This is a genomic window from Nocardioides terrigena (assembly GCF_003047265.1).
In the GTDB taxonomy this organism is placed as follows: domain Bacteria; phylum Actinomycetota; class Actinomycetes; order Propionibacteriales; family Nocardioidaceae; genus Nocardioides; species Nocardioides terrigena.
In genome coordinates this window covers 393,867-509,209 of the sequence record NZ_PZYY01000003.1, presented here as the reverse complement: position 1 = coordinate 509,209, position 115,343 = coordinate 393,867, and the positions used below count along the sequence as shown (strand labels likewise).

General features: G+C 71.7%; 98 protein-coding genes and 4 tRNA genes (2 of these 102 cut by a window edge). 65 read left to right on the top strand and 37 right to left on the bottom strand.

Annotated elements, in window-relative coordinates:
* The 3 genes in view from cydD to DAE25_RS09085 are tightly spaced (at most 15 nt apart) and all read right to left on the bottom strand, a layout consistent with a single transcriptional unit that may run on beyond the window.
* Positions 1-2,462, bottom strand: the 5' portion of a protein-coding gene (gene cydD / locus DAE25_RS09095) for a thiol reductant ABC exporter subunit CydD (RefSeq protein ID WP_107765856.1). It extends 886 nt beyond the left edge of the window; 2,462 of the gene's 3,348 nt are visible here — the first part of the coding sequence; it begins with the start codon at positions 2,460-2,462; the stop codon falls past the left edge of the window.
* A 2-nt stretch (positions 2,463-2,464) separates the two neighbouring features.
* A complete protein-coding gene (cydB, locus tag DAE25_RS09090) occupies positions 2,465-3,487 on the bottom strand; it encodes a cytochrome d ubiquinol oxidase subunit II (RefSeq protein ID WP_107765855.1) in 1,023 nt (340 codons plus the stop codon).
* 15 nt (positions 3,488-3,502) lie between these two features.
* Entirely contained in the window at positions 3,503-4,945 is a 1,443-nt protein-coding gene (locus DAE25_RS09085) for a cytochrome ubiquinol oxidase subunit I (protein WP_107765854.1), read from the bottom strand.
* 90 nt (positions 4,946-5,035) lie between these two features.
* Between DAE25_RS09085 and DAE25_RS09080 the strand changes: the two genes are divergently transcribed.
* Both DAE25_RS09080 and DAE25_RS09075 read left to right on the top strand, forming a co-directional pair.
* Positions 5,036-5,407 carry a BlaI/MecI/CopY family transcriptional regulator gene (locus DAE25_RS09080; RefSeq protein ID WP_107765853.1) on the top strand — a complete coding sequence of 124 codons (372 nt, stop codon included), beginning with the start codon at positions 5,036-5,038 and terminating at the stop codon, positions 5,405-5,407.
* 13 nt (positions 5,408-5,420) lie between these two features.
* Complete coding sequence (locus DAE25_RS09075; protein WP_159083652.1) at positions 5,421-6,302, top strand: M56 family metallopeptidase; 882 nt, start codon at positions 5,421-5,423, stop codon at positions 6,300-6,302.
* A 95-nt stretch (positions 6,303-6,397) separates the two neighbouring features.
* Here DAE25_RS09075 and DAE25_RS24205 read toward each other — a convergent pair whose 3' ends face one another.
* Complete coding sequence (locus tag DAE25_RS24205; protein WP_159083651.1) at positions 6,398-9,796, bottom strand: M4 family metallopeptidase; 3,399 nt, start codon at positions 9,794-9,796, stop codon at positions 6,398-6,400.
* Between the two features lie 254 nt (positions 9,797-10,050).
* Between DAE25_RS24205 and DAE25_RS09060 the strand changes: the two genes are divergently transcribed.
* The 6 genes from DAE25_RS09060 to DAE25_RS09035 all read left to right on the top strand — a co-directional run bounded on the left by DAE25_RS09060 (position 10,051) and on the right by DAE25_RS09035 (position 22,497).
* Positions 10,051-12,690 carry an FtsK/SpoIIIE family DNA translocase gene (locus DAE25_RS09060; RefSeq protein WP_199907496.1) on the top strand — a complete coding sequence of 880 codons (2,640 nt, stop codon included), beginning with the start codon at positions 10,051-10,053 and terminating at the stop codon, positions 12,688-12,690.
* On the top strand, positions 12,690-14,528 hold the full coding sequence (locus DAE25_RS09055) for a helix-turn-helix domain-containing protein (protein WP_107765848.1): 1,839 nt from the start codon (positions 12,690-12,692) through the stop codon (positions 14,526-14,528). The genes DAE25_RS09060 and DAE25_RS09055 overlap by 1 nt, the downstream gene beginning before the upstream one ends.
* A gap of 78 nt (positions 14,529-14,606) precedes the next feature.
* Complete coding sequence (gene rimO, locus DAE25_RS09050) at positions 14,607-16,094, top strand: 30S ribosomal protein S12 methylthiotransferase RimO (RefSeq protein ID WP_107765847.1); 1,488 nt, start codon at positions 14,607-14,609, stop codon at positions 16,092-16,094.
* Complete coding sequence (pgsA, locus tag DAE25_RS09045; RefSeq protein WP_107765846.1) at positions 16,091-16,729, top strand: CDP-diacylglycerol--glycerol-3-phosphate 3-phosphatidyltransferase; 639 nt, start codon at positions 16,091-16,093, stop codon at positions 16,727-16,729. Before rimO ends, pgsA begins: the two co-directional genes overlap by 4 nt.
* Before the next feature lie 98 nt (positions 16,730-16,827).
* Entirely contained in the window at positions 16,828-19,239 is a 2,412-nt protein-coding gene (locus tag DAE25_RS09040) for a bifunctional metallophosphatase/5'-nucleotidase (protein ID WP_199907495.1), read from the top strand.
* A 111-nt stretch (positions 19,240-19,350) separates the two neighbouring features.
* Positions 19,351-22,497, top strand: a complete 3,147-nt coding sequence (locus tag DAE25_RS09035; RefSeq protein WP_107765844.1) for an ExeM/NucH family extracellular endonuclease — start codon at positions 19,351-19,353, stop codon at positions 22,495-22,497.
* Positions 22,498-22,604: 107 nt separating this feature from the next.
* On the opposite strand, the gene DAE25_RS09030 is transcribed toward DAE25_RS09035, so the two are convergent.
* Positions 22,605-24,374, bottom strand: a complete 1,770-nt coding sequence (locus tag DAE25_RS09030) for a glycoside hydrolase family 15 protein (RefSeq protein WP_107765843.1) — start codon at positions 24,372-24,374, stop codon at positions 22,605-22,607.
* Between the two features lie 28 nt (positions 24,375-24,402).
* On the opposite strand from DAE25_RS09030, the gene DAE25_RS09025 reads away from it, so the two are divergent.
* Both DAE25_RS09025 and DAE25_RS09020 read left to right on the top strand, forming a co-directional pair.
* On the top strand, positions 24,403-24,891 hold the full coding sequence (locus DAE25_RS09025) for a CinA family protein (protein ID WP_107765842.1): 489 nt from the start codon (positions 24,403-24,405) through the stop codon (positions 24,889-24,891).
* A 60-nt stretch (positions 24,892-24,951) separates the two neighbouring features.
* Positions 24,952-25,281, top strand: a complete 330-nt coding sequence (locus tag DAE25_RS09020; protein ID WP_056888805.1) for a helix-turn-helix domain-containing protein — start codon at positions 24,952-24,954, stop codon at positions 25,279-25,281.
* A gap of 30 nt (positions 25,282-25,311) precedes the next feature.
* Here the strand turns inward: DAE25_RS09020 and DAE25_RS09015 are convergent, their stop codons facing one another.
* Both DAE25_RS09015 and DAE25_RS09010 read right to left on the bottom strand, forming a co-directional pair.
* On the bottom strand, positions 25,312-26,103 hold the full coding sequence (locus DAE25_RS09015) for a DNA-formamidopyrimidine glycosylase family protein (protein ID WP_107765841.1): 792 nt from the start codon (positions 26,101-26,103) through the stop codon (positions 25,312-25,314).
* A complete protein-coding gene (locus tag DAE25_RS09010) occupies positions 26,096-30,658 on the bottom strand; it encodes an ATP-dependent helicase (RefSeq protein WP_107765840.1) in 4,563 nt (1,520 codons plus the stop codon). Before DAE25_RS09010 ends, DAE25_RS09015 begins: the two co-directional genes overlap by 8 nt.
* Positions 30,659-30,772: 114 nt before the next feature.
* On the opposite strand from DAE25_RS09010, the gene DAE25_RS09005 reads away from it, so the two are divergent.
* Positions 30,773-31,375 carry a Dps family protein gene (locus tag DAE25_RS09005; RefSeq protein WP_107765839.1) on the top strand — a complete coding sequence of 201 codons (603 nt, stop codon included), beginning with the start codon at positions 30,773-30,775 and terminating at the stop codon, positions 31,373-31,375.
* A gap of 53 nt (positions 31,376-31,428) precedes the next feature.
* Complete coding sequence (locus tag DAE25_RS09000) at positions 31,429-32,814, top strand: AAA family ATPase (RefSeq protein WP_107765838.1); 1,386 nt, start codon at positions 31,429-31,431, stop codon at positions 32,812-32,814.
* Here DAE25_RS09000 and DAE25_RS08995 read toward each other — a convergent pair.
* Positions 32,811-33,452: a class I SAM-dependent methyltransferase gene (locus DAE25_RS08995; RefSeq protein ID WP_107765837.1), complete on the bottom strand. Its 642-nt coding sequence runs from the start codon at positions 33,450-33,452 to the stop codon at positions 32,811-32,813. The genes DAE25_RS09000 and DAE25_RS08995 overlap by 4 nt on opposite strands.
* A 73-nt stretch (positions 33,453-33,525) precedes the next feature.
* Between DAE25_RS08995 and DAE25_RS08990 the strand changes: the two genes are divergently transcribed.
* The 14 genes from DAE25_RS08990 to DAE25_RS08925 all read left to right on the top strand — a co-directional run bounded on the left by DAE25_RS08990 (position 33,526) and on the right by DAE25_RS08925 (position 44,027).
* Entirely contained in the window at positions 33,526-34,461 is a 936-nt protein-coding gene (locus DAE25_RS08990; protein ID WP_456093764.1) for an ABC transporter ATP-binding protein, read from the top strand.
* Positions 34,461-35,321 carry an ABC transporter permease gene (locus DAE25_RS08985; RefSeq protein WP_107765835.1) on the top strand — a complete coding sequence of 287 codons (861 nt, stop codon included), beginning with the start codon at positions 34,461-34,463 and terminating at the stop codon, positions 35,319-35,321. The genes DAE25_RS08990 and DAE25_RS08985 overlap by 1 nt, the downstream gene beginning before the upstream one ends.
* Entirely contained in the window at positions 35,321-36,112 is a 792-nt protein-coding gene (locus DAE25_RS08980; RefSeq protein ID WP_107765834.1) for an ABC transporter permease, read from the top strand. Before DAE25_RS08985 ends, DAE25_RS08980 begins: the two co-directional genes overlap by 1 nt.
* A gap of 37 nt (positions 36,113-36,149) precedes the next feature.
* Entirely contained in the window at positions 36,150-36,683 is a 534-nt protein-coding gene (locus tag DAE25_RS08975) for a DinB family protein (RefSeq protein ID WP_107765938.1), read from the top strand.
* Complete coding sequence (locus DAE25_RS08970; protein WP_107765833.1) at positions 36,680-37,294, top strand: class I SAM-dependent methyltransferase; 615 nt, start codon at positions 36,680-36,682, stop codon at positions 37,292-37,294. Before DAE25_RS08975 ends, DAE25_RS08970 begins: the two co-directional genes overlap by 4 nt.
* The gene (locus DAE25_RS08965) at positions 37,291-37,485 is read left to right on the top strand and encodes a DUF3046 domain-containing protein (RefSeq protein ID WP_107765832.1); all 195 of its coding nucleotides are present in this window, start codon (positions 37,291-37,293) and stop codon (positions 37,483-37,485) included. Before DAE25_RS08970 ends, DAE25_RS08965 begins: the two co-directional genes overlap by 4 nt.
* Complete coding sequence (locus DAE25_RS08960) at positions 37,482-38,771, top strand: MFS transporter (RefSeq protein ID WP_107765831.1); 1,290 nt, start codon at positions 37,482-37,484, stop codon at positions 38,769-38,771. Before DAE25_RS08965 ends, DAE25_RS08960 begins: the two co-directional genes overlap by 4 nt.
* A 182-nt stretch (positions 38,772-38,953) precedes the next feature.
* Positions 38,954-40,003 carry a recombinase RecA gene (gene recA, locus DAE25_RS08955; protein WP_107765830.1) on the top strand — a complete coding sequence of 350 codons (1,050 nt, stop codon included), beginning with the start codon at positions 38,954-38,956 and terminating at the stop codon, positions 40,001-40,003.
* Positions 39,993-40,775, top strand: a complete 783-nt coding sequence (locus DAE25_RS08950) for a regulatory protein RecX (RefSeq protein ID WP_107765829.1) — start codon at positions 39,993-39,995, stop codon at positions 40,773-40,775. The genes recA and DAE25_RS08950 overlap by 11 nt, the downstream gene beginning before the upstream one ends.
* A 9-nt stretch (positions 40,776-40,784) precedes the next feature.
* The gene (locus tag DAE25_RS08945) at positions 40,785-41,192 is read left to right on the top strand and encodes a hypothetical protein (protein ID WP_107765828.1); all 408 of its coding nucleotides are present in this window, start codon (positions 40,785-40,787) and stop codon (positions 41,190-41,192) included.
* A 57-nt stretch (positions 41,193-41,249) separates the two neighbouring features.
* Positions 41,250-42,137 carry a PPK2 family polyphosphate kinase gene (locus DAE25_RS08940; RefSeq protein WP_107765827.1) on the top strand — a complete coding sequence of 296 codons (888 nt, stop codon included), beginning with the start codon at positions 41,250-41,252 and terminating at the stop codon, positions 42,135-42,137.
* Positions 42,134-42,946: a HipA family kinase gene (locus DAE25_RS08935; RefSeq protein ID WP_107765826.1), complete on the top strand. Its 813-nt coding sequence runs from the start codon at positions 42,134-42,136 to the stop codon at positions 42,944-42,946. Before DAE25_RS08940 ends, DAE25_RS08935 begins: the two co-directional genes overlap by 4 nt.
* Positions 42,943-43,323 (top strand): DUF3037 domain-containing protein, encoded by a 381-nt coding sequence (locus DAE25_RS08930; RefSeq protein WP_107765825.1) that lies wholly within the window; start codon positions 42,943-42,945, stop codon positions 43,321-43,323. Before DAE25_RS08935 ends, DAE25_RS08930 begins: the two co-directional genes overlap by 4 nt.
* Positions 43,320-44,027 carry a DNA alkylation repair protein gene (locus DAE25_RS08925; RefSeq protein WP_107765824.1) on the top strand — a complete coding sequence of 236 codons (708 nt, stop codon included), beginning with the start codon at positions 43,320-43,322 and terminating at the stop codon, positions 44,025-44,027. The genes DAE25_RS08930 and DAE25_RS08925 overlap by 4 nt, the downstream gene beginning before the upstream one ends.
* A gap of 4 nt (positions 44,028-44,031) precedes the next feature.
* Here the strand turns inward: DAE25_RS08925 and DAE25_RS08920 are convergent, their stop codons facing one another.
* The 5 genes from DAE25_RS08920 to DAE25_RS08900 form a co-directional block, all read right to left on the bottom strand.
* Positions 44,032-44,739, bottom strand: a complete 708-nt coding sequence (locus tag DAE25_RS08920) for a hypothetical protein (RefSeq protein ID WP_107765823.1) — start codon at positions 44,737-44,739, stop codon at positions 44,032-44,034.
* Positions 44,740-44,842: 103 nt separating this feature from the next.
* On the bottom strand, positions 44,843-45,586 hold the full coding sequence (locus DAE25_RS08915) for a sirohydrochlorin chelatase (protein WP_107765822.1): 744 nt from the start codon (positions 45,584-45,586) through the stop codon (positions 44,843-44,845).
* Positions 45,587-45,677: 91 nt separating this feature from the next.
* Positions 45,678-46,421 (bottom strand): phosphoadenylyl-sulfate reductase, encoded by a 744-nt coding sequence (locus DAE25_RS08910; protein ID WP_107765821.1) that lies wholly within the window; start codon positions 46,419-46,421, stop codon positions 45,678-45,680.
* Entirely contained in the window at positions 46,418-46,576 is a 159-nt protein-coding gene (locus DAE25_RS08905) for an Insertion element protein (protein WP_107765820.1), read from the bottom strand. Before DAE25_RS08905 ends, DAE25_RS08910 begins: the two co-directional genes overlap by 4 nt.
* Positions 46,573-48,297: a nitrite/sulfite reductase gene (locus DAE25_RS08900; RefSeq protein ID WP_107765819.1), complete on the bottom strand. Its 1,725-nt coding sequence runs from the start codon at positions 48,295-48,297 to the stop codon at positions 46,573-46,575. Before DAE25_RS08900 ends, DAE25_RS08905 begins: the two co-directional genes overlap by 4 nt.
* Before the next feature lie 353 nt (positions 48,298-48,650).
* Between DAE25_RS08900 and DAE25_RS08895 the strand changes: the two genes are divergently transcribed.
* Entirely contained in the window at positions 48,651-50,087 is a 1,437-nt protein-coding gene (locus tag DAE25_RS08895; RefSeq protein WP_107765818.1) for a glycine hydroxymethyltransferase, read from the top strand.
* 59 nt (positions 50,088-50,146) lie between these two features.
* Here DAE25_RS08895 and DAE25_RS08890 read toward each other — a convergent pair whose 3' ends face one another.
* A complete protein-coding gene (locus DAE25_RS08890; RefSeq protein WP_107765817.1) occupies positions 50,147-51,037 on the bottom strand; it encodes a DUF559 domain-containing protein in 891 nt (296 codons plus the stop codon).
* A gap of 166 nt (positions 51,038-51,203) precedes the next feature.
* Complete coding sequence (gene glgA / locus DAE25_RS08885) at positions 51,204-52,391, bottom strand: glycogen synthase (protein WP_107765816.1); 1,188 nt, start codon at positions 52,389-52,391, stop codon at positions 51,204-51,206.
* Positions 52,392-52,454: 63 nt separating this feature from the next.
* On the opposite strand from glgA, the gene glgC reads away from it, so the two are divergent.
* On the top strand, positions 52,455-53,708 hold the full coding sequence (glgC, locus tag DAE25_RS08880) for a glucose-1-phosphate adenylyltransferase (RefSeq protein ID WP_107765815.1): 1,254 nt from the start codon (positions 52,455-52,457) through the stop codon (positions 53,706-53,708).
* Between the two features lie 3 nt (positions 53,709-53,711).
* Here the strand turns inward: glgC and DAE25_RS08875 are convergent, their stop codons facing one another.
* Genes DAE25_RS08875 through DAE25_RS08860 form a run of 4 tightly spaced genes read right to left on the bottom strand, consistent with a single transcriptional unit; the run spans position 53,712 to position 56,021 of the window.
* The gene (locus DAE25_RS08875; RefSeq protein WP_107765814.1) at positions 53,712-54,941 is read right to left on the bottom strand and encodes an RNA polymerase sigma factor; all 1,230 of its coding nucleotides are present in this window, start codon (positions 54,939-54,941) and stop codon (positions 53,712-53,714) included.
* Between the two features lie 2 nt (positions 54,942-54,943).
* Positions 54,944-55,300 carry a YciI family protein gene (locus tag DAE25_RS08870; RefSeq protein ID WP_107765813.1) on the bottom strand — a complete coding sequence of 119 codons (357 nt, stop codon included), beginning with the start codon at positions 55,298-55,300 and terminating at the stop codon, positions 54,944-54,946.
* The gene (locus DAE25_RS08865; RefSeq protein WP_107765812.1) at positions 55,297-55,659 is read right to left on the bottom strand and encodes a YciI family protein; all 363 of its coding nucleotides are present in this window, start codon (positions 55,657-55,659) and stop codon (positions 55,297-55,299) included. Before DAE25_RS08865 ends, DAE25_RS08870 begins: the two co-directional genes overlap by 4 nt.
* An 11-nt stretch (positions 55,660-55,670) precedes the next feature.
* Positions 55,671-56,021 carry a YciI family protein gene (locus tag DAE25_RS08860; RefSeq protein WP_107765811.1) on the bottom strand — a complete coding sequence of 117 codons (351 nt, stop codon included), beginning with the start codon at positions 56,019-56,021 and terminating at the stop codon, positions 55,671-55,673.
* Positions 56,022-56,162: 141 nt separating this feature from the next.
* Between DAE25_RS08860 and pgm the strand changes: the two genes are divergently transcribed.
* Complete coding sequence (gene pgm, locus DAE25_RS08855; RefSeq protein WP_107765810.1) at positions 56,163-57,815, top strand: phosphoglucomutase (alpha-D-glucose-1,6-bisphosphate-dependent); 1,653 nt, start codon at positions 56,163-56,165, stop codon at positions 57,813-57,815.
* 4 nt (positions 57,816-57,819) lie between these two features.
* Here pgm and DAE25_RS08850 read toward each other — a convergent pair whose 3' ends face one another.
* Positions 57,820-58,554 carry a class I SAM-dependent methyltransferase gene (locus DAE25_RS08850; protein ID WP_107765809.1) on the bottom strand — a complete coding sequence of 245 codons (735 nt, stop codon included), beginning with the start codon at positions 58,552-58,554 and terminating at the stop codon, positions 57,820-57,822.
* The gene (locus DAE25_RS08845; protein ID WP_107765808.1) at positions 58,554-60,188 is read right to left on the bottom strand and encodes an acyl-CoA dehydrogenase family protein; all 1,635 of its coding nucleotides are present in this window, start codon (positions 60,186-60,188) and stop codon (positions 58,554-58,556) included. Before DAE25_RS08845 ends, DAE25_RS08850 begins: the two co-directional genes overlap by 1 nt.
* A 19-nt stretch (positions 60,189-60,207) precedes the next feature.
* Here DAE25_RS08845 and DAE25_RS08840 point away from each other — a divergent pair, with 19 nt between their 5' ends.
* Together DAE25_RS08840 and DAE25_RS08835 are read left to right on the top strand one after the other, a co-directional pair.
* Positions 60,208-61,173 (top strand): YihY/virulence factor BrkB family protein, encoded by a 966-nt coding sequence (locus DAE25_RS08840; RefSeq protein ID WP_234410935.1) that lies wholly within the window; start codon positions 60,208-60,210, stop codon positions 61,171-61,173.
* A gap of 2 nt (positions 61,174-61,175) precedes the next feature.
* Entirely contained in the window at positions 61,176-62,285 is a 1,110-nt protein-coding gene (locus tag DAE25_RS08835) for a potassium channel family protein (RefSeq protein WP_407669343.1), read from the top strand.
* Positions 62,286-62,288: 3 nt separating this feature from the next.
* On the opposite strand, the gene DAE25_RS08830 is transcribed toward DAE25_RS08835, so the two are convergent.
* Positions 62,289-63,062, bottom strand: coding sequence for a thioesterase family protein (locus tag DAE25_RS08830; RefSeq protein WP_107765806.1), 774 nt, complete (start codon positions 63,060-63,062; stop codon positions 62,289-62,291).
* Between the two features lie 111 nt (positions 63,063-63,173).
* Between DAE25_RS08830 and DAE25_RS08825 the strand changes: the two genes are divergently transcribed.
* Genes DAE25_RS08825 through DAE25_RS08815 form a run of 3 tightly spaced genes read left to right on the top strand, consistent with a single transcriptional unit; the run spans position 63,174 to position 66,156 of the window.
* On the top strand, positions 63,174-63,608 hold the full coding sequence (locus tag DAE25_RS08825) for an SRPBCC family protein (protein WP_107765805.1): 435 nt from the start codon (positions 63,174-63,176) through the stop codon (positions 63,606-63,608).
* Positions 63,605-64,546, top strand: a complete 942-nt coding sequence (locus tag DAE25_RS08820; protein WP_107765804.1) for an SDR family NAD(P)-dependent oxidoreductase — start codon at positions 63,605-63,607, stop codon at positions 64,544-64,546. The genes DAE25_RS08825 and DAE25_RS08820 overlap by 4 nt, the downstream gene beginning before the upstream one ends.
* Positions 64,543-66,156 (top strand): phytoene desaturase family protein, encoded by a 1,614-nt coding sequence (locus DAE25_RS08815; RefSeq protein WP_107765803.1) that lies wholly within the window; start codon positions 64,543-64,545, stop codon positions 66,154-66,156. The genes DAE25_RS08820 and DAE25_RS08815 overlap by 4 nt, the downstream gene beginning before the upstream one ends.
* A 4-nt stretch (positions 66,157-66,160) precedes the next feature.
* Here the strand turns inward: DAE25_RS08815 and DAE25_RS08810 are convergent, their stop codons facing one another.
* On the bottom strand, positions 66,161-66,658 hold the full coding sequence (locus DAE25_RS08810) for a DUF3253 domain-containing protein (protein WP_107765802.1): 498 nt from the start codon (positions 66,656-66,658) through the stop codon (positions 66,161-66,163).
* Positions 66,659-67,108: 450 nt separating this feature from the next.
* Between DAE25_RS08810 and DAE25_RS24110 the strand changes: the two genes are divergently transcribed.
* Positions 67,109-67,234 carry a hypothetical protein gene (locus DAE25_RS24110; RefSeq protein ID WP_267895249.1) on the top strand — a complete coding sequence of 42 codons (126 nt, stop codon included), beginning with the start codon at positions 67,109-67,111 and terminating at the stop codon, positions 67,232-67,234.
* Positions 67,235-67,601: 367 nt separating this feature from the next.
* Here the strand turns inward: DAE25_RS24110 and DAE25_RS08805 are convergent.
* The 3 genes from DAE25_RS08805 to DAE25_RS08795 all read right to left on the bottom strand — a co-directional run bounded on the left by DAE25_RS08805 (position 67,602) and on the right by DAE25_RS08795 (position 67,882).
* A tRNA-Val gene (locus DAE25_RS08805) sits at positions 67,602-67,676 on the bottom strand.
* A 15-nt stretch (positions 67,677-67,691) separates the two neighbouring features.
* A tRNA-Cys gene (locus DAE25_RS08800) sits at positions 67,692-67,765 on the bottom strand.
* A gap of 44 nt (positions 67,766-67,809) precedes the next feature.
* Positions 67,810-67,882: transfer RNA gene (locus tag DAE25_RS08795), tRNA-Gly, on the bottom strand.
* A 137-nt stretch (positions 67,883-68,019) separates the two neighbouring features.
* Here DAE25_RS08795 and DAE25_RS08790 point away from each other — a divergent pair.
* The 13 genes from DAE25_RS08790 (at position 68,020) to pyk (ending at position 82,659) form a co-directional block, all read left to right on the top strand.
* Positions 68,020-68,841, top strand: coding sequence for an aminotransferase class IV (locus DAE25_RS08790; RefSeq protein ID WP_107765801.1), 822 nt, complete (start codon positions 68,020-68,022; stop codon positions 68,839-68,841).
* A gap of 10 nt (positions 68,842-68,851) precedes the next feature.
* The gene (gene hisI, locus DAE25_RS08785; RefSeq protein WP_107765800.1) at positions 68,852-69,193 is read left to right on the top strand and encodes a phosphoribosyl-AMP cyclohydrolase; all 342 of its coding nucleotides are present in this window, start codon (positions 68,852-68,854) and stop codon (positions 69,191-69,193) included.
* A complete protein-coding gene (locus DAE25_RS08780; RefSeq protein ID WP_107765799.1) occupies positions 69,186-69,830 on the top strand; it encodes a Trp biosynthesis-associated membrane protein in 645 nt (214 codons plus the stop codon). Before hisI ends, DAE25_RS08780 begins: the two co-directional genes overlap by 8 nt.
* Before the next feature lie 85 nt (positions 69,831-69,915).
* Positions 69,916-70,116 carry an HGxxPAAW family protein gene (locus DAE25_RS08775; protein ID WP_056888765.1) on the top strand — a complete coding sequence of 67 codons (201 nt, stop codon included), beginning with the start codon at positions 69,916-69,918 and terminating at the stop codon, positions 70,114-70,116.
* A 4-nt stretch (positions 70,117-70,120) separates the two neighbouring features.
* On the top strand, positions 70,121-70,525 hold the full coding sequence (locus tag DAE25_RS08770; RefSeq protein WP_107765798.1) for a DUF2752 domain-containing protein: 405 nt from the start codon (positions 70,121-70,123) through the stop codon (positions 70,523-70,525).
* A gap of 44 nt (positions 70,526-70,569) precedes the next feature.
* The gene (gene trpC / locus DAE25_RS08765) at positions 70,570-71,352 is read left to right on the top strand and encodes an indole-3-glycerol phosphate synthase TrpC (RefSeq protein ID WP_107765797.1); all 783 of its coding nucleotides are present in this window, start codon (positions 70,570-70,572) and stop codon (positions 71,350-71,352) included.
* Positions 71,349-72,596 carry a tryptophan synthase subunit beta gene (gene trpB / locus DAE25_RS08760; protein WP_107765796.1) on the top strand — a complete coding sequence of 416 codons (1,248 nt, stop codon included), beginning with the start codon at positions 71,349-71,351 and terminating at the stop codon, positions 72,594-72,596. Before trpC ends, trpB begins: the two co-directional genes overlap by 4 nt.
* Positions 72,593-73,396: a tryptophan synthase subunit alpha gene (gene trpA / locus DAE25_RS08755; protein ID WP_107765795.1), complete on the top strand. Its 804-nt coding sequence runs from the start codon at positions 72,593-72,595 to the stop codon at positions 73,394-73,396. The genes trpB and trpA overlap by 4 nt, the downstream gene beginning before the upstream one ends.
* Positions 73,389-74,012, top strand: coding sequence for an SCO family protein (locus tag DAE25_RS08750; RefSeq protein ID WP_159083650.1), 624 nt, complete (start codon positions 73,389-73,391; stop codon positions 74,010-74,012). Before trpA ends, DAE25_RS08750 begins: the two co-directional genes overlap by 8 nt.
* Positions 74,009-74,935: a prolipoprotein diacylglyceryl transferase gene (gene lgt / locus DAE25_RS08745; protein WP_199907494.1), complete on the top strand. Its 927-nt coding sequence runs from the start codon at positions 74,009-74,011 to the stop codon at positions 74,933-74,935. Before DAE25_RS08750 ends, lgt begins: the two co-directional genes overlap by 4 nt.
* Positions 74,936-75,100: 165 nt before the next feature.
* On the top strand, positions 75,101-79,693 hold the full coding sequence (gene gltB / locus DAE25_RS08740) for a glutamate synthase large subunit (RefSeq protein WP_107765793.1): 4,593 nt from the start codon (positions 75,101-75,103) through the stop codon (positions 79,691-79,693).
* The gene (locus tag DAE25_RS08735) at positions 79,686-81,143 is read left to right on the top strand and encodes a glutamate synthase subunit beta (RefSeq protein ID WP_107765792.1); all 1,458 of its coding nucleotides are present in this window, start codon (positions 79,686-79,688) and stop codon (positions 81,141-81,143) included. The genes gltB and DAE25_RS08735 overlap by 8 nt, the downstream gene beginning before the upstream one ends.
* Before the next feature lie 67 nt (positions 81,144-81,210).
* Complete coding sequence (gene pyk / locus DAE25_RS08730; protein ID WP_107765791.1) at positions 81,211-82,659, top strand: pyruvate kinase; 1,449 nt, start codon at positions 81,211-81,213, stop codon at positions 82,657-82,659.
* 28 nt (positions 82,660-82,687) lie between these two features.
* Here pyk and DAE25_RS08725 read toward each other — a convergent pair whose 3' ends face one another.
* Positions 82,688-83,431, bottom strand: coding sequence for a transposase (locus tag DAE25_RS08725; RefSeq protein WP_107765790.1), 744 nt, complete (start codon positions 83,429-83,431; stop codon positions 82,688-82,690).
* A gap of 38 nt (positions 83,432-83,469) precedes the next feature.
* Positions 83,470-83,542: transfer RNA gene (locus DAE25_RS08720), tRNA-Leu, on the bottom strand.
* Positions 83,543-83,581: 39 nt separating this feature from the next.
* Between DAE25_RS08720 and DAE25_RS08715 the strand changes: the two genes are divergently transcribed.
* From DAE25_RS08715 to DAE25_RS08685, 7 genes are all read left to right on the top strand, one after another.
* Positions 83,582-84,199, top strand: a complete 618-nt coding sequence (locus DAE25_RS08715) for an ANTAR domain-containing response regulator (protein ID WP_267895248.1) — start codon at positions 83,582-83,584, stop codon at positions 84,197-84,199.
* Positions 84,200-84,391: 192 nt separating this feature from the next.
* Positions 84,392-85,537: a branched-chain amino acid ABC transporter substrate-binding protein gene (locus DAE25_RS08710; RefSeq protein WP_199907493.1), complete on the top strand. Its 1,146-nt coding sequence runs from the start codon at positions 84,392-84,394 to the stop codon at positions 85,535-85,537.
* Positions 85,538-85,646: 109 nt separating this feature from the next.
* Positions 85,647-86,618 carry a branched-chain amino acid ABC transporter permease gene (locus DAE25_RS08705; RefSeq protein WP_107765789.1) on the top strand — a complete coding sequence of 324 codons (972 nt, stop codon included), beginning with the start codon at positions 85,647-85,649 and terminating at the stop codon, positions 86,616-86,618.
* On the top strand, positions 86,615-87,754 hold the full coding sequence (locus tag DAE25_RS08700; RefSeq protein ID WP_107765788.1) for a branched-chain amino acid ABC transporter permease: 1,140 nt from the start codon (positions 86,615-86,617) through the stop codon (positions 87,752-87,754). Before DAE25_RS08705 ends, DAE25_RS08700 begins: the two co-directional genes overlap by 4 nt.
* The gene (locus DAE25_RS08695) at positions 87,747-88,673 is read left to right on the top strand and encodes an ABC transporter ATP-binding protein (protein ID WP_107765787.1); all 927 of its coding nucleotides are present in this window, start codon (positions 87,747-87,749) and stop codon (positions 88,671-88,673) included. The genes DAE25_RS08700 and DAE25_RS08695 overlap by 8 nt, the downstream gene beginning before the upstream one ends.
* Positions 88,663-89,370 carry an ABC transporter ATP-binding protein gene (locus DAE25_RS08690; RefSeq protein ID WP_107765786.1) on the top strand — a complete coding sequence of 236 codons (708 nt, stop codon included), beginning with the start codon at positions 88,663-88,665 and terminating at the stop codon, positions 89,368-89,370. Before DAE25_RS08695 ends, DAE25_RS08690 begins: the two co-directional genes overlap by 11 nt.
* 125 nt (positions 89,371-89,495) lie before the next feature.
* The gene (locus DAE25_RS08685) at positions 89,496-90,074 is read left to right on the top strand and encodes a GNAT family N-acetyltransferase (protein WP_107765785.1); all 579 of its coding nucleotides are present in this window, start codon (positions 89,496-89,498) and stop codon (positions 90,072-90,074) included.
* A 60-nt stretch (positions 90,075-90,134) separates the two neighbouring features.
* Here DAE25_RS08685 and DAE25_RS08680 read toward each other — a convergent pair whose 3' ends face one another.
* Positions 90,135-90,575, bottom strand: coding sequence for a hotdog fold thioesterase (locus DAE25_RS08680; RefSeq protein WP_107765933.1), 441 nt, complete (start codon positions 90,573-90,575; stop codon positions 90,135-90,137).
* A 101-nt stretch (positions 90,576-90,676) separates the two neighbouring features.
* On the opposite strand from DAE25_RS08680, the gene polA reads away from it, so the two are divergent.
* On the top strand, positions 90,677-93,373 hold the full coding sequence (polA, locus tag DAE25_RS08675; RefSeq protein ID WP_107765784.1) for a DNA polymerase I: 2,697 nt from the start codon (positions 90,677-90,679) through the stop codon (positions 93,371-93,373).
* 28 nt (positions 93,374-93,401) lie between these two features.
* Here polA and DAE25_RS08670 read toward each other — a convergent pair whose 3' ends face one another.
* Entirely contained in the window at positions 93,402-94,652 is a 1,251-nt protein-coding gene (locus DAE25_RS08670; protein ID WP_107765783.1) for a lipopolysaccharide biosynthesis protein, read from the bottom strand.
* An 87-nt stretch (positions 94,653-94,739) separates the two neighbouring features.
* On the opposite strand from DAE25_RS08670, the gene DAE25_RS08665 reads away from it, so the two are divergent.
* Together DAE25_RS08665 and DAE25_RS08660 are read left to right on the top strand one after the other, a co-directional pair.
* Positions 94,740-96,464: a hypothetical protein gene (locus DAE25_RS08665; RefSeq protein ID WP_107765782.1), complete on the top strand. Its 1,725-nt coding sequence runs from the start codon at positions 94,740-94,742 to the stop codon at positions 96,462-96,464.
* A gap of 86 nt (positions 96,465-96,550) precedes the next feature.
* A complete protein-coding gene (locus tag DAE25_RS08660) occupies positions 96,551-96,709 on the top strand; it encodes a DUF2613 family protein (RefSeq protein ID WP_107765781.1) in 159 nt (52 codons plus the stop codon).
* Positions 96,710-96,767: 58 nt separating this feature from the next.
* On the opposite strand, the gene DAE25_RS08655 is transcribed toward DAE25_RS08660, so the two are convergent.
* A complete protein-coding gene (locus DAE25_RS08655) occupies positions 96,768-97,925 on the bottom strand; it encodes a glycosyltransferase family 4 protein (protein WP_107765780.1) in 1,158 nt (385 codons plus the stop codon).
* Between the two features lie 40 nt (positions 97,926-97,965).
* Between DAE25_RS08655 and DAE25_RS08650 the strand changes: the two genes are divergently transcribed.
* On the top strand, positions 97,966-98,742 hold the full coding sequence (locus DAE25_RS08650; RefSeq protein ID WP_234410934.1) for a class I SAM-dependent methyltransferase: 777 nt from the start codon (positions 97,966-97,968) through the stop codon (positions 98,740-98,742).
* On the top strand, positions 98,709-102,827 hold the full coding sequence (locus DAE25_RS08645) for an alpha-(1->3)-arabinofuranosyltransferase (RefSeq protein WP_159083649.1): 4,119 nt from the start codon (positions 98,709-98,711) through the stop codon (positions 102,825-102,827). Before DAE25_RS08650 ends, DAE25_RS08645 begins: the two co-directional genes overlap by 34 nt.
* On the opposite strand, the gene DAE25_RS08640 is transcribed toward DAE25_RS08645, so the two are convergent.
* From DAE25_RS08640 to DAE25_RS08630, 3 genes are all read right to left on the bottom strand, one after another.
* Positions 102,719-103,942 carry an acyltransferase family protein gene (locus DAE25_RS08640; protein ID WP_107765778.1) on the bottom strand — a complete coding sequence of 408 codons (1,224 nt, stop codon included), beginning with the start codon at positions 103,940-103,942 and terminating at the stop codon, positions 102,719-102,721. The two genes, DAE25_RS08645 and DAE25_RS08640, sit on opposite strands and share 109 nt — an antisense overlap.
* Positions 103,942-105,804 (bottom strand): hypothetical protein, encoded by a 1,863-nt coding sequence (locus DAE25_RS08635; RefSeq protein ID WP_107765777.1) that lies wholly within the window; start codon positions 105,802-105,804, stop codon positions 103,942-103,944. The genes DAE25_RS08640 and DAE25_RS08635 overlap by 1 nt, the downstream gene beginning before the upstream one ends.
* A gap of 62 nt (positions 105,805-105,866) precedes the next feature.
* Positions 105,867-107,687, bottom strand: coding sequence for a hypothetical protein (locus DAE25_RS08630; RefSeq protein ID WP_107765776.1), 1,821 nt, complete (start codon positions 107,685-107,687; stop codon positions 105,867-105,869).
* Positions 107,688-107,792: 105 nt separating this feature from the next.
* On the opposite strand from DAE25_RS08630, the gene DAE25_RS08625 reads away from it, so the two are divergent.
* From DAE25_RS08625 to DAE25_RS08610, 4 genes are all read left to right on the top strand, one after another.
* Complete coding sequence (locus DAE25_RS08625; RefSeq protein WP_107765775.1) at positions 107,793-108,989, top strand: nucleotide sugar dehydrogenase; 1,197 nt, start codon at positions 107,793-107,795, stop codon at positions 108,987-108,989.
* Entirely contained in the window at positions 108,986-109,771 is a 786-nt protein-coding gene (locus DAE25_RS08620; protein ID WP_107765774.1) for a glycosyltransferase family 2 protein, read from the top strand. The genes DAE25_RS08625 and DAE25_RS08620 overlap by 4 nt, the downstream gene beginning before the upstream one ends.
* Before the next feature lie 4 nt (positions 109,772-109,775).
* Positions 109,776-110,828 carry an NAD-dependent epimerase/dehydratase family protein gene (locus tag DAE25_RS08615; RefSeq protein WP_234410933.1) on the top strand — a complete coding sequence of 351 codons (1,053 nt, stop codon included), beginning with the start codon at positions 109,776-109,778 and terminating at the stop codon, positions 110,826-110,828.
* 81 nt (positions 110,829-110,909) lie between these two features.
* Positions 110,910-111,800 carry a DUF3068 domain-containing protein gene (locus DAE25_RS08610; protein WP_159083648.1) on the top strand — a complete coding sequence of 297 codons (891 nt, stop codon included), beginning with the start codon at positions 110,910-110,912 and terminating at the stop codon, positions 111,798-111,800.
* Positions 111,801-111,833: 33 nt separating this feature from the next.
* On the opposite strand, the gene DAE25_RS08605 is transcribed toward DAE25_RS08610, so the two are convergent.
* Positions 111,834-112,496, bottom strand: coding sequence for a class I SAM-dependent methyltransferase (locus DAE25_RS08605; protein ID WP_199907492.1), 663 nt, complete (start codon positions 112,494-112,496; stop codon positions 111,834-111,836).
* Entirely contained in the window at positions 112,493-113,326 is an 834-nt protein-coding gene (locus DAE25_RS08600; protein ID WP_234410932.1) for a class I SAM-dependent methyltransferase, read from the bottom strand. Before DAE25_RS08600 ends, DAE25_RS08605 begins: the two co-directional genes overlap by 4 nt.
* A 214-nt stretch (positions 113,327-113,540) precedes the next feature.
* On the opposite strand from DAE25_RS08600, the gene rpsA reads away from it, so the two are divergent.
* Positions 113,541-115,019 (top strand): 30S ribosomal protein S1, encoded by a 1,479-nt coding sequence (rpsA, locus tag DAE25_RS08595; RefSeq protein ID WP_056888738.1) that lies wholly within the window; start codon positions 113,541-113,543, stop codon positions 115,017-115,019.
* A gap of 64 nt (positions 115,020-115,083) precedes the next feature.
* Here the strand turns inward: rpsA and DAE25_RS08590 are convergent, their stop codons facing one another.
* A protein-coding gene (locus DAE25_RS08590) for a class I adenylate-forming enzyme family protein (RefSeq protein ID WP_107765771.1) crosses the window boundary here: on the bottom strand, positions 115,084-115,343 show its final stretch. It continues 1,015 nt past the right edge of the window; 260 of the gene's 1,275 nt are visible here — the last part of the coding sequence; its start codon lies off the right edge, out of view; its stop codon occupies positions 115,084-115,086.

Below are 115,343 nucleotides of genomic sequence, written 5' to 3'. Positions count from 1 at the left end.
GCCGGCACCACGGTCGCGACGGCGACGACGGCCGCGCCGGTGGCCAGCCGGACGGCGGCGTGGCCCGTGGCCACCCCACGGACCGAGCGGCGCACGGCTCGCTCGAGGGCGTCGCCCTCGGCGTCGACGGCGGCCAGGGCCTCGGGAGCCGCCTGCCACTGACGCAGCTCGTCGCGGGCGGTGACCACCTCCTCCACCAGCTCCGACACCCGGGCGCGATGCCGGAGGTGGGCCGGCTCCGCGACCCGGGCCCCGCGACGTCCGAGCAGCCCGGCGAGGGCGCCGACGGCGACGAGGAGGCCGAGGACGGCCCCGGCCTGGGGCGCCCACCACCAGGCCAGCGCGACGGCCAGCAGCCCGACGGCCAGCGCGGTGACGACGGGCTGGCGCACCCGCAGCCTGGCGTCCAGCAGCGAGTCGACGTCGTCGACCACGGAGGTGAGCAGGTCGCCGCGTCGCGGCCCGGCCACCCGGAGGGCGCCCGGGACGAGCGGCACGAGCGCGGCGTACACCGCGGTGCGCCGCTCCGCGAGCTCGTGCAGGGCGACGTCGTGGGAGAGCAGCCGCTCGGCGTGCCGCAGCACCGGCCGGGCGATGCCGAAGGTGCGCACGCCCACGATCGCCACCATGAGCACCAGGACCGGGGGGTGCTCGCTGGCGCGGGTGATGAGCCAGGCCGCGGTGGCCGTGAGGGCCACCCCCGACGCGGTGGAGAGCACGCCGAGCAGGGTGGCCAGAGGCCCGGACCAGGCGGCGGGCAGCGGTACGTCGTCCGGCTCGGCCGCGGCGGGAGGGGTGGGAGGCGCGCTCACCGCGATCGCGGGTGCGGGCTCGGTGGCCCGGGGGAGCAGCTCGACCACCCGGTCGGCGGCGGCCAGGACCTGCGGGCGGTGGGCCACCACGACGACCAGCGCGTGGTCCGCCAGGGTCCTCATGGCGGTCAGCAGGACACGCTCGGTCGCCTCGTCGAGGTGCGCGGTCGGCTCGTCGAGCAGCACCACGGGCCGCTCCGCGACCAGCACCCGTGCCATGGCCAGCCGCGCCCGCTGGCCCGCCGACAGGCCGGCACCGTCCTCGCCGAGGACGCGGTCGAGCCCGTCGGGGTGGGCGGCCACGACGTCGTCGAGCTCCACGGCGGCCAGCGCACGCCGGAGCGTCCCGTCGCTGGCGGCGGGGTACCCCAGGCGCAGGTTGTCGCGCACCGTGGTCGCGGCCAGCCACGGGCGCTGGGGGAGCCACGCCACCTGGCGGCGCCACCAGGCCGGGTCGACGTCGGCCAGGTCGACACCACCGACCAGCACGCGTCCGTCGTACGCCGTCAGCTCGCCGCGCACGGTCTGCAGCAGGGTCGACTTGCCGCACCCGCTCGGACCGGCGACCGCGACCAGCCCGCGGTCGGGGAGGTCCAGGGCGAGCGGTCGGGTCAGGGCCTGCGGCGCTCCTGGGTGCCCGGGCGCGAGGTCGTCGAGGCGCAGGGTGGTCGAGTCCGGGACCCGGTCGCCGGTGGGCCCGTCCTCGAGGGCGGCCAGGGCCTCGCTGGCCCCGGTCAGCGCGGCCGTGCCCTCGGCCGCGGCGTGGAACTCGGCGCCGACGCGGCGCAGCGGCCAGTAGGCCTCGGGAGCGAGCAGCAGGACGACCAGGGCGGTCTCGAAGCCGATCGTGGCGTCGGCCAGGCGGAGGCCGACGCTGACCGCGACCAGGGCGACCGAGAGGGTGGCGACCAGCTCGAGCACGCTCGAGGAGGCGAAGGCGAGGCGGAGCGTGTCCACGGTGGCCCGCCGGTAGCGCTCGGTGACGGCGCCGATGCGCTCCACCTGGGCCTCGGCCCTGCGGTGCGCGACCAGGGTCGGCAGCCCGCGGACGACGTCGAGGAAGTGGCCCGACAGGACGCCGAGCTCGCGCCACTGGGTGGCCGCCCGGTCGCGCGTGGTCATGCCGACGAGGGCGGCGAAGACGGGGACGAGCGGGAGCGTCAGCAGAACGATGAGGCCCGACAGCCAGTCGAGCGACCAGATGGCGATCACGGTCAGGGCCGGCAGGGTCGCCGCGAGGACCATCGCGGGCAGGTAGCGGGTGACGTACGGCTCGACGCTGGTCGCCCCGCGGGTGGCCAGCAGGACCAGGTCGTCCGGGTCCGGCCCGTCGGACCCGGGGCGCTGCGTGGCCGCGTCGAGGAGGCGGCGACGCAGGGTGGACGACACCCGGGCGGCGGCCCGCGCGGACGCGAGCTCGCCCAGGTGGTCGACGAGCGTCCGCAGGCCGACCACCACGAGCAGCGCGAGCGCGGCGCCGTGCCACGCCCCGCCCGCGGGGTCGTCGACCAGCTCCACCACGAGTGCCCCGATCGCCACCGCCTGGGCGATGGTCAGCAGCCCCCCGGCCACGCCGGCGCCGACCAGGACGGCCAGCGGCCGGCGGGCCGGCAGCAGGTGGGGGAGGACCAGCGGGTCGAGCGGGCGCACCGTCAGCGACCCGCCGTCGCGGCCGGTGCCGCCGTCGGGATGTGGTGGACCGCGATCCGCTTGCGGAAGACCCAGTAGGTCCAGCCCTGGTAGAGCAGCACGATCGGCGTGAAGATGACCGCCACCCACGTCATCAGCTCCAGCGTGTACGGCGTGGAGGCGGCGTTGGTGGTCGTCAGCGAGTAGGCGACATCGGTCGAGGACGGCATCACGTCGGGGAAGAGCCCGACGAAGAGCCCGGCCACGGCCAGTCCGATCGTGACGAACGTGCCGAGGAAGGCCCAGCCCTCCCGGCCGGCCCGGGCGGCGACGAGGCCGCCGACCAGGGCGAGTGCTGCCACGACGAACAGCGCCGCGGAGACCGCCGTACCGGTCTTGGCCTGCGTCCACACCAGGAAGACGACGGCGAGCACCGCGGCCACGGCGCCGATCTTCACCGCCAGCTCCCGGGCGCGGTGCCGGATCTCGCCGTCGGTCTTGAGGGCCACGAACATCGCTCCGTGGGTGGCGAACAGGGTGAGCGTCACCAGGCCGCCGAGCAGGCCGAAGGGGTTGAGCAGGGTGAACAGGTTGCCGGTGAACTCCTTGTCGGCGTCGATCGGCACCCCGGCCACGATGTTGGCGAAGGCCACGCCCCACAGCAGCGCCGGCACGACCGAGCCGATGATGAGCGCGAGGTCCCACCGGGCCCGCCACTGGTCGTCGTCGCGCTTGGCGCGGTACTCGAAGGCGAGCCCCCGCACGATCAGAGCCACCAGGATGAGGAGCAGCGGCAGGTAGAAGCCGCTGAAGAGCGTGGCGTACCACTCCGGGAAGGCGGCGAAGGTCGCGCCGCCGGCGACGAGCACCCACACCTCGTTGCCGTCCCACACGGGACCGACCGAGTTGTACATGACCCGGCGCTCGGTGTCGTTGCGGGCGAGCACGGGCAGGAGCATCCCGACGCCGAAGTCGAAGCCCTCCAGGCAGAAGTAGCCGATCCAGAGGACGGCGATCAGGCTGAACCAGACGGTGGTGAGTTCCATGTCGATCCTCTCGGGTCAGTAGGCGAAGGCCATGGGGGCGTCGTCGTCGTGACCGCCGACGGGCACGTCGGGCGGCTCGACGAAGGGGTCCGCGCCCTTCCTCGCGTAGGTGATGAGGAGGCCGAGCTCGACCACCGCCAGCACGGCGTACAGGACGGTGAGCACGATCAGCGACGTGGCCGCCTCGAAGACGCTGACGCCGGGGGAGACGGCGTTCTCGGTGGTCATCAGCCCGAAGACGACCCAGGGCTGGCGACCCATCTCGGTGAAGATCCAGCCGAAGGAGTTGGCCGCGACCGACAGCACGGGCAGGCTCAGTGCGAGCCAGGGGAACCACCGGGCGCCGGGCACCCGGCCGCGGCGGGTCATCCACAGCACCAGGGCGGCCCCGGCCGCGGCGGCCATGCCGAGCCCGATCATGAAGCGGAACGACCAGTAGGTGATGGGCACGACGGGCACGTAGTCGCCGGCCGTGTAGTAGGCCGCGCCCGGGTCCTGGCCGTACGTCTCGATGTACTCCTCGCGCAGGTCGTTGATCCCGCGCACCTCGCCGTCGAAGGAGCCGGTGCCCAGGAAGCTGAGCAGCCCGGGGATCTTGATGGCGAACTTCTCCTCGGTCCCGTCCGGGGTGCCGATGGTGAAGACGGAGAACGACGCCGGCTGCTCGGTCTCGAAGAGCCCCTCGGCCGCGGCCATCTTCATCGGCTGGACCTCGGTCATGATCTTGCCCTGGATGTCTCCGGACACCGCGACGCCGAGGCCGGCGAGCAGGGTGACCGTCGCCCCGATGCGGACCGCCCGGCGGTAGAGCCCCCGGTCGGCCTCGTGGCCGCGGCGTACGTAGAGCCAGCCGGCGACGCCGACGACGAACGCGCCGGCGGTGAGGTAGGCCGACGCGATCACGTGCGGGAAGGTCACCAGCTGCACCTTGTTGAACATCACCGCCCAGAAGTCGACGAGCTCGGCCCGTCCGGTCTCGGGGTTGTAGATGTGGCCGACGGGGTGCTGCATCCACGAGTTCGCGGCGAGGATGAACCACGACGAGAACAGCGTCCCGATGTGCACGATCCACATGCACCCCGCGTGCATGGCGCGGGGGAGCTTGTCCCAGCCGAAGATCCACAGCCCCAGGAACGTCGACTCGAGGAAGAAGGCCAGCAGGCCCTCGATGGCCAGCGGGGCACCGAAGACGTCGCCGACGAAGCGCGAGTAGTCGGACCAGTTCATCCCGAACTGGAACTCCTGGACGATGCCGGTCACCACGCCGATGGCGAAGTTGATGAGCATCAGCTTGCCGAAGAACTTGGTGAGGCGGAGGTAGTCCTCGTTGCGGGTCCGCACCCACGCAGTCTCGAAGCCGGCCACGATTGCGGTGAGGCCGATCGTGAGGGGGACGAAGAGGAAGTGGTAGACGGTGATGATGCCGAACTGCCAGCGAGCGATCTCGAGGACGTCCATCGGGCTCCTTGGGCGAAGTACTACTACAGATCGTAGTAGATACTACGACGTGTCGTACTTCTGCGGACAGGGCCTCTAGACTCCGGTGCCATGGGTCCAAGGTCCCGGATGGGTGAGCTCGAGCAGGCCGTCATGCAGGCGCTCTGGGCGCTCGACGACGAGCAGTGGGCGACCGTCCGCCAGGTGCACGAGTCGCTCGCCGACCGCGGCCTCGCCTACACGACGGTGATGACCGTGATGGACCGGCTGGCGCGCAAGGAGTTCGTCGAGCAGCAGCGCGACGGACGGGCCTACCGCTACCGCCCGAGGGTCACCCGCGCCGGCCTGACCGCCGAGCTGATGCGCGAGACGCTGTCCGACATGGGTGCCGACGAGCGCGGCTCGGCGCTGGTCTCCTTCGTCGAGGACGCGAGCCCCGACGACATCGCGGCCCTGCGCCGTGCCCTCGGCGACCTGGCCTGACCCGCGCCCGTCCGTGCTGACCCCTCTCCTCCTCGGCGCGCTGGCGCTCGCGCTGGCGAGCCCCGTGCCGCGGGTCCTCGCCCGCTGGACGTGGCTGCGGCACACGCCCGTCGCCGCGATGCTGCTGTGGCAGAGCACCGCCCTCGCCGCCGTCCTCGCCGCCCTGGGCGCCGGCCTGTCGCTGGTGACGCACCGGCTGTGGGAGGGACGCGTCGACGCCCCGGACGTCGCGCTGGCCGTCCTGGCCGGGGGAGTCACGGTCGTGGTGGCCGGCCGGCTGCTGCTCAGCGGCCACCGCACCGGCACCACCCTGCGCCGGCTCCGGCGGCGCCACCGCGACCAGGTCGACCTGCTCGCCCGGGTCGACCGCGAGATCCTCCACCGGGGGATCTCCGTCCTGGACCACGAGGTGCCGGTCGCGTACTGCGTGCCCGGCATGTCCGGGTCCCGGATCGTGGTGTCCCGCTCGACGCTCACGGCACTGGACCCGGCGGAGCTCGCGGCCGTGGTCGCGCACGAGCGCTCCCACCTGCGCGCCCGTCACGACCTCGTGCTGGAGGCCTTCACGGTGCTGCACCGGGCGTTCCCGCGCTGGGTGTCGAGCGCTGCGGCCCACCACGAGGTGCAGGTGCTGGTCGAGGTCCTCGCGGACAAGGCGGCCGTACGCCGCGCCGACCGGCGGGCACTGGCCTCCGCGCTGCTCACCCTGGCCGGGTCGCGGACCCCGGGCGGGGCACTCGGGGCGACCGGGGCGACCCTGGCCGCCCGGGTCGCGGTGCTGCGCGACACCCGCCCCCACCGGGTGCAGGCGCTGGTGGTGACGCTCGCGGCGGCGGCGCTGCTCGCACTCCCCACCTCGCTGGTGGTGCTGCCCTGGCTGTCGGGGTTGCGATGAGTCCGGTGCCCTGACGGCGTGGGCAACGAGACGGGGCCCCGGTGGATGTCTCCACCGGGGCCCCGCTCGTTGCTGTACTTCAGCTGTCGATCAGGTCAGCGCCTGACCCGGAACGTCACCTTGTCGCGGCTGTCCTCGACCGTCGAGGAACCCTTGTAGATCGCGACGAGCTTGTGCTTGCCGACCTTGAGGTTCTTCTTGACCTTGTAGACGAGCCGGCCGTTCTTCAGCGAGCCCTTGCCCATCCACTTGCCGTCGACCTTGATGACGACCTTGCCGGTCGCGGTGGAGCCGCCGGCGGCCTTGACCTTGACGATCGTCCGGAAGTCCTGCTTGAAGGCGGGCTTCTTCGGCTTGATCTTGGCCTTGGTCGTCGAGTCGACCTTGCCCGCAGGCGGGGTCGACGCGGCCTTGACGGTGACCGTCACCTTGGCGCTGGACGACGCCAGCGACGTCGTGCCCTCGTAGGTGGCGGTCAGGGTGTGCACACCCACCGGCAGGTCGGCGGGCAGGGCGATGGTCGCCTTGCCGTCGGCCAGGGTGGCCTCGCCGACGGCCGAGCCGTCGGCCTTGGTGAGGGTGACGTCACCGGTCGGCGTGCCACCGGCGCTGCCGTCACGGGCGACCGTGACGTTGACCGACGAAGCCTCGCCGAAGGTCGAGGGCTCGGGCGTGTGCGTCGCCGTCACCTTCGTCGGGAGCTTGCAGACCAGGATCTGGATGTCGTCGACGTACCAGCCGTCCACGCCGCCACAGCCGTCACGGCCGATGTCGAAGCGGAACTGGACGGTGTCGCCGGGCTGCACGCCCAGGGCCGACATGTCGACCTGCGACTCGCCCCACGAACCCTTGGTCTCGCCACCGTCGGTGCCGTTGAAGGCGTCCTCGCCGGCCATCGGGTTGGTGTTGCCCTCGTCGAGCGTCGCGAGCTGACCGGGCGCGTTCCAGATGTAGGCCTCCGCCGGGACGACCTCGAAGTCGCCGCCGTTGAGGCTCACCTTGACGTTGCCGCCGTCGTACGTCGCCTCGGTGGCGACGTAGTGCTCGAAGGACATCCGCGGGGTCCGCATCTCGTCCGGCAGCTCCACGATCGGGGAGATGATCGAGTCACGGCTGGAGAAGTCGGTCTCACCGTCACCGGTGCACTGACCCGTGTTGGTGGGAGTCGGACCGTAGGCGACGCCACCGGCGTGGCCGCCGGGGGCGTTGGTCGTGGTCTCCCACGCCTTGCCGAAGCCACCGAAGTAGCCGTACTGCGGGAGGTCAGCGAGCTCCTGCTCCGCGGTCCAGCCGGCGAGGCCGTCCTCGAAGTCCTCGCTCCACAGCGCGTCCGTCACGAAGCCGTCGCCACAGATGGACGGGGCGTTCGGGGCGAGCAGCGGCTGGAAGTCGCAGCGCACCGGCTCGGTCCGCATCTCCACGGCCGTCATGGCGTTGGCGACCTGTTGGCAGTCGGCCGCAGTGATCGGCTCGGCTGCGACAGCACCCGCGCCGGGCTCGGTGGACAGCTTGTTGATCGGCTGGCCCACCAGGTCGGCGCAGGACTGCTCCAGCGCGTTGGCGGCGTCGGTGAAGTTCGACGACGGCGTGAGGTACGCGGACTGGGCCCGCCACCACACGTTGGCGGCCTTGTCGAGGCCGATGCCGGCGATCGTCTGGTCGTTGAAGGTGCCGCCGTCGACGCTCAGCGCGTAGGCGTGGTTGGGCACACCCGAGTTGCTGTGCACGCCGCCACCGTCGGTGAAGGCGGGGTCGCACTTGTACTCGGCGTCCGTCACCTTGCCGGGGTCTCCGTAGCAGGTGGGGGTCCACATGTCGCGGATGGCGCCACCGAAGGCGGTCGACTTCTCACCCATCAACCAGCGGGTGGAGTCCTGGCGGGCGCTGGTGTCCTCGGCCTGGATCCGGACCGTGGTCGTGCCGGCGGACTTGAAGCGGGCGCCGTCGGCCTGGCTGACCATGACGCCGGGGATGTCGGCGGTCCCGCTCATGCTGATCGGGAAGTCGACGTTGCTGTTGCCCACGACGATGCCGGTGGCGTTGGCGGCCTCGGCGTTGTCGACCTTGACCTGGAAGGCGCACGTGCCGCGGTCGACGTACACGTACTTGGTCGCGATCGCGGCGGCGTTGGTGAAGGGCGTGCAGCCGTCGGTGGTCGAGGGGCCGTCAGCGTTGGCCGCGTCGATGCCGACGACGACCTGCGGGGTGACGGGGGTCGTGGTGAAACCGGGGCCGAAGCCCGCCTCGACCGCCGAGCACTCGCCGGCCACGCTGGTGGGGGCGGTGATGGTCATCTCGATGCCCGCCGGAGCGGTGGTCTCGCACGAGCCGTCGGCGCGACGGTCCGAGAAGGACTCGTCCTCGTCCTCACGAGCGTTGATCATGTCGAGGGTCTCGCCCCAGACGTCGGAGTAGGACTCGTTGAGCGCACCCGACTGGTACTGGTAGATCAGCCCGGAGGTGTACTCGGTGTAGGCGTGGCCCCACTCGTGGGAGACGACGTCGTCCGAGGTGACCCCGTCGCAGTAGTTGGTCGTCTGGCCGTTCCAGTTGGCGTTGGGGCAGTCGATGCCGGGGTCGTTGTTGACCGTCTTCATCGTGGCGCCGAGGCCGTCGTAGGAGTCGCGGCCGAAGGCGTTGGCGTAGAGCCAGTAGGACTCACCCGCGGAGTTGACCAGGTTCTGCTGGTCGGGGTTGAGGGTGCCGGGGAGGGGGTCGCCCTCCTCCCAGACCGGCTCGCTGGCGGGGGACTGCTCGTAGAGCTCGCGGTCCAGGGCGCCGTGCACCATGGAGTAGCGGTTGAGGATCTTCTTGGTGTTGGCGTCGAAGAACACCATGTCGCGGATGTTCTTGCCGTTGGTCACCTCGACCTGGTAGGCCAGCACGGCCTCACCGGGCTCACCCTTGACGAAGCCCTTGCGGTAGACGATCAGCGTCGGGTCGACCGCGCGGATGCCGCTCGTGTCGGCCTTGCCCTTGCCCTCGGCGTGGCTCGGCGGGTCGTTGCGCACCCAGGCGAGCGCGAGGTCCGAGACCTGCGCGGCCGTGGCCCGCGGCTCCACCGACATCGTGAGACCCGGCGCGGCGTAGCCGGTCACCGAGACGAGGTCGCCCTGCGCGTCGACGTTGGCCTTGAGCATCGAGCCGAAGACGGGGACGCCGCGGTACTCCTGCGTGTAGGTCACCGTCGTGCCGTGCTTGCCGGCGAGGACGTCCGCCTGGGTCAGCTCGCCCGGTCGCGCCCCGAAGGTCGCGGCGTGCTCGTCGAGATAGGCGCCGGACTTGGCCACCGCGTCACCGCGGGACGTGCCCGAGACGCCGGGCAGCAGGTCGCCGTCCTTGCCCTGCACGGCGAGGAAGCTCACCTTGCCCGTGGCCGACGAGCGCTGGCTCGCCACCGTCCCGTCTGCCTGCTGCTTGATGGCCCCGAGGCCATCGTTGCCGGCGGCTGTGGCCGGCTCTGCCTGCACTGCAACGGTCGGGAAGGCTGCCAAGCCCGCCCCCACGACCGCAAGTGCAAGCCCTCTGTTGAGGAGCTTCACGTGTTTTCCTCCACTGTTCCGAGCGCCACTCGGAACAGATCTGCCCGAGTGATCTCGGCCACCTTAAGTACGCAGGCGTGACACGGGAACCCCCTCAGGGAGGTTTCTGGTAACACGTCCGTTGCGGTCAGGTCTCGGGACAGCCGTGGCACGACACGCTCCGTGTGATCCATGGGGCTGGTGTGACTCTCCCGTAGGGTCGCGGCATGGCGACCCGTACGTCTTCCCCGCCGGGGTCGCGGAGCTCGAGCACGTCCCGTTCCACCGCCTCCCGAGGCGGTGGGGCCAAGTCCTCGAGCACCCGATCCCGGAGTACCTCCAAGAGCCCCGCTGCCCGCACGAGCAAGGGCCGCTCCCGCACGCCCGCTCGCACCAGCGCGAAGCGTCCGGCGCCCCGGGCGGTGCGCAACGGGCCCGGCCCGGTCGCCCGCACGTTCGGCGGCCTCGGTCGCGGCGTCGCGTCCGTCTGGCTCGGGATCGCCCACGCGCTCGGCGCCGTGGCCCGCTCGGTCGGGCAGTCGGCCCGTGACCTCGAGCCGGAGCACCGTCGCGACGGTGCCGGCCTGTTCGTCATCGCCCTGGCCATGGTCGTCGCCGCCGCCGTGTGGTGGCAGCTGCCCGGCGGGGTCATGGAGTTCATGCGGTCGATGACCGCCGGCGCGGTCGGCAAGGTCGGCTGGCTCGTCCCGCTCTTCCTCGTGTACGCCGGGTGGCGCACGCTGCGCGACCCCGAGCGCAACGGCCCCGCGGGCCGCCAGGTGATCGGCTGGTCCGCCTTCGCCCTCGGGATCCTCGGCATCGTCCACATCGCCAACGGCAACCCGCAGCCCGAGCTCGGCGACGCCAGCTCGCTGCAGCAGGCCGGGGGAGCGGTGGGCTTCGTCATCTCGAGCCTGCTGCTCGACCTGTTCCGCACGCCGTACGTCGTGGTGCCGATGCTGGCGCTGCTCGCGTTCTTCGGCGTCCTCATCATCACCGCCACGCCCGTCTACCAGATCCCGACCCGCCTGGCCGCGGCTCGCGACAAGGCCCTCGGCCGTGGTGCGCACGCCGAGACCCCCGACGCTGCCGAGGACGTCACCACGCCGATGCGCACCCGCCGCCGCGGGATGCTCGACGAGATCGACCCCGAGGCCGGCGACCCGGCGTACGACACCCCGATGCTCGAGGACCGTGAGGTCAAGCGACGTCGCCGCAAGAAGGATGCCGAGACGGGCACCGACGCCGGCATCGACCTCTTCGCCGACGCCCCGACCGAGGCGACCCCGGTCGTCCCCGGCACCGTCGTCGGGGCCGGCTCCGACGCCACCGGCGAGGTCGAGCCGCCGCCGCACACGCCGCTGCCGCAGCGCGTCGAGCAGCTCGCGCTGTCCGGCGACATCACCTACTCGCTGCCCGGCAACGAGGTCCTCAAGCCCGGCTCGGTGCACAAGGCCCGCTCCAAGGCCAGCGACGCCGTCGTCGAGCGGCTCATGCAGGTGATGGACGAGTTCGGCATCGACGCGACCGTCACCGGCTACACCCGCGGCCCGACCGTCACCCGCTACGAGGTCGAGCTCGGCCCCGCGGTCAAGGTCGAGAAGGTCACCGCGCTCTCCAAGAACATCGCGTACGCCGTCGCCTCGGCCGACGTGCGGATCCTGTCGCCGATCCCGGGCAAGTCCGCGATCGGCATCGAGATCCCCAACGTCGACAAGGAGATCGTCTCCCTCGGCGACGTGCTCCGGTCCAACACGGCCCGCTCGGACCACCACCCGATGGTGGCCGGGCTCGGCAAGGACGTCGAGGGCGGCTTCGTCGTCGCCAACATGGCGAAGATGCCGCACCTCCTGGTGGCCGGTGCCACGGGCTCCGGAAAGTCGTCGTTCATCAACTCGCTGATCACCTCGATCCTGATGCGGTCGACGCCCGACGAGGTCCGGATGATCATGGTCGACCCCAAGCGGGTCGAGCTCAACGCCTACGAGGGCGTGCCGCACCTGATCACCCCGATCATCACCAACCCCAAGAAGGCCGCCGAGGCGCTGGCCTGGGTCGTGCGCGAGATGGACATGCGCTACGACGACCTGGCCAACTTCGGCTTCCGCCACATCGACGACTTCAACAAGGCCGTGCGTGCCGGCAAGGTCGAGGTGCCCGCCGGCAGCGAGCGCACGCTCACGCCGTACCCCTACCTCCTCGTCATCGTCGACGAGCTCGCCGACCTGATGATGGTCTCGCCGCGCGACGTCGAGGACTCGGTCGTCCGCATCACCCAGCTCGCGCGTGCGGCCGGCATCCACCTGGTGCTCGCCACCCAGCGCCCGTCGGTCGACGTCGTGACCGGCCTCATCAAGGCCAACGTCCCGTCGCGGCTGGCGTTCGCGACCAGCTCGCTCGGCGACAGCCGGGTCATCCTCGACCAGCCGGGTGCGGAGAAGCTCGTCGGCCAGGGTGACGGTCTCTTCCTGCCCATGGGCGCCAGCAAGCCGGTGCGCGTGCAGGGGTCGTGGGTCACCGAGGCCGAGATCCAGCAGGTCGTCAAGCACTGCAAGGACCAGCTGGAGCCGACGTACGTCGAGGACGTCACCGCCCCGGCCGCGGCCAAGCGGGAGCTCGACGACGACATCGGCGACGACATGGAGCTCGTGGTCCAGGCCATCGAGCTCGTCGTCTCCACCCAGTTCGGCTCGACGTCGATGCTGCAGCGCAAGCTGCGCGTCGGCTTCGCCAAGGCCGGACGACTGATGGACATCCTCGAGAGCCGCGGCGTCGTGGGCCCGAGCGAGGGTTCGAAGGCTCGCGACGTGCTCGTGAAGCCGGACGAGATCGACGCCGTCATTGCCACGATCGAGGGGAGTGCGTGATGGGTGCTGCTGAGCTGTACGACGCCGAGGGGGCGTCGCGGACCACCGGCGAGGGGGCCGGGGAGTCGCTGTCGGTCGCGCCCGAGGCCGTGGAGGTGCGTCGCAACGGCGCGCTCGCCGCCGCCGTCGGTGCCGTCGCCGCCGCGATCGCCATCGCCTACCTCGCCCGCGCGGCGCAGACCGGTGCGGCGCTCGACTGGGCCCTGGCCGCGGTCCTGGGGCTGGTCTCGGTCGGGTGGCTGCGTGCCTTCGTCGACGCCCGCACCCCGCTGCTGGTCGCCGACGCCCAGGGCGTACGGATCCGGCTGGGCCACACGTGGCGCGGCCTGCCGTGGAGCGCGGTGCACCACGTCGAGCACACCCCGCGCCGCGGCGTGCTGCGCGACGGACGCCTGGTCGTCGTCGCCCACAACGAGGAGCTCGTCCTCGACGAGCTCGACGCCCGCGGTCGTCGCCAGGCCGGGCTCTCCCGACGCCTGTACGGCGCCCCGCTGGCCGTCCCGCTCGGCCTCGCCACCCGCGTGCTCGGCGGAGGGGACGACCTGACCGCCGCCCTGGACCGGGTGGCCCTGCGCTCGACCGAGGTCGTCGTGCTCGACGGCCCCGCGGCCGACGCGCCGAGCGACGACACCCACGAGGTGGTCGTCGACGACGCCGACCTCGAGGACACCGACGAGCCCCACGACGGCCACCCCCCGCTGGTCCGCGACCCGCGCCCGTTCCTCGCCGCCGGCATCGCCCGGCTCGCGGCCCTGGTGCCGAGCCGCCCCGAGCGGTCCGAGGTCGAGCACGACGCCGATCTCGACGTGGACAGCGACAGCGACAGCGACAGTGACGTCGACGGCGAGGACGCCGACCCCGGGAGCGAGCTCGACGACGACGCCGTCGTCGCCAGCGCCACCCCCTCGCCGTTGCGCGAGGCCACCAGCGCCCGCCGCTCCGAGGTGCGCCGCGAGGTGCCCGAGGAGACCGACGAGGTCGTCGGGCGCGAGCTGCGCCGTCCGGGCAGCGTCAGCCTGGTCGAGGACACCCAGGTCTGGGGGGACCGCGTCCGCCCGATCTCCCGACAGGGCGAGGTGGTGGAGCCGCTGGTCATCGACGAGTTCGCCACCCTGCCGGCCGCCGACCCGGTCGTCGGACCGGAGCTGGCCGCCGCCCGCACCCGGCTGGGCCTGACCGTGGACCAGCTCGCGGACCGCACGCGCATCCGGCCGCACGTCATCGAGTCCATCGAGGTCGACGACTTCGCGCCCTGCGGCGGCGACTTCTACGCCCGGGGACACCTGCGCACCCTGGCCCGCGTCCTGGGCATCGACGTCGCGCCGCTGCTCACGTCGTACGACGAGCGCTACGCCCACGCCCCGATCAACCCGCGCCGGGTCTTCGAGGCCGAGCTGGCCACCGGAGCCAACGGCTCGATCCGCAGCACCCGCGGCGGCCCCAACTGGTCGGTCCTCGTGGCCGTGGTGATGGCCCTGGTGCTGTGCTGGTCGATCGCCCGGCTGGTGATGGACACCCCGACCGAGCTCCGCAACGCCACGCCGGTCCTCAACGGCTCCGGCGGGCCCAGCGGCACCGGCGCGGCGCCCACCGCCGACCCCGTGCCGGTCGTCGTGACCGCGGCCGCCGGTGGCGCCCACGTGGTGGTGCGCGACGGAGCGGGCGAGATCGTCTTCAAGGGCAACCTCGCCGTGGGGGACACCCGTGAGCTCGACGCGGCCCCGCCCGTGCGCGTCCAGTCGACCGACGGCGCGGTCACGGTGGCCCTCGACGGACAGGACGCCCGGGCCGTCGGCGAGCCCGGCGTGGCGGGCCAGGGCACGTTCGTCGCGCGGTGACCTGTGACCGGTGCCATGCCCTGACCGCCCGCGAGGGTTGGGGCGTGTCACGGCCGAGGCGGCATACTCACGGGTGCGATGACCACCACTTCTGCTGACGCCCGCCGCGCCGTCCCCGGCACCCCCCTCAACGTGGCGGTGGTGACCCTGGGCTGCGCCCGCAACGAGGTCGACTCCGAGGAGCTGGCCGGCCGCCTCGAGGCCGACGGCTTCGTCCTCGTCGAGGACCCCGAGGACGCCGACACCGTCGTGGTCAACACCTGCGGTTTCGTCGAGGCCGCCAAGAAGGACTCGGTGGACACCCTGCTCGAGGCCGCCGACCTCAAGGAGTCCGGTCGCCCGCAGTCCGTCGTGGCCGTCGGGTGCCTGGCCGAGCGCTACGGCAAGGACCTCGCCGACTCGCTCCCGGAGGCCGACGCGGTCCTCGGCTTCGACGACTACCCCGACATCGCCGCACGCCTGCGCTCGATCGTGGCGGGGGAGGTGCACCAGGCGCACACCCCGTCCGACCGCCGCCGACTGCTGCCGATCAGCCCCGTCGACCGGGACGCCTCCTCGATCTCTGTCCCCGGGCATGCCGGGACCACGCCTGCCGACGCCTCGGAGATCGGGGTGGGCGCTCCGGCGACCGGGCCTCGCACGGTCCGCCGGCGTCTCGACTCCGGGCCGATGGCCCCCCTCAAGCTGGCGAGCGGCTGCGACCGACGCTGCTCGTTCTGCGCGATCCCCAGCTTCCGTGGCTCGTTCGTGAGCCGACGGCCCAGCGACGTCCTGGCCGAGGGCCGGTGGCTGGCCACCCAGGGAGCCCGCGAGCTCTTCCTGGTCAGCGAGAACTCGACGTCGTACGGCAAGGACCTCGGCGACCTGCGACTGCTCGAGACGATGCTCCCCGAGCTCGCCGCGATCGAGGGCGTCGACCGGGTGCGGGTGTCCTACCTGCAGCCCGCCGAGACGCGTCCGGGCCTGATCGAGGCGATCGCGGACACCCCGGGTGTCGTGCCCTACTTCGACCTCTCCTTCCAGCACGCGAGCGCCGGCGTGCTGCGCCGGATGCGGCGCTTCGGTGACCCGGAGAGCTTCCTGGACCTGCTCGCCCGCATCCGTGCACAGGCGCCGCTGGCCGGCGTCCGCTCCAACGTGATCGTCGGCTTCCCCGGCGAGACGGAGGACGACCTGCAGACCCTGTGCGACTTCCTCGAGGCCGCGCGCATGGACGTGACGGGAGTCTTCGGCTACTCCGACGAGGACGGCACCGAGGCCGCGTCGTACGACGGCAAGCTCGGCGAGGACGAGGTGCGGGCACGCACCGAGCACGTCACCGCCCTCGTGGAGGAGCTCAACGCGCAGCGGGCCGAGGAGCGCATCGGCGAGACGGTCTCGGTCCTCGTCGAGTCCCTGGAGGACGGGGCGGTCGAGGGCCGGGCCGAGCACCAGGGCCCCGAGGTCGACGGCACCACCCTGCTCGAGCTCGCGGACGGCGCACAGGTGGGGGACATCGTGGTCGCGGAGGTCGTGGCCACCGACGGGGTCGACCTCATCGCGCGACCGACGGGAGCAGGGGCATGAGCGACACCGACCGCACGGTCTCCAACTGGAACGTGCCCAACGCGCTGACCACCCTGCGCATCGTCATGGTGCCCTTCTTCGGCTGGGCGCTGCTGCACGACGGCGGCGACTCGACGCTGTGGCGCTGGGTGGCGTTCGCGATCTTCGCCGTCGCGATGATCACCGACAAGATCGACGGTGACCTGGCCCGCAAGCACGGCCTGGTCACCGACTTCGGCAAGATCGCCGACCCGATCGCCGACAAGGCCATCACCGGGATGGCCTTCATCGGGCTCTCGATCGTCGGGGACATCTGGTGGTGGGTGACCATCGTCGTCCTGCTGCGCGAGTGGAGCGTGACGGCGCTGCGCCTCTCGGTGCTCAAGGACGTGGTCATCGCGGCGTCGCAGAGCGGCAAGATCAAGACGACCCTGCAGGGCGTCGCGCTGGCCGGCCTGCTGATGCCGCTGCCGCACGGCGACGCGCACGGGGGCAACTTCGACTACTGGGGCACGGCCGGTGAGGTGATCTTCTACACCAGTCAGGTGCTGCTCGCCGGGGCGGTGGCGATGACGCTCTGGTCGGGCTACGAGTTCTTCCGCGACGTCGCGCGGCAGCGTCGTACGACCGCTCCGGCTGAAACGCCCGATCGGTAACCTGACGTTCACGTGTCACACCCGTTGAGGTGACTCAACGGGGTTCGGGCCGGGTTATGGTGTCGCGGATCACCCACCCTTTTCCGAAAGGCTCACCCGTGTCACCTTCACGTCCGGGTCGCAAGTACACCCTTGCAACCGCCGTGGCGGGCCTCGTCGCCGCTCCACTCGCCGTGGTCACCATCACGGCCGCGCCGGCCAACGCCGCTCCCGTCGACATCCAGATCCTGGCCACCAACGACTTCCACGGTCGTCTCGCCGACCGCCCGACCGGCTCCACCAACCCCGAGCCGATCGAGATCGCGTCGGTCATGTCCGGGGCCGTCAAGGAGCTGCGGGACGACAACCCCAACACCGTCTTCTCGGCCGCCGGCGACCTCATCGGTGCCTCGACCTTCGAGTCGTTCATCCAGAACGACAAGCCGACCATCGACGCCCTCAACGAGGCCGGCCTCGAAGTCTCGGCGGCGGGCAACCACGAGTTCGACCAGGGCTACGACGACCTCGTCAACCGGGTGATGGCACCGTACGACGCCACCACGAACCCCGAGGGTGGGGCCGGCTGGGAGTACATCGCGGCCAACGTGCGCAAGAAGTCCGACAACAGCCACGCGCTCGGCCCGGACTCCGACCGGTGGATCAAGGACTTCGGCGACGTCGAGGTCGGCTTCGTGGGTGCCGTGACCGAGGACCTTCCGTCCCTCGTCAGCCCGTCCGGCATCGCGGACATCGAGGTCACCAACATCGTCGAGGAGGTCAACGCCAGCGCCGACGTCCTCGAGAGCGAGGGTGCGGATGTGATCGTCCTCCTCGTCCACGAGGGTGCTCCGGACACCAGCCTGGCGTCGGCCACGAGCAACGCCAACGCGTTCGGCCGGATCGTCAACGGCGTCGACGCCAACATCGACGCGATCGTCTCGGGCCACACCCACCTGGCCTACAACCACTCTGTTCCTGTCCCGGCCTGGGTCACGGAGGGTCGCCCGGTCACCGAGCGCCCCGTCGTCTCGGCCGGTCAGTACGGCGCCAACCTCAACCAGCTCGTGTTCTCGGTCGAGACCGACCCGGACGCCGACCCGACGACCGACGACGTGCAGGTGACGGCGAAGACCCAGGCCGTCCTGCCGATGTTCGGCCCGGACCCGGACGGCAGCGGGCCGCTCGCGACGCCGCCGCTCTACCCCGTGGACGCGCCGACGAAGGAGATCGTCGACGCCGCGTTCGCCGAGGCCGACGTGCTCGGCGCCCAGGTGCTCGGTCGCCTCGCGGGCCCGTTCAACCGGGCCAAGCTCTCGACCGGATCGGAGAACCGCGGTGGCGAGTCCAGCCTCGGCAACCTGGTGGCCGAGGTGCAGCGCTGGGCGACGTCGTCCACCGAGGCCGGCAGCGCGCAGATCGCGTTCATGAACCCCGGCGGCCTTCGCGCCGACATGGTGGGCAACGCCACGGGTGGTTACCCCGCCGACCTGACCTACAAGCAGGCCGCCGTCGTGCAGCCCTTCGCCAACACCCTGGTCAACATGCGCATGACGGGGGCCCAGATCAAGACGCTCCTCGAGCAGCAGTGGCAGCGCGACAGCTCCGGCGCCGTCCCGTCCCGTCCCTTCCTGCGTCTCGGCACCTCGGCGGGCTTCAGGTTCACCTACGACCCGGCCCGGGCCGAGGGTGACCGCATCACCGGGATGTGGCTCAACGGGACCCGCGTCGCTTCGACGACGTCGTACTCGGTGACGGCCAACTCGTTCCTCGCCAGCGGCGGGGACAACTTCCGTGCCTTCAACCTGGCGACGAGCAAGCGCGACACCGGCAAGGTGGACCTCGAGGCGATGGTCGACTACGCGGCCACCCAGAACCCCGTGGCCGCGGTCACGGACCAGCACGCGGTGGGCGTCAGCTTCCCGGCCGGTGCGCCCGCGGCGTACCTGCCCGGGGACACGGTCACGTTCGGCCTCTCGTCCCTGGCCTACTCCACGCCCGCGGACGCGAAGGACGCCACCGTGTCCGTCTCGCTCGGCCAGACGGCACTGGGCTCCTTCCCGGTCGACAACACCATCGGGACGGCCGTCTTCGACGAGTACGGCACTGCCACCGTCTCGGTGAAGGTTCCGGCCGGCACGGCTGCCGGCGCCGCGACCCTCAAGGTCACGGGAGCGACGACCGGCACCACGGTCGACGTCCCGGTGACGATCGGTGCCGTGACTCCGCCTCCGACCCCGGAGCCGCTGGAGACCGACGTGGCCGTCAAGACGGTCCCGAAGCGAGTGGTCGTCGACCGCACGCGGGTGAAGGTGATCGTCAAGGTGCGTGCCGACGAGAAGGTCGACGAGGGTCGCGTGCGACTGCGCATCAAGGGACGGATGTACCAGGCCAAGGTCGACAACGGGCGGGCCGTCTTCCGCATCGGTCGCTTCGCCGAGCGTGGCTTCTACAAGGGAGTTGCGATCTACCGCGGCACTGACGACTTCGACGCCTCGCGCGACAATTTCAAGATCCGCGTCAAGCGGCGCTGATCGACCAGTGGGGGCCCGGTACGCCGGGCCCCCACTGCACTGCTCCACCGCCACACCCGCTGCACCGCACCTCGGTGCCACCCCTCCCACCACACCCCTCTCGGAGACCTCATGCCCGCACGTCCCTCCTTCCGACGCAGCTCCGTGCTCGTCGGACTCGCGGTCGCGGCCACCAGCCTCGTCGCGATCCCCCTCACCGCCACGGCCAACCCGGCCGGCACCGGCCTCGTCATCAGCGAGGTGTACGGCGCGGGCGGCAACGGCACCGGCTCGTCGTTCCGCTCCGACTTCATCGAGCTCTACAACCCCACCAGCAGCCCCATCGACGTCGACGGCTGGTCCGTCCAGTACCGGTCGACGGGGGGCACCTCCGTGGGCTCCAACATCACGCCTCTCACCGGCTCCGTGCCGGCCAGCTCCCGCTACCTGGTGGCCGAGGCCACCGGCGCTGACACCACGGCTCCCGCGCTGCCGGCGCCGGACGCGACCGGGACCATCGCGATGGCGGGCGGGTCCGGCCAGGTGCTGCTCGTGAGCTCGACGACCGCCAGCACCGTCGGCACCGGCAATCTCGCCGGGAACGCCGACCTGGTGGACATGGTCGGCTACGGCACGGCCAGCTCGTTCGAGGGGGCGCCGACCGGAGTCGCGCTCACCAACACGACGTCGGCCGCCCGCGTCGTCACGGCGACCCAGCCCGACACCGACAACAACGCCACCGACTTCGTCGAGGGCACCCCAGACCCGCAGAACGCGGACCCGGTCGCCCCCGGACCGCTGGACGCCACGTCACCCGGCGCCCAGACGGGTCAGGTCGGCACGCCGGTCGACGACTTCACCCTCGAGGCCACGGGCGGCACGGCGCCGTACACGTGGACCGCCAGTGGGCTGCCCGCCGGCGTCACCATCGCTCCCGACGGGACCGTGTCGGGCACGCCGACGACGGCCGGCTCCTACGACGTCACGGCCACCGCCACCGACTCGGCCACGCCGACCCCGGCGACCGACCAGGTGACCTTCACCTACTCGATCACCCCGGCCGCTGCGCTGCGTCCGATCGCCGAGATCCAGGGCACCGGAGCGGCAACTCCCTTCGACGACCAGAGCGTCATCACCGAGGGCGTGGTGACTGCGTCCTACCCGACCGGTGGCCTCAACGGCTTCTACCTCCAGACCCCGGGCAACGACACCCCGGACGCCTCGGACGCGATCTTCGTCTACGGCGGGACGAGCGGTTTCGCCACCTACCCGGCCGTGGGCGACTCGGTTCGCGTGGCCGGCACGGCCGACGAGTTCTTCGGCGCGACCCAGATCGTGGCCACCCAGTCCGGTGTCACGCCGGTCGCCTCGCTGGGCACGGTGACCCCCAAGACGGTCGTCCCCGGCACCGACTGCGCGCTGCCCGGCACCGACTGCCTGGCCGGTACCGAGCTCGACGACCTCCGTGAGGTCGCCGAGGGCGAGCTCTTCCAGCCGACCGCGCCGTGGACCGCCACCGACGTCTACGACGGCGGCCCCTACTACAGCAACGGCACCAACTCGTCCGCCTTCCGCGGCGAGATCGGTGTCGCGGCCAACAGCGACCAGCCGTTGGTGGCCCCGACCGAGGTGATCGACGCACAGGCGACGGCGCTGGTCGCGGAGCGCAAGCGCTACAACGACGCGCACCGGATCATCCTGGACGACGGGTCCAGCCTCACGTACTCCACGTCGCAGAACAGCGACCAGCCGTTCCCGTGGTTCACCGCAGACCACACCGTGCGCGTCGGTGCCGGGATCACCTTCCCCAAGCCGGTCGTGTTCACCTACGGGTTCAACGCCTGGAGGATCCTGCCGCAGGCCCAGGTCGTCGGCGCGCCCACCGGCGCGATCGACGTCGAGCAGACCCGCCCGGCGGCCCCCGAGAACGTCGGCGGCGACGTCACGCTCGCGACGTTCAACGTGCTGAACTTCTTCCCCACGACCGGTGAGGAGTTCGTGGCCTCCGGTCTCGGCACCTGCACGTACTACCGCGACCGCGACGGCAACCCGATCACCAACAACCGCTGCGACCCCGACGGACCGCGTGGTGCTGCGAACGACGCCAACCTGACCCGTCAGCGGGACAAGATCGTCTCGGCGATCAACACCGCCGACGCCGACATCGTCTCCCTCGAGGAGCTCGAGAACTCGGTCAAGTTCGGCAAGCCGCGCGACTTCGCGATCAACGAGCTGGTGGCTGCCCTCAACGAGGACGCGGGCGCAGGCACGTGGGCCGCGGTGCCGTCGGCGGCGACCCTGCCGCCCACCGAGGAGCAGGACGTGATCCGCAACGGCTTCATCTACCAGCCGGCCAACGTGTCGCTCGTCGGTGAGTCGGTCGTCGTCAGCGACCAGTCGTCGGCCGGCGAGGCCTTCGAGGACGCCCGCGAGCCGGTCGCCCAGGCCTTCAAGCAGGTCGGGACCCCTGACGCCGACGCGTTCGCCGTCATCGTCAACCACTTCAAGTCCAAGGGCTCCGGCACCCCGGACCCCGACGGTCAGGGCAACGCCAACGACCGGCGCGTCATCCAGGCCAACGCACTGGTGGCCTTCGCCGACACGTTCAAGACCCAGCGCGGCATCACCCGGGTCTTCCTGGCCGGAGACTTCAACGCCTACTCCGAGGAGGACCCGATCCAGGTCCTCAACGCGGCCGGCTACACCAACCTCGAGTCGACCAGTGATCCCGAGGAGGAGACCTACAACTTCGACGGCATGGTCGGCTCGCTCGACCACGTCCTGGCCAACGCGCCGGCGCTCGAGGACGTCAACGCGGTCGACGTCTGGGACATCAACGGCTACGAGTCCGTCTACTACGAGTACGCGCGCTTCAACACCAACGTCACCAACCTGTACGCGCCGAACCCGTACCGCTCCTCGGACCACAGCCCCGAGATCGTGGGCATCAACACCCAGGACGAGGGCCCGACGGACCCGGGCACGGCCACCGTCGAGGCGAAGGTGACCCCCCAGCGGGTCGTCGTCGACCGCACCCGGGCCATGGCGCACGTCAAGGTCATGACGGGGTCGAAGAAGGACGCCACCGACGGCACGATCGAGATCCGCGAGGGCGCGACGCTGCTCGCCTCGGCTCCCGTCACCAACGGCGTCGTCAACGTCAAGCTGCCGGTCTTCACCACCGTCGGTGAGCACACGCTGACGGTCCGGTACGTCGCGGGCACCGGCACGGTGGCCGAGACGACGGTCGTCGTGGACGTCGCGTACTCGCGTGGCTGAGTAGCAGTCCCGAGGCGGCCCCCGTCCTGCGCACGAGCGTGGGACGGGGGCCGCCGGCACGCTCGGACACCTGCGCGGCCGGACTGCACGGTCGGGCGCACGCCTGGTCAGCGCAGCGCGAGCGCTGCCTGCACGAGCGTGAGGTGGCTGAACGCCTGCGGGAAGTTGCCGGCCATCCGACCGGCCACGGCGTCGTACTCCTCCGAGAGCAGCCCGACGTCGTTGGCCAGCGCGCAGAGCCGGTCCATCAGGGCGTGCGCGTCGTCGCGGCGACCCGCCGCGACGTACGCCGACACCAGCCAGAACGAGCAGGCGAGGAACGCGTGCTCTCCGCCCTCGAGCCCGTCCACGCCGGTCTGGGTCCGGTAGCGGTGCAGGAGGCCGTCGTGCATCAGGTCCTCCTCGATGGCCCTGATGGTGCCGAGGACCCGGGCATCGTCGCCGGGCAGGAAGCCCACCAGCGGGATGTTGAGCAGGCTCGCGTCGAGCTCCCGGGTGTCGTAGTGCTGGGTGAAGGTGCCGCGCTCCGCGTCGTACCCGCGCTCGAGCACCTCCGCGTGCACCCGGTCGCGCAGGGTGCGCCAGTGGTCGACAGGTCCGTCGAACCCGTGCTCCTCGACCGCCTTGACCGCCCGGTCGAAGGCGACCCAGACCATCACCCGGGAGTGGGTGAAGTGGCGCAGCGGTCCGCGGATCTCCCAGATCCCGTGGTCCGGCTCGTCCCAGTGGGTGGCCAGCTCGTCGACGAGCACCCGCTGCAACGCCCAGCTCTGCGGCGTCTCCTCGAGCCCGCCCTTGCGCGCGTCCTCGAGGGCGATCATCACCTCACCGAGCACATCGGTCTGGCGCTGGTCCACGGCGCCGTTGCCGATGCGCACCGGTCGGGAGCCGGCGTAGCCCGCGAGGTGGTCGAGCTCGCGCTCGGGGAGCTGACGGCCACCGTCGATGCCGTACATGATCTGGAGGTCCTGGGGGTCGCCCGCGACCGCCCGCAGCAGCCAGTCGCGCCAGCTCTGCGCCTCGTCGGTGTAACCGGCCCCGATGAGCGACTCGAGGGTGAGGGCGGCGTCCCGCAGCCAGCAGAAGCGGTAGTCCCAGTTGCGCTCGCCACCGAAGTCCTCCGGGAGCGAGGTTGTCGGAGCCGCCACGATGCCCCCGGTCTCGTCGTGGGTCATCAGGCGCAGGGTGAGCAGGCTGCGACGGACCAGGTCGCCGTGGGGGATGTCGTCGGTGCACGTCAGCGCCCAGCGCTCGTGCTCGACCCGGGTCGCCTCGATGCGGTCGTCGAAGGGGACCGGCTCGGGCAGATCGTGCCAGGACCGCACCCAAGTGGTCGAGAACGTCATGGACTCGCCGACCGCGAGGTCGAACTCGTCAGCGTGGTGGCCGTCCACGGCGCGCGGGAGCCGAGGGCCGTGCAGCATCAGCTTGTCCGGCCCGGCGGTGGCGACGATGACCTCGTGGCCAGCGACCTCCTGGCGGGTGACCCACGGCCGGACCAGGCCGTAGTCGAAGCGCACGACCCACTCGTGGGCCACCCGGACCGACCCCTCGCTGCACCGCACGGTGCGCACGAAGTCGGCGCGACCGTCGTGGGTGGGCATCACGTCGCGCAGCACCAGCACGCCGGTGGGCGTGGTGAACGTCGTCTCCAGGATCGCGCTGTTGCCGACGTATCGCCGGGTGCTCTCGACGCCCTCGGCGTCCGCGGGGGCGATGATCCAGCGTCCGTTGTCGCGGTCGCCCAGCAGGGCGGCGAAGCAGGCGGGGGAGTCGAAGCGGGGCAAACACAGCCAGTCGACCGATCCGTCCCGGCCGATCAGCGCCGCGGTCCCGCGGTCGCCGACGAGTGCGTAGTCCTCGATGGGGAGTGCCATGCCCGCCAACGTAGCTAGAGTCCCCAGCATGGTGACGGACCCCCGGCAGATCGTGGCGCTCCTCACTGCTCGCGACGCCACCGTCGCCACGGCCGAGTCGCTCACCGGTGGGCGCCTGGCGGCGGCCCTGACGTCCGTGCCCGGGTCGTCCGCGTGCGTCACCGGTGGCGTGGTGGCCTACGCGACGCGCGTCAAGGTCGACGTCCTCGGTGTCCCTGCCGACCTGGTCGCCGAGCACGGCGTGGTGTCGGGCGAGTGCGCGGCCGCGATGGCGAGCGGGGTCCGCGACCTGCTCGGCACGACGTACGCGATGGCCACCACGGGCGTCGCTGGTCCGGACCAGCAGGAGGGCCACCCGGCGGGACACGTGTGGGTCGCGGTCGCCGGTCCGGACGGCGTGGAGACGCGGCTGCTGACCCTGGCCGGGGACCGGTCCGCCGTCCAGGAGGCGACCTGCCGGCACGCGTTGTCGGTGCTTGTGGGCATGCTCACCCGGGAAGAACCAGCGCTCGGGTAGCGTTGGCCATCACGGAGCCCGCCACGAGCGGGCCCTTCGACGGACGGGAAGGACAGCGCCATGGTGCTCTTTCGACGCATCCTCGGTGACGTGCTCCGCAGCGAGCGGATGCAGCGTGGCCTGACCCTGCGCGAGGTGTCCGCCGATGCCCGGGTCAGCCTCGGCTACATCTCCGAGATCGAGCGCGGCCAGAAGGAAGCCTCGTCCGAGCTCCTCGCCTCGCTCTGCTCGGCCCTCGACCTGCCCCTGTCCGACGTCCTGCGCGAGGTGTCCGACGCCGTCGCCGTCGAGGAGCTCGCGCAGGGCCTGCGCCGCGTCGAGTCCGTCGAGGCCACGCCGATCACCTCGGTCCGGACGGCCGCCGGCGACGTGGTCGCCTCCGCCGCCTGAGCAGGGCCGCCTGAGCCCTGCCGTCCCGCGTCAGTCCTCGGGCTGGCAGCGCGGGCACCAGTACGACGCCCGCTCGCTCTCGGCGGGCCCCCGCATGGCCACCCGGACCGGTGTCCCGCAGCGGCGACAGGGGGCGTTGTCGCGGCGGTAGACCCACATCCGTTCGCGGGGTCGCAGGTCGCCGGTCGTCGACTGGATCGCCCGCTCCTTGTTGAGGTCGAGCATCTGCCGGGCCCGTCGCACGAGACGCTCGAGGTCGGGGACCTCCCCGACCGGCCGCAGCGGGTGCACCCCGCTGGTGAAGCAGAGCTCGGCCATGTACATGTTGCCGATGCCGGCCAGGTTGGTCTGGTCGAGCAGCGCCTCCGCCACCGGGCGGGTGGGGTCGCTCCGCAGCCGGCGCAGGGCCTCGGCCTCGTCCCAGTCCCCGCCCAGCAGGTCGGGGCCGAGGTGGCCGACGACGTCGGGCTCGTGGGAGCGGGGCACCAGCTCCACGATCCCCAACGAGAAGCCCACCGCGGCCCGGGCGTCGGTGCGCAGCACCACCCGGGCCTGGGTGGACGGGCGGCGCCACTTCTCGTGGAGGGGGTAGACGTGCCAGCTGCCCTCCATCTTGAGGTGGGTGTGCAGGGTCCACGACTCCTCGTGCTCGATGTGGGTGAGCAGGTGCTTGCCGCGCGAGAACGTGCCGGTCACCGTGGCGCCGGACAGGTCGACGGTGGCGAGCTGGGGCACGCGGAAGTCGCTGGCGGCCAGCACGTGACCGGTGAGCGCCCGGTCGAGCTTGCGGGCGGCTCGGTAGACGGTGTCTCCCTCAGGCACGCATCCTCAGTCCCTTCGGGGTGGCGACGAAGCCGGCCTCGTCGAGGGCGGCCCGCAGCGGGGTGGTCCCGCCGCCGAGCAGTGCGGCGCCGTCGGCGCGCTCGACGACGAGCTTGCCCAGTGCACCACGTCGCGTGGCATCGGCCAACGCGGAGGCGGCCGGGACCAGCCGGTCGGGGTCGTCGCTCCAGGTCAGCAGGGTGCGTCCGCCGCGCTCGACGTACATGGTGAGGTCACCGTCCACGAGCACGACCAGGGCGCCCGCCTTGCGCCCCGGGCGGTGCCCGGCCTTCTCGGCGGCCTTGGCGGTCGCCGGGTCGGCGGGCTGCACGGCCCCCCGACCGCTCGTCTCCGGCCAGGGCAGCGCCGCGCCGTAGGGATTGGCCGGGTCGGTGGCCGCCAGGGTGACGGCGTCGGGCTTGGCGTCGGCCGGCTCGCTGAAGGTGCGCAGCCGGTCGATCGCGCCGGCCGACCCGAACTGGGCGGCACCGAGGCCCTCGATGAAGTAGCCGCGTCGGCAGCGCCCGGTGTCCTCGAAGGCGGAGAGCACCTTGTAGACGCCGGCGAAGCCTCCCGGCACCCGCTCGCTCATCACCGCGCCGCGGGTCACCACGCCGTGACGTTCGAGCAGGTGCTCGGCGGTCGCGTGGGCGCGTCGGGTCGGGTCGGAGTCACGCTCGGGCAGCAACGCCCACCGCCCGGCGGTCTCGGGGGGACCGGTGCGGACCGGCATCCGTCCGGTGCCGGTGCGCCCGCCGCCGCGCAGACGAGGTGGCGTGCGCCGGGTGCGGTGACTGGCGTTGCCCGACCGTACGAGTGCCCGCAGCGGTGTGACGGTGTCGTTGGTGAGCCGGCCCTGCCACACCAGCGACCACAGGGCCGCGGAGAGCTCCGAGTCGCTGGTCGAGCCGACCCGGTCGGAGAGCTGGCGGAAGAACCAGGCCCCGCCGGGGTCGAGCGCCTCGAGGACGGCCCGCTCCACGGCGCTCGGCTCGACGTCGCTGATGTCGGGGAGCGTGAGCTCGGCCTGGTCCGCGAGGTGCAGGCTGACCCAGCCGTCGCTGCCGGGCAGGGGCGAGTGCCCGGCCCACACGACCTCGCCGGACGCGGTGAGCTCGTCGAGGTAGGACGGCTCGTAGTCGCGGACCCGAGCCGCCAGCACCAGCGGCTCCAGCGCGCTCGCGGGCACCGGGCAGCCGGCGAGCTGGTCGATCGCGGCGACCACGCCGTCGACGCCCCGCAGCTTGCCGCCGACCCGTTGCCACGCCGGCAGGAACCGCGCGACGGTGTCCTGGGTGACGGGCTCGACCTCCTTGCGGAGCCGGGCCAGCGAGCGCCGTCGCAGCTTGCGAAGCACCTCGGCGTCGCACCACTCGCTGCCGCTGCCGGCGGGACGGAACTCGCCCTCGAGCAACCGGCCGCGGGACACCAGCCGTTGGAGGGCGTGGCGCGCGACGGCCTCGCCGAGGCCGAGCCGGGCGGCGACGTCGGCGGTGGTGAAGGGGCCGTGGGTGCGTGCGTAGCGGGCGATGAGGTCGCCGATGGGGTCCTCGTGCGGCTCGGTGAAGACGTCCGGGGTGCCCGGCGGCACGGGCACGCCGAGGCCGTCGCGCAGCCGGCCGACGTCCTCGACCGTCGTCCAGCGCTCCTCGCCGGCGATGCGGGCCGGGACCACGCGGCGTACGTCGGAGAGGGCGGCCAGCCAGGAGTCGACGTCGGCGCCGTCGGTCGACCGGGCGATGATTTCGTCACGGCTCAGCGGCCCGAGCAGCCGCAGCAGGTCGGCGACCGCCTCGGCGTCGCGGGCACGGCGGTCCGGCGCGAGCCACTGGAGCTCGGCCTCGACCTCGGCGAGCACCTCCGGGTCGAGGAGCTCGCGGAGCTCGGCGCGACCGAGGAGCTCGGCGAGGAGGCCCTGGTCCAGGGACAGCGCCGCGGCCCGGCGCTCGGCGATCGGGGAGTCACCCTCGTAGACGAACTGGGCGACGTAGCCGAAGAGCAGGCTACGGGCGTAGGGGCTCGGTGTCTGGGTGGCGACGTCGACGATGGTGATCTCGCGACGCTGGACGCGGGTCAGCAGCTTGACCAGCGCGGGCAGGTCGTAGACGTCCTGGAGGCACTCGCGGATCGCCTCGAGGACGATGGGGAAGGACGGGTACTGGGAGGCGACCTCGAGCAGCTGGGCGCTGCGCTGGCGCTGCTGCCACAGGGGGCTGCGGCGGCCCGGGTCCCGGCGGGGGAGCAGCAGCGCGCGGGCGGCGCACTCGCGGAAGCGGCTCGCGAACAGGGCGGAGCCGCCGACCTCCTGGGTGACGAGCTGCTCGATCTCGTCGGGCTCGAAGACCACGACGTCGCCGCCCGGCGGCTCGTCCTCGGTGTCGGGGATCCGGATCACGATGCCGTCGTCGGAGGCGACCGCCTGGCCGTCGATGTCGTAGCGCTCGCGCAGGCGGGCGTTGATGGCCAGCGCCCAGGGCGCGTGCACGGGCGTGCCGTAGGGGGAGTGGACGACGAGGCGCCAGTCACCGAGCTCGTCGCGGAACCGCTCCACCAGCAGCTGGGTGTCGCTGGGCAGCGCGTTGGTCGCCTGCTGCTGCTCGGTGACGTAGGTGACCAGGTTGCCGGCGGCGTACTCGTCGAGGCCCCGGTCGCGGGCCTGCTGGCGCGCCTTGTCGGGGGTGACGCTGCCGAGCTCGCGGGTGAAGCTGCCGATCGCCTCGCCCAGCTCGGCGGGGCGGCCGAGCGAGTCGCCCTTCCAGAACGGGAGGCGTCCGGGGATGCCGGGGGCGGGCGTGACCAGCACCCGGTCGTGGGTGATGTCCTCGATCCGCCAGCTGGTTGCGCCGAGGGCGAAGATGTCCCCGACGCGCGACTCGTAGACCATCTCCTCGTCGAGCTCGCCGACCCGGCTCGCCTTGTCGCCGACGAGGAAGACGCCGAAGAGGCCGCGGTCGGGGATCGTGCCGCCGCTGGTGACGGCCAGCCGCTGTGCGCCGGGCCGACCGGAGAGCACGCCGGTGACGCGGTCCCACACGATGCGCGGTCGCAGCTCGGCGAACTCCTCGCTGGGGTAGCGGCCACTGAGCAGGTCGAGGGTCGCGTCGAAGGCGCTGCGGGGGAGCGCGGCGTAGGGCGCCGCGCGGCGGACGAGGTCGTAGAGGTCGTCGACCTCCCAGTCCTCCAGAGCCGTGCAGGCCACGACCTGCTGGGCCAGGACGTCGAGCGGGTTGGTCGGGACCGAGAGGGACTCGATCGCGCCGCTGCGCATCCGCTCGACCGCGACCGCGGTCTGCGCGAGGTCGCCGCGGTGCTTGGGGAAGAGGACGCCGCGGCTGACCTCGCCCACCTGGTGGCCCGCGCGGCCGACGCGCTGGAGGGCGCTCGCGACGCTGGGCGGCGACTCGATCTGGATCACCAGGTCGACGGCACCCATGTCGATGCCCAGCTCGAGGCTGCTGGTCGCGACGACGCAGGGGAGCCGGCCCCGCTTGAGGTCGTCCTCGATGAGGGCGCGCTGCTCCTTGGAGACCGAGCCGTGGTGGGCCTTGGCGATGATGGTGCCGGCACCGCTGCTCTGCCCGGACTGGGCCATCACCTGGGCCGGCGGGCCGGCCGCGGGCTCGTCGGTGTCGTCGCCGGCCACCCGGTCGGTGGCGATCTCGTTGAGCCGGGCGGTGAGCCGCTCGGCCAGCCGGCGCGAGTTGGCGAAGACGATGGTGGACCGGTGCTGCTCCACCAGGTCGACCACGTGCTCCTCGACGTGGGGCCAGATGCTGGTGGCGCGCTGCGGGTCGCCGGACTCCTCGTCGTACTCCTCGGGCGCGGTCATGTCCTCGACGGGGACGACGACCCGGAGGTCCCACTGCTTCTCGCTGGGGGGCGAGACGATCTCCACCGGGGCGCTGCCGCCGAGGAACCGGGCGACCTCCTCCAACGGCCGGACCGTGGCGCTCAGGCCGATCCGCTGGGCGGGTCGGTCGAGGAGGGCGTCGAGGCGCTCGAGGGAGACGGCGAGGTGCGCGCCGCGCTTGCCACCGGCCACCGCGTGCACCTCGTCGAGGATGACGGTGTCGATGCCGCGCAGCGACTCGCGGGCCTGGCTGGTCAGCATCAGGAACAGCGACTCGGGGGTGGTGATCATGATGTCCGGCGGGCTGCTCGTCAGCTTGCGCCGGTCGGCCGGGGACGTGTCGCCCGAGCGCAGGCCCACGGTGAGGTCGGGCAGGCTGGTGCCGAGCCGCTCGGCGGTGTGCCGGATGCCGGTCAGCGGAGCCCGCAGGTTGCGCTCGACGTCGACGGCCAGCGCCTTGAGCGGGGAGATGTAGAGGACCCGGGTGCGGCGGGTCTTGTCGTCCGGGCGCTCTGCCGTGAGCAGCGAGTCGATGGCGTGCAGGAAGGCGCTCAGCGTCTTGCCGCTGCCGGTCGGGGCGACGACCAGTGCGTGCTTGCCCGCGGCGATGGCGTCCCACGCGCCCTCCTGGGCGGTCGTCGGCTGCGCGAAGGCGGCCTCGAACCAGGCGCGGGTCGGCGCACTGAAGTGGTCGAGGGCGGACATGGGCCCAGTCTGTCCTACGGCACCGACAGCGGGTCCGGCTCGCTGGCCGGGGACGACCGTCGTGACGCCCGCAGGGGTGGGCACGGTCTTCCCCGACCTGCCTAGGGTCGGGGCATGGCCACCAAGAGCACCCCCGCCCAGACCTTCCACGTCCCCGGCCTCAGCGCCAAGGAGAGCACCACCGTCGTCGCCGCGCTGCAGGACCGGCTCTACGCCTACACCGACCTCCACCTCGTGCTCAAGCACGTGCACTGGAACGTCGTGGGCCCCAACTTCATCGGCGTCCACGAGATGCTCGACCCGCAGGTCGACGTGGTCCGTGGCTACGCCGACGCGGTGGCCGAGCGCATCGCCACCATGGGCGGTACGCCGATCGGGACGCCCGGCGCGCTCGTCGACGCCCGCTCGTGGGACGACTACGCCCTCGGCAAGGACACCGCGCAGGCCCACCTCGGTGCCCTCGACCTCGTCTACACCGGGGTGATCGAGGACAACCGAACGGCGATCGACGTGGTCGGCGAGATCGACCCCGTCACCGAGGACCTGCTCATCGGCCAGACCGGTGAGCTCGAGCAGTTCCACTGGTTCGTCCGCGCCCACCTGGAGAACGCCGGAGGGCAGCTCTCCACCGAGGGCGCCACCACCGAGGAGGAGGCCGCCGACGCGGCGCGCGGGACCCAGCGGCGTACGGCGAGGAAGACCACCCGCAAGAAGTAGTAGGACGGCGAAACCTCGTCGCGGCTGTCCCCGCCAGTCCCTAGGCTCGCGCCATGACGGACATCGGGGGAGACGACCAGCTGCGCGCCGACCTGGCGCGGCTGGTCAGGCAGCTGACGCGCGAGGAGCCGGTGCAGCGGGGGACACCGCTGCTCGAGGTGCTCGACGAGCACCTCGGCACGCGGGCCGACGAGCTGCCGGTGGTGGTCGAGAAGGTCGACGTCCACCGCTGGGTCGACACCGACATCGCGCTGGCCGAGATCGCCGGGCGGGACGCCGACGCACGGCTGGTCGGGGTCGGCGGCGGCGACCAGCGGCACCACAGCTCGCTGGGCGACCTCATCGCCAACGCCGAGTGGGGACGGTTCCGGCAGGGACAGGTGGACCGGCTCAACGTCCCCACGGGGCCGGACGACGAGCGGGCGACGGTGGCCTTCGGGCTGCACCTCTTCCGCCACGACGGCCACCCCGTGGCCGTCCTCCAGCGCGGTCACAACCCGCAGTTCCACGGCGAGGCGCGCCTCGAGGTGATCGTGCAGGACCCGGAGGTGGGGGCCGCCCTGCTGGCCGAGGTCCGCGACCTCGCCGTGTCGCGCTCGGTGCTCCGCGGCCAGGTCATCAGCTTCGCCGGCAACCCCTACGAGCCGTCCATGGGCGCGATCACGTTCGTCCGGCGTCCCGACCTGCCCGCCGACCGGGTCATCCTCCCGGACGGCACGCTCAGCCAGGTGCGTGGCCACGTCGTCGAGCTCGCCGCCCACCGCGACGAGCTCCGCCGGCGCGGCCAGCACCTCAAGCGCGGCATCCTGCTCTACGGCCCGCCCGGCACCGGCAAGACCCACACGGTCCGGCACCTGGTCGGCGCCGGCCCGGACACCACCGTCGTCCTGCTGTCCGGCACCCAGATGGCGTACGTCGCCCAGGCGGCCCAGATCGCCCGCGCCCACCAGCCGGCCATCGTCGTCCTCGAGGACGTCGACCTGATCGCCGAGGACCGCGACCACGGCCACTTCGGAGGCGGCGCGTCGCCACTGTTGTTCACGCTCCTCGACGCGATGGACGGCCTGGACCAGGATGCCGACGTCGTCTTCCTGCTGACCACCAACCGGGCCGAGGCGCTCGAGCGGGCCCTCTCCCAGCGTCCCGGTCGCGTCGACCTCGCCGTCGAGATCCCGTTGCCGGACGTCGCTGCGCGCCGCCAGCTCATCGGCCTGTACGCCGCCGAGGTCGGCTTCAGCGACGAGGCGATCGCCGCCGCAGCCGAGGCGTCCGCGGGCACCACCGCGTCGTACTCCAAGGAGCTGGTCCGCCGTGCGGTGCTGCGGGCGGCCATCGCCGAGCGGTCGCCCTCCGACGAGGACCTCGCGGCCGCCTCCGACGAGCTGCAGGCGGACGGCGCCGTCCTGACCCGCTCGCTCCTGGGCAGCGGCCCTGGCTAGACGCGACGCCGGGCGAGGAGGAAGCCCTGCGGATCCTTCTCGCCCGTCGGCGCACGCTGGACTCTCGCCACCTCCGAGAGGCCGGCTGCCTCCAGCACCGCGGACCACTGGGCCAGCGACCGGTGGAAACGGGTCAGCCGTACGTCGTGGCCCAGGGCCCGGTAACCCTCACCGACGTCGCGGGCGGCCTCGCCGACCTGGAAGGCGACGAGCACCAGCCCGTCCGGGCGCACGACGCGGCGCGCCTCGCCCGCGACGCGCGGCAGGTCGTCGTCGGGGGAGTGGATCGTCGAGTACCAGTACATCGCGGCGTCGAACGCCCCGTCCCCGTACGGCAGGTCGGTGATCGTCCCGACCACCCAGCCGATGTCGGGGTGGTCCCGACGGGCCATCGCGACCATGCCCGACGACAGGTCGACGCCGGTGACCAGGGCGCCGCGGTCGGCCAGGTAGCGCCCCATCCGGCCGGTCCCACACCCGGCGTCGAGCACGCGCGGCGCGGGACCGAGCAGGGCGAGCAGGTGGTCGATCGTCGCCAGGTCCAGGGCCGTCTCAGGGCCGGTGCCCGGGAAGTGCCGGGCGTAGTCGGCGGCCACGGCGTCGTACGTCGACCTGACCTGTCCGTTGACAGCGTCCATGCCGCGGAGTGTTCCACGCGGGTCGGGGACATCGGGTCGAGCGTTGTCGGTCGGCCTCTATAGGGTCGCGTCCGTGACGGAATCCATGATCCTGGCCCGGGGGCTGCGCAAGTCGTTCGGCGACTTCGAGGCCGTCAAGGGCATCGACGTCGACGTCCGCCGCGGCGAGGCGTTCGGCTTCCTCGGCCCCAACGGTGCCGGCAAGTCGAGCACCATGCGCATGATCGCCAGCGTCAGCCCCATCAGCGGCGGCGAGCTGACGATCCTGGGCATGGACCCGGCGACCCACGGCCCGACGATCCGGGGCCGGCTGGGGGTGTGCCCGCAGGAGGACACCCTCGACAACGAGCTCAACGTCCGCGACAACCTGTTCATCTACGGCCGCTACTTCGGCATCCCCCGGGGCGAGGTCAACAGCCGTGTCGACGAGCTCCTCGAGTTCGTCCAGCTCACCGACAAGGCCAGGTCCAGGGTCGAGGACCTCTCCGGCGGCATGAAGCGCCGGCTCACGATCGCCCGCAGCCTTGTCAACCGACCCGACCTGCTCCTGCTCGACGAGCCGACCACTGGGCTGGACCCGCAGGCTCGCCACGTCCTGTGGGACCAGCTGTTCCGGCTCAAGCAGGCCGGCGTGACGCTGGTGATCACCACCCACTACATGGACGAGGCGGAGCAGCTCTGCGACCGGCTGGTCGTGATGGACAAGGGCCTCATCGCCGCCGAGGGCTCACCCCGTCAGCTCATCGAGGAGCACTCGACGCGCGAGGTGGCCGAGCTCCGCTTCGGCATCGTCGACGAGGGCAACATCCACGAGCAGATCGCCGAGAAGATCGGCGACCTCGGCCGCCTCGAGGTGCTGCCCGACCGCATCCTCGTCTACAGCCCCGACGGCGAGGAGGTCATCGCCAAGGTGCACGAGCGCGGCCTCGAGCCGATCGCCGTGCTGGTGCGGCGCTCCACGCTGGAGGACGTCTTCCTCAAGCTGACCGGACGGACGCTGGTGGACTGATGGCAGACCCCACGACACCGCCGACCACGCCGCCGACGACCGAGCCGACCACGTCGCCGACGACCGAGCCGCGCGGGCTCTCGCTGGCTGAGGGGATCGGGCGCCAGCGCGACTACTGGTGGACGGTCTTCAAGCGCACGTGGCGCGGCGGCATCATCTCCTCGTTCTTCTCGCCGCTGTTCTACGTCCTGGCCATGGGCGTCCTGCTGGGCGGCTTCATCGAGGTCGACCCGTCCCGGCTCGAGGGCGCCACGTCCTACCTCGCCTTCATCGTCCCCGGCCTGGTGGTCGCGCACGCGCTCGGCATCGCCGTGGGGGAGACGACCTACCCGGTCATGGGTGGCCTCAAGTGGCACAAGACCTACTGGGCGCAGGCCGCGACCCCGCTCGAGGCCCGCCACATCGCCGGCGCGCACCTGATGTTCGTCCTGTTCCGCCTGGCGACCGCCTGCGGCGTCTTCATGGTGGTGCTGGCGCCCTTCGGCGTCTTCGAGAGCTGGTGGGGACCGATCCTGGCCTTCGGCGTCCAGCTGCTCACCGGCATGGCCTTCGCCACCGTCGTGATGGGCATCGCGGTGCGGGTCCGGTCCGAGGAGGCGTTCGGGGTGATCTTCCGGCTCGGCGTGATGCCGCTGACCCTCTTCTCCGGCGCGTTCTTCCCGGTGAGCAACCTCGGCCCCGTCATGGAGGTGCTGGCCCGCCTCACCCCCATGTGGCACGGGGTCAACCTGTCCCGGATGCTCTGCCTCGACACCGTCGACTGGCCCGTGGCGCTGGTCAACGTCAGCGTGCTCGCGGCGGTCACCGCCTTCGGATGGTTCTGGGCAGCCCGCGGTCTCGAGCGGAGGCTGGTGCTCTGATGTCGGTCACCCCCTACGAGCCGCTCACGTCGGTCCAGGCCCTTGGCCTGCTGGTGCAGCGCAACTACATCACCTACCGCTCCTCGTGGAAGCTCTTCGTCACCGGCTTCCTCGAGCCGGTCTTCTACCTCTTCTCCATCGGGATCGGCGTCGGCCAGCTCGTCGACGGCTTCGAGTTCAACGGGCAGGCCATCCCGTACGCCGAGTTCGTGGCGCCCGGCATGCTCGCGGTCAGCGCCTTCAACGGTGCCCTCATGGACTCGACCTACAACGTCTTCTTCAAGCTCAAGTACGAGAAGCTCTACGACCAGATGCTGGCCACCCCGCTGACGACGGCCGACATCGCCCGCGGCGAGATCGCCTGGGGCCAGATCCGTGGGTCGACCTACTCGGCGGTCTTCCTGCTCGTGATGGCCGCGATGGGGATGCTGCACACGTGGTGGGCGTTGCTGGCCCTGCCGGCCGCCATGCTGATCGGGTTCGCCTTCAGCGCCGTGTGCATGGCGCTGACGACGTGGATGAAGAGCTTCCAGGACTTCGACAAGATCACGCTGATCCAGATGCCGATGTTCCTGTTCTCGGCCACGTTCTTCCCGATCACCGCGTACGACGGCGTGCTGCGGTGGATCGTCGAGGCCACGCCGCTCTACCGCGGGGTCGTCCTGTGCCGCGAGCTCACCACGGGCACCCCGGGCTGGGAGAGCGTCATCTCGGTCGTCTACCTGCTCGTCATGGGCCTCATCGGCCTGGCGATCGTCCGGAGGCGGCTCGACAAGCTGCTCCTCACCTGACGTGGAGCGCGAGCCCGACCGCTGGGAGGATGGAGCCATGCCCGAGCCCGACCCGATCGCACCGGACACCAAGGACTGGACCTGGGTCCTCGACCGGCCGTGCCCGGAGTGCGGCTTCGACCCCGGTGCCCACTCGCTGGCCACGCTGCCCCGCCCGCTCCACGACTCGGCGATGGTCTGGTCGCGGGTGCTGGCGCGGGCCGACGCCGCGCTCCGTCCGGCACCCGGCGTGTGGTCGGCCCTCGAGTACGCCTGCCACGTCCGCGACGTCCACCGGGTCTTCGCCGAGCGTGTCGCCCTCATGCTGGTCGAGGACGAGCCGCACTTCGCCAACTGGGACCAGGACGAGACGGCGGTCGCCTCGCGCTACGCCGAGCAGGACCCCGCCACCGTGGACACCGAGCTCGTCGAGGCGGCCGGACACGTGGCCGGCGTCTACGCCACGGTCACCGCCGAGGAGGGCGCGCGGCGGGGGTTCCGGTCCGACGGGAGCGAGTTCACCGTGGAGACGCTGGGCGTCTACCACCTCCACGACGTGCTGCACCACGTGCACGACGTCGGTGCGGTGTGACCGAGGCAGCAGCGGCGACCGTGCGTGCCTACGACCTGGACGCCACCGCGTACGCCGCCAACACCCCGGCCGTCCCGCAGTCCGTGCGTGCAGTCGTCCGTCGCCTCGGTGAGGAGCTCGGCGCCGGCGCGCGGGTGCTGGAGATCGGCTCCGGAGGCGGGCGCGACGCAGCGCTCCTGGAGGAGCACGGCCTGCGCGTGCGTCGTACCGACGTGACCCCCGCCTTCGTGGAGCTGTTGCGCGCCCAGGGCCACGAGGCCGACGTCCTCGACCCGTTGACCGACGACCTGTCCTCCGGCGAGGGCCTGTACGACGCCGTGTGGGCCAATGCCTCGCTGCTGCACGTCGCCCCGTCTGACCTGCCCACGGTCCTGACGCGTCTCGCGGCGGCCACCCGGCGCGGCGGTCTGCTCCGCGTCGCGGTCAAGGAGGGCGACGGCGAGGGGTGGTCGACGCACGGGTCGATCCGGGGTCCACGGCACTTCACCTACTGGCGGCCCGACGCCCTGCACGAGGTGTTGGTGGGCGCAGGCTGGGTCGACGTCTCGATCGTCCGCGTCCCCGGCAAGGGGTCCGAGCAGTGGCTCGAGGTCGTGGCGGTGCGCGGATGAGGCACACCGAGTTCTGGGCTCGTCTCGACCACGCGCTCGGCACGGCGTCCTCGCGCTCCTGGGCCGAGCTCTACGTCATCGGGGAGCTCGGCAGCCGCACCGTCGTCGAGGCGCTCCACGCCGGCGTGCCCCCCAAGCAGGTCTGGGCGGCCGTGTGGCGCGTGCTCGACCTGCCGGACTCCGAGCGGTGAGCGTCACCGGGGACGACCCGCTCGCCCGGCACGCCGACGTCCAGGCCCGTACGGTCCGGGTCCTGGTCGTCTCCCAGGCCGTCGGTGCCGTCGGAGTGACCATCGGCGTGGCCACGGCCTCCCTGCTGGCCCGTGACATCTCGGGGTCGGACGCCCAGGCCGGCCTGGCCCAGACCTTCCAGGTGCTCGGGACGGCACTCGCCGCCTACGTCCTGGCCCGACTGATGGGTCGGCGGGGCCGCCGCGCCGGACTGGTGGTCGGCTACCTGGCAGGTGCGTCCGGCGCAGCCCTCTGCGTCGCCGCCGGGGTGCTCGACTCGATGCTGGTCCTGCTGACCGGTGCCGTCCTGCTGGGGGCCACCACCGCGGTCAACAACGGGTCTCGCTACGCGGCCACGGACCTGGCACCCGAGGCGACCCGGGGTCGGGCGCTCTCGGTGGTGGTGTGGGCGACCACGATCGGTGCCGTGGCCGGCCCCAACCTCACGGGGGTCGGGGCGGGACTCGCGCGTCGGCTCGGCATCCCGGAGCTCACCGGCGGGTTCGCCATCGGGGCAGTGGTGCTCGTCGCCGCGGCGGTCTGGATCGCGGTGCTGCTGCGTCCCGACCCGCTCCTGCTGGCCCAGGCCGCGGCCGGAGCCACGGCCGAGGCTCGCTCGGGCCGGTCGTGGTCCCGTTTCACCGCGGCCGTCGGCGCGCAGCCGGCCCTGGTCGCGGCGATCGCCGGGATGGCCTGCGCCCACGCCGCGATGGTGACGGTGATGATCATGACGCCGCTGCACATGGAGCACGGCGGTGCGCACCTGCACGTCATCGGCTTCGTGATCTCGGTGCACGTGCTCGGGATGTTCGCGTTCTCGCCCCTCGTGGGGATCGCCGCCGACCGCCTCGGACGAGCCCGGGTGCTGCAGGCCGGGGGAGTGGTCCTGCTCGTCTCGCTGGTGCTGTGCGGGCTGGCGCCCGAGGGGTCCTCGTGGCAGATCTTCGCGGGTCTCTTCCTGCTCGGCCTGGGCTGGTCGTGCGCCACGGTCGCCGCCTCGACGATCATCGCCGACCTCACCCCGGTCGCCGCTCGTACCGACGTGCAGGGCACGGCCGACATGGCGATGTCGCTCACCGCGGCGGGTGGCGGCGCCCTCGCCGGCCTGATCGTCGGGTGGCTGGGCTATCCCGTGCTGGCGGCGTTCGCGGGGGTGCTGGCGCTGGCCGTGCTGCTGGCCGGGGCCAGGGCCGGGGCGGCCACGCGGTCGGCCTCCCCGGTCGAGGGGACCGGCACCCGCCGGTAGCCGCGACACGCGGGCGTGTCGTCCATGACTCGAACAACTGTTCGGGCTAGATTGTGTCCACAGGTACGACGCACGGCGAGGTTGTCCACAGCGTTCGACGGTGCTGATCAGGCATTGTCGGTGGCTCGTCCTAGCGTCGCAGACGTACCTGACTACCCGACGGACAAGACAAGGACACACACATGGCTGGTGGAGACCGCGAGAAGGCACTGGATGCCGCACTCGCCAACATCGAGAAGTCGTTCGGCAAGGGCTCGGTCATGCGACTGGGCGACGACACCCGTGCTCCGCTGGAGGTGATCCCGACCGGTGCGATCGCCCTGGACGTGGCCCTCGGCCTCGGCGGCCTGCCCCGCGGTCGTGTCGTGGAGATCTACGGTCCCGAGTCCTCGGGAAAGACGACGGTCGCCCTGCACGCGGTGGCCAGCGCCCAGGCGGCCGGCGGCATCGTCGCCTTCATCGACGCCGAGCACGCGCTCGACCCCGACTACGCCAAGGCCCTCGGCGTCGACACCGACGCCCTGCTGGTCTCCCAGCCCGACTCCGGTGAGCAGGCGCTCGAGATCGCCGACATGCTGGTCCGCTCCGGCGCCCTGTCCCTGATCGTCATCGACTCGGTGGCCGCGCTCGTGCCGCGCGCCGAGATCGAGGGCGAGATGGGCGACAGCCACGTCGGTCTCCAGGCGCGGCTGATGAGCCAGGCGCTGCGCAAGATGACCGGTGCACTCAACAACTCCGGCACGACGGCCATCTTCATCAACCAGCTCCGCGAGAAGATCGGCGTCATGTTCGGCTCGCCCGAGACCACGACCGGTGGTCGCGCGCTCAAGTTCTACTCCTCGGTGCGCCTCGACGTGCGTCGCATCGAGACCCTCAAGGACGGCCAGGAGATGGTGGGCAACCGCACCCGCGTCAAGGTCGTCAAGAACAAGGTCGCCCCGCCGTTCAAGCAGGCCGAGTTCGACATCATGTACGGCAAGGGCATCAGCCGCGAGGGTGGCCTCATCGACGTCGGCGTCGAGGCGGGACTGGTCCGCAAGTCCGGCGCTTGGTACACCTACGAGGGCGACCAGCTCGGCCAGGGCAAGGAGAACGCCCGCACCTTCCTCAAGGACAACCCGGACCTGGCCAACGAGCTGGAGAAGAAGATCCTCGAGAAGCTCGGTGTCGGTCCGCAGGTCGACGCCCCGTCCGACCTGTCCGACGACCCCATCGGCGTGAATGACTTCTGAGCACACCTCCCGGCCGGGTGAGTCCAGGCCGATGCCGTCGTGGGCGGGGGACGTCCACGACGGGGTCGAGGCCTGGACCCGGTCGGCGGGGCTGCCCACGTCCGCGGACGACTCGCCCGACGAGCCGTTCCGGCGCGTGCCCACCGGTCGGTCGGGTCGCCGCTCGAGCCGGTCTCGCGACCCCGGCGCCGGACGCTCCGGCGACCGGGGTGTGCGGCGGACTCCCGCACCTCCCGACACGACGGCGCAAGGGCCCGATGCCGACCCCGAGTCCGTCGCCCGCAAGATCCTGCTCGACGCGCTGACCGGTCAGGCCCGCTCCCGCAAGGAGCTGGCCGACAAGCTGGCGAAGAAGGACGTCCCGGCCGACCTGGCGACTGCGCTGCTGGACCGGTTCGAGGAGGTCGGGCTGGTCGACGACGAGGCCTACGCCCGGGCGTGGATCGCCTCCCGCCAGCCGGGCAAGGGCCTCGCCCGGCGGGCACTGGCCCAGGAGCTGCGTCGCAAGGGCATCGACGACGAGGTGGCCCGCGAGGCACTCGACGAGATCGACCCCGACGACGAGGACGCCGCCGCCCGGGCCCTGGTCCGCAAGAAGCTGCGCACCGTGCGCGGCCTCGACCAGCAGAAGGCGACCAGGCGCCTCGTGGGCATGCTGGCACGCAAGGGCTACGGAGCGGGCATGGCCTTCGCGATCGTCAAGGACGAGCTGCGTCGCGACGGGCTGGAGGACGAGGGACTGGACGATGCGGGGTACGACGAGGAGCTCTAGGCTTCTGCCATGCCCGATCTTCCGGCGGTCTACGCCGAGCTGCGGCGTCGCCTGAGCGTCCACGAGGACGCGTTCCTCGTCTCCGACAACCTCACCGACGCCAACACCGCCGCCAGCCGGAAGGTCGACGAACCTTCGCCGGACACCTACGTGCTCCTCGGGGCGCCGACGGATCGCTACCCGGACGGTCAGCTGTTCGCCTCTGTCCGCATCGGCAAGCGTTACGTCAGCTATCACCTGATGTCGGTCTACATGTCGCCTGAGGAGCCGTCGATCAGCCCGGAGCTGACCCGTCGGCGGCAGGGCAAGAGCTGCTTCAACTTCACCCGCGTGGACGACGCGCTCTTCGACGAGCTGGCCGACCTGACCGACCACGGCCGGGACCTCTACGAGGCCGAGGGCCTGCTGCGGCGCTGACGCGCGCGGGCCGGTCGGTGCCCACGCGGTGTCCGTGCGCTGGGACATACTGCACCCGTGGCCACCACCGAGCAGACGCAGATCCCCGGCACCACCGCAGAGTCCGTGCGACCGCTCCTGCGGCTGCCGGCCGGACCCGTCGACCTGGGCAGCATCGACCCGCGATCCACTCCGGGTTTCGACGGGGACAAGGCCGACGGCAAGGCGGCCCTTCCGCTCGTGGGCGAGCCCCTGGCCGAGCTGCAGGAGAGGTTGTTCGCCCATGGCAGGTCGGACGGGCACCGGCGCGTGCTGCTGGTCCTCCAGGGGATGGACACCTCTGGCAAGGGCGGGGTGCTGCGCCACTCCGTCGGCCTGATCGACCCGCAGGGCGTGCGGATCACGTCCTTCAAGGCTCCCAGCGCCGAGGAGCGTCGGCACGACTTCCTGTGGCGCATCCGTCGCGCGGTTCCCGAGGCGGGCATCGTGGGCGTCTTCGACCGCTCGCACTACGAGGACGTGCTGATCGCGCGCGTCCGCGAGCTGACGACGCGCTCGGCCATCACTCGTCGCTACGACGCCATCAACCGGTTCGAGGCCGAGCTGGCCGACAGCGGCGTGACCGTCATCAAGTGCATGCTGCACATCTCCGCCGAGGAGCAGAAGGAGCGGCTCCTGGCCCGGCTCGACGACCCGACCAAGCACTGGAAGTTCAACCCCGGCGACATCGACGAGCGCTCGCAGTGGCGCGCCTACCAGGAGGCCTACGAGATCGCCCTGGAGCGCTGCAACACCCCCGAGGCGCCGTGGTACGTCGTGCCCAGCGACCGCAAGTGGTACCGCAACTGGGCCGTCGCCACCCTGCTGCACGAGGCCCTCGAGGACCTCGCCCCGACCTGGCCGCCTGCCGACTTCGACGTCGCCGGCGAGCGCAGGCGCCTCGTCGAGGAGGACCCGGTCACGTGACCGCCCGCACGTCGCAGACCGAGGAGACCACCCTTCCCGGAGTGTTCGTCACGCGCTACGTGACGCCGCTGCGGGAGGGCGGCAGCCTGCCGGGGATCGTCGAGGGCGATGACCTGGGCACCTATGTGTGCAAGTTCCGGGGCGCGGGACAGGGCCTCAAGGTGCTCGTCGCCGAGGTGATCGTCAGCGGGCTGGCCGAGCACCTCGGGCTGCGCACCCCGCGCCTGGTGGCCCTCGACCTGGACCCCGAGATCGCGCGCTACGAGGCCGACGAGGAGGTCCAGGACCTCCTCAATGCGAGCGCGGGCCTCAACCTCGGTGTCGACTTCCTGCCGGGTGCCTTCGGCTACGACGGGACGGTGCTCGACCCGGGCGGCCCCGCCGCCGACGGCGAGGCGGCGAAGGTCATCTGGCTCGACGCGTTCTCCGCCAACGTCGACCGGTCCTGGCGCAACCCCAACCTGCTGCTCTGGCACGGCGACCTCTGGGTCATCGACCACGGCGCCTCGCTCTACTTCCACCACGGCTGGGCCGGCGGCGTGACCGACCCTGCGCGCTTCGCGCGACAGCCGTGGGACGCCTCCGACCACGTCCTCGGCAGCCACCTCGCCGGCGTCGCCGCGGCGGACGTCGAGATCAGTCCCCGGCTCGACCGCGACACCTTCGCCCGGGTCCTGTCCCGGGTGCCCGACGAGTGGCTCGAGCCCGTGCCCGGCGCCGAGACCCCGGACGCCCTGCGTGCGTCGTACGTCGAGTTCCTCATGGCGCGCCTCGGCACCCGCCAGTGGCTCCCGGGCGGTGTCGCGTGAAGCGGCTGTCCTACCAGTACGTCGTCCTGCGCTGCGTGCCGCGACCGGACCGCGAGGAGTTCCTCAACGTCGGCGTCGTCCTCTACTGCCAGGCCGCCGACTTCCTCGACGTGGCGTGGCACTGCGACGCCGATCGGCTCGCGGCCCTCGACCCGGGCCTCGATCCAGGCCAGGTGTGCGCTGCGCTCGAGTTCGTCGAGGGCGTGGCCCGTGGGGACTCCCGCGGGGGTGCGGCTTCCGGGCAGCCGCCGGGCCCGCGCTTCGGCTTCCTCAAGGCGCCCCGGAGCACGGTGCTCCAGCCCGGCCCGGTCCACGGTGGCGTGACCACCGATCCCGCCCGCCAGCTCGAGCACCTCCTCGAGCGCCTCGTGGGATGAGCGCCGCGCCCGGCCTCGTGGAGGCCGTGCGGAGCACCCTGGCCGGTGCCGGCGACCCTGACCGGGCACGCCAGCAGCAGGCCTACATGAAGTCGGCGATGCCCTACCGCGGGCTGTCCGCACCCGAGCTGCGCACGCTCCTGCGCCCGGTGCTCGCGGGGCACCGCCTCGGTGACCCCGGCACCTGGCGCGCCACGGCCCGCGAGCTGTGGGACGGGGCCACCCACCGGGAGGAGTGGTACGCCGTCATCGCCCTGCTCCGGCACCGCTACTACGCGGTCTGGGTCGATCCCGACCTGCTGCCCCTGCTCCACCACCTGGTCGTGACCGGGGCCTGGTGGGACGTGGTCGACGAGGTAGCGAGTCACCTGGTCGGCGGGGTGCTCGCCGGTCACCGGGCCGAGGTCACACCCGTCGTACGCCGCTGGGCGTCCGCCGAGGACAGCATGTGGGTCCGGCGGACCGCGATCCTGACCCAGCTCCGGCACCGCGGCGACACCGACACCGTGCTGCTCGCGGACGCGATCGGGGCCAACCTCGAGGGCACGACGTACGGCTCGGAGTTCTTCGTCCGCAAGGCGATCGGGTGGGCACTGCGCGAGCACAGCCGCACCGACGCCGACTGGGTGCGCGCGTACGTCGCTGAGCACGGAGAACGCCTCTCGCCGTTGTCGCGGCGAGAGGCGCTCCGGCTGGTGGACTGACGCCTCACGGTGCCTTGTAGGCCCACACGTAGCGGATGCGCACCTCGCCCGCGGCAGCGGCAGTGGCGAGCACGTAGAACCCGCTGCGGTCGGCGGCGTCGTCACCGTCGACGGAGCCGTCGATCACCTGGGCGTTGTCCGCGGCGACGTTGGAGACCTCCGCGGCGTACACGCACAGCATCCCGGCGGCGGGGTCGGGGCTGGCAGCGGTGCCGGGGCACAGGACGCCGTTGGTGTCCGCGTCGTTCAGGAACGCCGAGTTCTGCGTCCCCCAGTAGAGGTTGCGCGCAGGGCCGGAGTCACTGATGACCTGGGTCGTCGTGATCGGCAGCGGCGCGTAGTCGCGCAGCGCTGTCACCGCGGACACCGTGACGTTGAAGATGCCACCGCCCCGCACGACCGTCCCCGACGGCGGCGGTGCGAAGGCACTCGCTCCTGCGGGGCCTGCCGCTCCGGTGGCTCCCGTGGCGCCGGTGCCACCGGCCGGGCCGGCCGGTCCCACGAGCTTGCCGCGCTCCGACTTCTTGAAGTCCTTGAGGACCAGGGACCCGTTCTTCACGTCCTTGCTCGTGACCGAGCCGTTCTTGATGTCCTTGCCGGTGATCAAGCCGGCGGCGGTTGCGCTGCCGGCCGTGACGAGCACCAGTGCTGCGCCGGCTACGACGTGGCTGGTGCGGATGTGCGGCCGGATGCCGCGGCGTACGTGGTTCATGTCCTGTGACCCCCTGGGCGGGACGCGTCTCGTCCCTGCCCGGATCGGAGTCCTCACCCGGCCGGGTGATACCCGACCGGGTGAGGATCCCTCGATCGGAGGATCAGACGGGGACGAGCTCCACCGCGCCGACGGCGTAGCGCGCCAGCACCGCGCGGGCGACCTCCGGGTGCGCCCCGAGGGGCTCCGAGACCGCGATCGCGCCGGCCTCGGTGGCCAGCTCGGCGGCCCGGTCCGGCAAGAAGCCGGGGGCGAGGAAGAAGGACGCGACCGCGATGTGGCGGCGGCCCTCGGCCCGGAAGGCGCGGACGGCCTCGCCGGCGGCCGGCGGAGCGGCCGACGCGAAGGCGGCCGTCACGGGGAGCTTGTGGCGGGTGCCCCAGGTGCGGGCGAGGCGCGCCACGGCCTGGTTGGCGAGCGGGTCGGAGGAGCCGGCCGCGGCGAGGACCAGGGCGTCGAGCTCGCGGACCCGGGCCTCCTTGAGGGCGTCGCGCAGCCGCAGGTCGAGCACCTCGAGGAAGGTGGCCTCCATGCCCAGGATCTTCGAGGCGCGGATCTTGAGGCCCTCGTGGCGCGACGCCGCCGCGGCGATCGCCTCGGGGACGTCCACCTTGGCGTGGTAGGCCTCCGTGAGCAGCAGGGGCACCACGACGATCTCGTCGAAGCCGGCCTTGACCAGCCGGGCGACGACCGTCTCGAAGGACGGCTTGGAGAGGTCGAGGAACGCGGCCTCGATGCGGAGGTCCGGGCGCATCGAGCGGACCTCGTCGACGAGCGCGGTGATCGTCGCGGCCGAGCGGGGGTCACGGCTTCCGTGAGCCAGGGCAACCAGTGCAGGAGCGGCCATCAGAGAGGCCTCCCATCTTGTGCGGTGGTGTGGTCGACGCCGTTGTCGGTGGAGAGGACGGTGTGGATCGGGGTGGAGAGATCGGGTGTCTTCATGCGTGGATCCCGCACTCGGTCTTGGTCGTGCCGGCCCAGCGGCCGCTGCGCGGGTCGTCGCCGGGAGCGACGCGACGGGTGCAGGGCCAACAGCCGATCGAGGGGTAGCCGTCGTACACGAGCGGGTTGACCAGCACGCCGTGGTCGGCGATGTACTGCTCGACCTGCTCGTCGGTCCAGCGGGCCATGGGGGAGACCTTGACCTTCTGCTTCTTGGCGTCCCAGCCGACGACCGGTGCGATCACCCGGTTGTGGGTCTCGGCGCGACGCAGGCCGGTGGCCCAGGCGTCGTACTCTCCGAGCGTGTCGGCCAGGGGCTGGACCTTGCGCAGCGCGCAGCAGAGGTCGGGGTCGGTCTTGTAGAGGTCCTTGCCGTACTGCTCGTCCTGCTCGGCGACGGTCAGCGGGGTGCTCACCGTGCGGAGGTTGACCGGCAACGTGGCCTCGACGGCGTCGCGGGTGCCGATGGTCTCGGCGAAGTGGTAGCCGGTGTCGAGGAAGACGACGTCGATGCCCGGCGCGACGGTCGAGGCCAGGTGGGCCAGGACCGCGTCGCCCATCGAGGAGGTGATGCAGAAGCGCTCGCCGAAGGTCGCGACGGCCCACTCGATGATGTTCTCGGCCGGCGCCAGCTCCAGCTCGGCCCCGACGTGCGAGACCAGCTCGCGCAGCTCCTCGGGCGTGCGCCCGGCGGTGTGGGTGCCCTTGAAGTCACGGGCGGCCTGGGTGGAGAGACTCATCGGGCACCTCCTCTGCTGGTGTCGGGACGGGTGAGGCCGAGGTACTTGACGGAGAACGCGCGCAGGCACGACCGGCACTCCCAGCCCTCCTCCAGCGGCCACAGGGTGGTCTCGCCGCAGTAGGGGCAGTGCTGGGTGACCGCGCGCCCGCTCACGAGGCGACGACTTCCCCGCGCAGGTGGACGTCGTCGGCGCGGGCGGCCCAGGTCGCGAACGACTCGCCGTCGGTGCGGTCGGCGAGGTACGCCGTGACGACGCGGGTCACGTAGTCGTCGAGGTCGGCACTGGTCACCTTGTGCGCGCGCAGCTTGCGGCCGAAGTTGGCCTGCAGGCCCAGCGCGCCACCGAGGTGCACCTGGAAGCCCTCCACCTGGTTGCCGTCCTCGTCCATCACCAGCTGGCCCTTGAGGCCGATGTCGGCGACCTGGGTGCGCGCGCAGGCGTTGGGGCAGCCGTTGACGTTGATCGAGATCGGGGTGTCGAGCTCGGGGAAGCGCTTCTCCAGCTCGGTGACGAGCAGGCGGGCGCGCTCCTTGGTGTCGACGATCGCCAGCTTGCAGAACTCGATGCCGGTGCAGGCCATGGTGCTGCGACGCCAGTTGCTGGGACGGGCGGTCAGGCCGATCTTCTCCAGCCCGTCGGCGAAGGCCTCCGTGTCGGCCGCGTCGACGCCGAGGACGACCAGCTTCTGGTACGCCGTGAGGCGCGCGCCCAGCGCGCCGTACTGCTCGACGAGGTCGGCCAGGGCGCTCAGCGTCGTCCCGTCGATGCGGCCCACGACGGGCGCAGCGCCGACGTAGAACTTGCCGTCCTTCTGCTCGTGGATGCCGATGTGGTCGCCCTGCGAGACCGGGGTGGCGGGGGAGGGGCAGTCGACGAGCTCACGCTTGAGGTACTCGGTCTCGAGCACCTCGCGGAACTTCTCCTTGCCCCAGTCGGCGACCAGGAACTTCAGGCGCGCCTTGGAGCGCAGCCGGCGGTAGCCGTAGTCGCGGAAGATCGACACGACGCCCACCCAGGCGTCGACGACTTCGTCGACCGGGATCCAGACGCCGAGCTTCTGGGCGAGCATCGGGTTGGTGGAGAGGCCGCCGCCGACCCAGAGGTCGAAGCCGGGGCCGTGCTCGGGGTGGACGGTGCCGACGAAGGAGATGTCGTTGACCTCGGGCGCCACGTCGTGGCTCGGGTGCCCGGTCAGGGCCGTCTTGAACTTGCGCGGCAGGTTCGAGAACTCCGGGTTGCCGATGGCGTGGGCCTTGATCTCGGCCAGCGCCGAGGAGCCGTCGATGATCTCGTCCTTGGCGATGCCGGCGACCGGGGAGCCGAGGAAGGGACGCGGCGAGTCGCCGCACGCCTCGACGGTGATGAGGCCGACCGACTCGAGGCGGTCCCAGATCGCGGGGACGCTCTCGACCTCGATCCAGTGGTACTGGATGTTGTTGCGGTCGGTGATGTCCGCGGTGTTCCGGGCGTACGTCGTCGACGTCTCGCCGAGGGCCCGCAGCTGCTCGACACCGAGGACCTGGCCGTCGGTGCGCACGCGCATCATGAAGTAGCGGTCGTCGAGCTCCTCCTCCTCGAGCATGGCGGTCTTGCCGCCGTCGAAGCCGGGAGCGCGCTGCGTGTAGAGCCCCATCCAGCGGAAGCGACCGCGCAGGTCGGCCGGGTCGATGGAGTCGAAGCCGCGCTTGGAGTAGATGTTCTCGATGCGCGCGCGGACGTTGAGGGGGTTGTCGTCCTTCTTCGTCTGCTCGTTCTTGTTGAGCGGCTCGGAGTAGCCGAGGGCCCACTGTCCCTCGCCGCGCTTGCGGCGGACGGGCTTGGCGGGGGCTGCCGAGGTGGGGGAGCCGGCGGGAGCGGTCGGGGTGCTGGTCACGGCTGACGTGTCCTTCTGCGCTGAGGGCCGCGCGCGACGGTGAGCGCGGAATGTGCGGGGGGCGGCGAGGTTCAGCGGTGCCAACACATCGAGCTGCACGTGCGCCCGAGGTCGACGTGGCGTCGGACCACGAGGAACTGGGTGGTGGCAGCAAGACTCATGTCAAGGAGTCTCAACTCCCGGACACCCTGCCCACAAGCCGAAATCTCATGATGAGAGACGGTGCGCCACATAGTGAGACGGTGAGCGCGGTTTCAGGCGGCATCGCGCGTCCGATGCGGTCCACGTCACACTCGATCAGGGTCGCGGACAGGCGCGGGCCCGGTGGTGCGCCTGCCTCTAGGCTGTGCCGCATGACGGACTCCCTCATCAGCAGCGCATACACCCAGGCCCTCGAGGTGATCGGGGCCGTCGAGCCGCGGATCGCCGACGCGACCCGCCAGGAGCTGGCCGACCAGCGGGGTTCGCTCAAGCTCATCGCCTCGGAGAACTACGCCTCCCCGGCCGTGCTGCTGACCATGGGCACCTGGTTCTCGGACAAGTACGCCGAGGGCACCGTCGGGCACCGCTTCTACGCCGGCTGCCAGAACGTCGACACGGTCGAGTCGCTGGCGGCCGAGCACGCCCGCGAGCTGTTCGGCGCGCCGTACGCCTATGTGCAGCCGCACTCGGGCATCGACGCCAACCTCGTGGCCTTCTGGTCGATCCTGGCCAACCGGGTGGAGTCGCCCTACCTGCAGAAGATGCAGGCCAAGAACGTCAACGAGCTGACCGAGGCCGACTGGGAGACCCTGCGCGGCGAGCTGGGCAACCAGCGCCTCCTGGGCATGTCCCTCGACGCCGGCGGGCACCTCACCCACGGCTTCCGCCCCAACATCAGCGGCAAGATGTTCCACCAGCAGCAGTACGGCACCGACCCGGAGACCGGCCTGCTCGACTACGACGCGGTTGCCGCGAAGGCCCGCGAGTTCAAGCCGCTGGTGCTCGTCGCCGGCTACTCGGCGTACCCGCGCCGGGTCAACTTCGCCAAGATGCGCGAGATCGCCGACGAGGTCGGCGCCGTGCTGATGGTGGACATGGCGCACTTCGCCGGGCTCGTCGCCGGCAAGGTCTTCACCGGCGAGGAGGACCCCGTCCCCTTCGCCCACATCACGACCACCACGACCCACAAGTCGCTGCGCGGCCCGCGCGGGGGCATGGTGCTGGCCCAGGAGGAGTTCGCGGCCGACGTCGACCGCGGCTGCCCGATGGTGCTCGGCGGTCCGCTCTCGCACGTGATGGCCGCCAAGGCCGTCGCCTTCGCCGAGGCCCGCCAGAGCTCGTTCCAGGCCTACGCCCAGCAGATCGCCGACAACGCCCAGTCGCTCGCCGACGGCTTCCTCAAGCGCGACGCCCGACTCGTCACCGGCGGCACCGACAACCACCTCGTCCTGCTCGACGTGTCCGGCTTCGGCCTCACCGGTCGGCAGGCGGAGTCCGCGCTGCTCGACGCCGGCGTGGTCACCAACCGCAACTCGATCCCGGCCGACCCCAACGGCGCCTGGTACACCTCCGGCATCCGCCTCGGCACCCCCGCGCTCACGACCCGCGGCTTCGGCCATGACGAGTTCGACACAGTCGCCGAGCTCATCGTCGACGTGCTCAGCAACACCGAGGCCGGCACCACGAAGGCAGGTGGCCCCTCGAAGGCCTCGTACGCCCTGGCCGACGGCGTCGCCGACCGCACCAAGGCCGCGAGCGGCGAGCTGCTCGACAAGCACCCGCTCTACCCGGGCCTCGTCCTCGGCTGAGCCCGGGTCACCCAGCGCTCGCGTGGACACGCGGACACAACCCCGCTCATCGACGCGCTTCAGGCGGCATCGAGGGCCCGTGAGGTGAGTTGTGTCCGCGTGTCTACGAGACCGACTGTGCGGGCGATCACCCGTCGCACCCACTCGGGTCGGAACATGACGTCCTCCCACGTGAACCGCAGCACCGTCCACCCGTCGGCCGTCAGCAGCGTGTAGCGGCGCACGTCCTTGCGGAACCCGGCCCGGTCGCCGTGCCACTCGTAGGACTCGGCCTCGACGACCACGCGCAGACGCGCGTCGACGAGGTCGGGTCGGGCCCAGACATGGGCGGAGGAGATGACGACCTGGGGCTGGACCGCGAGGTGGGGCACACTGAGGGCGATCGAGCGCAGCCCCGACTCGAACGGGTTCGTGGCTTCGCGTCTCGCCGCACCGGCGACGGCGCGCACCTGGTCGCTGCCCGGCCCACGGACCTCCTCCACCACTCGCCTGAGCAGCGCACCGTCCCCTGCGCGCAGTGCCGAGTCGGCGACGGCGAGCGCCTCGTCGTGCGGGAGCTGGCGCAGGCACTGGACGAGGGTCAGCAGCTTGCTCGTCGCGATGCCGGCACGGTCGTCGGGCGACAGGTCGCCGCGGTGCACGACGATGCCCTGACGCCGCTCCGGGCTGATCCGGCGCTTGCGGGGGAGCAGGACGTGCGGTTGCTCGGGAGTCCGGAGCACCTCCCACCCGTGGTGCAGGGCGGCGCTGGTGAGGCTGAGGACCCCGTTGACGGCGTGGGCGCGACGAGGCGCGTCAGCGATCTCCGCGAGCGCGTAGCGCCCGTGCGACACCGGGACGAGTGCACCGGTCCGCAACGCCCGGTCGACCTCCGCCCGGGAGCAGGCCCGGACGAGGTCCGCGCGCGTCGCGAGCCCACCGCGACGGCGTACGACCTCGACCACATCCATGGCGCGAGCATGCCGAATCCCGCGACACCGCGACGTACGTCATCCACAGGCTCGTAGACACGCGGACACAACCCCGGTGCACCGCCGGGTTGCACGCGTGAGAGCGGCGCGCCGAGGGAGTTGTGTCCGCGTGTCTACGCCCGGCCCAGCTCAGCCCGTACGACGGTCAGGCGAGCGAGCGGTAGATCTCCAGCGTGCGCTCGGCGATCGCCGGCCAGGAGAAGGCCTCGATGGCGCGGGCGCGCCCGGCCCGGCCACGCTCGGCGGCGCGGGCGGGGTCGCTGACCGCGTCGACGAGGGCGGCGGCGAGGTCGGCGACGTACTGCTCGGGGTCGAGCGGGGTGCCGGTGCCGTCGGTGGCCTGGTCGATCGGCACCAGCCACCCCGTGGACCCATCGACGACGACCTCCGGGATGCCCCCGGTGGCGGTGGCGACGACGGCGGTCTCACAGGCCATCGCCTCGAGGTTGACGATGCCGAGCGGCTCGTAGATCGACGGGCACGCGAAGACCGTCGCCGCGGTCAGCAGCGCGACCACGTCGGGGCGCGGCAGCATCTCGGCGATCCACACGACGCCGGTGCGGGTGGCGGCCAGCTCCTCGACGAGCCCGCGTACCTCGGCCTCGATCTCCGGGGTGTCGGGGGCGCCGGCGCACAGCACGAGCTGGACGTCGGGCGGCAGCTGGGCCGCGGCGCGCAGGAAGAGCGGCAGTCCCTTCTGCCGGGTGATGCGACCGACGAAGATCACGCTCGGCCGGTCGGGGTCGAGGCCCAGCTCGCGCACGCGATCGGGGTTGTGGACCGGGGACCAGTCGGTGGTGTCGATGCCGTTGTGCACCACGTGCACGCGCGCGGGGTCGACGGCGGGATAGCTGCGCAGCACGTCGTCGCGCATCGCGGCACTGACCGCGATGATGCCGGCGGCGCCCTCGTAGGCCGTGCGCTCCACCCAGCTCGACAGCGCGTAGCCGCCGCCGAGCTGCTCGGCCTTCCACGGTCGCATCGGCTCCAGCGAGTGCGCGCTCACCACGTGCGGGATGCCGTGCATGAGGGAGGCGAGGTGGCCGGCCATGTTGGCGTACCACGTGTGCGAGTGCACGAGCGACGCCCCGGCGCAGTCGTCGACCATGGCCAGGTCCACCCCCAGGGTGCGGATCGCGCCGTTGGCCTCCGCCAGCGACGACGGCTCGGCGTACGCCGTGGTGCCGGCCTCGTCGCGCGGTGCGCCGAAGCAGCGCACCCGTGCGTCCACGTCGGGCTGTGCGCGCAGCGCACGCACCAGCTCGGCCACGTGGACGCCGGCGCCGCCGTAGACCTCGGGCGGGTACTCCTTGCTCAGCACGTCGATTCGCATGACCGGGAACTTACTCGTGCCAATGGGTCGACCGCGCCGTCCGCGCGCCACTAGTTTCGGTGCATGAGTGCCGCACCCGCCCGCAAGAAGATCCTCGCCATCGTCCTGGCCGGCGGTGAGGGCAAGCGCCTGATGCCGTTGACGGCCGACCGCGCCAAGCCCGCGGTGCCGTTCGGGGGGATCTACCGGCTCATCGACTTCGCGCTGTCCAACGTCGTCAACTCCGGCTACCTCAAGGTCGTCGTGCTGACCCAGTACAAGTCGCACAGCCTCGACCGGCACGTCACGACGACCTGGCGGATGTCCAACCTGCTGGGCAACTACGTCACGCCGGTGCCCGCGCAGCAGCGGATGGGCAAGCAGTGGTACCTCGGCAGCGCGGACGCGATCTACCAGTCGCTCAACCTGCTCACCGACGAGCAGCCCGACATCGTCGTCGTGGTGGGCGCCGACCACGTCTACCGGATGGACTTCTCCCAGATGGTGGCCGCGCACGTGGAGTCCGGCGCGGGCTGCACCGTCGCCGCGATCCGCCAGCCGATCGAGCTCGCCGACCAGTTCGGCGTCATCGACGTCGACCCCGGCAACCCCCAGCGGATCCGGGCCTTCCTCGAGAAGCCGACCGACCCGATCGGGCTGCCCGACTCCCCGCACGAGGTGCTCGCCAGCATGGGCAACTACGTCTTCACCGCCGACGCGCTGCGTGACGCGGTCATCCGCGACGCCGAGCTCGAGCAGTCCAAGCACGACATGGGCGGCGACATCGTGCCGTGGTTCGTCGACAAGTCCGAGTCAGCCGTCTACGACTACAAGGACAACACGGTCCCGGGCTCGACCGATCGTGACCGCGGCTACTGGCGTGACGTCGGCACGATGCGGTCCTACTACGCGGCCCACATGGACCTCGTCTCGCCCCTGCCCGTCTTCAACCTCTACAACCAGGCCTGGCCGATCTACACCAGCTACGGCCCGCACCCGCCGGCCAAGCTGGTGGAGGGCGCCAGCGGCGCCAAGGTGTCGACGTACAACTCGATCCTCTCGCCCGGCGTCGTGGTCAGTGGCGGCACCGTCAACCAGTCCGTGCTGTCGCCCGCGGTGTGGGTCAAGGACGGCGCCGAGGTCTCCGACTCGGTGCTGATGGACGGCGTGCACGTTGGTGAGGGGGCCGTCGTGCGCAACGCGATCCTCGACAAGGGCGTGGTCGTGCCGCCGGGGGCGCGCATCGGCGTCGACCCCGACGAGGACCGGGCCCGCGGGTTCGTGGTCGACGACGGGCTCACGGTGCTCGCCAAGCAGCAGCAGGTGCCGACCGACTAGCGATCAGTCCAGCGCCGTCCGCCGCGCACGCAGGTGGGCGAGCTCCACGTCGTTGCGGCAGGCGGCGATCGCCTGGTCGTACGCCGCCCGCGCGGCCACCGTGTCGCCGTCGCGCGCCAGGAGCTCGGCGCGCACCGCGGCGACGCGGTGGCTGGACGGGATGTCGACGCCCTCCAGGGCGGCGATCCCCGCCGCCGGGCCGCGCGCCTCGGCGACCGCGACGGCGCGGGCGAGCCGGGCACTCGGGGAGGGCGCGACGGCCAGCAGGGTGTCGTAGAGCGTCAGGATCCGCTCCCAGCGGGTGTCCTCCGGGCGCAGCGCCCGGGCGTGCTCGGCGCCGATCCGCGCCTGCAGCGTGTACGACGCCGCCTGCACGGTGATCGGTCCGGCCAGCGCCGGGTGGCCGAGCAGGGTAAGTGCCTCGGCGATCTCCTCGTGGTGCCAGCGCGAGCGGTCCTGGTCGGGGAGCAGCACCAGGCGACCGTCCGCCACCCGGGCGTCGCGGCGCGAGTGCTGGAGGAGCAGGAGCGCCAGGAGGGCGACGAGCACCGGCTCCTCGGGTCGCAGCGCGAGCACGACCCGCACCAGCCGGATCGCCTCGCCGGAGGTCTCGGCGCGGAGCAGGTCGGGGCCGGTGCCGGGCGCGTAGCCGGCGGTGAACGCGAGGTAGGCGGTGTGGGCGACCGTGTCGAGGCGGTCCGGCAGCACGCTCGCGTCGGGCACGGCGAAGGGGATGCCCGCCCCGACGATGCGCTTCTTGGCGCGGGTGATCCGGGCCGCCATGGTGGCCTCCGGGACCAGGAACAGCCGCGCCACGTCGGGCGTCGGCACCCCCAGCACGAGCCGCAGCGACAGCGCGCACGCGGCCTCGGGGGACAGGGCCGGGTGCGCGCACATCAGCACCAGCCGCAGCAGGTCGTCCTCGACGACCGATCCGGGGTCGGCCATGGTGCGCACTCCCTCTCCCCGCCGCTCCGCCTCGGTGGCGAGCAGCGGGTGCTTGCGCCGCGCGACCTCCTCGGTGCGCAGCCGGTCCAGGAGACGGCGGCGGGCCGTGGTGAGGAGCCAGCCGGTCGGGTTGTCGGGGGCGCCGTCGCGGGGCCAGGTGCGGCTGGCCGCCTCCACCGCGTCGCCGAGCGCGTCCTCGACGAGGTCGAGGCGGCGGAACTGCGCGAGGAGCAGGGCCACGAGGCGACCCCACTCCTCGCGCACGGTGACCTCGAGGACGTCCACGGTCAGGAGGCGACGTCGACCACGGGGGAGACCTGCATGTCGTAGGCAGGCAGGATCCCCAGCAGCTCGACGAGCACGTCGAGGTCGGGTGCCTCGACGAGGTAGAACCCGCCCATGCCCTCGATCACCTCGGCGTACGGGCCGTCGGTCAGCTGCAGCCGCGCGCCGCGGGTGCGCAGGGTCGTCGCGTCGCCCGGCCCCGAGAGTGCCTCGCCCGCCAGCAGCTCGACGCCCTCCCGCGCGGCACACGCCGCGTCGAAGGCCCCGAAGAGCTCCATCGCCGAGGCCTGCTCCTCCGGCGTCTGCTGGTCCCAGGGCTTCACCTCGCCGTCGCCGATGAGGAGCACGAGGTACTTCACGACGCACGCTCCTCGTCGGAGACGCAGCGGCGGACCTCCACGGCGTCCCCGGTGGCCGCGAGGATCTTGCAGCACTCCATGAGGTCGTCGAGGTCGTCGGTGTCCACCGTGTAGAGGCCGCCCACCTGCTCGGCGGTCTCCGCCCAGGGTCCCTCGGTGACGGTCGCGGCGTTCGGGGCGATGGAGCGGGCCTCCGACGCCCGGTGCAGCTCGGCGCCGCCGGTGATGCGGTGGCCGCGTCGCTCCAGCTCGGCGGAGAAGTGGCCGTGCGCGGCGTACCCCTCCCGTCGCTGCTCCTCGGTGAGCTCGGTCCACCAGCGTTCGGCGTCCCCCATCAGCAGCACGACGTACTCGGTCATCTCGATCTCCTCTACTCGGCCATGCGGCGGAACTCGATGTGCTCACCGCGGGCGGCGAAGCGCTCGCACGCTGCGCGCAGGTCAGCCTCGTCGTCGGTCTCGACGAGGTAGAAGCCGACGACCTGCTCGGCGGTCTCCGAGAACGGTCCGTCCGTGACGAGGGCACCGCCGTCGCCGTCGGGGCGCATCGCGACGGCCTGCGCCGACGGCTCCAGCGGTCCGACGGTGAGGATCGTGTGGCCCCCGGCGCCCAGCTCCTCGTGGAACTGCACGTGCGAACGGTGTCCCTTCTCGTGCTCGGACTCCGGCAGCGAGGCCCACTCGGCCTCCGGGGCCGGGAGCAGGATCAGGTATCGGCTCATCTGGTTCCCTCCTGGGTGGTGGGCCGCGGGTGCGACCTCATCACGATGACGGTCGGGTGCGACGGGTTTCGACATCGTCGCGGATCTTTCTCCGGGGTGCCGGTCCTCGACGTGCGAGGCGGTGGGCACCAAGATGGCGGCATGTCACCCGCAGATGCAGCATCCCGCGCCGGACAGCTCGCCGAGGCACGCGACCTGGTCGACGTCGCCCACCTGGTCACCGCCTACTACACGGGCGTCCCGGACCCCGGTGACGTGGACCAGCAGGTCGCGTTCGGCACGAGCGGGCACCGTGGCTCGAGCCTCAAGACCTCGTTCAACGCCACCCACATCGCGGCGACGACGCAGGCGATCTGCGACTACCGCCGTGCGCAGGGCTACGACGGGCCGCTCTTCATCGGCCGTGACACGCACGCCCTGTCCGAGCCCGCGTGGGCGACGGCGCTCGAGGTGCTGGCCGCCAACGACGTCACCGTGCTGGTCGACGACCGCGACGGCTACACGCCGACCCCGGCGGTCTCGCACGCGATCATCCGGGCCAACGGCGGGCGCTCCACCGGCCCCGGCCTCGCCGACGGCATCGTCGTCACCCCGTCGCACAACCCGCCCGCCGACGGCGGCTTCAAGTACAACCCCCCGCACGGCGGTCCCGCCGACACCGACGCGACGAGCGTCATCGCCGCGCGGGCCAACGAGCTGATCGCGGCCGGGATGGGCGACGTACGACGCATCCCGTTCACGCGCGCCCGGGCCCACGCCTCGTCGTACGACTTCCTCGGCACGTACGTCGACGACCTGCCGTCCGTGCTCGACCTCGACGCCGTCCGCGAGGCGGGCGTCCGCATCGGCGCCGACCCGCTCGGCGGCGCGAGCGTGCACTACTGGGGCGAGATCGCGGACCGGCACGGGCTCGACCTCACCGTGGTCAACCCGCTGGTCGACCCGACGTGGCGCTTCATGACCCTCGACTGGGACGAGAAGATCCGGATGGACTGCTCGAGCCCGTCCGCGATGGCCTCGTTGATCAGGCGCAAGGACGAGTACGACATCGCCACCGGCAACGACGCGGACGCCGACCGGCACGGCATCGTCACCCCCGATGCGGGGTTGATGAACCCCAACCACTTCCTCGCCGTCGCCATCGGCTACCTCTTCGGCGGCGCCCGCCCCGACTGGCCGGACAGCGCCCGGATCGGCAAGACGCTGGTCTCGAGCTCGATGATCGACCGGGTCGCCGCGTCGATCGGCAAGCCGCTGGTGGAGGTCCCGGTGGGCTTCAAGTGGTTCGTGCCCGGGCTGATCGACGGCTCGTTCGGCTTCGGCGGCGAGGAGTCGGCGGGCGCGTCGTTCCTGCGCCGCGACGGCTCGACCTGGACCACCGACAAGGACGGCCTGCTGCTCTGCCTGCTCGGCAGCGAGATCCTCGGCCGCACCGGCCGGACCCCGAGCCAGCACTACGCCGACCTCGTCGCCGAGCACGGCGACCCAGCGTACGCCCGGGTGGACGCCCCGGCCGACCGCGCCCAGAAGGCCAAGCTCGCGGCCCTCTCGCCCGACGACGTCTCGGCGACGTCGCTGGCGGGGGAGGAGATCACCGGCAAGCTCACCGAGGCGCCGGGCAACGGCGCGAAGATCGGCGGGCTCAAGGTGACGACCGAGTCGGCGTGGTTCGCGGCCAGGCCGAGCGGCACCGAGGACGTCTACAAGATCTACGCAGAGTCGTTCCGCGGCCCCGAGCACCTGGCCCAGGTGCAGGCCGAGGCCCGCGACGTGGTGTCGGCCGCGCTGGGGTGAGGCGTCAGCGGCGGGTGGCGTCGATCTCGAGCCGGACGTAGTCGATGACCGGCTCGGCCATCGCCTCCCGCACCGCACGCACGAAGGGCCGGTGCTCCTCGGCGGGCAGCGCCTGCAGGTGCGAGCCGAGGTTGACCGTCGCGAGGTAGGTCTCCATCAGCTCGGGGTCCTCGAGCCGCAGCGGGTCGGGCCGCAGCCGCACGTCCTCGACGTCGAAGCCCGCGCCCTCCAGGGACGCGCGCGTCTCGTCCACGCCCTTGAACGACGTGCCGAACTTGCCGTCGCCGGTCACCTCGACGAGGGCCGCGGTCATCACCGCGAGCTGCCCCTGCCCGCCGCAGTCCGACGTGAGCCGGGCGCCCGGGCGCATCACCCCCGCGAGGTGGGCGAAGAGCAGGTCGTGGTCGGTGATCCAGTGGAAGGCGGCCACACTCATCACCGCGTCGACGGGATCGGTGAGGGGCAGCGGCTCGGTCAGGTCGGCGACGTGCAGCTCGGCCCGGTCGCCGAGTCGGGTGCGGGCCTGCTCGATCATCTGCGCGGACCCGTCGATGCCGACGAGGTCGACCCCCGGCCAGCGCTCGAGCAGCGCGGCGCCGTCACGACCGGTGCCGCACCCGGCGTCCAGCACCCGCTCGTCACCCGTGAGTCGCATCCGGTCGAGGACCCGCTGGCCCCAGGCCACGTGGGGGAGCGGCAGCGAGTCGTACGTCGACGCGTCCCACTCGCGGGTGGCCATCAGGCCACCACCGGGGTCGTGCGCTCGACGATCGCGGCGAGGTCGGCGCCCGCGAGGGTGCCGAACGTCCCGTTGTACGACGCCCCGAGCCGGCTGGAGCAGAACGCATCGGCGACCTCGGATGGCCCGAAGCGGACGAGCAGCGACCCCTGCAGGCAGGCGGCCATCTGCCCGGCGAGGCGGCGGGCGGACACCTCGAGCGAGGTGACGTCGCCGAGCAGCGTGAGCGTGTCGTCGACCGCGCGGTCGAGGTGCGGGTCCTCACCGCGGGCGGCGCCGACCTCGGTGATCCATGCCTCCAGCGTCTCGGGCTCGCGGGAAAGCGCGCGCAGCACGTCGAGCGCGTTGACGTTGCCCGAGCCCTCCCACACGGAGTTGAGCGGGGACTCGCGGAAGAGCAGCGGCATGCCGGACTCCTCGACGTACCCGTTGCCGCCGAGGCACTCGAGGGCCTCGGCGACCATGGACGGCGTCCGCTTGCACACCCAGAACTTGGCCAGCGGCAGCGCGATCCGTCGTAGCGCGGCCTCGTGGGCGTCCCCGGGCCGGTCGACGGCCGCCGCGAGCCGCAGGCCGAGCGCGGTGGCGGCCTCGGACTCCACCGCGAGGTCCGCCACGACGTTCTGCATCAGCGGCTTGTCGACGAGCCGCCCGCCGAAGGCCGAGCGGTGGGTGACGTGCCACGACGCCTCGGCGAGCGCCCGGCGCATCAGCGACGCGGAGCCGAGGACGCAGTCGAGACGGGTGGCGGCGACCATCTCGATGATGGTGCGCACGCCGCGGCCCTCGTCGCCGAGCCGCTGGGCCAGGGTGCCGTCGAGCTCGAGCTCGGAGGAGGCGTTGGAGCGGTTGCCGAGCTTGTCCTTGAGGCGGACGACGTCGATCCGGTTGCGGGTGCCGTCGTCGAGGACCCGCGGCACCACGAAGCAGGTCACACCCCCCTCGGCCTGGGCGAGCACGAGGAAGACGTCGTTCATCGGGGCGGAGGTGAACCACTTGTGGCCGTGCAGCGTGTACCAGCCGTCGTCCCCGGTCGGGCGGGCCTGCGTCACGTTGGCCCGGACGTCCGAGCCGCCCTGCTTCTCGGTCATGCCCATGCCGGCGAGCGCGCCGAGCTTGGAGGTGTGGGCCCGCACCCCGGGGTCGTAGCGCAGCGACGCCAGCAGCGGCGTCCACTCCTTGGCGATCGCGTCGTCGGCCCGCAGCGCCGGGACGGCGGCGTACGTCATCGAGACGGGGCAGCCGTGGCCGGGCTCGGCCTGCGACCAGGCGAGGAAGCCGGCCGCGCGGCGTACGTGCGCGTGCGGCTCGTAGGAGGTCCAGGGGGCGGCCGCGAGGCCGTGGCCGACGGCCCGCTCCATGAGCCAGTGCCACGACGGGTGGAAGGCGACCTCGTCGATCCGGGTGCCGTAGCGGTCGTAGGGGACCAGCTCGGGGTGGTGGCGGTTGGCGAGCATCCCGTGCTCGCGAGCGTCGGCCGTCCCGGCCTCCGCACCCAGCGGCACCAGGCCGTCGAGGACGTCGGCGGAGGCGTGCCGGAGCACCCCCTCGCTGAGCGCGAGGTCGGAGGTGACGACGTTGTGACCGACGAGTGGCGGGGCCTGGTTGGTGGCGTCCCGGAGATGGGCCTGCATGGTGGATACCGTAGGCCCCATGGTCACGGTGGGGCAGCAGCATCCGGCGCTGCGCACCCTTCGTGCGAGGGGTGTGACGGTGCGCGAGCACCTGTGGCGGATCACCGTCGCGACGGTGGGATCGTGCATGCGCTACCGGGTGACCGGCCTGGCCGCCGAGGCGGCCTTCTTCGCGATCCTCTCGGTGCCGCCGCTGGTCTTCGCGATGGCCGGCGCGATCGGCTACGTGTCCGACCGCTTCACCGCGGCCCAGCTCGACGACGTGCGGCAGGCGGTCCTCGACCTCTCCTCCCAGGCCCTCACCGAGCGGGCCGTCGACACCATCATCCGGCCGACCATCGACACGGTGCTCCAGGGCGGTCGGTACGACGTGATCTCCGTCGGCTTCGTGCTCGCCCTGTGGTCGGGGTCGCGTGCCCTCAACGTCTTCGTCGACACCATCACGATCATGCACGGGCTCGGCGGGCACCGGGGGATCGTGAAGACCCGCGCCCTGTCGTTCGTCCTCTACGTCCTGGCGATGCTCACCGGGGTGGTCAGCATCCCGCTGGTGGTGGCCGGCCCGAGCCTGGTGGGGCGGTGGCTGCCCCAGCGCTTCGAGTTCCTGATGGGCTTCTACTGGCCGCTGGTGCTGCTCCTGTGCGTCTGCTTCCTCGCCACGCTCTACCACGTGTCCGTGCCGGTGCGGACCAACTGGGCGTTCAACCTCCCGGGCGCGGTCTTCTCCCTGGTGGCGTGGGTGGGCGGCTCGTTCGTGCTGCGCTGGGTCCTCACGGTCACGGCCGCGGAGTCCCGGTCGATCTACGGACCGCTCGCCGCCCCCATCGCGGTGCTGCTCTGGCTCTACCTCCTGGCCATCGCCGTGCTCATCGGGGCCGCGGTCAACGCGGCCTTCGACACGGTCTTCCCGCAGGGCACCACGACGCGGGCCCGCCACGAGCTCGTGCAGCGCCTTCGCAGCCGCATCACCGTGAAAGACTCCTGAGCGTGCCGGACCTCCCCCCACGCGACACCAGCTCGTTGAGCAAGACCATGGTCGCCCTTCCCGACCCGGCACGGTCCCCGTGGTGGGAGCTCGGGCGGCGGCTGCTCCTGGCGCTGGCGATCCTGGTCGGCACCGTCCTGCTGGTCTACTTCGACCGCGAGGGCTACCGCGACGGCAACGACCCCGCGACCGACTACGCGGTGGGCTTCACGGACTCGATCTACTACACGACCGTCACGCTGAGCACCACCGGCTACGGCGACATCGCGCCGGTGACCACCCAGGCCCGCATGGTCAACGCATTCATCATCACCCCGCTCCGCATCGCCTTCCTGGTGCTGCTGATCGGGACCACCCTGGAGGTCCTTGCCTCCCAGGGCCGCGAGATGTTCCGGGTCGCCCGGTGGAGGAAGAGCATGGGAGAGCAGGAGCACGTCGTCGTCGTCGGCTACGGCACCAAGGGCCGCAGCGCGGTCGACACCCTGGTCAACAACGGCCAGAACCGCGAGGCCATCGTCATCGTCGACCCGAGCGCCCTGGCCCTCGAGGAGGCCCACGCCGACGGGCTGGCCGTCGTCACCGGCGACGCCACCCGGCGCGAGGTGCTCCGGCGGGCCGGGGTGCAGACCGCCACCCAGGTCATCATCACCACCGACCGCGACGACTCCAACGTGCTCGCGACCCTGACCGTGCGCCAGCTCAACCCCGACGCGTGGATCGTGGCGGCGGTGCGCGAGCAGGAGAACGTCTCGCTGATGAAGCAGTCTGGAGCCAACTCGGTCATCACGTCCTCCGACGCCGTCGGGCGCCTGCTCGGCCTGTCGTCGATGTCGCCGATGCTCGGCTCGGTGATGGAGGACCTCCTCACGTACGGCGAGGGGCTCGAGGTCGCCGAGCGCGACCTGCTGGTCAACGAGGTCGGCAAGCAGCCGCAGTCGCTGCCCGACCAGGTCATCGCGGTGATCCGCGACGAGAAGGTCTACCGCTACTTCGACCCGGTCGTCACCCTGCTGGCCCGCGGCGACCGGCTGATCGTCGTACGACCCGCGAAGGAGCTGCCGTGGGCCCCGCGTCCCGGCACCCACGGCGAGGAGGCGGCGGACGAGGACTGATCCTCATGTCCGCCGGGGGCGCACGGTGAGCGACTGGGCGATCGTGCCGACGGGTCCTGCCTCGTCGTGGAGCACGGTGCTGGTCAGCCCGTGGCCCGAGGGTCCGAAGGACACCGTGGTGTCGAATCCCAGCCACCCCGCCGCGGGCGCCCGGAAGAGGTGCGCGGTGAGGTCCAGGTTGGGGAACGCCACCTCGGCCGGGTCGGCCCGCACGGTCATCCCGTTGGCGATGTCGAGCAGGCCCGCCGCCCGGGCCGTGACGCTGACCGGCTCGTCGACGAGCGGCACGTCCGTGGTCACCCAGTAGGACCCCCGCCCGGGTGCCTGCTGGTCGCGACGTACGTCGACCGACGCGATGAAACCGCCCGGCCACACCGACGTGGGGTCCCACGGCTCGACCTCCTCGGGCCCGGGGATCCGGGGGAGGTCCGTGCCGTCGATCGCTGCGGTGTCGCCCGCGCCGAGCAGCCACGCACGTAGCACGACACCGGGCCGGCCCGCGTGCGACAGCACGGCCTCGACCAGCTCGATGGTGCGACCCGGCCGGCGGACGTGCACCTCGACGGTCACCTCGTCCATCGGCAGGGTGCCGAGGATGTCGTACGACAGCCGGGTCAGCACGAGGCCGTCGTCGCGACGCCGGTCCCGGTCGGCCTCGACGAGGTGCGCCATCAGGCCCAGGGCCGGGGCGACGTGCTGCTCGTCGACGTCCCACGCCCCACCCACGTGCCGGGTCGGTGTCCAGCCGGTCTCGCCGGTGCGCTCGAAGTAGGCCACCGTCCCCATCCTCGCAGGGACGCACGTCACCCCGGGACGGCCCCTCGGGGTGGTGGGCGAGCCGGGTGCGCGTCGCTAGCGTGGGGAGACCCCGACGACAGGAACCGACCCATGGCGGAGAACACCCGAATCGTGCACGCGACCCCCGAGCAGGTCTGGGAGGTGCTGAGCGACGGCTGGCTCTACCCGGTGTGGGTGGTGGGTGCCTCGCGGATGCGCGAGGTCGACGACGACTGGCCGGCCGTCGGCAGCAAGCTCCACCACTCGGTGGGTCTGTGGCCGCTGCTCATCGACGACAACACCGAGGTCACGGCGACGGTGCCGGGCCACTCGATCACCCTGCGGGCCCGGGCCTGGCCGGTCGGGGAGGCGGAGGTGGACATCCGGCTGGTGCCGATGGGTGCCGAGACCGAGGTGCGCATCACCGAGGACGCCGTCTCGGGACCGGGAGTCCTGGCACCGCCGCCGGTGCGGGGCGTCACGCTCAAGTGGCGCAACACCGAGACGCTGCGCCGGCTCGCCTACCTCGCCGAACGGCGCCGATGAGCCCCCGTGTCGTCCTGGTGACCGGTGCCTCCAGCGGCATCGGCGAGGCCACCGCCCGGCTGTCCGCCCGCCGGGGCGACCACCTGGTGCTGCTGGCCCGCGGGCGTGAGGCCCTGGAGCGTGTCGCCGCCGACTGCGACGCGCTCGGGGCCGCCACGACGATGGTGACCCCCGCCGACGTCTCCGACGACGACGACGTACGCCGCGCGGTCGCCGCCGCGGTCGAGCGGCACGGCCGGCTCGACGTCGTCGTGGGCGACGCGGGCGTCGTCGCCTACGGCCGCATCCAGGACGTCCCCGTCGAGGTCTTCGACGCCGTCCTGGCCACCAACCTGCACGGCTCGGTCAACCTGGTCCGGCACGTGCTCCCCGTCCTGCGCCGGCAGGGGGAGGGGAGCCTCGTCCTCGTCGGCTCCCTCATCGGGCACATCGCGGTGCCCGACATGGCGGCGTACGTCGTCTCCAAGTGGGGCCTGCGCGGGCTCGTGCGCCAGCTCCGTGTCGACAACCGCGACCGGCCCGCGCTGCGCTTCGGCTACGTCGCGCCCGGGGGTGTCGACACGCCCATCTACGAGCAGGCCGCGACGTACGGCGACTCCGTCGGGCGCCCGCCGTTCCCCGTCCAGACGCCCGAGCGGGTGGCGGCGCGGGTCCTCGCGACCGCGGCCCATCCGTGGCGCGGTGGCCAGTCGAACGCCGCCAACCACGTGATCCGGTTCGGCTTCCGGGTCCTCCCGCCGGTCTACGACCGCCTGGTCGGTCCGCTGTTCACGCTGGCCGCCCAGGACCTCGAGCGCGAGGTCGTGCTCGGGCCGGGCAACGTCCTGGAGTCACGGCAGGAGCGCAACGCGCTCCGCGGCACCCACGGCAACGCCCTGGCGGGCATCGCCCGCAACGTCGCGGAGCTGCGCCGCCGACGCAGGGTGCTCGTCCGATGACGGGGACGACGTACGACGCGGTGGTCGTGGGCGCCGGGCCCAACGGCCTCGTCGCGGCCAACCGGCTGCTCGACGCCGGCTGGTCGGTGCTCCTGCTCGAGGCCCAGCCCGACGTCGGCGGCGCCGTGCGCAGCGACCGCGACCTGCACCCGGACTTCGTGCACGACACGTTCAGCGCCTTCTACCCCCTGGCCGCCTCGTCCCCGACGATCCGGTCCTTCGACCTCGAGGACCACGGCCTGTCGTGGCGGCACGCGCCCTCCGTGCTCGGTCACCCGTTCCCGGACGGCAGCTGGGCGGTCCTGCACCACGACCGCGAGGCGACCGCCGCCGGTCTCGAGGCCCACTGCGCCGGGGACGGCGAGGCCTGGCTCGATCTGTGCGCCCAGTGGGACCGGGTGGGTCCGCACCTCATCGGTGCCCTGCTCACACCGTTCCCTCCCGTCCGCCACGGCGTCGGCGTGCTGGCCGCCCTGCGGCACGTCGGGGGGCTGGGCTTCGTCAAGACGCTGCTCACGCCCGTGTCCGAGCTCGGGCGGCAGCGCTTCGGGGGAGAGGCGGCCCGGGTGCTCCTCGCCGGCAACGCCGCCCACGCGGACATCCCGCTCGATGCCCCCGGCTCCTCGCTGCTGGGGATGCTGCTCGCCATGATGGGCCAGACGGTCGGCTTCCCGGTCCCGGAGGGCGGTGCCGGCGAGCTCACCCAGGCCCTGGCACGTCGCTTCCGAGCTCGCGGGGGCGAGATCCGGACCGGCGCCGAGGTCACCCGCATCGACGTGGAGCGGGGACGGGCCACGGGCGTCCGGACCGCCGACGGTGAGCGGTACGCCGCACGTCGCGCGGTCGTGGCCGACGTGCTGGCCCCGACGCTCTACACCCGGTTGCTCGACGCCGCGGAGGTGCCCGACCGCGTCACCCGGGCCCTGCGGACCTTCGAGCTCGACCCGGGGACCGTCAAGGTCGACTGGGCGCTCGACGGCGGCGTCCCGTGGACCGGCGCGCCCGACCTGGCCCCCGGGACCGTCCACGTCGCCGACTCGGTCGCCGACATGTCGCAGGCGATGAGCCAGGTCCAGTCCGGTGCCGTGCCGGCGGCTCCCTTCATGCTCACCGGCCAGATGACGACGTCCGATCCCAGCCGCTCGCCGGCGGGCACCGAGTCGTTCTGGGCCTACGCCCACGTGCCCCAGCGCGCGTCCTCGGACGCCGGGGACGGCGGTGTCCGGGGCACGTGGGACCGCGACGACTGCGAGAGGTTCGCCGACCGGATGCAGGCCCGGCTCGAGAGGGCCGCCCCCGGGTTCGGCGACCGGGTGCTGGCCCGCCGGGTGCTCGGACCGCACGAGATGGAGGCCCGCGACGCCAACCTGGTCGGAGGCGCCCTCAACGGCGGCACGGCCCAGCTGCACCAGCAGCTGGTGTTCCGGCCGGTCCCGGGCCTCGGACGCGCCGAGACCCCGGTCCGTGGCCTCTACCTCGGGTCGGCGTCGGCGCACCCGGGCGGCGGCGTGCACGGGGCCTGCGGCGACAACGCGGCACGGGCCGCTATCGCCCGGGACCGCGTGGAGCGGGTCATCCCGGGTCGCGGTCGGGGGCTCCTGGGTCGCTGAGCGGTCAGCGCTCGAGCGCGGGTCCTGGCGCGAGCCGGACCGGGCCGCGCGCGGACTGCGGGTCGTCGACGCGCTTCCCGCCCTGCTGGACCTCCACGACGTCCTGCTCGTGCAGCTCGCGGGCCACGTCGCGGGCCACGGGCATGACGTCGCGCCACTGCTCGCCGCCCACCACCCGGGCGGCGTCGCTGGGGCAGATGGTGCTCGTCTCCCGGTGCCTCAGCAGCGCCCGCACGGTCGCGGCGAGACGGTCGCGCTGCCCCTCGGCGGAGGGGTCCTCCCACCACGGCTCGCCGCGCTCCCCGAGGGCCACCTTGGCGTCGTGCACGAACGGGCGGGCGGCGTCACCCCGGCTGCCCACGAGGCGGCGGGCCCGCATGAGCTCCTTGACCAGCTCGGCTCGCAGCGGCTCCGGGATGGAGGTGTCGGTGGCACGCCAGCGGCGACCGTCGACGACGATGTGGTGGCCGTCCGGGGTCCGCTCGACGTCGTCACCGCTCATGTCGACACCCTAGGCGCCGCCCGTGCACCGGACCCCGGTGACGTGACGGTGGACCACGTCGGAGGGGAATCTCGGGGGAGGGACTCCCCGCCGACGCGGCAACGACGACGCTACTCCGCGGGCAGGGTGGTTGTCTGCGGCGCGCGTGAGCCTCGCCAAATCAGGTGACCACCGGTCTGGACGGCGTGCCGGGGCGCCGCACGCTGTCCGCGGGTGGCTCGGGACAAGACGAAGCCACCCGTCGGCGCGCGTCCTGCGCGGCCTGCCGACGGGTGGCCCAGCGTGACCCAGCGAATCCCCCCGGATCCAGCCGGCCACAAGCTCGTTCCTCAGGTTAGGTGCGTGGCGCATGCCGCGTAAACCGCCCGTTCGGACTAGCGCATCGCCTCGTCCACGGGCGCCCACCTGCGCCCGTTGCGACCGCGCCCTCCGGCGGAGCACCATGGGCAGATGACGCAGCCCGCACCCGAGCAGGACGACCAGGAGGCGTGGCGCGACCTCCAGGACGTGCTCGAGGAACGCGACGCCGAGTGGTGGGACGGTGAGCAGGGCCCGGGCGACGACGAGGCGGACTGACGACCTGTCGCGGGACGACAGAACCGCCCACGGCTGATGAGGACCGTGGGCGGTTCCGTGCGGACGCCCAATGCAGCAACTAGGGAGCTGCCGCGAACGACGCCGCCCCTCGACCCTAGGAGCGGGAACACCTCGCGTCAGGGCCCCAGATGGGGTAACTCCCACGCCGCGGTGCCCGACCGGCGAAGTGGCGTCATGGTCAAGGGCGGCCGGCGTCTCATGGGTCGTCGGGGACGTGGGGACGTCCTCGACGGACACAACAGCCGCCCACGGCTCTCATCGGCCGTGGGCGGTTCTGTGTCGAAGCTCGGGGAGAGCGACACAGCCCCCGACCGCGGATTCGCGGGCCAGGGGCTGTTCGTCGATCTGGTGGGCGATACTGGGATTGAACCAGTGACCTCTTCCGTGTCAGGGAAGCGCGCTACCGCTGCGCCAATCGCCCAGGTCTTGACTTGTGTGGAGGTGGGTACGGGATTTGAACCCGTGTACACGGATTTGCAGTCCGTTGCCTCGCCTCTCGGCCAACCCACCGCGGGGGGCCCTCCAGGGAGGGACCCGGTGGAGAGACCTCTCCGAGCGGACAACGAGACTCGAACTCGCGACCTCAACCTTGGCAAGGTTGCGCTCTACCAACTGAGCTATGTCCGCCTGCGCTTTCCCTCCGGTGACCCGGCGGGAAGTGCGAGTGGAACATTAGCCGACGGTGCGGCGGGTGCCAAAACCGGGTCCCCCGCCGCGTGTTCCCGGGCGGTCCGACGGGGTCCCCGCTGCCTAGAGTGGGCCCCATGCGCGCGTGGATGAACGGTGACCTGCTGACCGACCCGACCGGCCCGGTGCTCGGGGTCACCGACCACGGGTTCACCGTCGGCGACGGTGTCTTCGAGTCCGTCAAGACCCTGGACGGGCGCCCGTTCGCGCTGACCCGGCACCTCGACCGCCTGGCCCGCTCCGCGACCGGTCTCGGGCTCGACGCTCCCGACGAGTCCGAGGTGCGCCGCGGCATCGCGGCGGTGCTGGAGGGCGCCGGCGACCCGCTCGGTCGCCTGCGGATCACCTACACCGCCGGGCCGGCGCCGATGGGCTCGGGACGCGGCGACGGCCCGGCCACCCTCGTCGTGGCCTGGTCCGCCCTCGAGCCGACGGGGGAGTCGACCACGGTCGCCACCGTGCCCTGGACACGCAACGAGCGCGGGGCGACGGCGGGGCTCAAGACCACGTCGTACGCCGAGAACGTCATCGCGCTCGCGCACGCCCAGCGGCAGGGCGGGACCGAGGCGATCTTCGCCAACACGGTCGGGCACCTGTGCGAGGGCACCGGGTCCAACGTCTTCTACGTCGTCGACGGCGAGCTGCGCACCCCCACGCTGGCGAGCGGGTGCCTGGCGGGCGTCACCCGGGCGCTGGTGCTCGAGTGGTGCGGTGGTCGCGAGGTCGACGAGCCGATCGAGGTCGTGCAGCGCGCGGACGAGGCCTTCCTCGTGTCGACGACGCGCGACGTGCAGGCGATCAGGGCGTGGGACGGTCGTGCGCTGCCGGCGCCGGGACCGGTCACCGCCGAGTGTGCCGCCACGTGGCGCCGCCGCGAGGGCGAGCAGATCGACCCCTGATACTGGAGGGGTGACCGACCTGGACCCCGCCATCGCCGACCGCCTCAAGCGCTCGGCCGACGGACTGGTGCCCGCGATCGTCCAGCAGCACGACACCGGCGAGGTGCTCATGCTCGGATGGATGGACGACGAGGCGCTGGCCCGCACCCTGGAGACCCGCCGGGCGACGTACTGGAGCCGCTCGCGCCAGGAGTACTGGGTCAAGGGCGAGACGTCCGGCCACGCCCAGCACGTCCACGAGGTCCGGCTCGACTGCGACGGGGACACGCTGCTGCTCCGCGTGGAACAGGTCGGCGCCGCGTGCCACACCGGGGACCGCACCTGCTTCGACGCGGACCGGCTCGATGGCTGAGCCCCCGATGCCCGAGTCCGACCCGGAGACCGGGTCCGACGACGAGCAGCGTCCCCGGACCGGCTTCGGCCCGGTGGTGCTCGCCGGCCTGGCCAGCGCCGGCCTCGCGGCCGTCGCCGGGACCCGGGCCTGGGTCGAGGGCACGTCCGGCCAGCTGAGCACCGAGACCGCCGGCGACGCCGCCGTCGTCGGATCGGCGGTGGCCGAGGGGCTCGGGGAGATGCCGCTCGCCGGGGCGCTGAGCCTCGTCGTGCTCGCCGGCTGGGGGGTCGTGCTCGTCACCCGCGGCCGCTTCCGCCGGGTCGTGATGGGCGTCGCCGCGCTCGCCGCCGTCGGCCTGGTCGTCACCACCGTGTGGGCGCTCTTCACCCTGCAGGACTCGGTGGCGGACCAGCTCATGGCCGCCTCGGGTGCCGACACCGCCGACGTCCACCTCACCGGCTGGTACGCCGCGGCCTGCGTCGCCGCCCTCGGCTGCGTGGTCACCACGCTCCTCGCCGTGCGCCTCGTGCCCGCCTGGCCCGAGATGGGTCGCCGGTACGACGCCCCTGCAGGGGAGGCGGCACCGGTCGAGCCACAGGGCAACCTGGAGATCTGGAAGGCCCTCGACGAGGGGCATGATCCGACCGACCGGTAGTGGCCCCTAGACTGATCGGCGTCCGATCGGGGTCGCCGATCGCGCCCCTCGCCAGCACCGCACGCCACGCACCAAAGGAGCACCCATGGCCAACAACCACGGCAACACCCCCGCTGCGTGGACCGCGGTGAGCGTGGCCATGCTCGGCTTCCTGGTCGGCTCGATCGCGCTCATGCTCTCGCCGGTCAGCATGACCCTCTTCTGGGTCGGCATCGCGCTGGGCGTCGTCGCCCTCCCGCTCTTCCTCGTGATGGCCCGGCTCGGGTTCCACGGCGACCCGCACTGACCTGATGGGCGCCCGGGCGCAGCGGCTCGCCGCACCGCTCGGTGCCGCCGCCCTCGCCGCGGTCGCGACCCTCGCGCTCGCCGTCCGCGACCCCCACCGGCCGGGCAGCTGGGGCTGGTGCCCCACCCAGGTGCTGACGCACCTCGACTGCCCCGCCTGCGGCGGCCTCCGGGCAGTCCACGACCTCACGCAGCTCGACGTCGCGGCCGCCGCGTCGAGCAACCTGCTCCTCGTCGTGGTGCTGCCCGTCGTGCTCGCGCTGTGGCTGCGACGGGTGGTCGTCGTGTGGCGCGGGGGAGAGGCGATGCGCCCCCTCACCGTGCCCACCGCCGTGTGGGTGGCGGGGCTCGGGGTGGTCGCGGTGTTCACCGTGGCGCGCAACCTGCCCGGGTCCTGGCTCGCAGCCTGAGCCACCGTCGGCCCCGCCACCGGTGGAGTGAGAGGGTTGGCCCCATGTCCGTGCTCGACCAGATCATCGTCGGCGTCCGCGAGGACCTCGCCGGTCGCGAGGCCGTCCGGCCGCTCGCCGACGTCCGCGCCGCGCTGGCCGACGTCGACCCCGCCCGCGACCCGATGCCGCACTTCCGCGCCCCAGGATCCAGCGTGATCGCGGAGGTCAAGCGCAAGAGCCCCAGCAAGGGCGAGCTCGCCGACATCCGCGACCCCGCGTCCCTCGCCGCGGCCTACGCCGCGGGCGGTGCCGCCGCGATCTCCGTGCTCACCGAGCAGCGCCGCTTCGGGGGGTCCCTCGACGACCTCGTCGCCGTCCGTGCGGCCGTCGACACCCCGGTGCTCCGCAAGGACTTCATCGTCACGAGCTACCAGCTCGTCGAGGCCCGCGCCGCCGGCGCCGACCTCGCGCTGCTGATCGTGGCCGCCCTCGACGACGACGACCTGCGCCGCCTCCACGACGAGGCCCGCGAGCTCGGGCTCACCGTGCTCGTCGAGGTCCACGACGAGGCCGAGACCGAGCGCGCGGTGGCCCTCGGCGCCGAGCTCGTCGGCGTCAACGCGCGCAACCTCAAGACCCTCGCGGTCGACAACGACACCTTCGGCCGCCTCGCTCCCCTCGTCCCCGAGGACCGGGTGCTGGTGGCCGAGTCGGGGATCAGCGGACCCGACGACGTGACCCGGTTCGTGGGCGAGGGCGCCCGCGCCGTGCTCGTCGGCGAGGCGCTGGTCAGGGACGGCGACCCCACCGGCGCCGTACGTGCCATGACAGGAGTGCAGCGATGAGCCAGCGGGTCAGCCAGTACGACGCCGACGACCGGGGCTACTACGGCGGCACGTGGGGTGGGCGGTTCATGCCCGAGGCCCTCGTCGCCGCGCTCGACGAGCTCACCCAGGCGTGGCACGACGCGATGGCCGACCCGGCGTTCGTCGCCGAGTTCGAGGCGATCTGCCGCGACTACGCCGGCACCCCGAGCCGGCTCTACCACGCCGAGCGCCTGTCCCAGCAGGTCGGCGCCCGGATCCTGCTCAAGCGCGAGGACCTCAACCACACCGGCGCGCACAAGATCCGCAACGTGCTCGGGCAGGCGCTGCTCACCCGCCGGATGGGCAAGCAGCGCGTCATCGCCGAGACCGGCGCGGGGCAGCACGGCGTCGCCAGCGCCACCGCGGCGGCGTACTTCGGGCTCGACTGCACCGTCTACATGGGCTCGGTCGACACGCGCCGGCAGGCGCTCAACGTCGCCCGGATGAACCTCCTCGGCGCCAAGGTCGTCGCGGTCGACTCGGGCAGTGCGACCCTCAAGGACGCCATCAACGAGGCGCTGCGAGACTGGGTCGCCAGCGTCGACCACACGGCGTACCTCTTCGGGACGGCCGCCGGCCCGCACCCGTTCCCCAGCATGGTCCGCGACTTCACCCGCGGCATCGGCGACGAGGCGCGCGCCCAGGTCCTCGAGCAGTACGGCGCCCTGCCGGACGCCATCGCCGCCTGCGTCGGCGGCGGGTCCAACGCCATCGGGCTGTTCACGGCGTTCCTCGACGACGAGGACGTCAGGATCTTCGGCTTCGAGCCCGGCGGCGACGGCGTCGAGACCGGCCGGCACGCGGCCACCATCCACGCGGGGGAGGCGGGGGTCCTGCACGGCGCCCGCACCTACGTCCTCCAGGACGAGGACGGCCAGACGGTCGAGTCGCACTCGATCTCGGCCGGGCTCGACTACCCGGGCGTCGGGCCGCAGCACGCGCACCTCGCCCAGACCGGCCGGGCGACCTACCGCCCGATCACCGACACCCAGGCGATGGACGCGCTCGCCCTCCTGGCCCGCACGGAGGGCATCATCCCGGCGATCGAGTCGGCGCACGCCGTCGCGGGGGCCATCGACGTGGCCCGCGAGCTGGCTGCCGAGAAGGGACCGGGGGCCACGGTGCTCATCAACCTGAGCGGCCGCGGCGACAAGGACATGGGCACCGCCACCGAGTGGTTCAAGCTCGGCCAGCCCGACGACGAGACCGGAGAACCCGAGTGAGCGCGACCACCGCCACCGCCTTCGAGACGGCCCGCGCCGAGGGGCGCGCCGCGCTGGTCGGCTACCTGCCCGCGGGCTACCCCAGCGTGGAGGGCTCGATCGAGGCCATGCTGGCCATGGTCGACGCCGGCTGCGACGTCATCGAGGTCGGCCTGCCCTACAGCGACCCGGTGATGGACGGGCCCACCATCCAGGCGGCGGCCCAGGCCGCCCTCGAGGCCGGCACCCGCACCAGCGACGTCATGCGGGTCGTGGAGGCGGTCGCCGCCACCGGGACGCCCACCGTGGTGATGACCTACTGGAACCCCGTCGAGCGCTACGGCGTGGAGCGCTTCGCCGCCGACCTCGCCGCCGCCGGGGGAGCGGGCCTCATCACGCCCGACCTCACCCCCGACTCGGCCCGCGAGTGGATCGACGCGGCCGACGCCCACGGGCTCGACAAGGTCTTCCTCGTCGCCCCCAGCAGCACCGAGGACCGGGTCGCCATGACCACCGCCGCGTGCCGGGGCTTCGTCTACGCCACCGCCGTGATGGGCGTGACCGGGGCGCGGACCACGACCAGCGACCTCGCCGGACCGCTCGTCGCACGCACCAAGGCCACCACCGACCTGCCTGTCTGCGTCGGGCTCGGCGTCAGCACCGGCGACCAGGCGGCCGAGGTCGCGTCGTACGCCGACGGCGTCATCGTCGGGTCCGCCTTCGTGCGCACCCTGCTGGACCACGCCGACGACCCGGCAGCGGGGCTGTCCGCGCTGCGCGCGCTCACCGAGGACCTGGCAGGTGGGGTGCGTCGTGCGTAGGACCCCCGGGGCCGTCCTGGCGGCCCTCCTGTCCACGGTCCTGCTGGCCGGTTGCGGAGGCTCCTCGAGCAGCGCCACCGAGTTCACCGGCACCCTCGTGGACCCGCCCTTCGAGGTCGCGGGCACCACCTTGGCCACGACCACCGGCGAGGACCTGTCGCTAGACGACCCGGGGGCCCGGCTGACCCTGGTCTTCTTCGGCTACACGACCTGCCCCGACGTCTGCCCGCTCGTGATGTCCTCGATCGCCGGCGCGGTCAACCGCCTCGACGAGGACGACCGCTCCCAGGTCCAGGTCGCCTTCGTCACCACCGACCCGAAGGTCGACACCCCGCCCGTGATGCAGGACTACCTCGACGGCTACGGGATCGAGCAGGCGGGCGTGACCGCCGTCGGCGGCCGCGCCAGCCGGGACGAGACCGTGGAGCTCGGGGAGAGCGTCGGCATCTTCGTCGCGGACGCCGAGGAGCTCGAGAGCGGGGGCTACGACCTCGGGAGCCACGGCTCCCAGGTGATCGCGGTCGACGCCTCCGGCCAGGCGCCGGCGTTCTGGAACCAGGACGTGTCCCCGGCCCAGCTGTCCGCCGACATCGAGACCCTGTTGAGTGAGTCATGACCACGTTGCTCGTGCTGCCCGAGATCCTCGTCCACTCCATCCCGAGCCCCAGCCAGGGCACGTGGTACCTCGGACCGCTGCCGATCCGCGGCTACGCCCTGAGCATCATCCTCGGCATCGTCGCCGCCATCTGGATCGGTGAGCGCCGCTGGCAGGCCCGCGGGGGCCGCGCCGGAGACATCGGCGACCTCGCGATCTGGGGGGTCCCGTTCGGCCTGATCGGCGGCCGGCTCTACCACGTCCTCACCGACTGGCAGCTCTACTTCGGGGAGGGCCAGAACCCCGTGGCCGCGCTGTACATCTGGCGCGGTGGGCTCGGCATCTGGGGCGCCATTGCCCTGGGCGCTGTGGGCGTGATGATCGGCGCTCGGCTGCGCGGCATCAGGCTGCTGCCGCTCCTGGACGCCATCGCCCCCGGGGTGCTGGTCGCGCAGGCCATCGGGCGCTGGGGCAACTGGTTCAACCAGGAGCTCTACGGTCGTCCCACCGACCTGCCCTGGGCGCTGGAGATCGACCCCGCCCACCGGCCGGACGCCTACCCGGACGCCGCGACGTACCACCCGACGTTCCTCTACGAGTTCTTCTGGTGCCTGGGGGCCTTCGCCCTGCTGGTGTGGCTGGACAAGCGTTTCCGGCTCGGCTTCGGCCGGGTGGCCGCGCTGTACGTGATGCTCTACACGCTGGGCCGGGTGTGGATCGAGAACCTCCGGATCGACGAGGTCCAGCTGATCGACGTGGGCGGCCTGCGGCTCAACGTGTGGACCTCGATCGTGCTCTTCGTGCTCGCGGCGGCGTACTTCGCGTGGTCCGCCGTCAAGCGTCCGGGCCGCGAGGAGCAGGTCTACACCCAGGAGCGCCTCGACCACGACCGCGCCGACGAGGAGCCGACCACCCGCCCGGCGACCGGGGCGTCTGAGGGCTGAGATCGCCGTCTCACCCCGTGGCGCCGCCGGTGATAGATTTCCTGACGCGCGGGCCAATGCCGTCCCCTGCCGATCGCCACATCCACCGCCGGACCCCACCACGAGCACCTCGCACCACGCGGGACTGTGCGGTGTGTCCGGCGAACGACGACGGGAGAAAGCCAGATGCACGCCTTCCCGCCGCCCGCACCCGGAGCACGTTCCGGACTTGGGGCCGGACCTGAAGCACAAGGGCTCTACGACCCCCGCCACGAGCACGATGCGTGCGGCGTGGCGTTCGTGGCCACCCTGACCGGTGTCGCCAGCCACGACATCGTGGCCAAGGCGCTCACCGCGCTGCGCAACCTCGACCACCGCGGCGCCGCCGGCGCCGAGACCAACTCCGGCGACGGTGCGGGCATCCTCATGCAGGTGCCCGACGCCTTCCTGCGCGCCGTGGTCGACTTCGACCTCCCGGCGCAGCGCAGCTACGCCGTCGGGACGGCCTTCATCCCCGGCGACGAGGCGGCCGTCACGGCCACCCGCGCGCGGATCGAGGAGATCGCGACCGAGGAGGGCCTCACCGTCCTCGGCTGGCGCGAGGTCCCGGTCGACCCCTCCACGCTGGGGGCCACCGCGATCAGCGTCATGCCGACCTTCGTGCAGCTCTTCGTGTCCGGCTCCGCCAAGCGCGTCAGCGGCATGGCCCTCGAGCGGCTCGCCTTCTGCCTGCGCAAGCGGGCCGAGCACGAGACGGACGTCTACTTCCCGTCGCTCTCCTCGCGCACCCTGGCCTACAAGGGCATGCTCACCACCGACCAGCTCGACCACTTCTTCCCCGACCTGGTCGACGAGCGGATCGCGTCGGCGATGGCGGTCGTGCACTCGCGCTTCTCCACCAACACGTTCCCGAGCTGGCCGCTGGCCCACCCGTTCCGCTTCATCGCGCACAACGGCGAGATCAACACCGTGATGGGCAACCGCAACTGGATGCGGGCCCGTGAGGCGCTGCTGTCCAGCGACCTCATCCCCGGCGACCTCGACCGCCTCTTCCCGATCTGCACGCCCGGCAGCTCCGACTCCGCGTCCTTCGACGAGGTCCTCGAGCTGCTGCACATGGGCGGGCGGTCGCTGCCCCACTCGGTGCTGATGATGATCCCCGAGGCCTGGGAGAACCACGCCGAGATGGACGCCAAGCGGCGTGCGTTCTACCAGTTCCACTCCTCGATGATGGAGCCGTGGGACGGCCCCGCCTGTGTCGTCTTCACCGACGGCTCGCAGATCGGCGCCGTGCTCGACCGCAACGGCCTGCGCCCCTCGCGCTACTGGGTGACCGACGACGGTCTCGTCGTCCTCGCCTCCGAGGTCGGCGTGCTCGACATCGACCCCGCCACGGTGGTCCGCAAGGGCCGCCTCCAGCCGGGCCGGATGTTCCTCATCGACACCGACGAGCACCGGATCATCGAGGACGAGGAGGTCAAGTCCGAGCTGGCGGCCGAGCACCCGTACGACGAGTGGCTGCACGCCGGCCTCATCCACCTCGACGACGTCATCGACCGCGAGCACATCGTGCACACCCACGCCTCGGTGACGCGGCGCCAGCAGATCTTCGGCTACACCGAGGAGGAGCTGCGCGTCCTGCTCACGCCGATGGCCAACACCGGCGCCGAGACGCTCGGCTCGATGGGCACGGACACCCCGATCGCGGCCCTGAGCGAGAAGCCCCGGCTGCTGTTCGACTACTTCGCCCAGCTCTTCGCGCAGGTCACCAACCCGCCCCTGGACGCGATCCGCGAGGAGCTCGTCACCTCGCTCAGCGGCACCATCGGGCCGGAGGCCAACCTGCTCCAGCCGACCCCCGCGTCGTGCCGGCAGGTCGTGCTGCCGTTCCCGGTGATCTCCAACGACGACCTGGCCAAGATCCGGCACATCAACCGTGACGGCGACATGCCCGGCTTCATCACCCACGTCTCCCGCGGCCTGTACGACGTCGCGGGCGGCGGCGAGGCGCTGGCGCAGCGCCTCGACGAGATCTGCGCCGAGGTGTCGGAGGCGATCGCCGGGGGAGCGCGCATCATCGTGCTCTCGGACCGGCACTCCACGGCCGACCTCGCCCCGATCCCGTCGCTCCTGCTGACGGGCGCGGTCCACCACCACCTGGTGCGGGAGAAGACGCGCACCCAGGTCGGCCTGCTGGTCGAGGCCGGCGACGTCCGCGAGGTGCACCACGTGGCGCTGCTCGTCGGCTACGGCGCCGCGGCGGTCAACCCCTACCTCGCCATGGAGTCCGTCGAGGACCTCGCGCGGGAGGGCTACTACGTCAAGGCCGAGCCCGAGAAGGCCGTGGCCAACCTCATCAAGGGCCTGGGCAAGGGCGTCCTCAAGGTGATGTCCAAGATGGGCGTCTCCACGGTGGCGTCGTACACCGGGGCGCAGATCTTCGAGGCCGTCGGGCTCTCGCAGTCCGTCGTCGACCGCTACTTCACCGGCACGACGTCCAAGCTGGGCGGCATCGAGCTCGACACCATCGCCGAGGAGGTCGCCCGTCGGCACGCCACGGCGTACCCCCGCGGCGGCATCGCGCCCGCCCACCGCGAGCTCGAGATCGGCGGCGAGTACCAGTGGCGCCGCGAGGGCGAGCCGCACCTGTTCGACCCGGAGACGGTCTTCCGCCTCCAGCACGCGACCCGGTCGGGCAGCTACGACATCTTCAAGCAGTACACCTCTCGGGTCGACGAGCAGTCGGAGCGGCTGATGACGCTGCGCGGGCTGTTCCGCTTCAAGGACGGCGAGGCCACCGGCCGGCAGCCGATCAGCATCGACGAGGTCGAGCCGGTCTCCGAGATCGTCAAGCGGTTCTCGACCGGCGCGATGTCCTACGGCTCCATCAGCCAGGAGGCGCACGAGACCCTCGCCATCGCGATGAACCGGCTGGGCGGCAAGTCCAACACCGGTGAGGGCGGCGAGGACGCCGACCGGCTCCACGACCCCGAGCGCCGCAGCTCGATCAAGCAGGTCGCGTCGGGGCGCTTCGGCGTCACCTCGGAGTACCTCACCAACGCCGACGACATCCAGATCAAGATGGCGCAGGGCGCCAAGCCCGGCGAGGGCGGCCAGCTGCCCGGCCACAAGGTCTACCCGTGGGTGGCCAAGACCCGGCACTCCACGCCGGGCGTGGGGCTCATCAGCCCGCCGCCGCACCACGACATCTACTCGATCGAGGACCTGGCGCAGCTGATCCACGACCTCAAGAACGCCAACCCGAGCGCGCGCGTGCACGTCAAGCTCGTGTCGGAGGTCGGCGTCGGCACGGTCGCGGCCGGCGTGTCCAAGGCGCACGCCGACGTGGTGCTGATCTCGGGCCACGACGGCGGCACCGGCGCGTCGCCGCTGACGTCGCTCAAGCACGCGGGCGGACCGTGGGAGCTCGGCCTGGCCGAGACCCAGCAGACGCTGCTGCTCAACGGCCTGCGGGACCGGATCGTCGTCCAGGCCGACGGCCAGCTCAAGACCGGGCGCGACGTCGTCGTCGCCGCCCTGCTGGGTGCGGAGGAGTACGGCTTCGCCACCGCCCCGCTGGTCGTCAGCGGCTGCATCATGATGCGCGTCTGCCACCTCGACACCTGCCCCGTGGGCGTCGCGACGCAGAACCCGGTCCTGCGCGAGCGCTTCAGCGGCAAGGCGGAGTACGTCGTCAACTTCTTCACCTACATCGCCGAGGAGGTGCGCGAGCTGCTCGCGCAGCTCGGCTTCCGCAGCCTCGACGAGGCCATCGGACAGGTGGGGTCGCTCGACATCGCGCAGGCGGTGGACCACTGGAAGGCCGCCGGGCTCGACCTGACGCCGATCCTCCACCAGGCCTCGCGCTCGGGTGAGTTCGGGCAGTTCGAGCACCAGGACCTGCGCTGCACGCACGGCCAGGACCACGGGCTCGACAAGGCGCTCGACAACGAGCTGGTCAAGCTGGCCGCACCGGCGCTCGAGGACGGCGAGCCCGTCCGCGCGCAGGTGCAGGTCCGCAACGTCAACCGGACCGTGGGCACGATCCTCGGCCACGAGGTGACCAAGCGCTACCGCGGCGAGGGCCTGCCCGACGGCACCATCGACATCACCTTCACCGGGTCGGCGGGGCAGTCGTTCGGGGCGTTCGTGCCGCGCGGCATCACGCTGCGCCTCGAGGGCGACGCCAACGACTACGTCGGCAAGGGCCTGTCGGGCGGGCGCATCGTCGTACGTCCCGACCGGTCGGCGACCTTCGAGGCCCACGAGCAGATCATCGCGGGCAACACGATCGCGTACGGCGCCACGTCGGGCGAGATCTACCTCCGCGGCCAGGCAGGCGAGCGCTTCTGCGTGCGCAACTCCGGCGCGACCGCGGTGGTGGAGGGCGTCGGAGACCACGGCTGCGAGTACATGACCGGCGGCGTGGTGGTCGTGCTCGGCCCGACCGGGCGCAACTTCGCCGCGGGCATGTCGGGCGGCCACGCCTTCGTGCTCGATCTCGACGCGGGCCGGGTCAACCCCGAGCTCGTCGACCTCGGCCCCGTCACCGGCGACGCGGTCGAGCAGCTCAAGGCCCTGGTCACCCGGCACGGGGAGGAGACCGGCTCGACGGTCGCCGCCGCGCTGCTCGAGGACTGGGACACCGCGCTGGGGCGCTTCACCGAGGTGATGCCCCGCGACTACAAGCGAGTGCTGGACGCCCGCGCCGAGGCCCTTGCGGAGGGGCTCGACGAGGACCAGGCGAACGCACGGATCATGGAGGTGCTTCATGGCTGACCCCAAGGGTTTCCTGAAGAACGGCCGCGAGGTCGCCACGCGACGCGTGGTCGAGGAGCGGGTCAAGGACTGGAACGAGGTCTATCCCGACGGGATCGGCCGCGCCCTCCTGCCCATCATCAGCACCCAGGCGAGCCGCTGCATGGACTGCGGCATCCCGTTCTGCCACCAGGGTTGCCCGCTGGGCAACATCATCCCGGAGTGGAACGACCTGGTCTGGCGTGACGACTGGGACGGTGCGATCGAGCGCCTCCACGCGACCAACAACTTCCCGGAGTTCACCGGGCGGCTGTGCCCCGCGCCGTGCGAGACGGCCTGCGTCCTGGGGATCAACCAGGACCCGGTGACCATCAAGAACGTCGAGGTCTCGATCATCGACCGCGCCTGGGAGTCCGGCGCGGTCCGTCCGCAGCCGCCGGAGTGGCTCTCGGGGCGCACCGTCGCGGTCATCGGATCCGGGCCCGCGGGGCTCGCGGCCGCCCAGCAGCTGACCCGGGCCGGTCACACCGTCGCGGTCTACGAGCGCGCCGACAAGATCGGCGGGCTGCTGCGCTACGGCATCCCCGAGTTCAAGATGGAGAAGAAGCACCTCGACCGGCGCCTCGACCAGATGCGCCGCGAGGGCACCGTCTTCCGGGCCGGGGTCGACGTCGGCGGCACGCTGACGGGGGACCAGCTCACCGAGCGGTACGACGCCGTGGTGCTCGCCATGGGCGCCACCCAGGCCCGCGACCTGCCGGTGCCCGGGCGCGAGCTCGGCGGCATCCACCAGGCCATGGAGTTCCTGCCGCAGGCCAACCGCGTCGCCCTCGGCGAGGAGGTCGAGGGGCAGATCACCGCGACCGACAGGGACGTCGTCATCATCGGCGGCGGCGACACCGGCGCCGACTGCCTCGGCACGTCGATCCGCCAGGGCGCCCGCTCGATCACCCAGCTCGAGATCATGGCGCAGCCGCCGGAGGACCGCCCGTCCGGCCAGCCGTGGCCGACCTACCCGATGACGTTCAAGGTGTCCTCGGCGCACGAGGAGGGCGGCGACCGCATGTACGCCGTCTCCACCCAGGAGTTCCTCGGGGACGACGACGGCCACGTCTCGGGCCTGCGCCTGATCGAGGTGGACGCGAAGTTCCAGCCGATCGAGGGCTCCGAGCGCGAGATCCCCGCGCAGCTGGTGCTCTTCGCCATGGGCTTCACGGGGCCCGAGCAGCCCGGTCTCATCGAGCAGCTGGGCGTCGACCTCGACGAGCGGGGCAACGTCGCGCGCGACGCGTCGTACGCCTCGAGCGTGGACGGCGTCTTCGTCGCCGGCGACGTGGGCCGCGGGCAGTCGCTCATCGTGTGGGCGATTGCCGAGGGGCGGGCGGCGGCGTCGGCCGTCGACACGTGGCTCACCGGGTCGACGACGCTGCCGTCGCCGGTCAGGCCGACCGACCGTCCCCTCGTGGTCTGACGGCGGTCGTCCGACATTCACCGGACAGGGACCTTTGGATCGATCAAAGATCCGCTAGGGTCGAGGTGTGCGTAGAGCAAAGATCGTCTGCACCCTCGGCCCTGCGGTGTCCACCCCCGAGCGTGTCCGTGAACTCGTCGACGCGGGCATGGACGTGGCCCGCCTCAACATGAGCCACGGGGCGTACGCCGATCACGAGGCCGTCTACACGCTGGTGCGTCGTGCGAGCGACGAGTCGGGCCACGGGGTCGGCATCTTCGCCGACCTGCAGGGGCCCAAGATCCGGCTGGCGACCTTCGCCGACGGCCCGGTCAAGCTCAAGCGCGGCGCGACGTTCACCATCACCACGCGCGACGTGCCGGGTGACGTCGACGTGTGCGGGACGACGTACAAGGGGCTGCCGGGCGACGTGAAGGTCGGCGACCCCGTCCTGATCGACGACGGCAAGCTCCGGCTGCGGGTCGTCGACGTCACCGAGACCGACGTGGTCACCGAGGTGGTCGTCGGGGGCAAGGCGAGCAACAACAAGGGCATCAACCTCCCGGGTGTCGCCGTGTCCGTCCCTGCGCTCTCGGAGAAGGACACCGAGGACCTGCGCTGGGCGCTGCACCTCGGCGTGGACTTCATCGCCCTCAGCTTCGTGCGCAGTGCCGCCGACGCCGAGGACGTCCGCAAGGTGATGCGCGAGGAGGGGATCGTCATCCCCGTCATCGCCAAGATCGAGAAGCCGCAGGCGATCGACAACATCGACGAGATCGTCGACGCCTTCGACGGCCTGATGGTCGCCCGCGGCGACCTCGGCGTGGAGTGCCCGCTCGAGGACGTGCCGATCCACCAGAAGCGGATCATCGAGAAGGCCCGTCGCAACGCCAAGCCCGTCATCGTGGCCACCCAGATGCTCGAGTCGATGATCGGCTCGCCCGCCCCGACCCGCGCCGAGGCCAGCGACGTAGCCAACGCGGTGCTCGACGGTGCCGACGCCGTGATGCTGTCCGGCGAGACGAGCGTGGGGGAGCACCCCATCACCGCCGTCCAGACGATGGCGCGGATCATCGAGTCCACCGAGGACCACGGCCTGCACCACATGCGCTCGATCGACTGGCAGCCGCACACCCGCGGCGGGATCATCGCCAAGGCGGCCGCCGAGGTCGCCGAGGCGGTGGGTGCCAAGTTCCTCGTCGCCTTCACCGTCAGCGGGGACTCGGCCAAGCGCCTGTCGCGCTACCGCGGCCCGATCCCGGTGCTCGCGTTCACCCCGCAGGCGCGCACGCGCTCACAGCTGGCGCTGACCTGGGGGGTCGAGACCTTCCAGGGGGCCGAGGTCGAGCACACCGACGAGATGGTGCGCCAGGTCGACGAGGCGCTGCTGCACATCGGTCGCGTCGACGAGGGTGACCTCGTGGTCATCATCGCCGGCTCGCCCCCCGGCATCCCCGGCTCCACCAACGCGCTCCGCATCCACCGGATGGGCGACGCGATCAACGGGGTCGCCCCGGCGTACCGACGCCCTCGCTGATCGTCCTCTCCTCCCGCTGACGCGGTGGTCAGGTCTTGGGGCCGATCAGCTCGTCGAGCCGGGCCACGGCCTCGCGCCGTGACACCGACACCACCCAGCGGCGGGACCGGCGCCACGGGACGTCGATCAGGTCGAGCGCCCAGCAGCACAGAGCGCTGACGTCGTCGGAGTGGTTCGTGAACTGCCAGCGGGGATAGTCGTAGCGCCGCTTCTCGCCACCCACCATCCGGGTGGCCCAGTTGTTGGTCCGGCAGCCGTCGGAGTGGAAGAGCCCGCGCAGGAAGTCGGCCGGGTGCGCGATGACGACGTCCCGCTGCCAGTCCTCGAGGACGATGGGGCGATCGTGCTTGCGTCCCGGGCCGTGCTGGGGGAACAGGCACGGCCAGTGCTTCCAGTTCGTCGACACCACGACGACGCCGGGAGCCGCGACGTGGAAGACGCCGCCCGACGGGTGCAGGGCTCCGACGACGCGGGAAACGTCCGCGATGATCCCCAAGAGCGTGGCGTCGCACGAGACCCTCAACGTGGTGTGGCTCCGGAAGGTCGAGACGCACCCGTCGCCCAGGTAGTAGCCGAGCAGTGCGGAGTAGGCGTCGGCCCGGGCAGGGTGCAAGAAGATGCACCGGAAGCACTCGACCGGCAGGACGCTGTCCGCCTCCCGCCACGCCCGGAGGGTCGAGCGGTGGACACCCGTGGCGCGAGCGACCTCGCTCAGGCTCGCCCCGCCGGCCACCATCTCGAGGGCGGCGATCCGCACCGGCGCGTCGTACATGGGTGCACCGTGCCATCGGCCACCGACATCAGTGGCTGTGCCCCGGGTGAGATTCGAACTCACACTGGATGGTGTTTGAGACCACTCTCTCTGCCATTGGAGTACCGGGGCGGTTCGGCGAGGAAACCGTATCGGACTAGCCTTGCGGCCGTGACGCAGCCCGACACCCACTCCGCTCCCGCCGTACGCCGCGTGGTCATCGCCGAGGACGAGGCGCTGATCCGCATGGACCTCGCCGAGATGCTGGCAGAGGAGGGCTACGAGGTCGTGGGCCAGGCCTCCGACGGCCAGCAGGCCATCGAGCTGGCGGAGCGGCTGCGCCCCGACCTGGTGATCACGGACGTCAAGATGCCGGTCCTCGACGGCATCGCTGCGGCCGAGCACATCGCCGGCGCCCGCATCGCCCCGGTCGTGATCCTCACGGCGTTCTCCCAGCGCGACCTCGTCGAGCGGGCCCGCGACGCCGGGGCGATGGCGTACCTCGTCAAGCCGTTCTCCCGCACCGACCTGGTGCCGGCGATCGAGATGGCCGTGAGTCGCTTCGGTGAGCTGGCCGTCCTCGAGAAGGAGGTCGCGGACCTCTCCGAGTCGCTGGCCACGCGCAAGGCGGTCGACCGCGCCAAGGCCGTCCTCCAGGAGCAACTGGGACTCGCCGAGCCGGACGCCTTCCGGTGGATCCAGAAGACCGCGATGGATCTTCGCCTGTCGATGCGCCAGGTCGCCGAAGGAGTTGTCGAGCACGGCCCGGGGAGCGCGACACCCTCCTGATCGGGGCGCACGGTTCGGTAACGGATTAGTCATGTTTCGGGGTGTGCATCCAAAGGTGCTTACAGGGCGGGTCCCGGAGGTGTACGTTTCCGCGACGGAGGGACGCGGTCGACTCGGTGTGCGGGTTGCCTTCCTCCATGAACTCTGCGTCCCCGGTAGTCGAGCCGGAGACCTGACGAGAGGTAGAAGGCCTTGAGGCGTAACACTCGAGTGGGGCTGGGTGCACTCGCACTCGCCCTGACCGTCACGGCATCCGCTTGTGGCACCACCGACACCGATGACGGCGGCAGCGCCTCCGGTGAGGACTGCAACTTCAAGATCGGCGTGATGGGTGCCCTCTCCGGCGCCAACGCGAGCATCGTGCTCCCGTCCGTCGACGGCGCCGAGCTGGCCCTGAACCAGTGGGAGAACGACGAGTGCGAGGTCACTCTGGAGAAGTTCGACACCGAGGGTGACCCCGCGAAGGCCACCCCCGTCGCGACCCAGATCGCGGGCGACGACACCTTCATCGGTGTCATCGGTGGCGCGTTCTCCGGTGAGACCCGCGCGACCAAGAGCATCTACAACGACGCCGGCGTCACGATGGTGAGCCAGTCGGCCACCGCGACCGACCTCACGCAGGAGGACCAGGTCGAGGTCTTCCACCGCCTCGTCCCCTACGACGACTACCAGGGTGCGGCGATCGCCAAGTACCTCACCGACGAGCTCGGCGCCTCCAAGGTGTTCGTGGTCGACAACTCCGAGGCGTACGGCGAGCCGCTGGCCGACCGCGTCGAGGAGACCCTCGGCGACTCGATGGTCCAGCGTGACAAGACCGAGGTCGGCCAGACCGACTTCGCGCCCACCATCTCCAAGATGGAGTCCGCCGCTCCCGACGCCGTCTTCTACGGTGGCTACATCGCCGAGGCCGCGCCGCTGCTCAAGCAGATGCGCGACGCCGGCATCGAGGCCCCGTTCGTCGGTGGTGACGGTCTCTACGGTGCCGACTTCGGCAACGCGGTCGGCGACGCCGGTGAGGGCGCGGTCGTGATGTGCCCCTGCGCCCCCATCGAGGAGGACAGCACCTTCGCTGCCGACTACGAGGCGGAGTTCGGCAGCGCGCCGGGCGCCTACGCGGCCGAGGGCTTCGACGCGATGACCGTCTTCCTGGCGGCTCTCGACGACGGCGCCCGCACCCGCGAGGATGTCGAGACGTTCGTCGACGGCTACACCGGCGAGGGCCTCAGCAAGGAGATCGCCTTCGACGAGAACGGCGACGTCCCGCAGGAGAACGTGTCCTACTGGGCCTACAAGAACGAGGGTGGCACGCTCGTGCCGGAGGTCGAGGTCGCTCCGTGACCTGGGCCTGACCCACATGTAGCACCAAGCACCGCGGGGGCGGCCGGGATGACCGGCCGCCCCCGATCCTTGGCCCCGACCGGGGCATGAGTCTGAGAGGGGTCCCTGAGTGGACTTCGACGCCTTGTTCAGCGGCCTCGACCGTCACACGCTCGACGGCATCACCCGCGGATCTATCTACGCGCTCGTCGCGCTCGGCTACACGATGGTGTACGGCGTGATGAAGCTGATCAACTTCGCCCACTCCGAGGTGTTCATGGTGGGCACCTGGACGGTGCTCGGCGTCTACACCGTGCTCGGGGTGTCCACGGGTGAGACCCTCCCCGTCGTCATCGGGGCCACGCTCCTGGCGCTCCTGGCAGCGATGATCGCCTCGGCCGGCACTGCGCTGGCGGTGGAGCGGATCGCCTACCGCCCCCTGCGCAAGAAGGGCGCGCCACCCCTCATCTTCCTCATCACCGGCATCGGCTGCTCGTTGGTGCTCGTCGAGCTCTTCGGCCAGGTCTTCGAGGTGCTCTTCGGCCCGCCGTTCGGCCGGGTCACGGTCAACATCCCCTCGGTCCTCGAGACCAAGGAGCTGTTCACCATCCCCGGCATCGACCTCACCATCACCAACACCCGCGTGATCATCATCGTGGGTGCGATCGCGATGATGATGGCGCTGGACACGTTCGTGAACAAGAGCCGCCTCGGTCGCGGCGTCCGGGCCGTCGCCCAGGACCCCGACACCGCCTCGCTGATGGGTGTCAACCAGAACCGCGTCATCATGCTGGTCTTCGTCCTCGGTGGCGCGATGGCCGGCGTTGCGGCGCTGCTCTACACGATCCAGTACGACATCACGAAGTTCGACATCGGCTTCATCATCGGGCTCAAGGCGTTCACCGCCGCCGTGCTCGGTGGCATCGGCAACCTGCGAGGCGCACTCGTGGGTGGTCTGCTGCTCGGTATCGCCGAGGTGTACGCCTCGACGATCTGGAGCTCGGAGTGGGCCAACGTCACGGCCTTCGTCGTCCTCGTCGTCGTCCTGATGTTCCGCCCGACCGGCCTGTTGGGCGAGTCCCTCGGAAAGGCACGCGCATGAGCCAGATCCTCGACGCCTACCGTGGCCTCAAGCTGCGGGACCGCATCGCCGCGGCCCCCAACTGGGCGCGCAAGGTGGTGCTGCTGCTGGTGGTCGCCTTTGCGTTCTACCTGCCGTTCCTCAACATCCTGCCGTTCGCCTACATCCGCACCGACCTCAGCTCGAGCGGCTCGGACTGGGCCAGCGTGCTGTTCCTCGTGGTCGTCTACATGATCGCCGCGGTCGGACTGAACGTGGTGATCGGCTTCGCCGGCCTGCTCGACCTGGGCTACGTCGGCTTCTACGCCCTGGGCGCCTACTCGATCGCCCTGTTCGGGTCGCCGTCGTCGCCGGTCGTGGAGAGCATCCAGAACAGGTTTGGCCTCTCCGAGGAGTGGGCAGTCCCCTTCGCGATGTGCATCCCGATCGCCATCGCGATGTCGCTCACCGCCGGCGTGATCCTCGGTGCCCCGACCCTGCGCCTGCGCGGCGACTACCTCGCCATCGTGACGCTGGGCTTCGGCGAGATCATCCGGATCACGGCCCGCAACCTGGACGGCGTCACCAACGGTGCCACCGGCATCAGTGGCGTGCCCGTGCCGCCCGGCCCGGAGATCGACGGCCGTCCCTTCTTCAACACCGTCGACGCCGAGCGCTGGTACTGGCTGGCCCTGTGCATCCTGATCGTGGTCGTCTTCCTGGCCTTCCGGCTGGAGAGCAGCCGGGTGGGTCGTGCATGGCTGGCCATCCGCGAGGACGAGGACGCGGCCGCGATCATGGGCGTGGCAGCGTTCAAGTTCAAGTTGTGGGCCTTCGCCATCGGTGCCGCAGTCGGTGGCATCGCGGGGCTCCTGTTCGGCAGCAAGCAGCAGTACGTCGAGCCCAACGCGTTCATGGTCCAGCTCTCTTTCCTCTTCGTGGCCATGGTGGTCATCGGTGGGTCCGGCAACGTCTACGGCGTGCTGCTCGGGGCCTTCCTGCTGACCTACCTGCCCGAGCGTTTCCGGGAGTTCCAGGAGTGGCGACCGTTCGCCTTTGGTGTCGCGCTGGTGCTGGTGATGATCCTGCGTCCGCAGGGCCTGGTGCCGAGCAGGCGAAGAGCACGAGAGTTCGAGGATCGCAGGCACGAGGCGGAGGAGGCGGCGACTGATGTCTGACCAGACCACACCGGTGTTGAAGGACACCTCCGACCACGACAAGATCACGATCCACACGTCGGGCGAGAAGGGCAGCGTGCTGCTCGAGGTGGACCACGTGACCTTGCGCTTCGGCGGCGTCGTCGCGCTCAACGACGTGCACTTCGAGATCCGCCGCGGCGAGATCCTGGGCCTCATCGGCCCCAACGGCGCCGGCAAGACGACGTGCTTCAACGCGATGACGGGCGTCTACACGCCGACGTCCGGCACCATCCGTTTCAAGGACACGGAGATCGCCGGGATCAAGTCCCACAAGATCAACCAGATGGGCATCGCCCGCACGTTCCAGAACATCCGGCTCTTCCCGGAGCTGTCCGCGCTGGAGAACGTCATGGTCGGCTGCGACGCGAGGCACAAGACCAGCGTGCTCGGCGCGCTGTTCCGCCTCTACCGCGTCCGTCCGAGCGAGGACGAGCTGCCCGAGAACCCGTTCCGGCGCAAGATGGCCAAGATCTTCGGGATCAGCCGGCACACCCTCGAGGAGCGCGGCGGGCGTCGTCGCTCGATGGAGCTGCTGCGCTTCGTGGGCATCGCCGACCGGGCCCACGAGCTGTCCCGCAACCTGCCGTACGGCTACCAGCGACGCCTGGAGATCGCGCGGGCGTTGGCCACCGAGCCCGAGCTGCTCTGCCTCGACGAGCCGGCAGCCGGCTTCAACCCGGCGGAGAAGGAGGACCTCATGGGCCTCATCCGCCGCATCCGCGACCTCGGCCACACGGTGCTGCTCATCGAGCACGACATGAAGCTGGTCATGGGGGTCACCGACCGGATCGTGGTCCTCGAGTTCGGCCAGAAGATCGCCGACGGGCTGCCCGCCGAGGTCGCCCGCAACCCGAAGGTCATTGCCGCCTACCTGGGAGAGCCCGACGATGCTGCTTGAGCTTGAGAACGCCGTCCTGAGCTACGGGAAGATCGAGGCCCTCCACGGCATCAGCGTGCAGGTGGCCGAGGGTGAGGTCGTGTCCCTCATCGGCGCCAACGGTGCCGGCAAGACGTCCACCATGCGTGCCCTCTCCGGGGTGCGCGGCCTGAGCGCAGGCAAGGTGGTCTTCGAGGGCGAGGACGTCACCAGGTTGCGCGCCGACCAGCGGATGCGCAAAGGGCTCGTGCTGACGCCCGAGGGTCGCGGCATCTTCCCGGGCATGTCGGTCACCGAGAACCTCAACATGGGTGCCTACACGCGCAAGGACAAGTCCGCCATCGACGAGGACTACGACCGCGTCTTCGGCCTCTTCCCGCGGATGAGCGAGCGGCGCAAGCAGGTGGCCGGCACGCTGTCCGGCGGCGAGCAGCAGATGCTGGCCATCGGGCGGGCCCTCATGTCCCGGCCCAAGCTGCTGATGCTCGACGAGCCCTCCATGGGGCTGGCCCCCATGCTGATCCAGCAGATCTTCGACATCATCACCGAGATCTCCAAGCAGGGGACCACGATCCTGGTGGTCGAGCAGAACGCCAAGCAGGCCCTGTCGCGCAGCGATCGCGCCTACGTCCTGGAGACCGGGCGCATCGTCAAGACCGGCACCGGGGCCGAGCTCCTCGACGACCCCAGCGTCCGCGAGGCCTACCTCGGCGTCTGAGGACAAATCTTCGGCACCTCCCGGGACACCGCGCCACCGACGGGCGTAGGGTCCGGGGGGTGCGCCGGACGGATCCGGCGGACGGGGGACTCACCATTACGGGGCTGATCTTGGGGAGTTGGAGCATGAGCCGGACACCGGTGACCGTGCGCGATGCCGTCGCGGACGACCTGCCCGCACTGCGGGAGCTGTGGGGCGACATCCTGCGGCGCGGGACCGCCGACGAGCAGCTCGCCGACCTCGCACGCGTGCTCGACGAGGCGGACTCCGACCCCGGCCAGTCGATCGTCGTCGCCGAGTACGACGGCGAAGTGGCGGGTGCGATCCACCTCAGCGCCACGACGCTCACCCCGCTCAACCTCGAGCCGGCGGTGCTCGCCGTCTCGCCGCACGTGCTGCCGCAGTTCCGCCGTCACGGCGTGGGCTCCGCCCTCATCGAGGCGGCCGTCCGCTTCGCGGAGGCCCAGGGGATCGCCACGATCTCCACGGCCGCGGTCGCCAGCTCGCGCGACGCCAACCGCTTCATGGCCCGCCTGTCGTTCACCCCGCAGGCCACCCTGCGGGCCGCGACCACGGTCGCCGTACGCGCCAAGCTCTCCGCCCGTCGCTCGGCGGGTCGCTCGGCCGCCCGCCCGGCCGGCTCCCGCCACATCGACCGCGTGCTCGCGGCACGGCGCATCAGCCGCGAGAACATCGCCGGCTGACCCCTGCTGAACCAAGCCGGCCCCGCGGGGCCGGCGTACGCGTCGGTCAGCGCGCCACCTTCAGCGCGCAGGGATCAATGCGCAGGTGATCCGCGAGGTGCACACGCGCTTGCCCCGCTCGTCGGAGATCACGACCTCCCAGGTCGCCATGCTGCGGCCGATGTGCGCCGGGGTGGCGACCCCGGTGACGGTGCCGGACGTGGCTGAGCGGTGGTGCGTGGCGCTGATGTCGACGCCCACCGCGATCCGGTCCGGCGCCGCGGCGATGGCCGAGCCGATCGAGCCCAGGCTCTCGGCCAGCACGACGGACGCTCCGCCGTGGAGAAGTCCGTAGGGCTGGGTGTTGCCCTCGACCGGCATCGTCCCGACGATGCGCTCGGGGCTGATCTCGGTGATCTCGATGCCCATCGTCGCGTTGAGCGCGCCCATGCCCTCCGGCATGCGGGCGACGAACTCGTCGACGTCGATGGCGGTGGGGTCCGTGGTGGGCTGGTCGGTCATGCGGGCCATTGTGGCCGACGCGCCGCGGGCGCCGGCGGGAGGCGTCGTACGACGGGTGACGGGCTGGTCCGGGCGTCGGTGGCGGCGGCTAGAGTCGCGACGTGTCGCAGACGGATTCCCCTCGCCCCCGGCTCCTGCTCCTCGACGGCCACTCGCTGGCCTACCGCGCGTTCTTCGCGCTCCCGGTGGAGAACTTCGCCACCGCCTCAGGACAGCACACCAACGCCGTCTACGGGTTCACCTCGATGCTGGTCAACGTGCTGCGCGACGAGGTCCCGACCCACGTCGCGGTCGCGTTCGACAAGTCGCGCCAGACCTTCCGCCTCGAGGAGTACGCCGAGTACAAGGCCAAGCGCAACAAGACCCCGGGGGAGTTCAGCAGCCAGCTGCCGCTGATCCAGCGGGTCCTCGACGCGCTCCACATCACGCACATGGAGCTCGACGGCTACGAGGCCGACGACATCATCGCCACGCTCACCACGCAGGCCGTGGCCGAAGGCATGGAGGTGCTGATCCTCACGGGCGACCGCGACTCCATCCAGCTCGTCACCGAGACCTCCACCGTGCTCTACCCGATGCGCGGCGTGAGCGACCTGGCCCGCCTCACCCCGGCGTACGTCGAGGACAAGTACGGCGTGCCGCCCTACCGCTACCCCGAGCTCGCGGCCATCGTGGGGGAGACCTCCGACAACCTGCCCGGCGTGCCCGGTGTGGGCCAGGGCTACGCCGCGAAGTGGATCAACCAGTTCGACGGGCTGGACAACGTCATCGCCCGGGCCGACGAGATCACCGGCAAGAAGGGCGAGGCGCTGCGGGAGCACCTCGGCGACGTCATCCGCAACCGGCGCCTCAACGCGTTGGTCCGTGATCTGACCCTGCCCGTGCGCCCGGGTGAGCTGGCCCGACAGCCCTGGGACCGCACCGCCGGGCTCGAGCTCCTCGACGAGCTGGAGTTCCGCGGCGAGCTGCGCACCCGCCTCATGGACACCATCGACCCCGACCCGGGTGGCGAGGTGTCCGAGGAGGGCTTCGAGCTCGACGGCGAGCGGCTCCCCGCCGGCGGGGTGGCGGCCTGGCTGGAGGCCCATGTGTCGGCCGGCGAGCGGGTCGGCGTGGCCGTCCAGGGCGCCTGGCGCGCGGGCACGGGCGAGGTCGTCTCCCTCGCGGTGGCCACCGCCGACGGCACCGCTGCCTGGGTCGATGTCGCCGACGTGTCGCCCGAGGACGACCAGGCCCTCGCCGGCTGGCTGGCCGACCCGGAGCGCCCCAAGGTGCTCCACGACGCGAAGGGCCCGATCCTGGCGCTGGCGGCGCGCGGCTGGCGGCTCGGCGGCCTGGCCGTCGACACCGCGCTCGCGGCGTACCTCGTCCAGCCCGACCAGCGCTCCTACGACCTCGCCGACCTGACCCTGCGCTACCTCAAGCGCGAGCTCCGCCAGGACACCGGTGACGCCGACCAGCTCACGCTGGACGCGATCGACGACACCGGCACGAGCGACGTCGCGATGCTGACGGCCAAGGCGGTGCTCGACCTGGCCGCGGCGCTCGACGCCGCGGTGGAGGAGCACGGGGGCACCCAGCTGCTGGCCGACGTCGAGCTGCCGCTCATCGGCACCCTGGTCCGGATGGAGCAGACCGGCATCGCCGTCGACACCGACTACCTCGAGGGGCTCGAGTCCGAGTTCGGCGACCAGGTCCGCTCCGCCGCTCAGGACGCCTACGACGTCATCGGCAAGGAGATCAACCTCGGCTCGCCCAAGCAGCTGCAGGTGGTGCTCTTCGACGAGCTCGACATGCCCAAGACCAAGCGCACCAAGACGGGCTACACCACCGACGCCGACGCGCTGCAGCAGCTCTTCGAGAAGACCGAGCACCCGTTCCTGCAGCACCTGCTGCGCCACCGCGACGTCATCCGGCTCCGCCAGACCGTGGAGGGCCTGCTCAAGACGGTGGCCTCCGACGGGCGGATCCACACGACCTACAACCAGATCATCGCGGCGACGGGGCGGTTGTCCAGCACCGATCCCAACCTCCAGAACATCCCGATCCGCACCGAGGCGGGGCGGCGCATCCGCGAGGGCTTCGTGGTCGGTGAGGGGCACGAGTGCCTCATGACCGCCGACTACAGCCAGGTCGAGATGCGGATCATGGCGCACCTCTCCGAGGACGCCCTGCTCATCGAGGCGTTCCGCTCGGGCCAGGACTTCCACTCGATCACTGCTGCCCGAGTCTTCGGCGTCGACGCCGACGCCGTCAGCACCGAGCAGCGGGCCAAGATCAAGGCGATGAACTACGGCCTCGCCTACGGCCTGTCCGCCTTCGGCCTCTCCCAGCAGCTGCGGATCAGCACCGGCGAGGCGGCCGGGCTCATGGAGGAGTACTTCGAGACCTTCGGTGGGGTCCGCGACTACCTCGGCGGCATCGTCGACGAGGCCCGGCGCTCCGGCTTCACCGAGACGATCATGGGACGTCGCCGCTACCTCCCCGACCTCACCAGCGACAACCGCATGCGGCGCGAGACTGCCGAGAGGATGGCGCTCAACGCGCCGATCCAGGGCTCGGCCGCCGACCTGGTCAAGGTCGCCATGCTCGGGGTCGAGGCTGCGCTCGCCGAGCAGGGGTTGCGCTCGCGCATGCTGCTGCAGGTCCACGACGAGCTCGTGTTCGAGGTCGCCACGGGGGAGCGCGAGGCGCTCGCCGCCCTGGTGCGCGAGCAGATGGGCGCGGCCGCCGACCTCGCGGTCCCGCTCGACGTGTCGGTCGGCACCGGACGCAGCTGGCACGAGGCCGCGCACTGAGGCGAGCCGCCGCAGGTGCGCAGGGTCGTCAGGCGACCGGAGCAGCCACCGGGGCGCTGGTCGCCTGCTCCCGCAGGACGTGGACGGTGGCGCCGAGCAGCAGCACGAGCAGGACGGCGTCCGCGGCAACCACGGTGGTGAGCAGGCCGAGCAGCGTGTCCTGCATGAGACCCACGGAGACCACGACGGCGAGCGCGGCCCACACCGCCAGCACCGTCCATCGGCCGCGACGGGCCAGGACGGAGTAGACCAGCAGCTGGATCATGGACAGCAGCGTGCCGAGGATGGCGAAGAGCCACAGGTACGGCTGGATCTCGGAGAAGTCGGCTCCTCCCGCGAAGACCATGGCCAAGGGCGCGAGCAGCCACGCGGCGAGGGTGCCGAGCACGCCGAGGCCCGCGATCAGGGTCAGGCTGCGGACCATCGCCCGGCGCCGCTCGTGGGCGGTGGACATCGCGGGGAAGGCCACGACCACCACGAACTGCGGCAGGAAGAGCATCGCCTTGCTGATGATCAACCCGGCGGCGTACAGGCCGGCGTCGTGGTCCGAGAGCACGTTGCGGGCGACGATGATGTCGACGTTCGAGAGCGCGAAGAACGCCAGCAGCGCGTGGGAGTTGTGCAGGCTCTCCTTGAGGATCGCGGTGCCGCCGTGCTCTGGACTGGCGTCCCCGGCTTGGCGGCCGCCGCGCAGCACCCACCACCCGACGACGGCCGGTGCGAAGAAGCCGATGGTCACGCCGAGCAGGGCGGTGAACTCCCCGGGAGCGAGCACGATCAACGCGGTGGCGATCACCAGGCGTGGCAGCCCCGCGGCCACGTAGACCAGACCCAGGGGCGCCCACCGTCGTTCGCCCTGCAGGATCCCGGCCTGGCCGCCCATGATGGTGAGCGGCACAGCAGACACGGCGATGAGCGCCGTGGTCGGGAGGCTGTCGAGACGCAGCATGCGGTCGATGAGGGGGGTCAGCGCCAGGAGCAGGAGCCCGAGCGCGGCGGCGGCGCGGTAGGTGACGCGCATGATCGAGCGCTCGATCTGCGCGACGTGACCACGGTCCGCGGAGATGCGACGGGCGGCCGTCGCCTGCAGCCCGAGGGAGAGCACGCTGACCACGATCAGGAAGTTCATGGCGGCGATGAGCGCGCCGTAGTCCTTGGGGCCGAGAAGATAGGTCGCCAGCATGGTGAACGCGTAGGTCGCGATGTTCATGATGCCCATCGCGATCGCGATGCCGGCGCTGGTCTGCGCCAGCGTGCGGGCACGATCCAAGGCTGGCACGGGGCGAGCCTAAGGGGTCGCCTGCCAGTAGGGTCGGACGCCCGCCCGCTCCGCCCGGAGCGCCCGAATCGGCCCGAAGGAGGAGTGGTGTCCACGGAGCGCCCGCCCGCCCCTGCTGCCGGTACGCCGCGTCGGTCGAGGCTGGTCGCAGCCCTTCCCGCCGCCTGGGCGTTCCTGCTGCTCCTCCTCATGCTCGGCCCGGCGCTCGGGTGGGGTTACGTGCTGAGCTACGACATGGTGTGGGTGCCGCAGCTGGACCTGCGCAGCGACACGCTCGGGCTCGGCAGTGCGTTGCCCCGGGCGGTGCCTTCCGATGCCGTGGTCGCCGTCCTCGACGGGGTCGTCCCGGCGGTCCTCCTGCAGAAGGTGGTGCTCGTCGGGGCACTCGTGGGCGCCGGGACCGGCGCCGCGGCCCTGGTCTCCGAGCGCTCGGTCCCCGCGCGACTGGTCGCCGTGACGATCGCGGTGTGGAGCCCCTTCGTCGTGGAGCGCCTGCTGATCGGCCACTGGCCGTTGCTCGTCGGGTACGCCGTCCTGCCCTGGCTGCTGGTGACGTTGCGGGGGAGCGCCCCTGGCCGGCCCCTGCCGCTACGGGTGCCGGTCCTGCTGCTCCTCGGCAGCCTGAGCGCCAGCGCCGGGCTGGTGACGGCGGTCGCCGCCCTGGCCGCGGGCACCCGCCGCGGTGATCCCCGCCGCACGCTGGTCCTCCTCGGGTGGCTCCTCGTGGCCAACGCACCCTGGGTGGTCGCCGGCCTCGTCCAGCCGTCGTCGGCCACCTCGGACCCCGTCGGTGCTGAGCTGTTCGCCACCGCGGGGGAGGGTCTCCTGCCGGGACCCCTGGCCGCACTGTCCTTCGGTGGCATCTGGAACGCCGAGGTGGTCCCCACCTCCCGCACGGGGTGGGCGGGCGTGGCGCTGACCGCGATCCTGGTCGTGGCGGCAGGGCTGGCGATCGTCCGCCTGGCCCGAGGGCATGCCCACGTCACCGGGCTCGCGGCGCTCGTCGTCTGCTGGGGCGTCGGCTACGGGCTGGCGGCGCTCAGCTGGGCGGCGCCCGGTGCTCTCGGATGGCTGGCCGCGAACGTACCCGGAGGCGGGCTCCTGCGGGACGGTTCCCGGCTGCTCGGCCTCGCGGTCCCGCTCGTGGTCGTCCTGGTGGCGGTCGCGGTGGACGGCCTGCTCGAGCGCCTGCCCGACCGCGCGACACGCGTGCTCGTGGGCGGCGTCCTGGTGCTCGTCCCGCTGAGCCTGATGCCGGACGCGGTGTGGGGCGTCGGCGGACGGTTGGCCGCCGTGTCCTACCCGGCTGCGTACGACGACGCGCGGGACGCGGTCTCGATTGCACCGGTCGGTGACGCGGTCTCGCTCCCCTTCGTGAGCTACCGCGCCCCGGTGTGGAACAACGGCGGGCACCGTGTGCTCGACCCGCTCGGGCGCTACCCGGACCGGCCGGTCGTGGTCAACGACGAGCTCGTAGTCTCCGGCACCCGGATCGCGGGGGAGGACCCTCGTGCCGCGCAGGTGCAGACCGCCCTCGAGGCCCCCTCACCCGAGGCGCGCACCGCCGCGCTGCGGGCGGCCGGGGTGTCCGTGGTCGTGGTCGAGCAGCTCGACGGCTACCCCGTGCCTGCGGTCGCGGGCACGAGGACGCTGGACGGCGACCTCACGGTGGTCGAGCTCGGCCCGGCCCGGGAGGTGTCGGTGTCGGGAGCACGACGGGCCGCGATGTCGACCGCCTGGGCGGCCTGGGTGCTGGTGCCGTCGGCGGCACTGGCCGCGGGGTGGTGGCGACGCCGACGCGGGCGCGGATGACGCGTGGGGTATTCGGCTCGCGAAATGGCGCACGGGGCCGTACTGACTGGTAGGGTCCGCGTCGTACCTGAGGAGGGTCATCCACAATGGGATCTGTCGTTGCGCCGCTCGTGAGCATCGTTGCCGGAGCAGTTCTTGGTGTCACCACGCTGATGGGCGTCATCTCGTCCCAGACCGGTGCCCCCGACCAGTCCCCGGCCAACGCCGAGGCCCCGGCCCTCGAGTACGGCACCGTCTCCGAGTGATCCCGCGGGCGCGGCCGTCGGTCGTGCCCCTGCCGGACCGCAGCGTCCGGACCGGCCCTCACTCCTCGTCGGGGTCCTGGCTGTCGATGACCTCGCCGCGCAGGGCGCTCGCCACGACGTGGGCGAACGACTCCTGCGCGTGGCCCCAGGTGAACCGGTGGCTCATCGCGTGCGCCCCCTCACCGAGGCGCGCCCGCTCCTCGGTGTCGTCGACCAGGCGACCGAGGACTGCGGTGAACGCGGCCTCGTCGTCGACGAGCACCCCCGAGCGGCCGTCGGCGACGGACTCGCGCGTCCCGCCCGCCGAGCGGTAGGCCACGGTGGGGGTCCGGTGCATGCCGGCCTCGCCGATCACCAGGCCCCACCCCTCCTTGAGCGAGGGCAGGCCCAGCAGCCACGCCTGCTCGTAGACCTCGTGCTTGCGCCGCTCGTCGACGTGCCCCTCGAACACCACCGTGTCCCCGGCGCCGCGCGCCTCGGCGTACGCGTGGAGCTCGGCCTCCCACCAGCCGCTGCCGACGACGTGCAGCCGGAGGTCGGGGTGGCGGGTCCGCAGCGCGAGCGCCGCGTCGATGGCATGCTCGACCTGCTTGTGCGGGACCAGGCGGCCGACGACGGCGATCATGGGGTGGGGCGCCTTGCCCACGCCGACCGGGATGACAGGGTCGGTGCCGTTGTGCACCACGGCGATGCGCTCGCGGTCGACCCCGAGGTCGACCAGCTCGCCGCGGGTGGCCCGCGAGACGGCGACGTACTGGCAGGCGCGGTAGAGGCGCGGGGCGAGTCGGCGCTCGATCCACCAGCCCACCCGGCCGCTGAGCCCCGGGTAGACGACCGGCCACTGCTCGCGGTGCACGTGGTGCACCAGCACGATGACCGGTCTCCGGGTGGCGGCGCGGGTGAAGAACGGGAGGCCGTTCTGCACGTCCACCACGGCGTCCACGTGGCCCAGCTCGCGGCGGACCAGGGCCGAGACACCCTCCTTGTAGACGCTCAGCTTGGTGCCGCGACGCAGGAAGCGCACGCCGTCGACGGTCTCGTCGGGCGGTGCGGCCGCGTGGGCTGCGCAGAGGATGGTGACCCGGGCGCCGCGGGCCACGAGACCGTCGGCCATCTTCTCGAGGTAGCGCTCCGCGCCACCGCCCTCGGGGTTGTGCGTGTCCCGCCAGGAGAAGAACGCGATGTGGCGGCCGGAGAGGTCGTGGACGTCGGACATTGCCGCACAACCTACAGCTACCGCGGGGTAGGGTCTGCGCGTGCCGAGCCAGATCCGTCCCGCCGAGGTGCCCCCCACCTCCCCGGGACAGCGACGCTGGAGGGCCGACCTGAGGCGCTCGCTGCACCTCTTCGGGGAGTTCCGCTACGAGCAGCCGGACCCCGCTCGCTTCTACACCGCGCTGGCCCAGGACTCGGCGGCCCAGGTCGGGCAGTACGCCGACCTCGACGGCGCGCTGCTGCTCGACGTGGGCGGCGGCCCGGGCTACTTCCGTGACGCCTTCCGCGCGGCGGGCGCGACGTACCTCGCCCTCGACTCCGACGTCGGTGAGCTGGCCGGGGCCGGCGACATCGGGGCCGGCACGGTCATCGGTAGCGGCATGCAGTTGCCGTTCGCGGACGCCTCGGTGGACATCTGCTACTCCTCCAACGTCCTCGAGCACGTGCCCGAGCCGTGGCGGATGGCCGAGGAGATGGTGCGGGTCACCCGACCCGGCGGGCTGGCGTTCATCAGCTACACGACCTGGTACGGCCCGTGGGGCGGCCACGAGACCTCGCCCTGGCACTTCCTCGGCGGGCGCAGGGCGCGACGCCGGTACTCAGCGAGGCACGGCCACGAGCCCAAGAACAAGTACGGCGAGTCGCTCTTCGCCGTCACCGTCGCCGACGGCCTGCGCTGGGCCCGCACCCAGCAGCACGCCGACGTCGTCCACCTGCTCCCGCGCTACAACCCCTGGTGGAGCCGCTGGCTGCTCCGCGTGCCGGTGGTGCGAGAGGTGGTGACGTGGAACCTCGTGCTCGTGCTGCGGAAGAAGTGACCCAGGACGTCTCGCGGTTCCGGTGGCGGCTCCTCGCCGCCTGCATGCTGCTGACCGGCCTGGCCATGACGCAGTCGCCGGGGCTCCTGGTGCCCGACACCAAGCTGGACCTGGCGATCGCGCCGCTGGACTTCCTGGCGCGGGCCGCCCACCTGTGGGACGGCGAGGGAGCGTTCGGGCAGCTCCAGAACCAGGCGTACGGGTATCTCTGGCCGATGGGTCCGTTCTTCGCGCTGGGGTTCGTGCTCGACGTGCCCGGGTGGGTGGTCCAGCGCCTCTGGATGGCCCTGGTCCTGTGCGTCGCCTTCCTCGGCACCGCGAAGGTCGCGCGCGCCCTGGGGGTGCGCTCGGACCTCGCGTGCATCGTCGGCGGGATCGCCTTCGCGCTGTCCCCGCGGATGCTCACCGTGCTCGGACCGAGCTCCATCGAGGTCTGGCCGATGGCCCTGACGCCGTGGGTGCTCCTGCCGCTGGTGATCGGCGCGGAGCGTGGCTCGCCGCGCCGCGCGGCCGCTCTCTCGGCGCTGGCCATCGCGATGGTGGGTGGGGTCAACGCGGCCGCCACGAGCGCCGTGCTCCCGCTGGGTGTGCTGTGGCTGCTCACCCGCGAGCCGGGCGCTCGTCGCCGTTCGATGATGCTGTGGTGGCCCGTCTTCACCCTGCTGGCCACCCTGTGGTGGCTGGTCCCGCTCTTCCTCCTCGGCGCCTACAGCCCGCCGTTCCTCGACTTCATCGAGTCCGCGGGCATCACCACCATCCCCACCAACCTCGCTGACTCCCTGCGGGGGACCTCGAACTGGGTGCCCTACGTGGACGGGACCTCCCGGGCCGGCAACGACCTGATCCGGGAGTTCTACCTTCCCCTCAACAGTGCGCTCGTGCTGATGGCGGGAGTGCTGGGCCTGGCCCTGCGACGGACACCGCACCGCCTGTTCCTCGTCAGTGGCGTCGTGACGGGGCTGTTCCTCGTGTCGATGGGGCATGTGGGCGCCGTGCAGGGCTGGTTCGCGCCGGGCATCCAGGAGCTGCTCGACGGGGTCCTCGCCCCGCTGCGCAACGTCCACAAGTTCGACCCGATCGTGCGGCTGCCGCTGGTGATCGGCCTCGCCTGGCTCACGGACGCCCTGGTCGAGGCTGCCCGGGACGCGCGGACCGCGCGCCCGGACCGGACCAACTACCGGGTCCTGGCGGGGATCGTCGCCTTCTCGGTCCTCGCCGCCGCGACGCCTGCAGCCGCCGGCCGGATCACGCCTGCCGGCGGCTTCGAGGAGGTCCCGGACTACTGGTACCAGGCAGCGGACTGGCTCGCCGAGGAGCAGGAGTCCGGGGTGGCGCTTCTGGCGCCGGGCACCATGTTCGGCGCCTACGTCTGGGGCGCCGCGCGCGACGAGCCGTTCCAGGCCCTCGCCTCCACCCCGTGGGCCGTCCGCAACGCCGTGCCCCTCACCCCTGCGGGCAACATCCGGATGCTCGACGCGATCGAGGAGCGCTTCGCGCAGGGACACGGGTCATCCGCGCTCGCCGACTACATGCGCCGCAGCGGCATCAGCCACGTGGTGGTGCGCAACGACCTCACGCGCAGCGACGACCACCCCGACCCCGTGCTGGTGCACCAGGCCCTCGACGAGTCCGAGGGAATCGACCTGGCGGCCACGTTCGGCCCGGCGCTCGGCGGCGGTGCGCACGTCGACGGCGAGCTCGGCCGCGCGCTCATCAACGGTGGCTGGCAGAACGACTACGCCGCGATCGAGGTCTACGCGCTCGACGAGCCGCCGACCGCCGGGACGGCCACGGAGGAGGCGCCGGTCGTCGTCGGTGGACCCGAGGACCTGCTCGACCTGACCGATCTCGGCGTCATCGAGGACGTCCCCACCCGGCTGGCCGCGGACGTCGGCGACGGCAACACCGGCGGGGCTCCCGTCGTGCTGACCGACGGCTACCGCTCGGTCGTCCGCCACTTCGGCCGCATCCACGACGCGACGTCCCCGGTGCGGACCCGAGAGCAGGCGGAGGCACCGCAGGAGACGGTCCCCGACTACGAGCTCCCCGACAGCGCCCGGTGGTCGACGTACGCCGAGTACACCGGGATCGAGGGGGTGCGCGCCTCCAGCTCGCTCTCCGACGCGGGTGCCAGCGCGTCCTCGACCGGTCGGCTGCCGTTCGCGGCGCTCGACGGGCACCCGTCGACCTCATGGCAGAGCACGCGTTTCAGCGACGAGGGGCACTGGTGGCAGGTGGACCTGTCCGGCGACGTCGTGCCGCGCACGATCGTGGTCACGGGCGCCCTGGTCGGCGACCAGGAGGTCGTGGTCAGCACCGATGACTGGGCGAGCGAGCCGATCGTCCTGGCCCCCGACAACCCGACGCGTATCACCGTGGGAGATGCGGAGTCGGACCACCTCCGGATCACCGACGTGTCCGGACGCACCAGCACCCCGCTCAACCTCGCCGAGGTCGAGCTGGACGGGATCGACCCCGCGCGTCTCCTGGCCCTCCCGGAGGTGCCCGAGGGTGCGGGTGCCCCCGATGCGATCGTGCTCCGCGCGCTCACCGACGACCGCACCGGGTGTGCCGTCGTGGACCTCGACGTGCGCTGCGTCCAGGGCCGCGAGGCCGCCGCCGAGGAGCCGTTGGGCATGGCGCGGCGGATCACGCTCCCGGAGGCGGCGGCGTACGACGTCTCGATCACGGCGCGCGGCGTGCCCGGGCGCGCCCTCGAGGCGCTGCTGCAGCAAGGCTCGTTCGTGAGCGTGGCCGCCTCGTCCACCGGCATCGCCGACCCGAGGGGCTCGGCCCTCGCTGCCGTCGACGGCAACGGCTCCACGACCTGGTCGGCGGACCTGTCGGACGTGCGACCCACGCTCGACCTCCGGTGGTTGCGCCCGCAGACGATCGACTCCATCGCGCTCCGGGTCGACCCGGACACGGCGGCCCGTGCCCCCGAGTCGTTGGAGCTCCGATGGCCCGGCGGGCGTCGTGCGGTCGAGCTCGACGAGGACGGCACGGCCACCTTCCGGCCGTTCCGGACCGACCAGCTGTCGCTCGTCGTGGATGAGTCCGAGCCGGCGACCACCGTCGACTTCAGCGGCGCCACGAGCGCGGTCCCGGTCGGTGTCACGGAGCTCCGGCTCGGTGGTGCGCAGGGTCTGCCCGCACTCCTGGGCGACGACGCGCTCGAGCTCCCCTGCGGGACCGGTCCCGAGCTCGCGGCCAACGGCGTGCGGCTGCGGACGTCCGTCACCGCCACGGCCCGCGACCTCTTCGACGGTGCGGCCGTGCCCGTGACGCCGTGTGGGGTCGGCGCCGTGTCGCTCCGCGCCGGCGACAACGTCGTCTCCGCAAGCGCCTCCGAAGCCTTCACACCGCTGTCCGTCGTGCTGGGGAGCGCGGCGCTGCCCCTGGGCGAGGGAACCCCGCTCGCGGGCAGCTCGGACGGCATCGGTGGCCAGTGGCTCGTCCCGGAGCCCGGGCAGGAGCTGGTGGCCGGTCACGAGAACACCAACCCCGGCTGGGTGGCGCACCAGGACGGGACGGAGCTCGAGCCGGTGACCGTCGACGGGTGGCGGCAGGGATGGCGTGCCTCCGGCACGGCCGGCGAGGTGACCGCGGACTTCGCTCCCGGGACGACGTACCGCTGGGCGCTCCTGGTCGGGGCAGCCGCCCTGCTCGCGCTGCTGGCCGCGCTGCTCGTCGGTCGACGCTGTCGCCCCGGTGCGGACGCGCCGATGTCCGCCGAGAGGTCACTGCACCCAGTCGTGCTGCTCGTGCTCGTGCCGGTTCTGGGTGCGTTCCTGGCCGGTCCGTCCGGCTGTGTGGTTGCGATCGTCACCGCGGGCGTCGTCGGGGCGGTGTGTCGCGTCCGCGCCGCGGTGGCCCGGGGGTTGGTGGCCGCGCTGGTCCTCCCCGCCGTGGGCGCCTACGCCTTCCTGCCGTGGGGAGGTCTCGATGACTGGGCGGGCAGCCTGGCGTGGCCGTCCTACCTGGTGGTGGCTGTCGTGTCGGGGCTGCTCGTCCTGGTCGCCGCCGACTCGCGCCGGCGGAGCTTGCCCTTGAGCCGGAGGGCCGGCAGCTCGACGACGCGGTAGAGGACCTCCGAGACGACGAGGGACAAGGCCAGGGTGGTCAGCCAGATGCGCAGGCCGTGGCCGGTGAACACCTCGATCCCGGTCAGCTCGAAGGCTGCGGCGAGCAGGGCGAGGTGGATGCAGAAGATGCTGTAGCTGATGTGTCCGAGGTGTCGCAGGGGCTGCCAGACCATCACGCGCCGATAGGCACCGGGCACGGCGAACACTCCGCTCAGCACGAGGAGCGTGCCCACCAGCGTGTAGAGCAGGTGCTTGGTGATCGACTCGGTGACGGTGGGGGCCTCAAGCAACGTCGGACCCGCCAGCGGTGTCGCCGCCACCAGCAGCAGGCCGGCGGCGAGCGCCCAGCACACCCCCGGCTGGCTCCCGAGCGCCACGACGTGACCGACCACCCGTGACCTGGACCCGCGCTGGTGCTGCACGTGGACGAAGGCCAGGCCGATGCCCGTGGCGAACCAGGTGAGGTACGCCGGGAGCCAGAGGCCGGGGGAGCCGGCGACGTGGGCGTCGAGGCTGGGTGCCACGGTCAACCAGGCGAGGTTGCCCACACCCATCAGGACCAGGAGGAGGGCGAGCCAACGAGCGCGGACGCCGCCCCTGCCGACCGCCCACATCAGCGCGGGGAGGACGAGGTAGAACGACGCCTCCACGGCGAGGCTCCACATGTGGGTCAGGCCGAAGGGCAGCGACTTGTCGACGAAGGAGTCGAGCAGCGCCAACGACACGAGCCAGTCGATCGGATCCGCACCCTCGTTGCCGTCCACGAAGAGGTAGGCGGCCACCACCGCGACGGCGTACACCGGCAGGATGCGCAGCGCTCGCTTCTCGTAGTAGGTCCCCAGCTCGGGAGCCGGCAGGTCGAGTGCCAGGCGTGCCAGGTAGGAGCGGGAGAGGAGGAACCCGGACAGCACGAAGAAGATGGCCACGCCCACGTCGAGTCGGGCCAGGAGCGTGCCTCCGAGGCCGTTGCCGAGGTACTCGCCGGTCTGGAACGCCGTGTGGGTCGTGAGCACGGCGATCGCACCGACCGCACGCAGGGTGTCGAGGACGGGGAACTGGGGGCTGATCTCCACCCCGGTCGGTGCAGTGCGCGCGGGGGACTCGCGGGTGGGCATCAGAGGACTCCTGGCTCGGGCGTGCCGACCTCGATGACGTCGACGCACAGCGTCGTCCCGGGCTCGAGGCCGGAGATGCGCACCTCGTCGAATGCTCCGGTCGCCTGGACGAACAGGCTGCCGATGCCGGGGTTGACGGTGGTCTCGCGGCTGACGTCCCCCGCCGTCACCGTGAGGTCGGTGCGTTGGGAGGAGAGGTACCCGATCCTGAGCCACCAGTAGACGTCGAGGGTGCCTCCCCGCAGCGGGATGGACCTACCGCTGGCGCCCACTCGCCATCCGCACTCGTCCACGGGGCCCGGTCGTGAGGTGATCGCTGCGTCGATCACCGTGGGTGCTACGGCACCTTCCTCGCTCACGGAGTGCAACGTCTGGCTGATCAGCGGGAAGTCCGCTCCGGACGTGTAGAGCGGGACGAGCGACTCCAGCGTGTTGTAGGGGAAGGAGAACCCGGGCATCACGTCCTGGGGCACCGGGCCCCCGGTGAGGTCGAGCGAACCGGCCGCGTCCACCTCGTTGCTCACCCGCTGCAGGTAGGTGGCTCCGGGATTGTCGGTGTGCCAGATGCGCGCGTACGTCGCCGTGCTCGCCAGGGCGCCCACCAGGTACAGGCAGGCCAGTGCTCCCGCGAGGACCTGTGTCGGTGCCACTGCGAGCAGTGGCCGCTCGCGTGGTTCGCTGGACTCGGCAGCACCCGGGACCGGCAACCAGACCAGCCCGAGCGCCAGCACGAGCGCACACACGGTCTCCGTGAGGTAGCGCATCTCCAGGCCGATGTCGGCCCCTGCGACGGGCGCGCGCGTGGTGAGCAGCAGGAGGTAGGCGCCCGCGAGGGACACGGCGAGGATCAACCAGGCGCGCCCGGTACGGCGACGCAGGAGGGCGCCGAGGACGATCGTGCCGATCAGGACCACCCAGGCGAGGTGGACCGACCAGGCCGGTGGGTCCGCGTATCCGGTGGGCGGGTTGCTGGTGTCCCAACGCCACGGACCGCCGACCGCCGCGCTTCCGAAGGCGGTGCCCAGCATCGTGTCCGCCAGGGCGCCGGCCAGCCCGCCTCCGCGGTCGTCCTCGACGAACGGCTGGGGGATCGCGACGACGTAGTAGAGGACGTACAGGCCGGCGGTGGTGCCGCCGGCAACGGCGGCCGGCCAGTAGCGCCGACCGATCTGCGACACGCGGGATCCCAACCCGCCCGAGGCGAAGTAGCCCAGGGCCAGCAGCGCGAGCACCGGCAGGACGAGCAGGGCCTTGACGTAGCACAGGAGCCCGACGACGAGGACCACTGTGGTGGCGGCGAGCCATCGCAGCCGACGGTCGCGGAGGTAGAGGACCCAGGTCGCCACCGACGCGAACCAGACGGCCTGCAGGGGCAGCTGGTTGAGCCCGGCCGCCCACCACATGAGGGCGGGAGCGCTCAGCGCGCTGAACAGGTACACCGCGAAGAGGGGAAGGATCTCGAGCCTGGTACCGAAGATCGTCACCAGCATCCACCAGCAGGCGAGCGCGGCCAGGGTCGAGAAGAGCATGCTGAACGCGACGGCCGTGCCCCATCCGGTGGCCACCTCGCCCGAGTTGCTGACCGTCCAGGCCACGAAGCGACCCACCGGCATGAACTGGCTGTCGAAGGGTGATGTGAGGTAGTCGAGGTCCAGGGCTTCATCCCGGGACTGGGCCAGCAAGCGGTAGTCGTCGGTGTAGAACCAGCTGCCGAGGAGCATCCAGCAGCGCAGGGCCACCTGGCCGAGGAGGAGCACGAGGGCGACGACGTGAACGCTGACAGCGTCGAGGGCGAAAGGCGTCCTGCGGGTGCGCCCATCCTCGTTCCCGACGTGGAAGAACCACGGCCACACCTTGTCCACGGGCCCTCCTCGGGCGGGAACTATGCCACAGGGACGACCGGCATCCGGGGGAGACGGACGGTTCAGGCGACGGGACCGACCGAACCCGCGAAGACCTCGCTGATGCAGGCGGTCCCGCTGGCAGAATCGGAGCGAAGTCGGATCTTCCGGGGGACCTCACCCTGGATCTGGATCTTGCGGCTCTGCAACCCGGGCGGCAGGGACACCGAGACCTCACGGTCCCCCAGGTCGATGGCGAGGTCGACTCCCTCGGCCGCGAAACCGTTGACCTGGATCGCCCAGTTCCAGAAGTACAGCGAGCCACTCATCGGCACGACGACCTCCTCACCGGCCGAGAGGGCATATCCGCAGCCCTTGACCGGACCAGGCTTCGCACGTACCGCCGGATCGACCGCGACTGTCTCCAGGCGGCCCGAGTCCGAGACGCGCCACAGCTCGTCACTCGCGACGCCGAACACGACGGTGTCCTCCACCGGAGCCAGCATGCTCGACAGGAGCGCGTGGTCGGCCCAGAAGGCCGCCGGCATCACGTCGTCGGGTGCGTAGGCGTCCCACAGCACCAACGGTTCTCCAGTCGTGCCGGCCGGGCTGGACGCCGCGATGTCCTGGCGCAGGGTCTCGACCCATTCACGTGCCGGTCGCACACCGACGCGTTGCGCCGCGAGGACGTTGGCGACCAGGAGCGACACGGTCACGGCCACGACGGCGCCGGCGAACCAGCGCCGACCCGTGCCGGCCGCCAGCGGGTCGCCCTCCGCCCCGCCGTGGGCAGGCGGCGCCACCTCGCGGATGACGAGCACCACGGTGAGCATCGCGACCGCGAGCCCGTCGATGTAGTAGCGATCGGTCAGCACCACGTCCCAGACGTCGTTGGTCCTGCTGCTGAACTGGACGAGGCCGACCGTCAGGACGACGTACCCGAGGGGCAGGGCCATCAACCACAGGGCACCCCGGTGTCGGACAGCCAGCCAGACCACGACCAGGAGGAGGATCCCGACGACCACCGCGGTCGTCGCCGGTCCCTGGGCGGTGGCCGCATCGCCGTCGACGCGCAAGGTGCCCCACGGCCCTCCCAGGAGGGACGGGAAGAACACCTGCGTGAGACCACGCCCGTAGTCGGAGAGCGCGGAGCCGAGGGTCTGACCGGCGAACGACGTCTCGACGGAGTTGCTGCTCGACGAGCCGCGGGTCCAGTAGAGGAAGAAGGCCAGGTAGGGCACCGAGATCGCGGACAGCAGGACGACCGGCTTCGCGATGACGCGAAGACGTTCGCGCAATCCGCCCTGCGCCACGGCCAGGAGCACGAAGGCCGTCGGGACCGTGGCGAAGAGGCACTTCTCCCAGAAGAAGAGCCCGACGACGAACGCCAGGCCCAGGAGGTACAGGTCGCGAGTGCGCCGCCGCTCGACCCACGAGCAGGCCAGCAGCGCCATGACGGCCATGCAGATCTGGAGCGGGAGCGCGGTCACGGCACATGCCCACCACATCATCGGACGCAGCATCACGGGGGAGAGCGCCAGGACCGCGAGGGGCAGCAGCGCCACCATCCGGCCACCGGTGAGCCTCTCGAACAGCCGGCCCCAGAGGGCGATGCTCAGGGCGGAGACCAGGGCCACCACGCCCACGACCACCGAGAAGTTGAGCGGGGACGCCATCACCATCAGCTTGGTGACCAGCAGCCCGCCGGGCATGACGTGGCTGTTGTAGTCCTGCATCAGGTAGGGCAGCAGGGGCATCGACGCGCTGCGCTCGATGAAGAGCCAGTCGTCGTCCTGCCAGGTCCACCGGGCCACCGTCCACGCACGCCACACGAAGGTGACCAGGACGAGCCCCACGACGGCGCGCCGGTACGGAGTGGCCAGCGCGGCGCGGGGAGACAGCACGGCGGCGATGGTAGTGCCTGGGCCACACGGGTCCCGGAGAACCGCCTCTTCCACGTGCATCCGGAGGTAGGTTGTGCGCGGCCACATGAAGGAGCACAGGCAACCGTGACCGACACTTTCCACTTCGACGTCTGCATCGTCGGCGGGGCTGGCCACGTGGGCTTCCCGCTGGCCGTCGCGTTCGCGAGCCGCGGCCTGTCCGTGGCCATCTTCGACATCAACGCGGCCGCGGTCGACCAGATCATGGCCGGGAGGGCGCCGTTCCTCGAGCCCGGCGTGCACGAGCCGCTGGCCGATGCCCTGGCCAGCGGTGCGCTCGTCGCCACCACCGACCGCGCCGTCGTCGGCCGCTCCGAGCACGTCGTCGTGGTGGTCGGGACGCCCGTCGACCAGTACCTCAGCCCGGATCCTGAGGCGGTGCCGCGCGCGGTCGGCGAGCTGATGCAGGACCTGCGCCCCGGGCAGCTCGTCATCCTGCGGAGCACGGTCTTCCCCGGCGTGACGCGCCGGGTCGAGCACCTGCTCGCGCCGCTCGACGGTGTCGAGGTCGCCTTCTGCCCCGAGCGCATAGCCGAGGGCCAGGCCATGACCGAGCTGTTCACGCTGCCGCAGATCGTCGCGGCCCGGACCGACGGGGCGCGGAAGCGTGCGGCGGCGCTGTTCGGGCGGCTGACCGAGACCGTGGTCGACCTCCAGCCGGAGGAGGCGGAGCTCGCGAAGCTCTTCACCAACTCGTGGCGCTACATCAAGTTCGCCGCGGCCAACCAGTACTACATGATGGCCAACGACCTCGGGCTCGACTTCTCGGTGATCCGGGCCGCGATGATGGAGGGCTACCCCCGCGCGGCCGACCTCCCGGGCGCCGGCTTCGCGGCCGGGCCGTGCCTGTTCAAGGACACCATGCAGCTGGCCTCGGTGACCGGGGGGAGCTTTCCCCTCGGTCACTCGGCGATGCTCGTCAACGAGGGCCTGCCGGACTACCTGGTCAAGAGCATGGAGGCCAGGCACGATCTCATGTCGATGACCGTCGGCATCCTCGGGATGGCCTTCAAGGCCGAGAGCGACGACCGCCGCTCGAGCCTGTCCTACCGGCTCAAGCGGGTGCTGGCCTTCCGGTCCGCCCGCGTGCTGGCGACCGACCCCTTCGTGACCGACGACCCCGACCTGCGCCCGCTCGACGAGGTGCTGGCAGAGTCCGACATCGTGGTCATCGGTGCGCCCCACTCGTCGTACGCCGACGTGCCGTTCGCCGGCCCGGTCGTCGACGTGTGGAACCTCCGCGGGCAGGGGGCCCTGGCGTGATCCCGGCCGCCGTCAGCGTCGTCATCCCCGCCTACCGGGAGGACGAGGGCATCCAGCGCGTGCTCGACCGGCTGCTCGACGCGATCACCGTCGACGTCGAGGTGCTCGTCGTCGTCGACGACGAGGCTGACCCGACGGTGGCCGCCGTCGCGGAGCACGTGGGCCACGACACCCGGGTGCGGACCCTGGTCAACACCTACGGCCGGGGGCCGGCCAACGCGATCCGCTACGGCATCGACGCGGCCTGCAAGCCGGTCGTCGTCGTCACCATGGCCGACGGCAGCGACGACCCGCGGCTCATCGACCCGCTGGTGCGTCTGGTCGAGCGCGGAGTCGTGGTGGCCGCGGCCTCCCGCTACTCACCGGGCGGGCAGCAGGTCGGGGGACCGATGCTCAAGGGCCTGATCTCGCGTGCCGCGGGCCGCTCGCTGGGCACGTTCGCCCGCGTCGGCACCGACGACGCCACCAACAGCTTCAAGGCCTACGACACCGACTTCGTGCGCGAGGTCGGGGTGCACAGCCGCAGCGGATTCGAGATCGGCCTCGAGCTCACCGCCAAGGCCCGCCGGCTGCGACTGCCGGTCGCCGAGCTGCCCACCATCTGGCTGGACCGGACCATCGGCGAGTCCAGCTTCGACATGAAGGCGTGGATCCCCAAGTACCTGCGCTGGTACCGCTTCGCCTACGGTCCCCAGCTGACGGTGGACCAGGTCCGCGACCAGGCGGCCCGCATCGCCCGGCTCAACAACGGTGCGGCCCCCGCCGCGGAACAGGACACCTGACCTGATGGATGGCCACACGGACGACCGGAGCGACATGCGCGTCCTCGTCACGGGCTCCGCCGGCTTCATCGGCGGGTACGTCGTGGAGGAGCTGCTCGCCCGCGGCTACAGCGTCACCGGCATCGACAACTACTCCAAGTACGGCCCGGTGACGAAGTCGTACGACGACCACCCCCGCTACACATTCGTCGAGGGTGACGTCCGCGACGTCGAGCTGATGGTGCGGCTGCTGGGCGACTGCGACCACCTGGTGGCCGGGGCCGCCCTGATCGGCGGCATCTCCTACTTCCACGCCTACGCCTACGACCTGCTCGCCACCAACGAGCGCATCATGGCCGCGACGTGCGACGCCGCGATCGAGGTGCTCGGACAGGGCCGGCTCCGGAAGGTGACCTACCTCAGCTCCTCGATGGTCTTCGAGTCCACCGACTCCTGGCCGTCCAAGGAGGGCGACGAGCGACGCGTCCCGCCGCCGCTGTCGTCGTACGGCTTCCAGAAGCTGGCCGTGGAGTACTTCGCACAGGCCGCATGGGACCAGTACTCGCTGCCCTACACGATCGTGCGCCCCTTCAACTGCGTCGGCGTGGGGGAGGGACGGGCCCTCGGGGACGTCGAGATCCCCAGCGGCAACGTCAAGCTCGCCATGAGCCACGTCGTGCCCGACCTGATCCAGAAGGTGCTGAAGGGACAGGACCCGCTGCACATCCTGGGCGACGGCCAGCAGGTGCGGCACTACACGTACGGCGCGGACCTGGCCCGTGGCATCGTCGCGGCGATGGAGTCCCCCGACGCCCGCAACGAGGACTTCAACCTGTCGACGGCCGAGTCCACCACCGTGCTGGACCTCGCCGAGGTCATCTGGCGCAAGATCCACGGCCCGGAGCGCCCGTTCGCGGTCGTCTCGGACAACCCCTACGAGCACGACGTCGCCAAGCGGGTCCCCGACGTGACCAAGGCCCGCGAGGTGCTGGGCTTCACCGCCGCGACTACCCTCGACGAGATGCTCGACGTCGTCATCCCGTGGGTCCGCCAGGCGATGGCCGACGGCGTCATCTGACGGCGCGACGAAGCTGCGTACACAGAGGGCTACCTGCTGGTAGCCTTCGGCGACTCATCGACTCCTGGGAGGACTTTCGTCGTGCGCAAGATCTTTGGTTGGGTGCTTCTGGCGCTCGGCGCCTTCTTGGTGGTGGTCGCCCTCACCGCGACGCTCTGGGCTCCCGGACAGGTCAAGCGGACCCCGCTCGACACCGACAGCACCACGCGCCTGGCGGGATCGGCCGACAAGCTGAACCCCGGGACCGGCGAGGTCGAGAGCCTCGACGTCAAGGCCACGAGCATCACCCAGGCCGACTCGAAGCGCTCGGACGACGAGGTCGTCGTGTTCGTCAACTCGGTCTGCCTCGTGATCGACGAGGGTGACGTCCCCGACTGCGTCGACGCCGACGACCCCGAGGGTCGCCTGGTCTCCGCGTCCACCGACGTCTTCGCGACCGACCGCTCCACCGCGGAAGCGGTCAACGGGGAGTACCTCCCCGCCGGCGCCGAGGAGAAGGAGGGCCTCATCAACAAGTGGCCCTTCGACGCCGAGAAGAAGGACTACCAGTACTGGGACGGCATCCTCGGCGCCCCCGTGGACGCGGTGTACGACAGCACCGAGACGCTCGACGGGCTCGAGACCTACAAGTACCACGTGGTCGTCGACGAGGAGTCGGCCGAGGTCGTGGACGGCGTCCAGGGCATCTACTCCCAGGACAAGTTCCTGTGGATCGACCCGGTGACCGGGTCCATCATCAACCAGACCCAGCAGGAGCTCCGCACCCTCGAGGACGGCGACGTCCTCCTGGACCTCGACCTGGCCTTCACCGAGGACCAGGTCGCCGACAACGTCGAGTCGGCGAAGGACTCCGGCAGCCTGATCGAGCTCATCACCCGGACCGTCCCGCTGGTCGGCTTCATCGGCGGGGCGCTCGCCCTGCTCGCCGGAGCCTTCCTCGTCTTCGCCGGTCGCCGGCGCGAGACCGCCTGACCCTGCTCCACCGGTGCTGGTGGTGGGACCGCGTCAACGACGCCGTCCCACCACCAGCATCTGCTTTCCCAGCACCCGCCAGGCGAGCGGGAACCGCAGGTAGGCGGCGACCATGAACGGCCGGACCTCGACCTTGGCGTCCTTGACGGTGTAGGGCAGGAACCGCGGCACGACGCGCTCGATGTCGTAGCCGTGCAGGCCGAGCGCCTCGCAGACACTCCGGTCGGTGAGCGGCAGGTGGTGGTCGAGGTAGTCCCAGTAGCGCCCGCCGACCGCCCGGATGTTGGGCATCAGGACCACCAGCGCCCCGCCCGGCCGGGTCACCCGACGGGCCTCGGCGAGGGTCGCCGCCAGGGCGTCCTTGGTGGGCAGGTGCTCGAAGAAGTTCGACGTGAACACCGTGTCGACGCTCTCGTCCGCGACCTCGTGCAGGTCGTCCGAACTCGTGGTGAGCACCTCGACGCCCGGGTCGGCGAACCCCACGGTGTCGGGGTTGAGGTCGACGGCGATGCGTCGCCCGGCCCGGACGGCGTTGGTGAACTCGCAGTTGCCGGCGCCGAGGTCCAGGACGGTGCCCTCGACGGGCACGTAGCGCTGGAAGACGTCGCGCACCAGGACGTCCCACAGGATGCGCTTGTTGGCGAGGTCCCGCTCGTCGAACCGGTTGCGGTAGATGGCCTCGAGGTCGTCGTTCACGGTGCGGTCCTTCCGGGGGTCAGGTCGGCCACGAAGATCGCGGTGCCGGGGGTGAGCAGGCCTCGGGTGCGGGACCAGCCGCCCCACACCCGGTCGTGGTCCGCGGGCCACTCGGGCTCGACGAGGTCGCGCAGGACGAAGCCCGTCGCGGAGAGCAGGCGCACCCAGTCGCCGAGCGTGCGGTGGTGCTCGACGTACGCGACCGTGCCCGACTCGTCGTCGACCTCGACGTACGGCGTGCGGTCCCAGTAGGACTGGGAGGCGACGAGGCCGCCGTCGCCGGGGTCGTCGGGGAACATCCACCGTGTCGGGTGCGTGATCGAGAAGGCGTAGCGCCCGCCGGGGCGGAGCACCCGGGCGGTCTCGGTCACCGCGTCCTCGATGTCGTGCACGAACTGGAGGGCCCCGAAGGAGCAGAAGACCACGTCGAAGGTGTCGTCGGCGAAGGGGAGGTGCGTGGCCGTGGCTCGCACGGAGGGCACGACGACCCCGGTGATCTCGTCGATGCGCCGGCTGTGCTGGAGCTGGCGGTGCGAGAGGTCGAGCCCCACGGCGCGACCGCCGTGGTTGCGCACCCAGCGCGAGCACTGCCCGGCGCCGCTCCCGACCTCGAGGACGTCGCGGCCGGCGACGTCCCCCAGGATCCCGAGGTCCTCCTCCGTCTGCCCCTCGGGTCCCCACACGAAGCCCGCGTCGCCCAGGAACTCGCCGTGCGTCGCCTGGTACTCGTCGGCGTACCGGTCCCAGTCCGGACCGTTCGCGCGCCGCGACTCGGACTCGTCGACCGGGCGGCGTTCGACCCGGACGGACTGGGGAAGGTGGTCCTGCACGGGCTCACGGTACTGCCGGGCCCGTGCGCCCGGGGGCGAGGGGGACACACGGGTTGGACGCTCGCGGTCGCACCCGCGTAGGCTGCAGGGTGCGCCAGAGGTCTGCCTGGGTTCCATACGGAGCGGACTCTCGCTCGTCATCTCTCATCGGTGGTGAAACAGGGCTTCCGGCGTGTCCGCACGACTTCTGACCACCCAAGGAATCACTTCCCTTATGACGAGCACCATCTCTACTCTTCCGGACTACGACGCGCCCCAGGTGGCTGTCAACGACATCGGGTCCGAAGAAGACTTCCTCGCGGCGATCGACGCGACCATCAAGTACTTCAACGACGGTGACATCGTCGAGGGCACCATCGTCAAGGTGGACCGCGACGAGGTCCTCCTCGACATCGGCTACAAGACCGAGGGTGTCATCCCCTCGCGCGAGCTGTCGATCAAGCACGACGTCGACCCCAACGAGGTCGTCAACGTCGGCGACAAGGTCGAGGCCCTCGTCCTCCAGAAGGAGGACAAGGAAGGCCGCCTGATCCTGTCCAAGAAGCGCGCCCAGTACGAGCGCGCCTGGGGCACCATCGAGCAGGTCAAGGAGGAGGACGGCGTCGTCGAGGGCACCGTCATCGAGGTCGTCAAGGGTGGCCTCATCCTCGACATCGGCCTGCGCGGCTTCCTGCCGGCCTCGCTCGTGGAGATGCGTCGCGTCCGCGACCTGCAGCCCTACGTCGGCCAGACGCTCGAGGCCAAGATCATCGAGCTCGACAAGAACCGCAACAACGTGGTCCTGTCGCGCCGTGCCTGGCTCGAGCAGACCCAGTCCGAGGTCCGCCACGGCTTCCTCACCCAGCTCCAGAAGGGCCAGATCCGCAAGGGTGTCGTGTCCTCGATCGTCAACTTCGGTGCCTTCGTGGACCTCGGTGGCGTCGACGGCCTCGTGCACGTCTCGGAGCTGTCGTGGAAGCACATCGACCACCCGTCCGAGGTCGTCACCGTCGGTGACGAGGTCACCGTCGAGGTCCTCGACGTGGACATGGACCGCGAGCGTGTCTCCCTGTCGCTGAAGGCGACGCAGGAGGACCCGTGGCAGCACTTCGCCCGCACCCACCAGATCGGCCAGATCGTCCCGGGCAAGGTCACCAAGCTGGTGCCCTTCGGTTCGTTCGTCCGTGTCGAGGAGGGCATCGAGGGCCTCGTGCACATCTCCGAGCTGGCCGAGCGCCACGTGGAGATCCCCGAGCAGGTCGTCCAGGTCAACGACGACGTCATGGTCAAGATCATCGACATCGACCTCGAGCGTCGCCGGATCTCGCTGTCGCTCAAGCAGGCCAACGAGACCGCCACGGCTGCCGACGTCGACGAGTTCGACCCGACGCTCTACGGCATGACGGCCACGTACGACGAGCAGGGCAACTACGTCTACCCCGAGGGCTTCGACCCCGAGACGGGCGAGTGGCTCGAGGGCTTCGACGAGCAGCGTGCGGTCTGGGAGGAGCAGTACGCCAAGGCGCACGCCCGCTGGGAGCAGCACGTCAAGCAGCAGGCCGACGCCAAGCAGGCCGAGGTCGAGGCGAGCGAGGCCACGTCGTACTCCTCGGAGGGCACCGACACCGGCGCCCAGGAGCAGACCGGCGGTTCGCTGGCTTCGGACGAGGCGCTCCAGGCGCTCCGCGAGAAGCTCACCGGTGGGGGCAACTGACCCGCTGCACCACACGTTCCACCAGGAGGCCCGCCGGTTCGCCGGCGGGCCTCCTGCCATTTCGTCAGTCGCCGAGCAGGTCGGGGAGCCGGTCCCGCCGGACCTTGCCCGTGGCGGTCAGCGGGAGCCCCTCGACGTGCACCCAGGTCTTGGGCCGCTTGGCCGGTGCGAGCGTGGAGCGGGCGAGGGCGTCGAGGTCGGCGACCGACGCGCTGCCCACGACCGCGGCGCAGACCCGCTGGCCCCAGTCGTCGTCGTCCGTCCCGAACACGGCGACGTCGTCGACCCCGGGCGCCTCGCGCACGACCTGCTCGACCTCGAGCG

Coding starts and splice junctions, on each gene's coding strand:
- DAE25_RS08770 (WP_107765798.1), top strand. CDS start 70,121: ATGGGCGCCCGGGCGCAGCGGCTCGCCGCACCGCTCGGTGCCGCCGCC.
- DAE25_RS08920 (WP_107765823.1), bottom strand. CDS start 44,739: ATGAACCACGTACGCCGCGGCATCCGGCCGCACATCCGCACCAGCCAC.
- DAE25_RS09085 (WP_107765854.1), bottom strand. CDS start 4,945: ATGGACGTCCTCGAGATCGCTCGCTGGCAGTTCGGCATCATCACCGTC.
- recA (WP_107765830.1), top strand. CDS start 38,954: ATGGCTGGTGGAGACCGCGAGAAGGCACTGGATGCCGCACTCGCCAAC.
- DAE25_RS08815 (WP_107765803.1), top strand. CDS start 64,543: ATGACGGGGACGACGTACGACGCGGTGGTCGTGGGCGCCGGGCCCAAC.
- trpC (WP_107765797.1), top strand. CDS start 70,570: ATGTCCGTGCTCGACCAGATCATCGTCGGCGTCCGCGAGGACCTCGCC.
- DAE25_RS08655 (WP_107765780.1), bottom strand. CDS start 97,925: ATGTCCGACGTCCACGACCTCTCCGGCCGCCACATCGCGTTCTTCTCC.
- cydB (WP_107765855.1), bottom strand. CDS start 3,487: ATGGAACTCACCACCGTCTGGTTCAGCCTGATCGCCGTCCTCTGGATC.
- DAE25_RS08700 (WP_107765788.1), top strand. CDS start 86,615: ATGAGCCAGATCCTCGACGCCTACCGTGGCCTCAAGCTGCGGGACCGC.
- lgt (WP_199907494.1), top strand. CDS start 74,009: ATGACCACGTTGCTCGTGCTGCCCGAGATCCTCGTCCACTCCATCCCG.
- DAE25_RS08890 (WP_107765817.1), bottom strand. CDS start 51,037: ATGGATGTGGTCGAGGTCGTACGCCGTCGCGGTGGGCTCGCGACGCGC.
- DAE25_RS08965 (WP_107765832.1), top strand. CDS start 37,291: ATGAGGCACACCGAGTTCTGGGCTCGTCTCGACCACGCGCTCGGCACG.
- DAE25_RS08685 (WP_107765785.1), top strand. CDS start 89,496: ATGAGCCGGACACCGGTGACCGTGCGCGATGCCGTCGCGGACGACCTG.
- glgC (WP_107765815.1), top strand. CDS start 52,455: ATGAGTGCCGCACCCGCCCGCAAGAAGATCCTCGCCATCGTCCTGGCC.
- rimO (WP_107765847.1), top strand. CDS start 14,607: ATGACCACCACTTCTGCTGACGCCCGCCGCGCCGTCCCCGGCACCCCC.
- DAE25_RS08865 (WP_107765812.1), bottom strand. CDS start 55,659: ATGACCGAGTACGTCGTGCTGCTGATGGGGGACGCCGAACGCTGGTGG.
- DAE25_RS08910 (WP_107765821.1), bottom strand. CDS start 46,421: ATGAGTCTCTCCACCCAGGCCGCCCGTGACTTCAAGGGCACCCACACC.
- DAE25_RS08725 (WP_107765790.1), bottom strand. CDS start 83,431: ATGTACGACGCGCCGGTGCGGATCGCCGCCCTCGAGATGGTGGCCGGC.
- DAE25_RS08690 (WP_107765786.1), top strand. CDS start 88,663: ATGCTGCTTGAGCTTGAGAACGCCGTCCTGAGCTACGGGAAGATCGAG.
- DAE25_RS08615 (WP_234410933.1), top strand. CDS start 109,776: ATGGATGGCCACACGGACGACCGGAGCGACATGCGCGTCCTCGTCACG.
- DAE25_RS24110 (WP_267895249.1), top strand. CDS start 67,109: ATGACGCAGCCCGCACCCGAGCAGGACGACCAGGAGGCGTGGCGCGAC.
- DAE25_RS08975 (WP_107765938.1), top strand. CDS start 36,150: ATGCCCGAGCCCGACCCGATCGCACCGGACACCAAGGACTGGACCTGG.
- DAE25_RS08845 (WP_107765808.1), bottom strand. CDS start 60,188: ATGCAGGCCCATCTCCGGGACGCCACCAACCAGGCCCCGCCACTCGTC.
- DAE25_RS08895 (WP_107765818.1), top strand. CDS start 48,651: ATGACGGACTCCCTCATCAGCAGCGCATACACCCAGGCCCTCGAGGTG.
- DAE25_RS08860 (WP_107765811.1), bottom strand. CDS start 56,021: ATGAGCCGATACCTGATCCTGCTCCCGGCCCCGGAGGCCGAGTGGGCC.
- DAE25_RS08820 (WP_107765804.1), top strand. CDS start 63,605: ATGAGCCCCCGTGTCGTCCTGGTGACCGGTGCCTCCAGCGGCATCGGC.
- glgA (WP_107765816.1), bottom strand. CDS start 52,391: ATGCGAATCGACGTGCTGAGCAAGGAGTACCCGCCCGAGGTCTACGGC.
- DAE25_RS09000 (WP_107765838.1), top strand. CDS start 31,429: ATGACGGACATCGGGGGAGACGACCAGCTGCGCGCCGACCTGGCGCGG.
- DAE25_RS09010 (WP_107765840.1), bottom strand. CDS start 30,658: ATGTCCGCCCTCGACCACTTCAGTGCGCCGACCCGCGCCTGGTTCGAG.
- DAE25_RS08850 (WP_107765809.1), bottom strand. CDS start 58,554: ATGGCCACCCGCGAGTGGGACGCGTCGACGTACGACTCGCTGCCGCTC.
- DAE25_RS08810 (WP_107765802.1), bottom strand. CDS start 66,658: ATGAGCGGTGACGACGTCGAGCGGACCCCGGACGGCCACCACATCGTC.
- pgsA (WP_107765846.1), top strand. CDS start 16,091: ATGAGCGACACCGACCGCACGGTCTCCAACTGGAACGTGCCCAACGCG.
- DAE25_RS08775 (WP_056888765.1), top strand. CDS start 69,916: ATGGCCAACAACCACGGCAACACCCCCGCTGCGTGGACCGCGGTGAGC.
- DAE25_RS08680 (WP_107765933.1), bottom strand. CDS start 90,575: ATGACCGACCAGCCCACCACGGACCCCACCGCCATCGACGTCGACGAG.
- DAE25_RS08735 (WP_107765792.1), top strand. CDS start 79,686: ATGGCTGACCCCAAGGGTTTCCTGAAGAACGGCCGCGAGGTCGCCACG.
- DAE25_RS08640 (WP_107765778.1), bottom strand. CDS start 103,942: ATGCCCACCCGCGAGTCCCCCGCGCGCACTGCACCGACCGGGGTGGAG.
- DAE25_RS08825 (WP_107765805.1), top strand. CDS start 63,174: ATGGCGGAGAACACCCGAATCGTGCACGCGACCCCCGAGCAGGTCTGG.
- DAE25_RS08780 (WP_107765799.1), top strand. CDS start 69,186: ATGGCTGAGCCCCCGATGCCCGAGTCCGACCCGGAGACCGGGTCCGAC.
- rpsA (WP_056888738.1), top strand. CDS start 113,541: ATGACGAGCACCATCTCTACTCTTCCGGACTACGACGCGCCCCAGGTG.
- DAE25_RS08915 (WP_107765822.1), bottom strand. CDS start 45,586: ATGGCCGCTCCTGCACTGGTTGCCCTGGCTCACGGAAGCCGTGACCCC.
- DAE25_RS08945 (WP_107765828.1), top strand. CDS start 40,785: ATGCCCGATCTTCCGGCGGTCTACGCCGAGCTGCGGCGTCGCCTGAGC.
- DAE25_RS08950 (WP_107765829.1), top strand. CDS start 39,993: ATGACTTCTGAGCACACCTCCCGGCCGGGTGAGTCCAGGCCGATGCCG.
- DAE25_RS09035 (WP_107765844.1), top strand. CDS start 19,351: ATGCCCGCACGTCCCTCCTTCCGACGCAGCTCCGTGCTCGTCGGACTC.
- DAE25_RS08985 (WP_107765835.1), top strand. CDS start 34,461: ATGGCAGACCCCACGACACCGCCGACCACGCCGCCGACGACCGAGCCG.
- pgm (WP_107765810.1), top strand. CDS start 56,163: ATGTCACCCGCAGATGCAGCATCCCGCGCCGGACAGCTCGCCGAGGCA.
- DAE25_RS09060 (WP_199907496.1), top strand. CDS start 10,051: ATGGCGACCCGTACGTCTTCCCCGCCGGGGTCGCGGAGCTCGAGCACG.
- trpB (WP_107765796.1), top strand. CDS start 71,349: ATGAGCCAGCGGGTCAGCCAGTACGACGCCGACGACCGGGGCTACTAC.
- DAE25_RS08980 (WP_107765834.1), top strand. CDS start 35,321: ATGTCGGTCACCCCCTACGAGCCGCTCACGTCGGTCCAGGCCCTTGGC.
- DAE25_RS09080 (WP_107765853.1), top strand. CDS start 5,036: ATGGGTCCAAGGTCCCGGATGGGTGAGCTCGAGCAGGCCGTCATGCAG.
- DAE25_RS09055 (WP_107765848.1), top strand. CDS start 12,690: ATGGGTGCTGCTGAGCTGTACGACGCCGAGGGGGCGTCGCGGACCACC.
- DAE25_RS08695 (WP_107765787.1), top strand. CDS start 87,747: ATGTCTGACCAGACCACACCGGTGTTGAAGGACACCTCCGACCACGAC.
- DAE25_RS09005 (WP_107765839.1), top strand. CDS start 30,773: ATGGCCACCAAGAGCACCCCCGCCCAGACCTTCCACGTCCCCGGCCTC.
- DAE25_RS08790 (WP_107765801.1), top strand. CDS start 68,020: ATGCGCGCGTGGATGAACGGTGACCTGCTGACCGACCCGACCGGCCCG.
- DAE25_RS09025 (WP_107765842.1), top strand. CDS start 24,403: ATGGTGACGGACCCCCGGCAGATCGTGGCGCTCCTCACTGCTCGCGAC.
- DAE25_RS08995 (WP_107765837.1), bottom strand. CDS start 33,452: ATGGACGCTGTCAACGGACAGGTCAGGTCGACGTACGACGCCGTGGCC.
- gltB (WP_107765793.1), top strand. CDS start 75,101: ATGCACGCCTTCCCGCCGCCCGCACCCGGAGCACGTTCCGGACTTGGG.
- DAE25_RS09020 (WP_056888805.1), top strand. CDS start 24,952: ATGGTGCTCTTTCGACGCATCCTCGGTGACGTGCTCCGCAGCGAGCGG.
- DAE25_RS08840 (WP_234410935.1), top strand. CDS start 60,208: ATGGTCACGGTGGGGCAGCAGCATCCGGCGCTGCGCACCCTTCGTGCG.
- DAE25_RS08925 (WP_107765824.1), top strand. CDS start 43,320: ATGAGCGCCGCGCCCGGCCTCGTGGAGGCCGTGCGGAGCACCCTGGCC.
- DAE25_RS08660 (WP_107765781.1), top strand. CDS start 96,551: ATGGGATCTGTCGTTGCGCCGCTCGTGAGCATCGTTGCCGGAGCAGTT.
- DAE25_RS09030 (WP_107765843.1), bottom strand. CDS start 24,374: ATGGCACTCCCCATCGAGGACTACGCACTCGTCGGCGACCGCGGGACC.